Source organism: Lysobacter soli (genome assembly GCF_003382285.1).
Lineage (GTDB): Bacteria > Pseudomonadota > Gammaproteobacteria > Xanthomonadales > Xanthomonadaceae > Lysobacter_J > Lysobacter_J soli.
The window spans coordinates 283,923-396,521 of sequence record NZ_QTJR01000002.1; the positions used below are offsets into that span (position 1 = coordinate 283,923).

Here is a 112,599-nt window from a genome sequence, read left to right on the forward strand (position 1 = left end):
AAGCTGATGATCCACGAGCTGAAGGCCGCGATCGCGAACCTGCGCGAGGATCGCCTGGGCGAATGCCAGAAGATCTTCGCGCGCTGCAAGAACATCCTGCGCCAGCTGACCGAGATGTGGTCGGTGCTGGAGACGATGACGCCGTCGGACTACATGAAGTTCCGCGAGATCCTCGGCCCGTCGTCGGGCTTCCAGTCGCTGCAGTACCGCACGATCGAATTCCTGCTCGGCAACAAGAACGCGTCGATGCTGAAGGTGTTCGCGCACGACGCGAAGGCCGAAGGTGCGCTGCGCGAAGTGCTCGAATCGCCCAGCCTCTACGACGAGGCGCTGCGTTACCTCGCGCGCCATGGCCATGACGTTCCGGCGCGCCACGTCGAACGCGACTGGTCGCAATCGCACGTGGCGGATCCCGAATTGCTGCCGGTGTTCGAACGCATCTACGAGAACGTCGACGCGCACTGGGCCGCGTACCACCTGTGCGAGGACCTGGTCGACCTGGAAAGCCAGTTCCAGCTGTGGCGCTTCCGCCACATGCGCACGGTGATGCGCATCATCGGTTTCAAGCGTGGCACCGGTGGATCCAGCGGCGTCGGCTTCCTGCGGCAGGCGCTGGACCTCACCTTCTTCCCCGAGCTGTTCGACGTGCGCACGATGATCGGCGGCGGCCCGGCGTACCACTCGCCACCGGCGGAGTAAGGGTCGATGGCGCGCCGCGTGCACGACTGCGTCGGCGCGCTGCTGGTGCGCGACGGACACGTGCTGCTCGGCCGGCGACGCGATGATTGCGACTGGCTCGCCGGTGCGTGGGACGTCTTCGGCGGCCACGTCGAGGCGGGCGAAAGCGGCGAGCAGGCGATCGCGCGGGAACTGGCGGAGGAACTCGGGCTCGTCGTCGAGGCGCACGACTTGTTCTATCTGGGCGACCTCGAAGGTGCCGAGCCCGAGCCGTGGCGCCTGCGGCTGTACCGCGTCGCCAACTGGACCGGCGAGCCGGCGAACCTCGCGGAGCATTCCGAACTGCGCTGGTGCGCGCTCGAAGACGCGCAGGCGAAGCTGCGCGACGCGCATCCGGACTTCCCGCGTTTGCTCGCATTGGCGGTCGAAGCCTCGGCCGCCGCCGGCCGGCCCTGATCGTCCCTGTTCAGCCGGATGCTGCGCCGCAGCACGGCTTTTCCGCCTTCACGTGTGTTTGACGGAAGGGGCGCGGCCCGGTAATCCTCCCCGGTCCCGTGCCGCCCGGCGTGGGTTTTCCTTTGTCAGTACTTGATCCACCACGGGGGACACCGCATGAGCGGAACCGCTACACCGACGCCCGGCCAGGCCGCGCCTCTTCCCGCATTCCCACAGACCATGGGCCATCCGCGCCCGCTGTGGATGCTCTTCATGACGGAGTTCTGGGAGCGCTTCGCGTTCTACGGCATCCGCTGGGCGCTGGTGCTCTACATCGTCGCCCAGTTCTACGACGGCAGCGGCACGGGCGAGACGCCCGCCAACCAGCTCTACGGCGCCTACCTGGCACTGGTGTACGCCGCGGCGATCTTCGGCGGCTACGTGGCCGACCGCGTGATCGGCTACCAGCGATCAATCCTGCTCGGCGCGACGATCATGGCCGCGGGCCTGTTCATGATCGCGATGCCGAACCATGAGGTCTTCAAGCTCGGCCTGGCGACGATCATCGCCGGCAACGGCCTGTTCAAGCCGAACATCTCCACGATGGTCGGCAAGCTCTACGCCGTCGGCGACGAGCGCCGCGACTCGGGTTTCACCCTGTTCTACATGGGCATCAACCTGGGCGCGATGGTCTCGCCGCTGATCACCGGCTGGTTCGCCGAGAACGTGTTCGGTTCGCCCGACATGCCGGCCTACAAGGTGGTGTTCATCACCTCCGGCATCGGCATGCTGATCAGCCTGGTCTGGTTCTGGATCGGCCGCGGCCAGCTGCAGGGCATCGGCCTGCCGCCGGTCGGCAGCGAGAGCCGCAAGCGCCTGGCGATCACCGCGCTGTGCGCGATCATCGCGATACCCGGCATCTACTTCCTGCTGAGCATGGGCGCCGACTCGCTGCAGTGGGTGCTCACGGCGATGTTCGTCGCGCTGGCGATCCTGCTGCTGGTGGAAGGCGTCCGCGAAGGCCCGCGCCAGCGCGACATGGTCATCGCGATGCTGATCATCTTCGCGTTCAACGTGCTGTTCTGGTGCTTCTTCGAACAGGCCGGCAGCTCCTTCAGCTTCCTCGCCGAGAAGATCGTCAACCGCGACTTCGGCGGCTGGACGTTCCCGGTGGGCTGGTTCCAGTCGGTGAACTCGGTGGCGATCATCACGCTGGCGCCGATCATCGCGTGGATCTGGGTGAAGATGGGCCGCCACAACCCGTCGATCCCGCGCAAGTTCAGCCTGGGCCTGATCTTCAACGGCCTGGCGTTCCTGCTGCTGATGTTCGCGCTGTCGACGCTGGTCGATCCGCAGACGCTGAAGATCCCGTTCTGGACGCTGTTCGCGGTGTACTGGATCCAGTCCATCGGCGAGCTGTGCCTGTCGCCGATCGGCCTGTCGATGGTGACCAAGCTGGCGCCGGTGCGCCTGGTCGGCTTCGGCATGGGCGGCTGGTTCCTGTCGACCGGCATCGGCAACAACCTGTCGGGCATCTTCGCCAGCCACGTGTCGGGCGAGACCGGCATGAACGTGCAGTCGGCGCTGTCGGGCTACACCTTCGGCTTCTGGGCGCTGGTGATCCCGGGCGTGCTGCTGTTCCTCATCGCGCCGCTCGTGCAGCGACTGATGCATGGGGTGAAGTGACGATCCGGCCCGCTCGCGCTTTGCGCGAGCGGCTTTGCCGGATCGTCATCCCGGCGTAGGCCGGGATCCAGGCCCGCAGACCTTCAAATCGCGGTGCTGGAAAAAACAACGGCGACCTTCGGGTCGCCGTTGTGGTTTCCGCAGTTCGCATCGCAGGGTGGCCGCGCGAGCAAGGGCCTACGAAACCCCTTCCGCCTCGGCCCGCAGTTCCAGTTCGTCCAGCTTGTCGAGCAGGCGGAACAGCACGGCGCGCTCCTGGTCGTCGATGCCGTCGAGCAGGCGTCGCTCGAACGCCAACGCCAGCGGCGCCACTTCGTCATAGATGCGGTAGCCGCCCTCGGACAGTTTCAGCACCGAACGACGCCGGTCGTCGCCGTGGATCTCGCGATCCAGACGCCCCGCATCGAGCAGGCGCGCGACGGCGCGGCTCACGGCGACCTTGTCCATCGCGGTGCGCTGGGCGACCTCGTTGGCCGACAGCCCCGGATAGCGGCCTAGCACCGCCATCACCCGCCATTCGGTGATGCTGAGCTGGAATCGCTCGGTGTAGATGCGCGCGATCGTGCCGCTCACGCGGTTGCTCAGCACCGAGAGCCGGTACGGCAGGAAATGCTCAAGGTCGAGCTGGGCGTGGCCGGGCAGGGGCCCGAGCGGGCCCTGGTTGAGCTTGGGAATTCCGGGGTCGCGCGCATTCATGATGCGATGTGCCTTGATTATGGTTTCAGGTGAAACTATAACGGTCGTTTCCGAATGGCCCGGCCGGAAGTCCGTCCCCACAGCCGGGCCGCTATCTGAGAACAATGCCATGAATGCGCAGCCCAACCTCGGCATGCAGGTCACCACGTTCGAGAACCCGCTCGGCATCGACGGCTTCGAGTTCGTCGAATTCGCCGCCCCGGCCGGCCAGGGCGAGGCCCTGCACGATTATTTCCGCAAGCTGGGCTTCACGGCCGTGCTGCGCCACAAGACGCGCGCAATCACCGTGTATCGCCAGGGCGACGTGAACTTCCTCGTCAACGAGGACCCGGACAGCTTCGCGGCCGATTTCGCAGCCAAGCACGGCCCGAGCGCGTGCGGCTTCGCGATCCGCTTCAAGGAAACCTCGCAGAAGGTGTTCGACACCGTCGTCGGCAACGGCGGCGAGGCCATCACCGACAAGGCCGAGACGCGCGCCGTCGCCGCGCCGGTGGTGAAGGGCATCGGCGACTGCATGCTGTACCTGGTCGACCGCTACGGCGCCGCCGGTTCGATCTACGACGGCGACTACCTGCCGGTGCAGGGCGCCGAAGCCGCGCCGAAGGGTTTCGGGCTGACCTTCATCGACCACCTCACGCACAACCTCTACTTCGGCAACATGCAGAAGTGGTCGGACTATTACGAGCGACTGTTCAACTTCCGCGAGATCCGCTACTTCGACATCAAGGGCGCCAAGACCGGCCTGGTGTCCAAGGCGATGACCGCGCCGGACGGCATCGTGCGCATCCCGCTGAACGAGTCCAACGATCCCAAGTCGCAGATCAACGAATACCTCGACGCCTACAAGGGCGAGGGCATCCAGCACATCGCCTGCTTCACCGACGACATCTACGAGACCGTCGAGGCGATGCGCGCGCAGGGCGTGGAGTTCCTCGACACGCCGGACACGTATTTCGAGGTGATCGACCAGCGCGTGCCGGGCCACAACGAGGACGTCGAGCGCCTGCGGAAGAACAAGATCCTGATCGACGCCGACCGCGAAACGCACCAGCGCAAGCTGCTGCAGATCTTCACGCAGAACGCGATCGGCCCGATCTTCTTCGAGATCATCCAGCGCAAGGGCAACGAAGGCTTCGGCGAAGGCAACTTCCAGGCGCTGTTCGAAAGCATCGAGCGCGATCAGATGCGGCGCGGGGTGTTGTAAGCGTCAGCCGGGAGGGCCGTCGACACGAGGGCATCGCCCCACGATCTGCCGGTGTTTGAGTCCCTCTCCCTCCGGGAGAGGGGTTGGGGTGAGGGTAGGGAAGCCCATGTCGTCCAAGCCGCCATTGCCGACACGAACCCACGCGCATGCGAAGCGGTTGCGTGGCGGCATGACGGACTCGGAGCGCGTGCTGTGGCAACGGTTGCGTGCGAGCCAGCTCGGCGGCTTCAAGTTTCGTCGCCAACGTCCAGTGCCCCCGTACATCGTGGACTTCTACTGCGAGCGTGCGCGGTTGGCGGTCGAAGTGGATGGCTCGCAGCACACGGCCGTATCGGATGCGGCGCGGGACGCCTTCCTCCACTCGCGCGGAATTGCGATCCTCCGCTTCGCAAGCAATGAAGTTCTTCAGCAACTGGACGCGGTGATCGAGGCGATCTGGAACCATCTGGACACCCCGACCCTCACCCCAACCCCTCTCCCGGAGGGAGAGGGGCTACAAGCAAAGGCGGACCCGTCATGACCATCACCAGCAACGGCTACCAATCCGGTTTCGGCAACGAGTTCGCGACGGAGGCGGTAGCCGGCGCGCTGCCGGTCGGGCGCAACTCGCCGCAGCGCGTCGCGCACGGGCTGTACGCCGAGCAGATTTCCGGTACGGCGTTCACCGCGCCGCGCCATGCGAACCGTCGCAGCTGGCTGTACCGCATCCGCCCGGCGGCGATGCACGGCGGGTTCTCGCCGTATCCGCATCCGAAGGCGTCGTTCCACAACGACTTCGACGACGCGCCGATCTCGCCCGACCAGCTGCGCTGGAGCCCGTTGCCGATGCCGGAAAGCCGCGTCGATTTCGTCGATGCGCTGTTCACCATGGCCGGCAACGGCTCGCCCGCCGCGCAAAGCGGCGTCGCGATCCACGTTTACGCCGCCAATCGCGACATGCAGGGCCGCTGGTTCTACGACGCCGACGGCGAACTGCTGATCGTGCCGCAGCAGGGGCGGCTGCATATCGAGACCGAACTCGGCGTGCTCGACGTCGAGCCGCAGGAAATCGCCGTGATTCCGCGCGGCATCCGCTTCGCGGTGACGTTGCCCGATGGCGAGGCGCGCGGTTACGTTTGCGAGAACTTCGGCGCGATGCTGCGGCTGCCGGACCTCGGCCCGATCGGCAGCAACGGCCTGGCGAACCCGCGCGATTTCCTCGCGCCGAACGCCGCGTACGAAGACGTCGACGGCGACTTCGAACTCGTCGCGAAATTCCAGGGACACCTGTGGCGCGCCGACATCGGCCACTCGCCGATCGACGTCGTCGCATGGCACGGCAACTACGCGCCGTACAAGTACGACCTGCGCCTGTTCAACACGATCGGTTCGATCTCCTTCGACCATCCCGATCCGTCCATCTTCCTGGTGCTGCATTCGCCCAGCGACACGCCGGGCACCAGCAACATGGATTTCGTGATCTTTCCGCCGCGCTGGCTCGTCGCGCAGGACACGTTCCGTCCGCCGTGGTTCCACCGCAACATCGCCAGCGAGTTCATGGGCCTGGTGCACGGCGCCTACGACGCGAAGGCCGAGGGCTTCGTGCCCGGTGGCGCGTCGCTGCACAACTCGATGACGGGCCACGGCCCGGACGCGGCGACCTTCGAGAAGGCGAGCGCGGCCGATCTGTCGAAGCCCGACGTCATCCGCGACACGATGGCCTTCATGTTCGAAACGCGCGCCGTCATCCGCCCGACTAAGCAGGCGATCGACGCCGCGCATCGCCAACGCGATTACCAGGCGTGCTGGGCCGGGCTGCAGAAGCACTTCGACGCCCGGCGCTGACGTACGCGCCCGGCGCATTTGCGCGCCGTTGACGTCGCCCCGGAGTAGGCTGCCCGCCAGTCGTTCACGAGGGCGCGGTGCGATGAGGATGGCGATGGCGACGGTGCTGCTGCTGGCATTGTCGGCCTGCGGCGAACGCGGGCCGGCGCAGCCGACCCCATCGGCGCCAGCATCGGCAAAGACGGAAGCCGCGCCCGCCAGCCCGGCGTCGCCGACACCTTCGACGACACCGCCGTCGGCGCCTGTCGCACAACCCGCCGGCGTGATGCCCGCCCCCGGCGCGATCGGTTACGCCGGCTTCGGCCCCGCGCCGTTCGGCGCCACCGAGGAGCAGGTGCGCATGGCGTGGGGCAAGGACCTCACGGGCCCAAAGCCCGACACGCCCGCGGGTTGCTACTACCTCATGCCGCAGCCGCGTCCGCAGGTCGGCTATCGCATCGGTTTCATGTTCGAGGATTCGCGCTTCGTGCGCATCGACGTGGACACGCCCGACATCGAGGCACCGGGCGGCGGCCGCATTGGCATGACCACGCAGGACATCCAGCGGCTCTACGCGGGCCATGTGCAGATGCAGAACCACAAGTACGTCGAAGGCGGCCACTACCTGCGCATTCCGAACCCCGGCGGCGGTTCGGGCGTGGTGCTGTTCGAGACCGATGCGGACGGGCGCGTGACCGCGTGGCGCATCGGCGAGCCGCCGCAGGTCGATTACGTGGAAGGCTGTTCCTGAGACCCGTGTCGTGTACGCCGCATGTCGCCTCGGGCATAGAATCCAGGGATTGAGGACGTGGAGGGGGACACGATGCTCGAGGCCATAGGCTGGTTCGTACTGGGGCTGGTGCTGCTCGCACTGGGCGGCGATTCGATCGTGAAGGGCGCTTCCGGCCTCGCGCAGCGGCTGGGCGCGTCTCCCTTCGTTGCCGGCTTGGTGCTGGTGGCCTTCGGCACGTCGCTGCCGGAACTGGCGGTCAACTGGCAGGCGGTCGCCCGCCACCAGCCGCTGCTGGCGCTGGGCAACGCGGTCGGCAGCAATGTCGCCAACGTGGGCCTGACGCTCGGCGCGGCGGCGTTGATCGCCCCGATGACCGTGCGCTGGCGCGCGCTGTCGCCGCTGCTGCTGGCGCTGCTGCTCGGCACGTTGCTGACGATGCTGCTCGGCTCCGACGGCACGCTGACGCGCGTGGAGGGTTTCGTGCTGCTGGTCGTGTTCGTCGCGGTCGTGACGTACGCCGCGATCCGCACGCGCCGCGAAGCGCCCGAACTGCAGGATGCGATCGCCGCGTTCGCGCGCACCAGCACGGACCTCTGGCTCAACCTCATCCGCTTCGGCATCGCCGCGGTGCTGCTGTACTTCGGCTCGCGCATGGTCGTGCGTAGCGCGCCGACCATTGGCGAAGGCATCGGCATGGCGCCCCTGCTCACCGGCCTGATCCCGGTGGCCATCGGCACGGCGCTCCCGGAAATGGCCGCGGCCATCTCCGCCGCACGCAAGGGCCATGGCGACATCGTCGTGGGCCACGTCATCGGTTCCAGCCTGTTCAACGTGCTGGTGGTGATCGGCGGCATGGCGGCGATCGGCGGCTCCGTCGCGTTCCCCGAATCGTTCGTGATGTTCGAACTGCCGGCGGCGTGCGTGTTCGCGCTGATGCTCTATCCGATGCTGCGCGGCGACCTGCACATCAGCAAGGGCGAAGGCGCGGGTCTGGTGATCGCGTTCCTCGCGTGGGTCGCCTTCGAACTGCTCACGATGCATTGAACGCGCGCGTGCGACGCGCACGTCCGGTGCGCGCCGCAGGGGCCGATATACTTCCGGGATGACGCAATCCCCGATGCACGCCACGAACCGGCCCTCTCCGCGCGCACTGCGTGGGCTGGCCGAGTTCTTCCGCCTGGAGGCCGCCGGCGGGATCGTGCTGATCGCCGCCGCCGTGCTGGCGATGGTCGCGGCGAACTCGCCGCTGGTGTCGTACTACGAAGGCTTCCGCGCGCTGCCCGTGCAGGTGCGCGTGGGCGCGTTCGAGATCGCCAAGCCGCTGCTGTTGTGGATCAACGACGGCCTGATGGCGGTGTTCTTCCTGCTGGTCGCACTGGAGATCAAGCGCGAGGCGCTGAGCGGCCAGCTCGCGACGCGTGCGCAACTCGTGCTGCCGATGGTGTGCGCCGCCGCAGGTGTCGCGGTGCCGGCGCTGCTGTTCGTCGCGCTGAACCACCACGACGCGCAGGCGATGCGCGGATGGGCGGTGCCGACGGCGACCGACATCGCCTTCGCGCTCGGCGTGCTCGCGCTGCTGGGCTCGCGCGTGCCGGCGGGCATGAAGCTGCTGCTGTCGACGATCGCGGTGGTCGACGACCTCATCGCGGTGCTGATCATCGCGTTCTTCTATTCGCACGGCTTGTCGGTGACGGCGCTGGTGTGGGCCGCGGTCGCCGTCGCCGGCATGTGGCTGCTCAACCGCCGCGGCGTGATGCGCCTGGCGCCGTACCTGCTGCTGGGCGTGGTGCTGTGGGTGTGCGTGCTGAAGTCCGGCGTGCATGCGACGCTCGCCGGCGTCGTGACGGGGCTGATGATTCCGCACGGCCGTCGCAATGACGATGTCGCCGACACGCATGTGCATTCGCCGCTGGAATCGCTGGAACACGCGCTGCATCCGTGGGTCGCGTACGCGATCCTGCCGGTGTTCGCCTTCGCCAACGCCGGCCGCGTGCTCGGTGGCATGCGGCTCGACGATCTGCTCGCGCCGCTGCCGATGGGGGTCGTGCTCGGGCTGGTGGTCGGCAAGCCGATCGGCATCGTCGGCGCCGCGGTGCTGATGCGCGCGCTTGGCTGGGCGCGTTTCCCCGACGGGATGGACCTGCGCGCGATGATCGGACTCGGGCTGATGTGCGGCATCGGCTTCACGATGAGCCTGTTCATCGCATCGCTCGCGTACCACGACACCGACGCCTACGGCTCGGCGGTGCTCGGCGTACTGATGGCCTCGCTGCTGTCGGCGGTGGGCGGCTGGCTGTGGTTGCGCGCGACGTTGCCGCGCACGACGAGGATGGACTGAAGGCATGCGGCACGCACTGGTGTTCGGCGCGACCGGACAGATCGGTTTTCCCCTGCTCGGGCTGCTGCGGAACGACGGCTGGCGCATCACGGCACTGTCGCGTGCGGAACAGTCCGACGAACCCGGCCTGCAATGGCTGCGCGGCGAACTTCCCGGCGCGCAGGGCCTGCCCGCGCGCGTGGACGCGATCTTCAGCTGCGGTCCACTGGACGGGTTCGCGAACTGGTATGCGACCTCGCAGATCCAGGCCGCGCGCGTGATCGCCTTCGGTTCGACCAGCGTCGAGGTGAAGCGCGGTTCGGCCGATGCGGAAGAACGCGATGTCGCGCGGCGCCTGCGCGAAGGCGAGGAGCGGGTGTTCAAGACCGCCGGCGAACGCGGCGCCACCGCTACGCTGCTGCGTCCGACGTTGATCTACGGCGCCGGACGCGACGCGACGCTCACGCGCATCGCGCAGCTCGCCAGCCGCTGGGGGCGCTTCCCGCTGCCGCGCGGCGCGAACGGGCTGCGCCAGCCGGTACACACCGACGACCTCGCCGCCGCGGCGTTCGCCTGCGCGAACACGCCGGCGACGCAGGGCCAGACGTATGCCTTGCCCGGTGGCGAAACGCTCACCTATCGCGACATGGTCGCGCGCGTGCTCGCATCGTTGAATCCGCCGCCGACGCTCGTCGAACTGCCGTCGCCGATGTTCAACGCAGCGCTGTTCGTGGCGCAGCTTACCGGCCGCGCGACCGGTCTCGGCGAAGCTGCGGTGCGCCGCATGCGCAGCGACCTCACGTTCGACATGAGTCCGGCGCAGCGCGATTTCGGTTACGCGCCGCGTGCGTTCCGTCCGCGTGCGCAGATGTTCCAGCCGCGCAGCAGCGACGAAGGCTGAGTCAGATTTGCTCGGCGCGCGGGGCCGGACGCTGCCGGCTCAGCGCGCGCAGCGCGATCAGCAGCACGCCGCCCAGGACCATCGCGCCGCCGATGAGCAAACGCGGCCCGGGGCGGTCGCCCCAGAACGCGATGCCCAGGCCCATCGCCAGCACCGGCACCAGCAGCAGCCACGGCATCACGCGCGCGACCGGATGGCGCTGCACCAGCACGTAGTACAGCCCGTGTCCGAGCAGCGAGGACACGAACGCCGCATACAGCGCGCCGGCCCACGCCACCCAGCTCCACTGCGGCAGCGTGGCGAGCGCGCCCGGCTCCAGCACGGCGCTGATCGCCAGCAGCGGCAGCACGGCGAAGATCGCCGTCCAGCCCTGCTGGCTGTAGACGTCCATGCCGCGCAGGCCCTTCATCAGCACGGTGCCGATGGCGAGGAACGCCGCCGACACCAGCATCAGCACGAGCGACATCGGGTGGTCCATCACGGTCGGATCGAGTCCGAGCACGAGCACGCCGGCGAAGCTGATCCCGATCGCCAGCCCCGTGCGCCACGCGAAGCGCTCGCCGAGCCACCACCACGCCAGCAGCGTCGTCATCGGCACGTAGCTCTGCATGACGATGGCGGGCGACGACAGATCGCCGGCGAGCTTCAGCGCGGTGAAGCTCAAGCCGAAATGCAGCACGCCGATGCACAGGCACACCGCGAGCAGGCGCGGCCACTGGCCGGGCGCGGGCCGCTTCACCAGCCACGCCAGCGGCAGCGCGAGCAGCGCGAAACGCAAGGCGGTGAACAGGAACGGCGGGATTTCGCGCATTGCCAGCGCGGACGTCAGGAAGTTCACGGCCCAGGCCGCGACGACCACCAGGACCAGCATCAGATCGCGCGGGGACATGGCACTCCACGGACGCGGGGAGGGAGTCGTCCGTCGCTCTATTGTCCTCGTTTCGCCGCGGGCGCGGCCAGACGTGCGTGCACATCGTCGGCCTTCGCGCGGCTTGATCCGGCTCAAGCGCGCAGACCGCGCGTGTTTCTACAGTCGCCCGCTCGTGCAAAGGGGGAGGACCCATGGCGACGATCCTGTTCGAGCAGCCCGGCCACCGCTGCATCGCCTTCAGCGACCTGGTGCGCGGCGACGACGGCGTGCAGGCGAACCAGTTCCTGATCCAGCATGGCGACGCGAGCGCGCTGCTCGATCCCGGCGGGGCGCTGCTCTACAACCCGCTGATCCTCGCGATCGGCGAGTTCGTCGCGCCGACCGACGTGACCTGGCTGCTGTGCTCGCATCAGGATCCGGACATCATCGGCTCGGTCGACAAGTGGCTGCTGTACACCAACACCACGGTGGTGTGTTCGAAGCTGTGGGGCCGCTTCGTGCCGCACGTCGTGCCGGGCTATCTGCGCAATGCGGGAAGCGATCGCTACCACCTGCTGCCCGACGAAGGCGGGCACATTCCGATGGGCGACAGTTCCGTTCGCGCGCTGCCGGCGCACTTCATGCATTCGGTGGGGAATTTCAGCTTCTACGATCCCGTCAGCCGGATCCTGTTCTCCGGCGACGTCGGCGCGTCGATGGTGCCCAGCCGCACGCCGTATGCGTTCGTCGACGACTTCGACGTGCACGTGTCGCGCATGGAAGGTTTCCATCGACGCTACATGGCATCCAACCGCGCCACGCGATTGTGGGCGCGGATGGTGCGCCAGCTCGCGCCGTCGATGATCGTCCCGCAGCACGGGTTGCCGATGCGCGGCGAGACGATGGAGCGCTTCCTGGACTGGATCGAACGGCTCGAGTGCGGCGTGGACCTGATCGGGCCGGAGCACTACCGACTGTGAGAAGCCGGTTGTTAGGCCTCAGTAGCGCAGCCCGATCTTCCGGTACAGCTTCGACAGCACCCATGCCGGGCCGATCAGCAGATACGTCAGGTCGGTGAGAAAGCTCGGGCGCTTGTTCTCGTAGCGCGCGCTGTGGCCGATGAACTGGCCGATCCACGCGACGACGAACACGCCGACCGCCAGCCACAGCAGCGTCGAGGTGCCGTAGGTGTCGTGGATCCACTTGGTCAGCAGGCCCATCAGCACGTACATCGCCAGCATGCCCAGGCCGAGCAGGCGCGAGGCGCGGTAGTAGAACAGCACGGTGGCGAGCATCGCCACGCCCGCCCAGAAACCATCGTTCATCCACGACGCCGGCGTCGGGATGCACCACAGCAGCGCGATCACGCTCCACAGGATCGCCGGCACGCAGATCACGTGGATGCGCTGGTTCGTCTGGTTGCGATGGTCGGCGGAGTAGTGCGCGAACCAGCGGTCGATCGGGCGCTGCGTGGCGTGCTGCGAAGATTCGGCGGCGGTGTTCATGTCGACCCCTCCCAAGGCGCATGACGGTCCGCGCCCGCGCGCGGATGGGAGGAGGATAGCGGGATCGGGACGCAGGCGCCCGATCCCGCGGTACCGCCCGGCGGTCAGTCGACCGAGATGCCGGCCAGCTTCATCAGCGCCTCGGCGTACTTCGCGCGGGTGCGTTCGATGACCTCGGCCGGCAGGTTCGGGCCCGGGGCCGTCTTGTTCCAGTCGAGCGTTTCCAGGTAGTCGCGCACGAACTGCTTGTCGTAGCTCGGCGGGCTGGTGCCGACCTCGTATTCGTCCGCGGGCCAGTAGCGCGACGAATCGGGCGTCAGCATCTCGTCCATCACGTACAGGTGGCCGTCGGCGTCCAGGCCGAATTCGAACTTCGTGTCGGCCAGGATGATGCCGCGCTGCGCCGCGTAGTCGCGGGCGTACTTGTACAGCCGCAGCGTCGCGTCGCGCACCTGTTCGGCCAGGTCCGCGCCGACGGTGCGCACGGCGGTGTCGAAGTCGATGTTCTCGTCGTGGTCGCCAACGGCGGCTTTGGTCGACGGGGTGAAGATCGGTTCGGCCAGCTGCTCGGCCTGGCGCAGGCCGTCGGGCAGGGCGATGCCGCTGACGCGGCCGGTGCGCTGGTAATCCTTCCAGCCGCTGCCGATGAGGTAGCCGCGCGCGATGCATTCCACCGGCACGGGCTTGAGCTTCTTGGTCACCACCGCGCGCTTGCCGTACAACGCCGCGTCGACGCCCTCGGGCAGCACCGAGGCGACATCGATCCCGGTGAGGTGGTTGCGGATGATGTGGTCGGTCTTGCCGAACCAGAAATTGCTGATCTGGCAGAGCATCTCGCCCTTGCCCGGAATCGGATCGGGCAGCACCACGTCGAAGGCGGAAAGGCGATCGGTCGCGACCATCAGCAAACAGTCGCCGGCGCCGGCGGGCAGGCGATCGGCAGGGAGGTCGAAGACGTCGCGGACCTTGCCGCGATGGCGGAGATGGAGGCCGGGAAGGTCGGACTGGAGCAGGGTCGTGGACAACGCAGGAATCCCCGATGGGTGCGATGGAGCCCCCGCCCGACGCTCGCCTTGCCTCGCGCGCGTGCGCGACAGGGCCGGCCAGTGTACGCCGGCCGGCGGCGACGTGCAGGTACACTGTCGACGGACCTAAACGGGCGACCGCGGACCGCGGGGAGGACGATGAAACGCTGGTACGGCAAGCTCCTGGGCTTCTTCGCGGGGGCCGCGTTGTTCCGCACCAACCCGCTGTTCGGGGCCCTGATCGGGCTGCTGGTGGGCCACGCCTTCGACACCGACTGGTTCAAGCTGCGCCGGGACAACCCGTATGCCGCGCTGGGCCTGACGTCCGACGCGACCGATGCCGAGGTCGACCAGGCCTACCGTCGCCTGATGTCCCAGTACCACCCCGACCGCGTCGCCGGCGCCGCGTCCGAGCTGCGCGAGCAAGCCGAAATCCGCGCCCGCGAGATCAACCAGGCTTACGACCGCATCAAGACTTTGCGTCGGAACCGCTGACCCAACCACGAACGCCGCCGAGCATCCCCCATGCAATCCACCGTCATCGCCCCGTCCATCCTTTCGGCCAACTTCGCCAAACTGGGCGAGGAAGTCGACAACGTGCTCAACGCCGGCGCCGACTGGGTGCACTTCGACGTGATGGACAACCACTACGTCCCGAACCTCACCATCGGCCCGATGGTCTGCGAGGCGCTGCGCAAGCACGGCGTCACCGCGCCGATCGACGTGCACCTGATGGTCGAACCGGTGGACCGCATCGTCCCCGACTTCGCCAAGGCCGGCGCCACGCTGATCAGCTTCCATCCCGAAGCCAGCGCGCACGTGCACCGCACGATCCAGCTGATCAAGTCGCACGGCTGCCAGGCGGGCCTGGTGCTCAATCCCGCTACGCCGGTCGACGCGCTGGAGTGGGTGCTCGAAGAGCTCGACATGGTGCTGCTCATGTCGGTCAATCCCGGCTTCGGCGGACAGAGCTTCATTCCGTCGGCGCTGGAGAAACTGCGCCGCGTGCGCAAGATGATCGACGCCACCGGCAAGCCGATCCGCCTGGAAATCGACGGTGGCGTGAAAGCCGACAACATCGCCGAGATCGCCGCCGCCGGCGCGGACACCTTCGTTGCAGGCTCGGCGATCTTCAACGCCACCGATTACGCCGACGTGATCGGCCGCATGAAGGACGCCGTGTCGAAGGTGCGCGGATGAAAACCTGCGACCTGTGCGATCTGCACGACGCGCAGGTGCGCGTGGTCGAGCTGCCGTTGCAGGACTTCGGCGGCCGCATCGCGTTCAACGGAATCGTCAGTACCGTGCGCGCCGACGAGGACAACTCGCGCGTGCGCGAAGCGGTGGACGAACCGGGGCAGGGCCGCGTGCTGGTGGTGGACGGCGGCGGTTCGATGCGACGCGCGATGCTCGGCGACCTGCTCGCGGCCAAGGCCGCGGAGAACGGCTGGGCGGGCGTGATCGTGTTCGGCGCGATCCGCGACAGCGATGCGATCTCGACCATCGCGCTGGGCGTGAAGGCGCTGGGCACCTGCCCGCGCAAGACCGACAAGCTCGGCGCGGGCGAGCGCGATGTCGAAGTGGAATTCGGCGGCGTGCGCATCCGCCCCGGCGACTGGCTGTGCGCGGACGAAGACGGCGTGGTCGTGGCCGACACCGACCTGCGCTGAAGCAGGCGCGAGCATTCCAACGAACGAAAACGAAAGCGGCAGGCCATCGCTGGCCCGCCGCCGGGAATGCTTGGAGGCAATCCAGCCTCCGTCCGTCGTCCTTGAGAATGGACTCTGATTCTCCGCACGTTCGATGACGGACGTGTGACGCATCGGCCGTCGCCGACGCGCTGTTCGCCCGTTCACGAACGCTCGCGCCCGCGCCGTTTAGCCTGCACGCGGGTTCCCCACGCAGAACGACCATGGCGACGCACTGGCGCCTGATCCTCAACGGAAAATCCGCGGGAAACGACGCCGTGCGCGACGCCGTCGTGGCGATGCGAGCCGGCGGCGCGACGCTCGACGTGCGCGTGACGTGGGAACGCGGCGATGCGGCGCGTTATGTCGACGAGGCCGTCGACGATGGCGTGCATTGCGTGATCGCCGGCGGCGGCGACGGTTCGCTGGGCGAAGTCGCCGCGGCGCTGGCCGAACGCCATGAGGACGCCGCAACGCTGCCCGCGCTTGCCGCGATGCCGCTGGGCACGGCGAACGATTTCGCCACTGCCGCCACGATCCCGCTCGATCCGCACGACGCCCTGCGCCTGGTCGCCGACACGCCGGCGCACGCCATCGACATGCTGCGCGTGGAGGCCGACGGCGTGCGGCACTGGTGCATCAACCTGGCCAGTGGCGGATTCGGCACGGAAGTCACGGTGGAAACCGACGATGGCCTGAAGAAACTGCTCGGCGGTCTGGCCTATCTGGTCACAGGTATCGCGAAGATGGGCCGGATCGAGCCGGTCGCCGCACACGTGCACGGCGAGGGGGTCGACTGGCGCGGCGCGCTGATCGCGCTGGGCATCGGCAACGGCCGGCAGGCCGGCGGCGGGCAGCTGTTGTGCCCGGACGCACGCATCGACGACGGACTGCTCGACCTCACCATCATCCCCGAACTCGAAGGCGAACTGGCCACCACCGTCGCCACGCTGGTGCGCGAAGGTCGCGGCGCCGCGCTCGAACGCGTCGGCGAGCGTGGCCGCATGCGCGCGGTGACCATCGAAGCGCAGGACGGCGAGATTGCGCTCAACCTCGATGGCGAACCCGTGCAGGCACGGCGGTTCGCCATCGCCTGCGTGCCCGCGCGCCTGCGCATGCACCTGCCGGAACACTGTCCGCTCCTTGCGCCGGCTCGCCTCGCGCTGCGCTGACCCGGTAGAGTACGGGCGATGAGCCGCGTGCCCGACCTCTTTTCGACGATCCCGCATTTCCGCCTCGGTGCGGAGGGGCGATGGCGACCGTGCGTCGCCTGCCACCTCCCATCGACTTCCAAGGAAATGCCGCGTGACCTCCGATTCCCCGTCTTCGCAACACGCTGATACCCACACCCTCGTTCCCGTCGTCCGCGAAGTCCTGAGCGACCTCGACACGCCGCTGTCGGTCTACCTCAAGCTCGCCGACGGCCCGCACACCTACCTGTTCGAATCGGTCGAAGGCGGCGAGCGTTTCGGCCGCTATTCGATCATCGGCCTGCCCGCGCGCCGCGTGTACGCGTTCGCCGGGCACACGCTGTTCGTGACCGAGGATGGCGAGTTGGTCGAAAGCCGCGTCGTGGACGATCCGTTCGCCGAAGTCGAGCGCCTGCGCGCGATGCACAGCGTGCCGACGATTCCCGACCTGCCCGGCTTCACCGGCGGGCTGGTGGGCTGGTTCGGCTTCGAGTCGATCCAGTACATCGAACCGCGGTTCGCCGGCGGCGAAAAGGAAGACGAACTCGGCACGCCCGACATTCTGCTGATGCAGAGCGACGAGCTGGCGGTGTTCGACAACCTCAAGGGCCGGCTGTACCTGATCGTGCACGCCGACCCGTCCGAGCCACGCGCGATGGCGCGCGCGAACCGCCGGCTGGACGAACTCGTGCATCGCCTGCGCCAGGGCGGGCCGGGTTATCCGGAGACGCTGGAAGGCCGGTTGCTGGACGAAGGCGATTTCGTGTCCGGCTTCACGCGCGAAGGGTTCATCGCGGCGGTGGAGAAGTCGAAGGAATACATCCGCGCCGGTGACATCTTCCAGGTCGTGCTGAGCCAACGCCTGTCGGTGCCCTTCAAGGCGCGCCCGGTCGACGTGTACCGCGCGCTGCGTGCGCTCAATCCGTCGCCGTACATGTACTACCTCGATGTGGGCGGCACGCAGGTCGTCGGCTCTTCGCCGGAAATCCTCGTGCGCCTGCAGGACGGCAAGGTCACCGTGCGGCCGATCGCCGGCACGCGCCCGCGTGGCGACACGCCCGAGCGCGACGCGGAACTGGAGGCCGAACTGCTGGCCGATCCGAAGGAACGCGCCGAGCACCTGATGCTGATCGACCTCGGCCGCAACGACGTCGGCCGCGTCTCGGAGGCGGGCACGGTCGAGGTCGGCGAGCAGTTCGTGATCGAGCGCTACAGCCACGTCATGCATATCGTCAGCGAAGTCACCGGCACGCTGAAGCCGGGCCTGAGCTACGCCGACGTGCTGCGCGCGACATTCCCCGCCGGCACCGTCAGCGGCGCGCCCAAGATCCGCGCGCTGGAAGTGATCCGCGAACTCGAACCGATCAAGCGCAACGTCTACGCCGGTTCGATCGGTTACCTCGGCTGGGGCGAGCCCGGCCGCAGCGGCGACGCCGACACGGCGATCGCGATCCGCACCGCCGTCATCCAGGACGGTCGCCTGTACGTGCAGGCCGGCGCCGGCATCGTCTACGACTCCGATCCGGCGATGGAATGGGAGGAGACGATGAACAAGGGGCGCGCGTTGTTCCGCGCCGTCGCGCAGGCCGCGCGCGGTTTGTGATCGGCACGCATCGCGGCGTTCGCGCGCCGTGATGCGATACCCCGGCGGTTCTCACGCGGCGTTCACTGCGTGCGACCGGGCGGCCGGAAGTCCGCGCCCGCAACGTTAATTTCACAAACGGCGCGCTTCACTGCCGGGCACGGTGTCATCGACATCGACAACGCGGGAAGGAGACGGCCATGCAGCTCGTCCACGATGCTCTCGTCCAGTCGCGTTTCTCGAACACGTTCCCCCGCACCGTCGAAATCCTCTGCCCGCATTGCCTGAAGGAATCGGTCTTCGAGGCCCGTCCATGGCAGGAGCACGGCCGGCAACTGGCGGCCAGCGAACTGGAATGCACGCGTTGCGAGCGCACGGTGCTGTTCGTGCAGCTGCTCGACGCCGACGGCACGAACCAGGCGAACGGGCTGTTCTGCCATCCCGGTTCCGGCGGACGCGAGCCGATGGCGGGCGTCGAGCACCTGCATGCGATGTCGGCGCCGCTCGCGCGCAGCTACGAATCCGCGTTGAAGCTGTACAACCACGCCGAGTGGGGGGCGAGTTCGCTGATCGTGCGACATCTGCTCGGCGGATTGACGGCGCGCATGCTTGCCGACGACAAGGCCGAGCTGTCGCTGACGCGCAAGCTCGAAGCACTGCCGCACGACGTCGACCTGTCGCGACCGTTGCAGGACATCGCGCAGTTGCTCGCGCCCAGCGGCACGTTCGGACGTCAGTTCGAGGACGAGACGACGATCGACAAGGCCAACGCCGAACTGCTGCTCGAACTGGCCGAACAGCTGATCAATTACCTCGTCGTGCTGCCGGGAACGATGGCCGATCTGAAGGCGCGCATCGCGACCGCACCGGTGCCGTTGCGGCGGGGGAGCGGGGTGGCTTGAAGTCCGTCATCCCGGCGAAGGCCGGGATCCAGGCTGTCACGTCATCCGAAGGAAGCAGGCACCTCGACGGAACCGCGTCGGGCCTGGGTCCCGGCGTTCGCCGAAACATTACCGATAGTTAATCCCCCGGAAATCCTCCGGTGAGCCGCGCAGGCGCAGTCTGATCCTGCGGTCGGGGAGGCAGTTCCCGACCGAACGAAGATCCCTCGTCCGAGTCACCCGCGTCTTACCAAGGAGTCACCCCATGAACCTGCGCAAGTCCCTGTTCGCCGTCGCCCTGACCGCACTGGCCGGTTCCGCCCTGGCCGCCCCGCCGAGCACCGCGCCGGCCGCCCCGGCCGCGTCGACCGCCCCGGCCAAGGGCACGGTCTCCAAGCACAAGCACGCCAGCAAGAAGGCAGTCGCTCCCGCCACCAAGAGCGACGCCAAGAAGGGCTGATCCCCATCGTCCCCGGAGCCCGTGCAACGCGGGCGGATACCCCGACGGTGCGCACCGCCGGGGTATCCTTTTTTTGCATTCCGGAGTTCCCATGCGCGTCCTGCTGATCGAAGACGATCCCCACACCGCGGCCTTCATCGGCAAGGGCCTGCGCGAGGACGGCCACACGGTCGAACACGCCGGCGACGGCAAGCAGGGCCTGTTTCTGGCGACGACCGAGAGCTTCGACGCGATCGTGCTCGATCGCATGCTGCCCGCGCTCGACGGCCTGGTGCTGCTGCAGACGCTGCGCGGCGCCGGCAACCGCACGCCGCTGCTGCTGCTCACCGCGCTGGGCGAGGTCGATCACCGCGTCGAAGGCCTGCGCGCCGGCGCCGACGATTACCTGGTCAAACCTTTCGCCTATTCCGAACTGAGCGCGCGCCTGGACAGCATCGTGCGCCGCGAGCGCGAACAGGCGCAGCGCGAACCCACGCGGCTTTCGGTCGGCGAGCTCGAACTCGACCTGCTCGGCCGCGACGCACGCCGCGCCGGCAAACGCATCGAACTGCAGCCGCGCGAATTCCGCCTGCTCGAATACCTGATGCGCCAGGCCGGTCGCGTCGTCACGCGCACGATGCTGCTCGAAGCGGTGTGGGACTACCACTTCGATCCGCAGACCAACGTCATCGACGTGCACATCAGCCGGTTGCGGCAGAAGATCGACCACGGCTTCGAGCGCCCGCTGCTGCACACCGTGCGCGGCGCCGGCTACCGGCTGGGCGAATGACGGGCCCGCTGCGCTCCACCAGCACGCGCCTGGCGCTCGCCGTGATGGGCGCGTTCCTGCTCGCCTTCGTGCTGCTGGGCGCGGGCGTCTACGTCGCCGTGTCCACGCTGCTGCTGCAGGACGCGCGCGAACTGGTGCGCACCGATTCGGCGGGACTGATGCAACTGCAGCGCGACGGCGGGCGCGCCGCACTCGTGCAGGAACTGCGCGATCGCCTCGACGCGCCGGACGATCCCGACGCGGTGTACGCGTTGATCGGCGCGGATGGACGCGTCGAAGTAGGCGATGTTCCCGCGCTGCATGCCGGTCGCGGCGTGCGATGGACGACGTTCGAGCTCGCCGGCGATGCGGTGCCGGGCGACGGCACGCAATCGCGTCGCGTGCTCGCACAGCTGCAGCCGTTGCCGAACGGCGAAACCCTGCTGACCGGGCTGCGGTTGCAGTCGCAGGATCGCTTCCTCGCGCTGATGCTGCGCACGGCGCTGGTGGCGCTGGCGGTCGCGGCGACGCTGGGCGCGCTCGCCGGCTGGCTGACGTCGCGCTGGGTGTCGCACCGGCTCGGCCATCTGGATCGCACCGCCGCGCGCGTGGGTGGCGGCGAACTGGGGCTGCGTGTGCCGCTGGACGGCAGCGGCGACGCGTTCGACCGCCTCGGGCGGCGCTTCAACGCGATGCTCGACCGCATCGAGGAACTGCTCGGCGGCGTGCGCCACGCGACCGACCACATCGCGCACGACCTGCGCACGCCGCTGACGCGGCTGCGCAACCGCCTGGAGGATCTGCGCCATCGCAGCGGCGCGACGCCGGCCGAACGCGCGGCGCTCGACGGCGCCGTGCAGGAAACCGACCACCTGCTCACCACGTTCGGCGCGCTGCTGCGGCTGGCGCGCATCGAAGCGCAGCCGCCGGCAGGCGAGGGACCGGAGCTGGACCTCTCGGCGCTGGCCGCCGACGCCGCCGAGCTCTACACGCCCATCGGCGCCGAGCGATCGGTGCGCCTGGCGCTGTCGCTGGAGCCGGCGCTCGTGCGCGGCGATCGCGACCAGTTGTTCCAGATGCTGGTGAACCTGCTCGACAACGCGCTCAAGTACGCGCCCGAAGGCAGCGAGGTCGGGCTGTCGCTGCATGTGGGCGAGGCCGCCGTTCTGCGCGTGGACGATGGCGGCCCGGGCATTCCCGAAGCCGACCGCGAACGCGTGTTCGACCGGTTCCAGCGGCTGGAATCGCATCGCGGCACGCCGGGAAGCGGTCTGGGGCTGAGCCTGGTGCGGGCGATCGTGCATCGCCACGGCGGCCGGATCGAGCTGATCGACCGCGCGCCGGGCCTGCGTGTGCAGGTGACGCTGCCCTTGGCGGGCGCGCCGGGTCGCATCGCGCCGGCCGAGCCGCTAGAGTAGGGCCATGATCGTGCGTTCCTCCCCGCAGTTCCGAAAAGCCGACCTGGGTTGGCGATGGTGGCCGTTGGCTGCCGTCCGCCCCTCGTTGTCGTCCAAGGAACTGCCGAGTGTTTCCCGCCCCACGCACTGACTCCACGCCGGCCGCATCGGCCGCGTTCCACCCCGAACCCAAGCACCGACCCCGCCGGCCCGCCGCCGCGCGGGATAATCGCGTTGCGTCCAACCCCATGCCGAGCCCGCGCCGATGCTGTTGATGATCGACAACTACGACAGCTTTACCTACAACCTCGTGCAGTACCTGCAGGCGCTGGGCGCCGAGGTGAAGGTGATCCGCAACGACGAGCTGTCCGTCGCGCAGATCGAGGACCTTTCACCCGAGCGCATCGTCGTCTCGCCCGGCCCGTGCACGCCGAACGAGGCGGGCGTGTCGGTGGACGTGATCCGCGAGCTCGGCCCGCGCATCCCGGTGTTCGGCGTGTGCCTGGGGCACCAGAGCCTGGGGCAGGCCTACGGCGGCGACGTCGTGCGCGCCAAGCGGATCATGCACGGCAAGACCTCGCGCATCCGCCACGAAGGCCGCGGCGTGTTCGCCGGGCTGCCCGACGGCTACGAGGCCACGCGCTACCACTCGCTGGTCGTGTCGCGCGAAACGTTGCCCGATTGCCTGGAAATCACCGCCTGGACCGAGGTCGACGGCGAGGACGGCGCGCCCGCCTTCGACGAGATCATGGGCCTGCGCCACCGCGAGCATCCGGTGGAAGGCGTGCAGTTCCACCCCGAGTCGATCCTCACCGAACACGGCCACGCGCTGCTGAAGAACTTCCTGGAGCGATGACCGCCACGCGCACCAGGCGCCCGTTGCGAAACGCCACGGCGTCGGCGCGACAGCTGCTATCGTTTCGGTTTCCCCGGCCCTGAGGCCCGCTCCGTCCCGCCACGCCCCCGATCGCCACGCCCATGCCCATCACCCCGCAAGAAGCCCTGCAACGCACCATCGAGCATCGTGAGATCTTCCACGACGAGATGGTCGAGCTGATGCGCATGATCATGCGCGGCGAAGTCTCGCCGGCGATGACGGCGGCGATCCTGACCGGGCTGCGGGTGAAAAAGGAAACCGTCGGCGAGATCGCCGGCGCGGCGACGGTATTGCGCGAGTTCGCGCGGCCGGTGGAGGTCGCCGATCGCGAGAACCTCGTCGACATCGTCGGCACCGGCGGCGATGGCGCCAACACGTTCAACATTTCCACCGCGAGCATGTTCGTGGTCGCGGCGGCGGGCGCGAAGGTCGCCAAGCACGGCAACCGCAGCGTGTCGTCGAAATCCGGCAGCGCCGATGCGCTCGAAGCGCTGGGCGCATCGATCGAACTGCAGCCCGAACAGGTCGCGCGCTGCATCGAACGGTGCGGCATCGGCTTCATGTTCGCGCCGATCCACCATCCGGCGATGAAGGTCGTCGCGCCTGTGCGCCGCGAAATGGGCGTGCGCACGATGTTCAACATCCTCGGCCCGCTGACCAATCCCGCTGGCGCGCCGAGCATCCTCATGGGCGTGTTCCATCCCGACCTGGTCGGCATCCAGGTGCGCGTGTTGCAGGAACTGGGCGCGAAACGCGCGCTGGTGGTGTGGGGCCGCGACGGCATGGACGAGCTGTCGCTCGGTGCCGGCAGCCTCGTCGGCGAGCTGCGCGACGGCACGGTGCGCGAGTACGAAGTCCATCCGGAGGACTTCGGCATCGCGATGGCCGCCAGCCGCAACCTGCGCGTGAACGACGCGGCCGAATCGAAAATCCTGCTGATGCAGGCGCTGAACGACGAAGCCGGCCTGCCGCGCGAGATCGTCGCGCTCAATGCGGGCGCCGCGATCTACGCCGCCGGCGTCGCCGACAGTATCGCCGAGGGCATCGAGCGCGCGCGTGCGGCGCTGGCCTCCGGCGCGGCGAAGCACAAGCTGGAGGAGTTCGTCGCGACCACGCGCGAACTCGCCGGCGAACCGGTGGGCGCGTGATGGACCACGCCTTCGCCCGCCTGCCCGCGCCGCCGTATTACGCGGTGATCTTCTCCTCGCGCCGCAACGCGCACGATGATGCCGGTTACGGCGAAGCGGCCGAACGCATGGTCGAACTGGCGTCGTCGCAGCCGGGATTCCTCGGCGTGGAATCGACGCGCGGCGCGGACGGGTTCGGCATCACCGTCTCCTACTGGGACAGCGAAGCGTCCATCGCCGCGTGGCGGCAGCACGCCGAACACGCCGCCACGCGTGCGCACGGCCGCGTGCACTGGTACGAACACTACGAACTGCGCGTGGCCAAGGTCGAACGCGCTTACGGCAAGCCCGCAATGCACTCCAAGCCTTCCGAATGAGCGACATCCTCAACACGATCCTGGCCCGCAAGGTCGAGGAGATCCAGCAGCGCAGCCGCGTGCGGCCGCTCGAAGACATGCGCGCCCGTGCGCTGCAGCAGCCGCCCACGCGCGGTTTCGTCGACGCGATCCGCCGCAAGCACGCGGCAGGCGAGGCGGCGGTGATTGCCGAAGTGAAGAAGGCGAGCCCGTCGAAGGGGCTGATCCGCAAGGACTTCCATCCGGCGCAGATCGCGCGCAGCTACGAGGCCGGCGGTGCGGCGTGCCTGTCGGTGCTGACGGACGTCGACTTCTTCCAGGGCAGCAACCTGTACCTGGGCGAGGCGCGCGCCGCGTGCTCGCTGCCGGTGCTGCGCAAGGATTTCACCATCGACCCGTACCAGGTCTACGAAGCGCGCGTGATCGGCGCCGACGCGATCCTGCTGATCGTCGCCGCGCTGGAAGACGGCCAGATGGTCGAGATGGCGAACCTCGCCATGGAGCTCGGCATGGACGTGCTGGTGGAAGTGCACGACATCGACGAACTCGAGCGCGCGCTGCAGACCGACTGCGAGCTCATCGGCGTGAACAACCGCAACCTGCGCACGTTCGAGGTGTCGCTCGACACGACGCTCGAGCTGCAGAACGCCGTACCGCGCGACCGCACGCTGGTGACCGAAAGCGGCATCGCCACGCAGGCCGACGTCGCGAAGATGCGCGCGGCCGGCGTGCAGACCTTCCTGGTCGGCGAATCCTTCATGCGCGAAGCCGAACCCGGCGCCGCGCTGCAGCGCCTGTTCGCCGCATGAGCACGACCGGACCGGTGCCCGAAGGCGTCGACCACCTGCCGGGTGCGGCCGCCGTCGCGACGACGGGCGAGGCCGCCACCGGCAAGCGCCCGTACGCGCCGCTGGTGGTGTTCGACTTCGACCACACGCTGTACGACGGCGACTCCGGCAGCCATCTCGTGCTTTGGCTGATCAAGCGCGACTGGGCGCGCGTCGTGGCCGCGATCGCGCTGTCGCCGCTGCTGCTGCCGCTGATCGCGTGGCTGCCGACGCGCCGCCATGCGATCTCCGTCTACCTGTGGATCGCGACCTTCGGCACCCACCGCCGCCACGACATGGACCGGTTGATCGATCTCTACGTGCGCAAGCACGCGAAGGAGATCCGCGCGCGCCTGCTGCCGATCGCTCTGAAGGTGCTGCAGAAGCATCGCGATGCCGGCGATCGCGTGATCATCGCCACCGGCGCCTCGCCGGAGCTGGCGCGTGCGATCCTCGACTTCGTGGCGCACGAGGACCTGCCGGTGATCGGCAGCATCGGCGGGCCGTTCCTCGGCGGCATGATCACCGTCGAGCACTGCCACCACGAGAACAAGATGCGGATGATCTGGGACGCCGGCTATGACCAGATCGCGGTCGCGTACTCGGACAGCAGCGCGGACCTGCCGCTGCTCAAGGCGGCGCGCAAGCCGGTGGTGGTCAATCCCAAGCGCCGTCGCGTGACGATGTTCCGGCGCGTGTTGCCGCCCGGCACGCCGATCCTCAACTGGGGATGCAAGGAGCGTGGCGGCGACCCCGTACAGGGCTGATCGCCGCGCGCTTCACACGCGTTCGGGCGCGTCCAGGTCCAGGAAGAAATCGCGCAGCGTGTGCTCGGCGTAGTCGCGGAACTCGCCCGCGTCGTAGAAGCGCCCGAAGCAGTTGCTGCAGCTTTCGAACCAGATGTGCGGCTGCTGCGCATCGACCATGCGCACCAGCTGGCGGTCGAAGCAGACCGGGCACTTGATGCGGTCGATGTGGTTGTAGTGCTCGCCGACCTGCGCATCGCCGATGTCCACGCGTTCGGCTTCTGCCTTGAGCAGGCGGTTCTCGCCCATCGTCAGCCACAGGCCCTTGCACTGCGTGCAACGCTGCGACAGCGAGGAGAGGAGCTCGACGGGCTCCATCGGCGAATTGCACTTCGGGCACTGCATGTGGATCCCCCTGATGGTCTGGTCGGTCGTCTGTTCAGTCGCCAAGCGACTTCACGAAACGCATCGACCCGTCCAGATAGCCGCATTGCCGATAGAAGGCGTGCGCGTCGGTGCGGCTGGCATTGCTGGTGACTTCGATGCGTCGCACGCCGTAGCGGCGGCAGATCGATTCGACTTCGCGCAACAGGCGCTTGCCGACGCCTTTCCCCTGTTCTTCCGGCAGCACGACCAGGCCGGTGATGCGCGCCAGCTCGTAGCCGTGGACGACCGAATAGAGCGTGTAGAGCGAGATCAGGCCGCTGGTGTCCCCGTCGATCTCGGCCAGCAGCAGGTGCTGGCGCGGATCGTGGCGGACGACGGCGATGCGTTCGGCGGCTTCGTCCCGGGTGCAGGGATAGCCGAGTTCCCCCAGCAGGCGGGCGACGTCGCTCGCATCGCCCAGTTCGGCCTGGCGCACCCGGGCCGTCACGGCTTCATCGGGTGCGTTGGCCCGGCCCACGCGTCAGCGCGTTCCGTAGAGGACGACCGTCTTGCCGCGCGCGTGCAGCTTGCCGTCGGCCTGGAGCTTCTTGAGCACGCGGCCGGCCATTTCGCGAGAGCAGCCCACCAGGCGCGAGAGCTCCTGGCGCGAGACGCGGATCTGGGTGCCCTGCGGGTGGCTCATGGCCTCCGGCTCCTTGGCCAGGTCGTGCAGGGCGCGGACGATGCGATCGGTCACGTCGAGGAATGCCAGGCGGCCGGCTTTCCTGCTGGTGTCCAGTAAACGACGGGAAATCTGCGCGCCGATGGCGTACAGCAGCTTCGGCGCATCCAGCGACAGGCGGGTCAGCAGCAGGTCGTAGAGGCGCTCGTGGCCGATTTCGGCCAGCTCGCAGGTGCTGCGGGTGCGCAGGATCACTTCCCGCTGGTCGCTGGCGATGAACAGGCCCAGCTCGCCGACGAATTCGCCGGGGCCGAAGTAGCCCAGGACCAGCTCGCGGCCGTCTTCCTCTTCCGTGATGATGCTCACGGAACCGGACACGATGTAGTAAAGCGTGCTCGCCGGGTCGCCCGGGCGGAAGACATCGGTCCGCGACGGGTAGCGACGGCGATGGCAGTGGGCAAGGAAGCGTTCGATCGTTGCACCGTCCGGCAGCAGCGGGCTGTTGGTGCGACGCATGGCAGGTGTGTTTGCAGCCGGGTTTGCGGACATGGTCGTGAAGGTCTTGTGATCGGTCGAGCTTAGGGTGAAGTAACGCATTGGGCAAATATCCGCCCCAGTACGTCACTACCGTGGACTCTAACCTGTGACGGGAAGCAGATTCGGCGGCGTCTTCACGCCGGCCGGCTGAATCGGGCGCCCTGGAGCGCCTCCCGGCGCCACGCGTTCCCCCGTAACGGTTTGTGCCGCATAATCGCGACCCTCCGCCGCCCTCCCGGGATCTCACTGCCGTGGTCAAGCCGTTGCCTCGCCTGAGGTTGCAAGGTTTCAACAACCTCACCAAGGCCCTCTCGTTCAATATTTACGACGTCTGCTTCGCGGCGTCGGAGGACGAGCGTCGTCGTTACATCGAATACATCGACGAGGCGTACAACGCCGACCGTTTGACCCAGATACTGACGGATGTCGCCGAGATCATCGGCGCCAACATCCTCAACATCGCCCGCCAGGACTACGACCCGCAGGGCGCGTCGGTGACCATCCTCATTTCCGAGGAGCCGGTGATCGACAAGAAGGACGCCGGCAAGGAGATCATCTCCGACGCGGTCGTGGCGCACATGGACAAGTCGCACATCACGGTGCACACGTATCCGGAGACGCATCCGGACAACGGCATCGCGACCTTCCGCGCCGACATCGACGTGGCGACATGCGGCGTGATCTCGCCGCTGAAGGCGCTGAACTACCTGATCGAAAGCCTGGAATCCGACATCGTCATCATGGATTACCGGGTGCGCGGCTTCACCCGCGACATCAAGGGCAAGAAGCACTTCATCGACCACAAGATCAATTCGATCCAGGACTACCTGGCGAAGAACATCAAGTCGCGCTACGAGATGATCGACGTGAACGTCTACCAGGAAAACATCTTCCACACGAAGATGCACCTGAAGGAGTTCGACCTCGACACCTACCTGTTCGAGGAAAAGGCCAAGAACCTCTCGTTCAAGGAGCGCATGAAGATCGAGGCGCGCCTGAAGCGCGAGATCGAAGAGCTCTACCACGGGCGCAACCTGGCCGACTGAGGCCATTCTTTGCCGTGATGCAAAAAGGCCCGCAATGCGGGCCTTTTTCATTGCGATAGCGAGTGCGAGTCGGGCGTCAGATCCGGTACGCGACCGCCTTCATTACCTTCGATGCCGCGGCCATCAGCGTCGGCACCGGCTGCGGCAGCACGCGTGCCCCGGCGGCTTCGGCGTGGTCCGCGTGGCGGGCTTCGTCGGCCTTCATCACTTCCAGGATCGCGCGGCTGCGCGCGTCGGCGGGCGGCAGGGAATCCAGGTGCTCGTCGATGTGGGCTTCGACCTGGCGCTCGGTCTCCACGACGAAGCCGAGGTTCCATCCGTCGCCGCGCAGGCCGGCGAGCGCGCCGATCGCGAAGCTGCCCGCGTACCAGACCGGGTTGAGCAGGCTCGGGCGGCTGTCGAGTTCGCGCAGGCGGTCGGCGCACCACGCGAGGTGATCGGTCTCTTCCTGCGCGGCGGCGAGCAGGTGCGCACGCGTCGTCTCGTCGCGCGCCACCGCCGCCTGCCCGCAGTACAGCGCCTGCGCGCAGACTTCGCCGACGTGGTTGATGCGCATCAGGCCGCTCGCGTGGCGGCGTTCGTCGTCGTCAAGTTCGATCTGGGCGACGTCGCGCGACGGATTCGGTCGTTGCGCGCCGGGCGCACCGAAGACGGTGTCGAGCGCGCGCTGGGTGTCGTTGAGGAACCGGTCGAGGGGCGTGAGCTGGCGGGTCGTGTCCATGCCGGCAGTTTACGCGGAGGGGGAAACGGCCTGCGGTGAAGGCGCGGCCTCGATGCACCCGGCCACGAATTCGAGCGGATGCTGCACCGGCACCGACGTCCCGTTGGCCAGGTGCAGGCGGCAGCCGAGGTTCGCGCTGAGCAGCCGCGTGGCGCCGCTTTCCTGCAACTGGCGCAGCAGCGGCGCGCGGAAGGTCGCGGCGCGGGCGGGATCCTCCAGCATCTGCGTGCCGGAGGCGCCGCAGCAGCCGGAGGCGGTCAGTTCCACGATCTCGACGTCCGGCATCGACGACAGCAACGTGCGCAGCGTTGCGGCCGAGCGCACGACGTTACGTTGCGTGCAGGGCAGGTGCAGCGCGATGCGTTCCGGGCAAGCGCGCCACTGCCAGCGTTCGGCGTGCGTCTGCAGCCTGCGCGCAAGGAATTCGATCGCATCGACCGTTCGCGTCGTGCCGCCGTCCAGCGCCTGCGCAACGGCTTCATGGCAGCCGCTCGCGAACGTGAGCACGGTGCCTGTCGACTCGAACGCGGCTTGGTTTCGCTCGGCCAGCCGCTGTGCGCTTTCGATGTCGCCGGCATGCGCGTGCACGCTGCCGCAGCAGGTCTGTCCGGACGGGGTTTCGACGCGAACACCCAACATCGCAAGGCATCGCGCGACCGACTCACGAAGACCGGCTTCGTAGGCGCTCGCAGCGCAGCCGACGAACATCGCGACGCTCTCCTCCGCTGGCGCAAATCCGGTCGCGGCCGGCGGGGCGATGGCAGGCGGCGGCAGGAGGCGCCATTGCGCAGGCAGCCATGCATGGACGCGCCCGTAGGCTCGCAGCAGGGCGCCGAGCAGCGCCGGGCGGGCGACGAGGGCTTCGACCGATTTCTGGCGCCAGCCGGCGGACCGGCGCTCCCGCTGGCGCGACCGCGCCTGGACGAGCAGGGCGCCGTATTGCACGCCGGCGGGGCAGACGGCCTCGCAGCTGCGGCAGCCAAGGCACTGGTCCAGATGTGTCTCGCCCGCCGGGGTAGGCGGGATGGTCTCCAGCGCCCAGGCGCGGGCCAGGGCGATCCGGCCGCGGGGGGATTCGGCCTCGAGCCGGGATTCGGCGTAGGTCGGGCAGGCCGGCAGGCACAATCCGCACTGCACGCAGCGGTCGGCCAGCGCCACCAGAGGATCGTGCGTCGGGTGGGGCAAAGGGGCGGCGGGCGGCATGGCGCGATTCTAGACGGCCCGGAAGGGGCTGAACCCCGCGACTTGCAGCGCCCGGCACAGCCGGCTATCATTCCGCCTCTTCGTTTTAACCCCTCGACAACGCGTGGCGAAGTTCCGCCGGTCCGGCCCTGCCGGAAGCGAGTACGGAACCAGCCCGACCGGAACACCATCAAAGACCAGTCATGAAGACTTTTACCGCCAAGAACGAGACCGTCCAGCGTGACTGGTACGTCGTAGACGCCGAAGGCAAGACCCTCGGCCGCCTCGCTTCCGAGCTCGCCCGCCGTCTGCGCGGCAAGCACAAGCCGGTGTTCACCCCGCACGTGGATACGGGCGACTACCTCATCGTGATCAATGCCGAGAAGGTGGCCGTCACCGGCAAGAAGCTGCAGGACAAGCAGTACCACCGCTTCACCGGCTACATCGGCAACCTCAAGACCGAGACGCTCGCCCAGGCGCTGGAGCGCCATCCGGAGCGCGTCATCGAGATCGCCGTGAAGGGCATGCTGCCGAAGAATCCGCTTGGCCGCGCCATGTACCGCAAGCTCAAGGTCTACAAGGGCTCCGAGCACCCGCACGCCGCCCAGCAGCCGCAGCCGCTGGACTTCTGATCCGGACCCTTTTCTAGAGACATCCCATGGCACTCCAGCAGAATTACGGCACCGGCCGCCGCAAGTCCTCCACCGCCCGCGTTTTCCTGCGCAAGGGCGCTGGCAACATCACCGTCAACCAGCGTCCGCTGGATGAGTTCTTCGGTCGCGAAACCGCGCGCATGATCGTGCGCCAGCCGCTCGAACTCACCCAGTCGACCGACAAGTTCGACGTCGTCGTCACCGTCGCCGGCGGCGGCATCACCGGCCAGGCCGGTGCGATCCGCCTGGGCATCGCCCGCGCGCTGGTCGAGTACGACGAAACCCTGAAGACCGAGCTGCGCAAGGCCGGCTTCATGACCCGCGACGCGCGTGAAGTCGAGCGTAAGAAGGTCGGTCTGCACAAGGCCCGCCGCGCTACGCAGTTCTCGAAGCGCTAATCGTTTTTGGGTTACAATTTGTTTCATAGCCCCGTCGCCAAGCGGTAAGGCACCTGACTCTGACTCAGGCATTCGGTGGTTCGAATCCATCCGGGGCTGCCAGACAAAACAAGAAACCCGCCGAAAGGCGGGTTTTTTGTTGCCTGCAGTTTTTCCATGCCGTGGATCGGGTGCGCCATGCGTCGATCGCCGCGGCAACAGGCGTGCTGTCAGAATCCGGCATCGATTTGCGTTCTGTTCGATGTCTCGCCACGCCGCGCGCAGTCGTTACAATTGAAACCATCGCGCGGCAGCGCTGGAAATCCGGGAGTTTCGATGAAGCTTGGTTCTCTGAAGGAAGGCGGTCGCGACGGCACGTTGATCGTGGTCTCGCGCGATCTTTCGCGCGGCGTGCGTGCCAGCGGCATCGCCGACACGTTGCAGCGTGCGCTTGAAGACTGGTCGAACATCGCGCCGCGCCTCAACGCGCTGTACGACGCGCTCAATGAGGGCAACGCCGAGGGTGCATTCGATCTCGACATGGCGGCGCTCGCCGCACCGTTGCCGCGTGCGTACGAATTCGTCGACGGATCCGCGTATCTCCCGCACGTCGAACGCGTGCGTCGCGCGCGCGGCGCCGAAGTGCCGGAAAGCTTCTACACCGATCCGCTGATGTACCAGGCGGTGAGCGCCGGCTTCTACGGTCCGCGCGATCCGGTGCGCGTGCCGAGCGAGGATTACGGCATCGACCTGGAAGCCGAAGTCGTCGTCGTCACCGACGACGTGCCGATGGCCGCGACGTCCGAACAGGCCGCCTCGCACATTCAGCTCGTCGGCTTGGTGAACGATGTCTCGCTGCGCAACCTCATTCCGAACGAACTCGCCAAGGGCTTCGGTTTCCTGCAGTCCAAGCCGCGTTCGGCGCTGAGCCCGGTGTTCGTGACGCCGGACGAACTCGGCGATGCGTGGCAGGGCAGCAAGGTGCATCTGCCGCTGACCACGCATATCAACGGCGAGTGGTTCGGCGCGCCGGAAGCGGGCGTCGACATGCAGTTCGACTTCTCGCAGCTCGTCGCGCATGCAGCGAAGACGCGCCCGCTGTCGGCCGGCACCATCGTGGGCTCGGGCACGGTCGCCAACGAGGACACGTCGCTGGGCGCGTCGTGCTTTGCCGAGAAGCGCACCGTCGAGACGCTGGAAACCGGCAAGCCGATCACGCCGTTCATGAGTTTCGGCGATACGGTCCGCATCGAAATGCTGTCGCGTGACGGCGAGAGCGTCTTCGGCGCGATCGAGCAGCGCATCGAGAAGGGCGGCAACGCCTGACCACCACCCGTGCACGGCCGCCCGCCGTGCACGGAATCCACCACGTGTTCGCGGGGAACGGCATGGCGGCTGAGCATCTGCGGTTGTACTCGTACTGGCGTTCGAGCGCGGCGTATCGCGTGCGCATCGGGCTCAACCTGAAGTCGCTGCCCTACGAAACGGTGCCGGTGCACCTGATCCGCGACGGCGGCGAGCAGCATTCGGCCGCGTTCAAGCAGGTCAATCCGCAGGAACTCGTGCCCGTGCTGCAGCACGGCGACCGCGTGATGCGGCAGTCGGTCGCCATCCTCGAATACCTCGACGAAACCTGGCCGGAGCCGCCCCTGCTTCCGGCCGCCGCGCGCGACCGCCAGCGCGTCCGCGCGCTGGCGCAGACCATCGCCTGCGACATCCATCCACTCAACAACCTGCGGGTGCTGCAGCATTTCGACCGCAACTGGCACGTGCCGCAGCCCGAACGCGACGCGTGGGTGCAGCACTGGGTGCAGGAAGGCTTCACCGCGCTGGAAGCGATGCTCGCCGACCATCCGTCGACCGGCACCTTCTGCGAAGGCAATTCGCCGACGCTCGCCGACTGCTGCCTGGTTCCGCAGGTCTACAACGCGCGACGCTTCGCGGTGGATCTGTCGAAGTACCCGACGATCACGCGCATCGAGAAGGCGTGCCTGGCGCTGCCGGCCTTCGACGCGGCGCGACCGGAGAAGCAGCCGGACGCGCCGGTGGCGTAGTCCCGATCGAGCGTGCTCCGCTCAACGGCCTGCCGGACAGGCGACGCCGTCATCCAGCGAAAGCTGGAATGCATGTGGCTTTCAAAGAAGGCACCGGCCGATCGCCGGCGCTGCGCAACCCCTCTCCAGATGAGAGGGGTCGGGACATCGGCGCGTTACTGCGTCGCCGTGTCGTAGATTTCCGCGTACGGATCGTGTTCGCCGCTCGAGCCTTCCGAGAGGCGGAACTTGAGCGAGAGGCCTTCGCGGGAGTCGGCGGCCTTGAGTGCCTCTTCCATGTCGATGCGGCCCTCCTTGTAGAGGCGGAACAGGCACTGGTCGAAGGACTCCATGCCTTCCTCCAGCGACTCCTCCATCGCCTGCTTGATCTCGTGCACCTGGCCGCGGCGCATCAGGTCGCGGATGTGCGGCGTGTTGATCAGCACTTCCGCCGCCGGCACGCGGCGGCCGTCGGTGCCGACGACCAGGCGCTGGCTGACCACCGCGCGCAGGTTGAGCGCGAGGTTCATCAGCACGTTCTTGTGCGCCGCCTCCGGGAAGAAGTTGAGGATGCGCTCCAGCGTCTGGTCGGCGTTGTTGGAGTGCAGCGTCGCCAGGCACAGGTGGCCGGTTTCGGCGAAGGCGATCGCCGCCTCCATCGTCGTGGCATCGAGGATTTCGCCGATGAGGATGACGTCCGGCGCCTCGCGCATCGCGTTCTTCAGCGCGTTGTGGAAGGCGTGCGTGTCCAGGCCGACCTCGCGCTGGTTCACGATCGACTTCTTGTGCTTGTGCAGGTACTCGATCGGATCCTCGATGGTGAGGATGTGGCCCGAGATGTTGCTGTTGCGGTAGTCGATCATCGACGCAAGCGTGGTCGACTTGCCCGAACCGGTGGAGCCGACGATCAGCACCAGGCCGCGCGGGGCCATGATGATGTCCTTCAGCACCTGCGGCAGCTGCAGTTCCTCGATCGACGGAATCACGCTGCGGATGGCGCGGATCACCATGCCGACTTCGCCGCGCTGCTTGAATACGTTGATGCGGAAGCGGCCGGCTTCGGGCAGGGCGAGCGCCATGTTCAGCTCGAGGTCACGCTCGAAAAGCGGAACCTGGCCCTCGTCCATCAGCGAATAGGCGATCTTCTTGACCATGCCCGGAGGCAGGCCGGTATTGCCGAGGGGGTAGAGCTTGCCTTCGACCTTGATATAAACCGGTGCGCCCGTCGTCAGGAACATGTCCGACGCGTTCTTTTCCGTCATCAGCTTCAGGAAATAGCCGATGTCCATGCAAGCAACCCCTATTCTTGCGCCCTCACGCCCGGAACCCATCCCGTTGCAAGCGCGGCGGCGGCTTTACGACAATGGCCGGGCACCAATCACAGGCACGGCCTCCCCAATGCGTCCAAGCTTCGCACAAATCCGATTTCCGCTGCTGGCTGCAGTTCTCGCTTCCGCACTCTGCTCGTGCGCGTCGCTGCCCCCGCCGACCGGTGAGCTGGCTTCGGCCCGGCAGGCCGTGACCCGCGCCGAAGACGCCGACGCCGACCAGTACGCGCCGCAGGAACTGGGCACCGCCCGCACCGAGCTGTCGCAGGCCCAGGCCGCGATGAGCGGTGGCGACCAGGACGAGGCGCGCCGCCTCTCGCTGTCCGCCGCCGCCGATGCCGACCTTGCCTACGCCAGGAGCCGCGAGGCGCTGGCGACGGCCGAACTCAACCAGCGTCGCGCGGAAGTCGAAGAGCTGCGCCGCCGTCTCCAGGAGGCCCAGCCGTGAACCTTCGTCCGATGATCCTCACGGCCGCGCTGGCCGCGTGCTTCGCCGCCGCGCCCGCCGTTGCCGCCGACAACCCCGACGCCGCCCGGCTGTCGCAACGCCTGACCGCACTCGACGCCGATTCCACGCTCAACACCTTCGCCGCCTACGAGCGACTCCAGGCCCGTCAGGCCGTGAGCACGCTCGACCAGGCCGCCAAGCGCGACCGCCCCGGCGCGCTGTACGTGGCCGAGCGCCGCGTCGCGATCGCCGAATCGGCCGCGCGCACGCAGGCGATGCAGCGCCAGGTCGACCAGCTCGATCGCGAGCGGGCCGAACTGCTGGTCGAAGCGAGCCAGCGCGATGCCGCCCGCGCTCGTGCGGAGAACGAACGCCTGCGCCTGCAGGCCCAGATGCAGGCCGAGGAGGCGGAGCGCCTGCGCCAGCAGAGCGAGGCTGACGCGGTGGCGATGCAGGACGTCGAGAGCGCGCTGAAGGGCGTCGCCGGTGCCCAGACGGCGCGCCTCAACGCGGCGCGTGATCGTCAGGCCAAGCTGGCCCGCGAGGAGGCCGAACTGGTGACCGGCGGCAAGCTGCCGACCGCCAGGCGCGACAGCCGCGGCGAGGTCTTCGCCCTCGACAAGGGCAGCTTCGGCTCCGGCAAGGCGACCCTCGGCAGCGGTGCGCAGACCACCGTCAAGACGGTCGCCGCCTATGCGCAGGCTTCGTCCTCGCCCGGCGTGCGGGTCGATGTCACCGCGGCGGATGCCAAGCTTGCGCAGCGTCGGGCCGAGGCCGTCCGCGACGCACTCGTCGCCGGTGGCTGGCCTCAGGGCCAGGTGCAGGTGAACGGCAAGGCTGGCAAGGCCGACCGCACCGAGCTGGTCGTTCAGTCCAAGTAAATCAATTTGAATCAACGACTTGCATGATACCCGCGGAAGCGCGGCCCCGGCCGCCTTCCGCTCGTCGCGACCTTCACGACGCAGCTCACATCCCGTCCCCGGCGCCCTTGCCGACCCCGGTTCGGAAGAGTAGGGTCGGTACTCCAAGCGGCCTGTTTTCCGCTTGGCGATGAGCCTGGTCGATGACGTCAACGCCCCTTTCGAAGGACCCTGCAGCCCCACGTCAGTACGGGGCCGGTCCTTGTGAGGCCGCCGACCCCGACCTGCTCTCCATGACCCCGCACGACGCCCTGGTCCTTCGAGGACCGGGGCGTTTTCGTCTGCGGGGCCTTCCGCACGGGCCTCGGCCATGGGCCGGGGCTTCCTTACCCGCTGAAGGAGGCTCTACATGTTCGAAGAACGACCGCAGCCGGAAATCGAGGCGCTGATGAAGGCCAACCCGGAATTCAAGCAGCTCTATCAACGCCACAAGGATCTCGACAAGAGAGTGATGGACGCCGAACTGGGCGTGCTACCGATCGACGACATCACCCTGGCGCAGATGAAGCGCGAAAAACTGGCTGCGAAGGACCGCCTGGTCCGCATGTACGACCTGCAACGCCACTGACGACGACCTCTTTCCTCGCCGCGGGCGGCGACTTCCTCGTCGGTCTCTCCGCCCGCGTCTCCTGAGAACCGGGGCGGCTGCGCCCAGCAGCCGCCCCGGTGCGAAGGATCCCTCCCTCCCCGAAGGCGCCCGCATGGCCGGGCGCCCCTTCGTGCGCGCCGATCGCGTCGCCTGCGGCCAGTGGCGGCGCGCCGCACTTTCCGCGCTTCACGCCGGGCTCTTACACTGCCCGCATGAGCATCCATCAATCCGTACTCGAACTGATCGGCGACACGCCGATCATCAAGGCGCAGCGCCTGGACACCGGCGTCTGCGAGCTCTACCTCAAGCTCGAATCGCAGAACCCGGGCGGCTCCATCAAGGACCGGATCGGCCTGTCGATGATCGAAGCGGCCGAGAAGGCCGGGAAGATCCGTCCCGGCGACACGCTCGTCGAAGGCACCGCCGGCAACACCGGCATCGGCCTGGCGCTGGTCGCGCAGCAGAAGGGCTACAAGCTCATCCTCGTCGTGCCCGACAAGATGAGCCGCGAGAAGATCTTCAACCTCAAGGCGATGGGCGCGCAGGTCGTGCTCACGCGTTCGGATGTCGCCAAGGGCCATCCCGACTACTACCAGGACCTCGCCGAGCGCCTCGCGCGCGAAACGCCGGGCGCCTACTTCATCAACCAGTTCGGCAACCCCGACAACCCGGCCGCGCACGAGTTCGGCACGGGCCCGGAAATCCTGCGCCAGATGGCCGACGTCGGCGGCCTGGACGCGATCGTCTTCGGCTGCGGCAGCTCCGGCACGATGACCGGCCTGTCGCGCTGCTTCGCGAAGGAGTCGCCCGGGACCGAACTGATCCTCGCCGATCCAGTCGGCTCGATCCTCGAGGAATACATCAACCGCGGCACGCTGTCGGACAAGTCGGCCAGCTGGATGGTGGAAGGCATCGGCGAGGATTTCCTTCCGCCGATTTCCGACTTCACCCGGGTGAAGAAGGCCTACGCGATCAGCGACAAGGAAAGCTTCCTCACCGCGCGCGAGCTGCTGGAAAAAGAGGGCATCCTCGGCGGTTCGTCGACCGGCACGCTGCTCGCCGCGGCGCTGAAGTACTGCCGCGAGCAGACCACGCCGAAGAAGGTGCTGGTGTTCGTCTGCGACACGGGCAACAAGTACCTGTCGAAGATGTACAACGACTACTGGATGCTGGACAACGGCTTCCTCGCGCGCCAGTCGTCGGGCGACCTGCGCGACCTGATCCTGCGTCCGTTCTCGCAACGTGACACGGTCGTCGTCGGTCCGAACGACCTGCTGGTCACCGCCTATCAGCGCATGAAGCTGTACGACGTCTCGCAGCTGCCGGTGATGGATGGCGACAACATCGTCGGCATCGTCGACGAGAGCGACGTGCTGCTGCACGTGTACGGCGACGAGTCGCGCTTCCGCGATCCGGTGTCGACCGCGATGGTGAGCAAGCTCGACAAGATCGATGTGCGTTCGCCGATCGAATCGCTGCTGCCGGTGTTCGATCGCGGCCATGTCGCGATCGTCGTCGACGGCGAGAAGTTCATCGGCCTGATCACGCGCATCGACCTGCTCAATTACCTGCGCAGGCGCGTGCAGTGATGAACGCCGCGGCGTCCGCGCACTGGTTGCCGGGCGACCGCCTGCCGGACGTCTGCCTGCGCGCGGACGACGGCACCAGCCGCACGTTGCACGCCGAATTCGCGGGGCGGCCGCTGTGGATCGCGACGCCTGTCGACGCGGCGTCGGCAGCACGCCTTCCGCGTCCGCCCGACGGCGTGATCGCGCTTTGCGTCGGCCCCGCCGTGCCAGAAGGTGCCGCGTCGGGCTGGCAATCGGCCGCCGCAGATCCGCGCTGGTGCGCGGGTCTCGGCATCGGCCTGTTCTGGCAGGCCGATGCGAACCTGCGATTGCAGACGTCGCAGCCGCTGCCGATCAACGAAGCGCCAAAGGTGGCCGCTGACGTGGACGCGCTGCGCGGCGAACAGACGTTCGCGATCGCGCCAGTGCTGCAGATTCCAGACGTATTCGAGCCGGACCTGTGCGCGGCGTTGATCCGCCATCTCGAAGTGGACTGCGCCGGCGGCGACGTGTCCGCGGTGCTGGTGATGCAGGACGGCGAACAGCGGCTGCAGGTCGATCCCGACATCAAGCAGCGTCGTGAGGTGATTCCGCGCGACGCGCAGCTCGAAGCGCGCATGCACGAGCGCCTGATGCGGCGCGCGCTCCCCGAGATCGTGCGCGTGTTCAATTTCGAGGTGCGCCGGCGCGATCCGTTCAAGCTGCTCGCGTATCCGGAAAACGCGGGCTACTTCCGCGCACATCGCGACAACGAGACGCCCGATGTCGCGCATCGACGCTTCGCACTGTCGGTGAACCTCAACCAGGGCGATTACGCCGGCGGGGAGTTCCGTTACCCCGAATTCGGTCCGCATCTGTTTTCACCACCGACGGGCGCCGCGCTGGTGTTCTCGTGTTCGATGCTGCACGAGGTGCGGCCGGTCGAGCGCGGCACGCGTTACGCGATGACCACGTTCCTGGCCTGATCAGCCGCGCGGCTGCAGGCGAGGGGCGAAGTAAGCCTCATCGCCGATGCCTTCCAACGTCGCCTCCGCCCACCGCATGCCTTCGGCGATACCGTCGGCGTGCTTTTCCGCGGCAGCGCTGAGTTCGCGCCGGCGCGCGTTCGAATCGAAATGCGCGTCCCCGTCCTTGGCGTAGCGGCTGAGCAGTTGCGAGGCCTTGATGCGTTGCGCCCAGTCGCCGGGCACGTCCAGGCCGTAATGCGCTGCCAGGTGCGCAACGGCCGGGGCGGGGTCGCGCAATACGTCCGCGAAGTCGAGGTCGATCAGGCGCCCGGCTAACGCCGGATCGGTCGCCAGCGTGCGCCAGCGCAGTTGTTCGACCAGCCAGGCGCGGGCAAGGCGCGCGTCGTCGGTGTCGGCCGACGGAAGATCGGGCTGGCGCGCCAGCCGCAACGGTTCGGTGGAAAGCGGGCCGTCGATGAGGCGCGGGTCGCGGAGCATCGTCGCAAGCCAGGTGTGCAGGTCCACCCAGAGCAGGCAGGCGCGGCCGGTGGCGGGAAGCAGGCGGTCGGCGATCGTCGTGACCACGCTGGTCGGCTTGACGATCACGGCCCGGCTGTCGGCGAAGCCGCGCGCGAGCGATGCCAGGACCGGGGCTTCCCACGTCGCGGCGACCGGGTTGTCGCGTTCGTGCGCCAGCGTAAGCAGCGGCAGGGGCTCGCGCACCCCAAGTACGCCAGGCACCAGGTCCAGCAGGCGGCTCACCAGCGACGAACCGCAGTGGCCGATGTGGAAGAGCCAGTGCACGTCGCGCAGCGGCGGGCTCGGGTCGAGCGCGGCGGCGAGTTCCGCCTGGTCGACGACCCAGCCGGAGACGTCGGGGCGGTTCAGCGCGCGCTGGTCGAGGAAGCTGGCGCGCCGGTAGTCCTCTGCGTCGAAATGCAGCACCCAGGCACGGTCCTGCGCCGTGTCGAACGCGAACAGCGGATAGGCGGCACTGCGACTGAAATCCGGCGGCAAACGCCTGGGGCGGTTCATGGGCGGTGCTAGAATCGGCGACCGCCCATGCTAGCGGGAATGCCGGGAAGAACGGAACCGCGCGATGGCGGAGCACTCGCCGATGCGCCCGCCACTGTGCCGGCTTGCACCTCCACTTCCGGACATGCACGTCATGAGTGATCGGGTTCTCGTCACCGGCGGCGCCGGTTTCATCGGCTCGCACACCTGCGTGGCATTGGGCGAGGCCGGCATCCCGTTCGCGATCCTGGACAACTTCAGCAATGCCCATCGCGGGGTGATCGACCGGCTGGAGCGGATCATCGGTTTTCGCCCGTCCGTCTTCGACGGCGACATTCGGGACAGGGCGCTGCTCGACCGGGTGTTCGCAGACGGCGGCTTCGGTTCGGTCATCCACTTCGCCGGGCTCAAGGCCGTGGGCGAATCGGTCGAGAAGCCGGTCGAGTACTACGACACCAATTTCGTCGGGACGCTGAGGCTGGTCGAAGCGATGCGCGCATCGTCCTGCCGCACGCTGGTGTTCTCCTCCTCGGCCACCGTCTACCGCGCGAGCACGATCATGCCGCTGCACGAGGACAGCGCGCTCGCCGCGACCAGTCCGTACGGCCGGTCAAAGCTGATGGTCGAAGAATTCCTGCGCGACGTGGGCGTGGCCGATCCGCAGTGGCGCATTGCGCTGCTGCGCTATTTCAATCCGGTCGGCGCGCATTCGAGCGGGCTCATTGGCGAGGATCCCCGCGGAATCCCGAACAACCTGATGCCCTACATCGGGCAGGTCGCGACCGGGCGCCTGCCGCGGCTGAAGGTATTCGGCGGCGATTACCCCACCATCGACGGCACCGGCGTGCGGGACTACATCCATGTGGTCGATCTCGCCGAGGGGCATCTGGCGGCAATGGAGCGCCTGAAAGGGCGGCCGGGCTGCCTCACGCTCAACCTCGGGACCGGGAGGGGAACCTCCGTCCTGCAGATGATCCACGCGTTCGAAGCCGCCAGCGGACGCGCCATTCCCTACGAAATCGTCGATCGCCGGGCGGGCGACCTGGCCGAATACTGGGCCGATCCGTCGCTGGCGCAGCGTGAGCTGGGCTGGCAGGCACGGCTGACACTCGAGGACATGTGCGCCGACGCGTGGCGCTGGCAGTCGCGCCAGCCCGAGCGCTAACGGCCGGACGGGTCACGGCCGCCCCAAAACCGCTGGTCCGGCAAAGCCGGGGCGCCCCTGGTCTGCGAAGCTCGCCGACGTCACGGATTGGCCCGAGACGCGGGACAAAAATCCACGGAACGGTCCGGCGGGAACGAGGGCCGATGCTAGAATCGGCGGCCGCCCAGGCTAGCCGGCCCAGCGGCAAAATACGGAAGAACGCTATGACTGAACGACATGCCGACGGCGGGGCCGGGAAGCCCGGTCTTGGTACCCTCGCGATCCACGCGGGACAGACGCCGGACCCGAGCACCGGCGCGGTGATGACGCCGATCTACGCGACCTCGACCTACGCCCAGAGCAGCCCCGGCGTGCACCAGGGCTTCGAGTACTCGCGCAGCCACAACCCGACCCGTTTCGCGTACGAACGCTGTGTCGCCGCGCTTGAAGGCGGCACGCGCGGCTTCGCGTTCGCCTCCGGCCTAGCGGCTACGTCGACGATCCTCGAACTGCTCGACTCGGGCAGCCACGTCATTGCGATGGACGACGTCTACGGCGGCACTTACCGGCTGTTCGAGCGCGTGCGTCGCCGCTCCGCCGGCCTGGATTTCAGCTGGGTCGACCTGAGTGACGTGTCCGCGTTCGAGGCCGCGATCCGGCCCGAGACGAAGATGGTCTGGATCGAAACCCCGACCAACCCGCTGCTGAAGCTGGTGGACATCGCGGAGATCGCGGCCATCGCCCGCAAGCGCGGCCTGATCGTCGTGGTCGACAACACGTTCTGCTCGCCGATCCTGCAGCGCCCGCTCGAACTGGGCGCGCACATCGTCATGCATTCGGCGACGAAGTACCTCAACGGCCACTCCGACATCGTCGGCGGCATGGCGGTGGTCGGCGACGACGCCGAGATCGCCGACCGCATGGCCTTCCTGCAGAACGCCATCGGCGGCGTGCAGGGACCGTTCGACAGCTTCCTCGCGCTGCGTGGCCTGAAAACGCTGCATCTGCGCATGAAGGCGCACTGCGAGAACGCGCAGGCGCTCGCCGAGTGGCTGGAACATCACCCGCAGGTCGAAAAGGTCATCTATCCAGGCCTGAAGTCGCACCCGCAACGCGAACTCGCTGTCCGCCAGATGCACGGCTTCGGCGGCATGGTCAGCATCTACGTGAAGGGTGGCGAAAATGCCGCGCGTCGCATGATGGAGCGCTGCGAACTGTTCGCCGTCGCCGAATCGCTCGGCGGCGTGGAGAGCCTGATCAACCACCCGGCGATCATGACGCATGCGTCGGTGCCCGCCGAACGTCGCGCGCAGCTGGGCATCAGCGACAACCTGGTGCGCCTGTCGGTCGGTGTCGAGGATGTCGGCGACCTGCGCGCCGAGCTGTCTCTCGCGTTGGGATAGTCGTCGATGCTCTTCACCCACTTTGCCGAAAGCTTCAAGCGCCCGACGTTCTGGACCTACGCGGGCTGGCTCGACATCGTCACGAAGTACCGTCGCTCGCGGCTGGGCATCGTCTGGCTGCTCGTGCCGCCGCTCATCTACATCTGGGGACTGGGCGCGTACTTCTCGAACATGCAGAACATCAGCGTCGCCGAATTCGCCGCGCACGTCGGCGTGGGCTTCCTGCTTTTCCGCGTGTTGATGACCTCGATAAATGATTGCTCCAGCGTATTGTCGGCGCAGCAGGCGTTCATCCTGGACGGCCATACGCGCCTGACCGACTTCGTGCTGCTGGTCATCGCAAAGTCGCTGTTCTACTTTGTCCTCGCACTGCCGATCCTTGCGGTGGCCCTCTGGGCAGCGCCCGAAGTGCACATGCGCGGCATCGCGATGGCGCTGGTCACCATGCCGGTGCTGCTCGCCAACGCCCTCTGGATGGGAGTGGTCTTCTCGCTGCTCGGAGCGCGCTTCCCCGACGTCCAGGAGCTGATGGGGAGCCTGTTCATTTTCGGCTTCGTGCTCACGCCGATCATCTGGCACGCCGATGCGGTGCCGGCAGGGTCGTTGCAGTCCAAGCTCATGGGATTGAACCCGCTTTACCACCTCATCGAGATGGTGCGCGCGCCGATCCTCGGCGATCAGTTGTCGCCGGTTACGTTCTACTACGTCGCCGGTTTGACTTTGTTTGGCTGGTCGATGGCTGCCGTTGTGTACCGCAGGTACGCACGCTACGTTCCCCTCTGGCTCTGAGGGACCGCCGTGGCAGCTCATATCAAGGTCGAAGACCTCGCCCTTAAGGTTCCGCTCTACGTCCAGAACGACCGGGAGGCGCGCAGCTGGCGCTCGCTTTTGTTGAGCGCGCTGCTCGATCCACCTCATCGCGAATTCCGCACGCTTTTGGACGGAGTGTCGTTCGAGGTCAACGAGGGCGACCGCATCGCGATCCTCGGCCGCAATGGCGCGGGCAAGTCAACATTGCTGCGCTGCCTCAACGGTGTCTACCAGCCCTCCCGCGGCCGCATCGAGGTCAAGGGCACCTGCCAGGCGCTGTTGAATACGTCGTTGGGTTTCAACGGCGAGGCGACGGTGAAGGAAAACATCTTCCTGCGCGCCAACGCCATGCGCCTGGAGGCGATTTCGCTGGGCGACATGGTGGCCCCCGTCCTCGAGTTCGCGGGCCTGAAGGAGAAGGCGAACCATCGCCTGAAGACGCTGTCGGCCGGCCAGAAGATGCGCCTGGGCTTCGCGATCTCCACCGAAATGCAGCACGACATCATGCTGCTGGACGAATGGATCGGCGCCGGCGATTCGGAATTCCTCAAGCGCGCCAAGCAGCGCATGCTTGAGCGCATGGGCGGCAGCAAGATCGTCATGCTCGCCAGCCACAACTTCTCGCTGCTCAAGGACGTGTGCAACAAGGGAATGGTGATGGAAGCGGGGCGAGTGGTGTACTTCGGCCCGCTCGTCGAAGCGTTCAAGGCTTACCAGGTGCTGGCAGACAGGCCGCCGCCGCATGCGACGGCGGCGGACGATGCGGCGATCGGTTCGGTCGACGAGATATCCGTGCGCGACGGAAAGCTGCGCATCCGCGGCTGGGCCGTGCAACCGCATGGGGACATGCCGCGCTGGCTCGCCGTCGTCAGTGCCGGCGAGCGCTGGCTGGTGACCGATTTCGAGCCGCATGCGCGCCACGACGTGCAGGAAGCGAGGGGGCTGCCGAAGGAATTCGTGGGATTCGATGTGGAAGTGCAGGACGCTCGACTGGAAGACTTGAGGCAACTCGGGGGGGTGCTGCAGGTTTACGGGGGAGGGACGCCGGAGAGCTTCGGAGGTCCTTTCAATCTTCAAGCAGGGGTACTCAACGCACTGCAGTAGAGCGGTGCGGAGTCAGGCAAGGCAAAGACGGACCTTTGGGAAGGCGGGGAAAGAACAATGCAGTTGATTGTGCTGGGCATGCATCGCTCGGGCACGTCTGTTCTGGCAAGGCTCCTCAACTTGATGGGGGCCTACTTTGGGCCGGAAGGCGCGAGCACCGGGGCAAATAGTGAAAACCCGAAGGGGTTCTGGGAACGTCGTGACGTTCGCAATCTGAACGACGCTGTTCTGCATTCCGTCGATTGCGATTGGAACCGCATTGCCAGATTCGACGTGGCCGCGCTTCCGCCCGAAGTCGTAGCCCGCTTCGGAAAACACGCGTCGCAGCTGATTCTCGAACTGGACGCGCACAGGCCATGGCTGTTGAAGGAGCCGCGCTTGTGTCTGTTATTACCGTTGTGGCGAAAATTCCTGGAAGCGCCAGTCTGCGTCCACATCTACCGAAACCCCGTAGAAGTAGCATCGAGCTTGCAGCGACGCAACGGCATTCCGATCGAGGTCGGTCTATTGTTATGGGAACGCTACGTTCGCAGCGCGTTGCAGGCGTCCGCAGACTTGCCCCGCGTCGTGGTCTCCCATAGGCACCTCATGGAAGATCCAGATCAGGCCGCGGCGAAGCTACTGGATGACCTGAAGTCTGCGGGCGTGCAGGGGTTGCGGCTGCCAGCCACGCGCGAGCTCTCCGCGTTCGTTGAGGAGAAGCTTTACCGAGAGCGCGAGTCCCGCGGCGATCTTAAAAAGTACAAGAACGCGCCGCAGTTAGAGCTATTCGAAGCGGTGTTGGCGAACGGGAATATTCCTCGCGAAGGACGCGAGGGGGGAGAAGGGGAGCATATGTTGGCCGCATACGAGGCAGGGCTGCCTCCGGTTACAACGCCTGCAGCGGCGGTGAGCGAAAAGTCCGACGACTTGCACAGGCGATTGGCGCTGAAAGAACAAGAACTGCAGTTCGTGAAGGATCAGTGCATCCGGCATCAGATGGATGTCGAGCATCGGGATCGTCTTTTGGCGAGTCACGAACTTGACCGGCAGGCACTGCGTGAAGCGGTGTCTCAGGGGCTAGCGAGTATTGCCACCCGAGAAGCGCGATTGGCAAGAGCCGAATATGATCTCGCGTCGTTGCAGGATGTTCTCTCGCGCATGCAGGATGAGGCCGGCTGCCGGGATCGGAATATGTCAAGCCTGGAGGCAAGGAACCTTGAACTTCAGGGTGTCAATGAGGAGCTGCATGCGCGTGTTGTCAGGCATGCGGAAACCGACGAGCGCGTCGCCCAGTTGGAGTCCGAGCTGATCGACCTGGAGCGGGCGCGCGACTCTTCACAGGAGCAAGTGAAGGCGCTTCAGCGGGAGTTGATGAATTTTGGGTCGTCGATCCGCACACTGGAGGGCGATCTTCGAAACGCTGCGAACGATATATCGCGTCATCGGCAGGAGCTCAAGTTGGCCGTCGAAGCAAAGGCCGCCATGGAGCAGGCGCTCGAGCACCGCTACATCGAGGTAGGTAAATTGACGCAGCTCGTCATCGAGCTGGAAGCGCACGTGTCGCGCCTGCTATCCGAGCAGACAGCGGCATCCAGGGACTTTGAGCTGGAACGTTTCGAAGCTGCCAGTTTGCAGAAGCAGACAGAGGCCGAGCTGATCGGTCTGCGCATGAGTCGTTCGTGGCGACTCACTGCGCCGCTGCGCAAGCTGGGTGGGCTGCTGCGCCCGCGTGCACGGTCGCGAGCTAGCGCCAGCGAAGATCTGGCACCCCAACTTGAGCTGTTGAGCAAGTCTGAATTGTTCGATGAAGGCTGGTACTTGTGGACGTACCCGGATGTTGCGAAAAGCGGCCAAAACGCTGCCGAGCATTTCATTCGGTTTGGCTCAAATGAGGGCCGCAATCCGAGCGAGTGCTTCACGACGGTCAATTATCTGAAGAAGAACCCCGATGTGGCGGCGGCCGGTTTGAACCCGCTGCTGCACTACATCGTCTATGGACGGAACGAAGGGCGAGAGCTGGGCTGATGGGCATGTCGGACAAAATCAAACTGATCAAGGAATCGGGCTACTTCGACGAGCAGTGGTATCTCAGCGAGTACCCGGACGTTGCGGCAATCGGTCTCGATGCCGTTTATCACTACGCTCATTTCGGCGCGCGATTGGGACGACACCCGGGGCCCGGTTTCGACGCGCAATGGTACTTGAGCAGCCATGCCGATGTTGCAGAAGCCGGGCTTAACCCCTTGGTTCACTATCTAACGCACGGTCGTTTCGAAGGGCGGGAGATCCGCGGACTCCTTCGCGATGCGGGCGCTCATAGGGACGCTGCGGGGCAAGCTGACGACAGCAACTGCTTTACCCTGCTGCCGACCGGGAAGGGGCGATTGCCAGACCTGTTCCGCCTGAAAGCGTCCGAGACAAAGGCCAGCGTCCTAGTCATCTCTAATTGCGAGTCTGTGAGCGAGGTCGGTGCGGCCGAGGGTCTGCTGCGCTCGCTAGGTGATGAGTTCGACCTCATCGTGACGTGTCCCATCAGCCTTCCGATCAAGAACGACAATCACGTTTCGTCAGCACACTGCAAACGCAAGGTCACTGTCGTATATCCGGATCGTTACGATGCTTCAGCGCGCTTCTTGCACCTGGTCGAGTCTGGTTCACTTGCCAAGTACGAGTTCGTGTGCTGGTTTGCTTCTCCGGACAAGGTCACGGCGAACGATCAAGAGGTACGGTCGGTTAGCGCAAGGCTGCTCAAAGACCAAGGCGTAGGACTGGCCAGTGACTTGATCGACAACACTTGTGATTCCGTCGCGCCGGAGGTTCGGAGCTCGCTTGCGAAGTTTCTGAGTCGTCTGGGGCGGAAGATCCCCAGCGGCGCGTTCGATGTCCGTGCAGGTGGCATGCTGTGGATCGATCCGCTCCTCCTCTCGCAAATGCGCGCGCTTCGCGTGAGCATCGAGGAATGGGTCGCCGCGGTCAGGGACAGGCACTGTGGAAAGTCGGCCTTGGCATCGCTGCTCAAGGTGCTTGCCGACGAGTCGGGGATGGAAGCTGTAGTTCTGCGCGGGCTGCGCCGTAACAACGCAGCCCTGAAGACCGCCGCGGGTCAAAAGCATCGCGAAGTCAAGGCTATCGCGTTCTACCTGCCGCAGTATCACCCGATTCCCGAGAACGATCAGTGGTGGGGTCCGGGATTCACGGAGTGGCGAAACGTGACGCGTGCGCGTCCGCTTTTCCGCAACCACTACCAGCCGAGGGTTCCCTCCGACTTGGGGTACTACGACTTGCGCCTTCCGCAGGTTCAGGAAGCGCAGGCGCGCTTGGCCCGCGAGCATGGAATTCACGGCTTCTGCTACTACTACTACTGGTTCAACGGCCGGAAGCTGCTCAACTCGCCGATCGAGCAAATGCTCATCAACGGTCGCCCCGACTTGCCCTTCTGCGTGTGTTGGGCCAACGAGAACTGGACGCGCAACTGGGACGGGCAGAACCGCCACGTCCTCCTGGAGCAGGATTACTCGCTGGAAAGCAACAGGGCTTTCATTCGGGAGATGATCCCGATGATGAAGGATCCGCGCTACATCCGGCATCATGGAAAACCAGTGCTCTTGGTGTATCGCATCAGAGTCATCCCTAACTGGCGGGAAACCGCGGAGATGTGGCGCGAGGAGTGCCGCCGCGCCGGCATCGGCGAGATTCATCTCTGCGCCGTGCGGTTCGGTCTTGAGCCACTTGAAGGTCCTCCCCGGGAGTTTGGTGTCGACTCGTACGTCCTCTTTCCGCCGCATGAAGCCGCGAGGGAAGACGTGCGTGCGGCTCAGATCGACTTGAATGGGTCTTTCAATGGCGAACTATTTAGTTATGACGCAGTTGTCGAGGCGGATCTGGCGCGCTTCGCCAACGGCTATTCGTGGCCTGTGCATCGAGGGGCCATGATGGGCTGGGACAACACTGCCCGCCGACTCACCGACTCCCGCATTTTCGCAGGCGCCACGCCAGGTCGATTCCGTCACTGGCTGAAGAACATCGTCCACCAGGAGTCACAGTTCAACCCGGACGATGAGTCGCTTCTGTTCATCAATGCATGGAACGAGTGGGCGGAAGGCACGTACCTCGAGCCCGACGAGCGCTTCGGAGACGGCTATCTAAAAGCGGTGAAATCTGTGCTTCGGCCGCCGGCGCAGGAGGTAGTTGCGACAGGCACTAGCGGCAAGCTCAGCCCGCGCTGGATTCGCGGAGAACGGACACCACAGGAAGAGGTGCCTGCACTGTTGCTCTGCGCGCACATCTCGGGCCATCAGCTATTCGGGGGGGAGAGGAGCTTCCTGGACGTACTTGATGCGTTGGTCAAAATGAGCGTGAACGTGTACGTCACGTTGCCGAGCGGGAACAATGCCGCGTATGTCGAGGAAGTGCGCCGTCGTTGTGTTGGGCTCTACGTCTTTCCCTATATGCAGTGGGTGAAGAATCGGCAAGCTGACGAGCGGGTAACCCTCGCCTTCTGCGACATCATCGCGAAGCATGGGATCACCGTCGTACATGCCAACACTATCGTTCTGGTTGAGCCTCTACTTGCGGCGCGGCGCATGAACAGGATCGCGCTCACGCATGTGCGGGAGTTGATCACGCTTGACGAATCGCTACGTGCACGCATTGACCTGCCAGTGCAAGCCATCATTAAGACGGTGTTCGAGCGTTCGGATTACATCATCGCCAACTCACAAGCGACGGCGAATGCATTCCGTAGGATAGGTACTACCTTTACGGTTCCCAACGCGGTTGATCCGGCCGACTTGGACATCAAGAACGAGGTTAACGGGCCGGTACGTTTCGCAATCATCAGCAGCAACATTCCAAAGAAGGGTGTGGCCGACTTCATACAGGTTGCGCGACTGTGCGAATCTGTCGAGAACGCCGAGTTCCTGCTAATAGGGCCGGACAACGATCAGATTACGGCATGGCGCATGGAGCAACGCGCCGGTGGGCTATGTAACGTACGGTTCCTGGGCTACAAGGAGAAGCCCATCGAAGCAGTGCGCGAGGCTAACGTCGTCCTGAACCTCTCTCACTTCTCGGAGTCCTTCGGGCGGACGGTGGCAGAGGCCTTGGCAGCCCGTCGGCCGGTCATCGCCTACGATTGGGGGGCGCTAGGCGAGTTGGTGCAACATGGGGAGACCGGATTTCTGGCTCCGTATTGCGATACCTCTGCGGTGGCAGCGTTCGTTGCCGAGTTGTGCCGACAGCCGGAGCGGATTCCGGAAATGGGGGAAGCAGGTCGTGCGTTCATTGAGCGCACGTGTACCCCGAAGCAACTCCATTCAAACCTGCAGAACTCGTATCAGGCGATTTTCGCTGCGGCGCACGGCCGGGAGTTCGCGCCTCCGGCGCGGCCGGTGACGATTGTCATCCCCGTCTACAACGCGTGTGAGGAGACTCGGAACTGCCTGAACTCTGTGCTTCGCCACACCGATTTACGAAATGTTTCTCTGCTTGTCATCGACGACGCGAGCACCGACCCAGCCGTGACCGAGCTCTTGCGTGATTACGACTCGCTTGAAGAGGTGACTATCGTCCGAAACGAAGAAAACCTCGGTTACACCCGAACGGTTAACAAGGGTATACGCCTTTCAGCGGAACATGACGTTGTGTTGCTCAACAGCGACACGGTTGTGACGCCGCAGTGGCTGGAGGGGATGAGGTCGACTACTTACTCTGCAGTAAGGATTGGTACGACCACCGCAATGAGCGATAACGCAGGAGCGTTCTCGTTCCCGATCCCGGGCAAGTCCAATCCGCGCCCATCGTGGATTGCCGGCGACACTTATGCCGCGCAAATTGTCAGCGCGAGTTCCGGTTGTGCGCCGGTCGAGGTGCCGACTGGTTCGGGCTTCTGCATGTATATCCGCAGGGACTTACTGGATGATATCGGGGATTTCGACGAAGTGGCTTTTCCGAGGGGGTACGGGGAAGAAAATGACTTCTGCATGCGGGCGCTGGCAAAGGGGTGGCTGAACGTGATAAGCCCCTGCGCATTTGTCTTTCACGTCCGCAGCGCGAGCTTCGGCAACCAGAAGGCCGAGCTCGTCCGTCAAGGCGTCGATGTCGTCACGCGTCGTTACCCGCAGTATGCGCAGCTTACGCGGCAAGCCTTCTCGTCAAAGTCGTTTGACGCCCTGCGTGAGGCGGTAGACACGGCTGTCAGCAAGATGACCATTTAGATATCGAAAGGACTCCCATGTCTGCTTCGCCCTCTTGCAACATTTGTGGTTCTACTGAATTTGTCGACGTGAATCATCGACAGCGTGTGCTGTGTGGGGCGTGTGGCTCATATGAAAGAACTCGCCTTATGAAGCTGCACATCGACGCGCTCGATCTGCCGTCCAGCGCGCGCGTCATGCATTTTGCGCCGGAGCGCGGTCTTTCCGTCTGGCTGCGAGAGAAGTTTTCCAACTATGTGGCGGGCGATTACGACCTAGAACGGTACTCACATATCCCCGGAATGCTGAAGGTCGATCTCTGTCAGCGCGACTACCAGCTGCCGGGGCCGTTCGATCTGATCCTGCATTCGCACGTCATCGAACACTTGCCCTGCAACTACACAGCAGTGCTCCTAAAGCTGCACAAGCTCCTGACGCCAGGGGGGCGGCACCTGTTCTCAATCCCCGTCTACGGCCGTTCATACGAGGAGTCGCTCGCGAGTCTGAGTCACGAAGAAGCCACGTCCCGCTTCGGGCAGTTTGACCATGTCCGCCGTTTCTCGGCAGCCGACATCGACCGTACAATCGGCGCGATTTTCGATCTCCCCCGGGAATACCGGCTTACTGATAGCTTTTCAGCTCAGGTGCTGAGGGCTGCCCAAATCCCCGAGGATGCGTGGCAAGGCTATACTGGTCACTCGGTGTTCAGCTTTAGGCGCGAAGACCTCATCATTTGAGAATACTTCGGGACGTGCAAAGTTCCTCCGCAAAATCAACCAATTAACTATAGGGTTCCAATGCGTTCCATGTACATGAAGGCCGCTATCGCTTCGGCCTGCGCTCTGCTCCTTGCCGCTTGCTCCGAGAAGAGCGAACAGTCGACCGCCAACGTGCAGGGTGCGCAGGCTCCCGCCCCGGCCGCTGCGCCCACGCCAGTCGCTAAGCCTTCGACGATGCGAGCCATCGACTACCGGCTGAAGGTAGGGGTACAGCAGCACGGCAGCTGCAACATCGAGTCCCTTAACGGGGTGCTGTTCTGGCCAACCGCGCCGACGGCGCAGCGCGTTTCGACCATCGAGTTCGGCGGTTGGGTAGTGGATGGCGAGGCAAAGAAGGTGCCTGCCGACGTGAAGCTCCGCATCCAGTCCGCCAACGGCGTAAACGCATGGGAGCAGGATGTGGTGACGCGCGTTGACCGTCCGGACGTGGCGAAGAACCTAAAGCATGAGGACTTCCTCAAGGCCGGGTTCAAGGTTGCGGTCGACCTGCCGGAACTGGCTCCTGGCGAGTACGTCGTTTACCTTGCGTACCCCACTCAGAGCGGCGGTGATGCAATCTGCGGAATCGGCAGGCGCTTCACTTTGACGTAAGGCTTCTGCGTCAAAATTAGGGGATTTACCGAGGTGTCCATGCGCGGGTAGCCTGCGCATGGGCATCTTCGTTTATTGACATTTGTCTCCGTGGCTATCCCGAAGAACTCGGTGCGCGCGGGAGGAGTCCCTGTGAATCCCTTCATTGCGTTCGATGCTCAGCACCGCTCCCTGACGTGGGAGCTCAGCCGGCGCGACGTCCTGGGCCGCTACCGCGGCGCCAGTGCCGGTATGGCCTGGTCGCTGATCAGCCCACTGCTCATGCTGGGCGTGTACACCCTTGCCTTCGGGTACGTGCTCAAGAGCCGCTGGCCGGGGGCGACGGGCAGCACGGTCGACTTCGCACTCATCCTCTTCCTCGGCCTGCTCACGCATGGGTTGGTGGCGGAAGTCATGACGCGCTCGCCCATGCTCATCGTCGGCAACTCGAACCTCGTCAAGCGGATCGTGTTCCCGCTCGAAGTCCTGCCCTGGACCGTGGTCCTGGCGACGCTGTTCCACCTGTGCGCGAACATCCTGGTTTTCGTGCTGCTCAGCGCGCTGGTGCGCGGGACCGTGCCCTGGACCATCGTTTTGCTCCCGCTGGTCCTGCTGCCCCTGGTCTTCCTGTCCGTGGGGCTTGGCTGGCTGCTTTCGTCGCTGGGCGTCTACCTTCGCGACATCGGACAGTTCATGGGCGTCGCGTCGACGGCGTTGTTGTTCCTGTCCTCGGCGATCGTTCCGGTCTCGACCTTGCCCGCCAATTACCAGCTGCTTTTCCACCTCAATCCACTGACCTTCATCATTGACCAGGTGCGGAACGTCGCTTACTGGGGCGTGCTCCCCGACTGGCGCGGACTGGCGCTCTACGCTGCAGGAAGCGTGCTTTTCAGCGCGCTCGCCCTGACCGTCTTCCGGAAGCTGCGCCGTGGGTTCGCCGATGTCCTCTGAGAACAAGGAAGGCCTCGCGTCGGAGTACGTGATCGACGCGCGCGGTCTGGGCAAGGCGTACCACATCTATGAAAAGCCCATCCAGCGGCTCCTGCAGGGGCTGATGGGCCGCCGGCGCAAGCTGTACCGCGACTTCTGGGCGCTGCGCGGGCTGGACCTGCGCGTGAAGCAGGGCGAAACCCTGGGCATCGTCGGTCGCAACGGCTCGGGCAAGTCGACCTTGCTGCAGATGATCGCGGGCACCCTCACTCCCACTGAAGGCACCGTCGCCGTGCGCGGCCGCGTCGCCGCGCTGCTCGAGCTGGGCAGCGGGTTCAATCCGGAGTTCACCGGACGCGAGAACGTCTATCTCAACGCGGCGATCCTCGGCCTCACGCGAGCGGAGGTCGATGCTCGAATGGAGGCCATCCTCGCTTTCGCCGATATCGGCGAATTCGTCGACCAGCCGGTCCGCAATTACTCCAGCGGCATGGTCATGCGGCTCGCATTCTCGGTGATGGTGCACGTCGATGCCGACATCCTCATCATCGACGAGGCGCTGTCGGTGGGGGACGCCTTCTTCACGCAGAAATGCATGCGCTTCCTGCGCGAGTTCAAGGAGCGCGGAACGCTGCTGTTCGTCAGTCACGACGGCGGCGCGGTGACCGGATTGTGCGACCGCGCGATCTGGATCGACTCGGGAACCATGCGCAAGGAAGGCAACGCGCGGGAGGTCATGGAGGCTTACCTGGAAGCGTTCATCGCCGAACGCGAAGGACGTGCGGCCTACGACGGCGCGGCGCGTCCGGTTCCCGCCAAGCCCCCGGTGCGGACGTCCCGGCGCGATCCCCGACAGCCGCTCATCGATCGCTCCCTGTTACGCAACGACCTGCACGTGGTCGACTTCGATCCGTCCAAGCCGGCATTCGGCGAAGGCGGGCTCAAGGTCGCGGATGTGGCGCTGCTCGACGAGGACGGCCGCCAGCTCACCACCTTGACCGGTGGCGAGACGGTGGTGCTGGAGGTCGAGGCGAGCGCGACCCGCCGCGTGGAGTCCCCGATTGTCGGCTTCTATCTGAAGGACCGGCTCGGCCAGCTGCTGTTCGGCGACAACACCTACCTGACGACCCTGGACGAGCGGATGGTGATGGAGGCCGGCGACCGCGCCGTCGCCCGTTTCCGCTTCGACATGCCACGCCTGCAGGAAGGCGACTATTTCCTCGCCGTCGGCGTGGCCGCCGGCACGCAGCATGAGCACGTCATCCATCACTGGATGCACGAGGCACTGGCGGTCAAAGCCCTGGGCCAGGGCGCGCCCGCCGGCCTGATCGGCCTGCCGATGCTTGAAATCACACTGGAGCAAGTGAAGTGACCCCCACCTTCCGAATGGACCGCCATCCGGTCGTCTTCCTGAGGCCGCACCTGTCGCACCCGTACGCCTGGGTGGGACATATCCCGTTCGCCTATCTGCTGATCGACCTGCTGCGGCCGCGCCAGCTGGTCGAGCTGGGCACCGATTCCGGCAACTCGTACCTCGCCTTCTGCCAGGCGGTGGAACATCTCGGCGCCCCGACCCGCTGCACCGCGATCGACTGCTGGCAGGGCGACGAGCACGCGCGTTTCTACGGCGAGCACGTATACAGCACGCTGCGCGCTTACCACGATCCGCGCTACAGCCGCTTCTCGACGCTGCTGCGTTCCTACTTCGCCGACGCGGTGGGCACGTTCGAGGACGGGTCGATCGACCTGCTCCACATCGACGGCCTGCATACGTACGAGGCCGTCCGCGAGGATTTCGAAACCTGGCTGCCCAAGCTCAGCGACCGCGCCGTGGTCATTTTCCACGACTGCAACGTGCAGGGCCGCGACTTCGGCGTATGGAAGCTCATCGAAGAGTTGTCTGCGCGCTACCGCACGTTCGAGTTCCGGCACAGCAACGGCCTGGCGGTGGTCGAAGTTGGAAGCCAGGTGCCCGAAGCGTTCCGCGCCTTCATGGACACCGCACTGGCCGATCCCGACGCGATGCGCCGGTATTTCGAAGGCATCGCCGCGACCATCCTCGACCCGGCGACGAACCTGCCCGTCGCCAGTGGCGCGCAGCCGCGACAGGTCGACTGCCGCGTCTACTACCGCACCGGCGAGGAAGGCTATGACGAGCGACGCTCGCTGCTGCTGCACCTGCCCGAGGGTTCGGTGCGGACGATGGATTTCCGCTTCGTCCTCCCCGACGGCGTGCGCCCGGATTTCATCCGCATCGACCCCACCGACCTCCCGGGTGTCTTCGGCCTGTTCCGGTTGGCGCTGGAATTCGAGGATCCGCAGGCACCGGACGGGGTTGGCTTCGTCGATATCCGCAAGTCCGGCCATCTGAATGCGGAAAACCTGCACCCGGTGGGTGAACGCTGGCTCCGCTTCGCGTCCTTCCACGACGACCCGTGGGTGGAGTTCTCGCTCGCCGAAGCGTGGCAGGTGGTGGGCGACCGCCCGGCGACCGCCTTGCGCGTCGGAGTGGACTACGAGACGGTCCTCCTCGATCCGACGCTGCAGCACATCGCCTACGAACACGGCTTGGCGCTGGCCCAGCGGGCCATGGCGCCGCAATTGCCACCGCCCGTGGACGAGGAGCGTCTGTTCGATAATCTGTCTCAGCTGGGCGAGCGTACGCAGGTCGTCGAACAGGGCGTGCAGGACCTGGGCAGCACCGCCAGCCACCACGCCGCCGAGCTGGAGGCGATGCGGGCCCTGGTGAGCGGGCAGCTGGATCTCATCCGCAGCCAGGGCGATGCAGTGCTTGAGAACAAGTCGATGCTCGCGCACCAGCAGGGCATGCTGGAGCAGCAGCGGCTTATGCTGGAGCAGCAACGCATCCTGCTGGACCAGCAACACAACATGCTGACCGTGCTGACCCGCGCAGGCTTCATCCGGCGGCTGAAGCGGCTGGTGGGTATCGAATCGCGAACCAAGGAAGATCAGGGACGATCCAGGTGATCACGATAAGCGTCAGCCCATGCAGTGAAGTCCGGCGCGAGGCGGGCAGCGACGCCGCCCGCCTGAACTGGTGTGCGACCGGCACCGACCCGCAATTCATGTTGTCGATGGACGGCCACGGCTATCTCCAGGGCGGCTGGTACCAGGTTTCGCTCGACATCCGGTCGGAGCGCCAGGGCGTCGTCGCACCGGTCCTGTATCCGGACTATGGGCATGGCATGCAGGAGCATGAGCGCATCGAACTGCAAACAACGGGTGCGCCCGGGCAGTACGGCGCACTGGTGCGCTTCCCACACACCGTCCATGCGATGCGCATGGACCCGATGGCCGCAGCTGGAACCTTCTCCACTGGCTCGATGACGCTGCGGCGTCTGTCGCGCTACAGCGCCGCGATGATGATGCTGGCGGGCATCCTGCGTCGCCGCCGCGGCAAGCGCGCGAAGCTGGCCATGCTCAAGTGGGTCCTGGCACGGCTGGTCAAGGGCGGTCCGGCCGGGTTGGGCGCGGCGCTGCACGATGAATACGCGGGCGTTTCCACGTTCGATGCAGGCAACGACTATGAGCGCTGGGTCCGCCTGTACGGGTGCGGCGCCAACGTGCCGCATGCGGATGCGGGCGAACCGCTCATCTCGGTCCTGATGCCGGTCTACAACACGCCGGAGAAGTGGTTGCGCCGGAGCATCGGCAGCGTGATCGGGCAGGACTACCGCAACTGGGAACTGTGCATTGCCGATGATGCCTCGACGCAGCCGCACGTGCGACGCGTCCTGCAGGAATTCGCCGGCATGGACGCCCGTATCAAGATCGCGTTCCGCGAGCGCAACGGCCATATCTCGGCGACGTCGAACAGCGCGCTCGAACTTGCGAGCGGCGAATACGTCGCGCTGCTCGACCACGATGACGAGTTGCCGCCGACGGCGTTGTCGGATGTGGCCGCGGCCCTGGCGGCCAATCCGCACTGGCGCATGCTGTACACGGACGAGGACAAGGTCGACGAACTTGGTCGGCGCTACGATCCGTACTTCAAGCCGGACTGGAACTACGAGCTGTTTCTGTCGCAGAACTGCTTCAGCCACCTGGGCGTGTTCGAAACGCGGCTGGTGCGCGAAGTAGGCGGCTTCCGCGAAGGGCTCGAAGGCAGCCAAGACTGGGACCTTGCGCTTCGTTGCTGCGAACGCGTCGACGCCAGTGAAATCGGCCATCTGGCGAAAGTGCTTTATCACTGGCGCGCCATTCCCGGTTCGACCGCGCTCGCCGTGGGCGAAAAAAGTTACGCGGTGACCGCCGGCGAGCGTGCGGTCAGGGAGCACCTGCACCGCGTCGGCGCGGCAGGCCGCGTGCTGTCCACCGAGTGGGGACACCACCGACTGCAATACGACGTGCCGGTGCCCGCCCCCAGGGTGAGCCTGATCGTGCCCACGCGCGATCGCGTCGCCCTGCTGAAGATGTGCGTCGAGTCGATCCTGACGCGGACCACGTATACGGACTACGAGATCCTCATCGTCGACAACCAGTCGGTCGAGCCAGAGACCGCCGAATACTTCGCGGAGGTGGTGTGCGATCCCCGCGTTCGCGTGCTTCCCTACGATGCGCCGTTCAACTATTCGGCGATCAACAACCACGCGGTGCGGCACGCAAGCGGCAGCATCATCGGCCTGATCAACAACGACATCGAGGTCATCACGCCCGAGTGGCTGGACGAGATGGTCGGACACGCCGTGCGCCCCGACGTGGGCGCGGTCGGCGCGATGCTCTATTACCCCAATGACACCATCCAGCACGCCGGCGTCATCGTCGGCCTGCATGGCGTAGCGGGGCATGCCTACAGTGCGAAGCCGCGCGGGTATCCCGGCCAGATGAATCGCGCCCGCCTGACGCAGTCGCTGTCGGCCGTGACCGCCGCGTGCCTGCTGGTGCGTCGGGAAGTGTTCGATGCGGTCGGCGGCCTGGACGAAGCCATCTGCGTGGCGTTCAACGACGTCGATTTCTGCCTGCGCGTTCGTGAGGCAGGCTACCGCAACGTGTGGACGCCATTCGCCGAGCTCTACCACCATGAATCGGCGTCGCGCGGCCTGGAAGACACGCCCGAGAAGATCGAGCGCTTCCAGCGGGAAGTGTTGTTCATGAACCAGCGATGGGGCGACACCTTGTCCGTCGACCCGGCGTATAACCCGAACCTGACGCTCCACGGGGAGCCGTTCGGCCTTGCGTTTCCCCCGCGAAGCCCATGAAGAGATTCCCGATCCTTGCGGCCGTCGCCGCTTTCATCGTGGTGTTTGTGGGGTTTGCCGCGACGGGACGCGATACCCGCTACGAGGTGTCGTTGAGGATGCGAACCACCGCCGGTTCGCTGGGCCAGCTGTTCTATGCGGGCGAAGGCAAAGGATACTCGCCCGACCGGAGCGTCGCCTTCGCAGCGACCTCGGACGGCACCTGGCACGAATACCGCATCCGGCTCGGTGTGCACGAGCCGGTCGCGAGGCTGCGTGTCGACCCGGGCATCGAGGCGGGCGAGGTTGCGATCGGCCCGGTCGCCATACGCACGCCGGGCGCGGATCCTGCTCCGTTGGCAGGCCGTACGCTTTCGGCAGCGGTCAAGGGTACCAACGACGTCACCTCGCCACGCGTCGAGGGTGAAGCAATCGTCTTCGCTGCCTCGGCTGGCGACCCGTTCATCGATCTGGCGCTGCCGAAGGGCGGCAGTCCCTGGCCTGCCCGGCTGGGCCTTGCTGCCGCCGCCGCGGCGGTCACATTCGTCCTTTGCCTGCTGTTCGCAAGCCTCCAGCGGTTGCCCGCGTATGTGACCGGGATGCGGATCGCGCGGCATGCCGCCGGCCGCCTGGCCGAACGCCTCAGCGAGCCATCCGTGGTCACCGTGAAGGCCGAAGCCGCCGCGGTGCTCGTCGCGCTTGCGGTCGCATCCGTGGTCTACATCGCGCTGGCGTTGCACCAGTCCTCGGTGGGGGTGTGGGAAACCATGTACCCCGCCAAGCCGGTGCATCAGCTGGTAGATCTGGGTGAGCCGCGGCGGGTCAGGTCGGATGAGTGGAACACGCAGACTCCCTGGATCCTCAACCAGGTGCAGCGTGGCGCCAGGCTCACCAATTCCAACATCGGCGGGGAGCGTGCCCCGTTGCTCGCATCGGTTCCGGTGTTGGGCTCCGTCGCGACATTCCAGCCGAAATTCTTGGGCTTCGTACTGTTCGACTTGGAGCATGGCTATTCCTGGTGGTGGGCCTACAAGACGTTCGGCCTTGTCGCGGCATTCTTCTGGTTGTTGCTCATCCTCACGCGCGGCAACACGGCGATGTCGTTTCTCGGCGCGGTGTGGGTATACGCGTCTTCGTTCTCGCAATGGTGGCTGTCGAGCAACCTGGCTGAAATCCTCATCGCCTTCGCCCTCGGCGTGATTGGTGCCAATTACCTGCTGTACGCGCGCAGGCGCCGATGGCTGTTCACGGGCGCGCTGCTGGCCGTCTACTCGATCATCAGCCTCCTGCTCCACCTGTACCCGCCCTTCATCCTCCCAATGGCTTACCTTGGGGTATTCCTGTTGGCCGCATCGCTGGTCGAACCCGGCGCCACGGACAAGATCCGCGACGCCTGGGGCATTCGCGTGATGACCGGCATGGTCGTCGTCGCAACGAGCGCCTTGCTCCTCGCCTCGTACGTGGTGCAGGCGGAAGACACCATCGCCACCATGATGGCCACAATCTACCCCGGCCACCGAGTGGCGGTGCCGGGCAGCGTGACGCTTGAGCGCGCGCTGTACGCGTGGTTTGAAGCGTTCCGTTTCGGCGAGCTGCGTTTCCCCGCTGCGGCCATCAACGCATCGGAGGCCAGCAGTTTCGTCCTGGCGTTCCCGATCGGGATCGCCGCGTTGCGTTTCCGGGGACTGCTTCGCCGCGAGGGGGCTTATCCCGCGGCTTTGGCGCTCTATGCACTGCTGGTGCTTTTCTGGATGTGCTGCTCGATGCCCGAGCCGCTTGCGAAGCTGTACCAGTCTGCCGGTTGGTCCTGGTCGCCACCCGAACGCTCGCTGGTCGGCCTTGGAATCGGGTCGATCCTGCTGGCCATCATCGTGGCCGCCCACGCCGAAGCAGCGTCGCCACAGGCAGGAATTCTTCGACCCCTTGAGGACCGTCGCTGGATTCCGCTCCTGGCCGTCATCGTCGTGGGCATGTTTGGCTGGGGTCTGCGCAAGAGCGACGAAGCCTTCATTACTCCCGGCACCGTCGCCGCTGGCATGCTGCTGGCCTTCCTGCTATCCCGCGGCATTTCACAAGGCAAGCGTGCTTCGCTCGCCCTGGGTGTCGCGTTACTCGCCATCCCTGGAGCAACGGTCAATCCGTTGACGTCCGGCTTGTCCGCCATTCTCGACAAGCCGATCCTTTCCGCGGCCAGGGCGGCCAGCGATGGTCCCGCCGACCGCTGGGCCGTCGTAGGGGACTTCGTCTTCGCCCAAGGTCTAAAGGCTCGTGGGCTGGACGTGGTAAACGGATCGCAAATGGTGCCCGACGCGCGGCTACACACGATACTGGATCCCGCCAGGCGACATGCCGACGTTTGGAACCGTTATGCGCACGTGCTGTTCGAATCCGCGCCCGGTTCCGCGTCGCCGGAGTATTCGCTGGGCCAAGCGGACCTCTATGTAGTGAAGCTCGACATCTGTGGTCCCCAGATGCGCGCCATGCGCGTCAACCGGATCGCGTACACCCGCGCTGTCCCGGATCAGGACCTGCGGTGCCTTGAACCCATCGCCGGGGACGACAGCAGCGGCGTCCGGCTGTTCAAGCTTGTCCCACCCAAGGCGTGACATGAACACGATTCCCGAAGACACCGCCGAAGACGCGACGCACAGCTTCGTCGTACCGGCGTACAAACAGTCCCCGTACCTGGAGAGTTGCCTTGCGTCGCTCGCCGAACAGACCCGGCGGTCACCCATCGTCATTTCCACCTCGACGCCGTTCGCGGGCCTGGACGACCTGGCCCGGAAATACGGTGCCCGGGTCCATGTGCATGGCCCCAACAGGGGCATCGCCCACGACTGGTCGGTTGCCGTGGCCAGCGCCGGTTCGCCATGGGTGACGATCGCCCATCAGGACGATGTGTACCTGCCGCATTTCGCGGAGAGAACGGTTCGCGCCCTGGAGCGGTCGCCCGCCGCGGCGCTCGCATTCACTGGCTATGCGGAGGTCGCGGGAAGCGCAGTGCGCAAGCGCTCGACCATGCTCTGGATCAAGGTGTTGCTGCTCGAACTGGCATTCTGGGGGCGGTGCGAAGTGAAGTCCCGCTGGTCCAAGACGAATGCGCTGCGATTCGGTTGCCCGATTCCGTGCCCGGCGGTCACGCTCAGGCGCGACATCGCCGATGGCATTTTCGATCCGAGCTACACGGTCAACCTGGACTGGTCGGCCTGGCTCAAGCTTGCACGCGAGCGGACGGCGGGCGGCTTCGTCTACATCCGCGAAACGCTGATGCTGCACCGGATCCACGCCGACAGCGCAACGACCGAAGGGATCTCGGGCGGGGCGAGGGCGAGTGAGGACGAGCGTATCTTCCGTCAGTTGTGGCCCGCGGGCATGGCCCGACTGATCGCGAACTTCTATCGAATGGCCTACAAGGGCAACAGTCTATGAGTTGGCAGGTGGTTCTTCTGGTCCTGATCGTGAACCTGTGCACGATCGGCAGTCAGCTGATCCTGAAAAAGTCGGTTGGCTCCATCGCTTCGGTGCTGCGCAACGAAGGCGCGTTGCAGTTCATCTGGAGCGCGGCAACGACGCCGGGCGTGATACTTGCGCTGTCCATTCAGGGCTTGGGCTACGTGGTGTGGCTCTTCGTGCTGACTCAGGAGCGACTGTCGGTGGCCTTTGCGCTCTCGGGATCGTGCTTCTACCTGATCATGGCGGCCGCCAGCTGGTTCTTCTTCAACGAGCGCCTCAGTCCGCTGCAGTGGACAGGGCTGTTCCTGATCTCCGCGGGCGTGATGATGGTGACGCAGTCCCGGCCCGGAACGCCCTGAAGCGAGCGATGACGTTACGATCCACAGCGCCGCTACCTGACGCCCGGTAACTCCCATGACCATAGAAACATCCAAAGCGGAAGGCGAACGTTGCGACGCGCGGCGCGTGGCCGTCGTGATCCCCTGCTACAAAGCGTCGCGACACATCCTGGGCGTCGTCGAGTCATTGCCGCCGTTCGTTGACTGGATCATCGTCGTCGACGACGCGTGTCCGGACCGTTCGGGAGCGATCCTGCAAGCTCAATGCACCGACCCTCGCCTTGAGGTTCACTTCAACGAGACGAATCTCGGCGTAGGCGGTGCCGTCATGCGCGGATACCAGGCGGCCGTGGCCGCAGGCGCCGAGTACATCGTCAAGGTCGATGCGGACGGGCAGATGGACCCGGCGATGATGCGGGCCCTGCTTTCGCCGCTGCTGTCGGGGGAAGCGGATTATGCCAAGGGCAACCGTTTCTACGACTTGTCGCAGCTCATGCGAATGCCGCTGGTGCGAATCGTCGGGAACGCGGCGTTGTCGTTCCTCGCCAAGCTTTCGACGGGCTACTGGGACATCTTCGACCCGACCAACGGCTACACGGCAATCCATGCCGATACCGCAGCACGCCTGCCTTTCCAGAAGATAAGCAAGCGCTATTTCTTCGAAACGGACATGTTGTTTCGCTTGAATACCTTGCGCGCCGTGGTCGCCGACGTACCGATGGACGCGCGGTACGGCGACGAGGTCAGCAACCTGAAGATCGGACGCATCCTCGGCGAGTTCCTGTTCAAGCACGTTCGCAATATCTTCAAGCGGGTTTTCTACAACTACTTCCTTCGCGATTTCACCATCGCCTCCATCGAGCTGATCGCGGGCGCAATGTTGATGGCAGTAGGCACCGCGCTAGGCCTCAGCGCGTGGGTGAGCTCCATCCAGTCGGGCGTTCCGAACAATCCTGGCACGGTGATGCTCGCAGCGCTGCCGGTACTGCTGGGCCTGCAGTTGGTGCTCGCGTTCCTCAGCTACGACATCAACGCCGTGCCGCGGCGCCCCCTGCAGAAGTTCGATCGGGACGCCCGCGCGGGAGTCGCGAGGAAGCCTGTTGATCTTGACGCTGCAAGACCGATCGAAGGCAAGACACGCCATGGCTGATTTCGATGAAGGCTATACCGCGTACCAGACCGAGCGCAGCGCGATTCGTCGGTTCGTGCGCCGTTGGTACCTGCGCAGCGCTGCCGCACAGCTGCGCGGGCCTACGCTCGATTTCGGCTGTGGCGTCGGCGAGCTGCTATCGCGGCTGCCAGCCGGTTCCAAGGGGGTCGAGTACAACCGCGCGTCGGTCGAACACTGCCGTGCGCGCGGCCTCGACGTCGCCTGGTACGACGGAAGCGCCGATGGTTGGTCACTGGGGACGCTACCCGCCGAGTGGCGCTTCGATTCGATGGTGATCAGCCATGTGCTGGAACACCTCGACGAACCCATGGACGTCTTGCATCGCCTGCTCGCGGCGGCTGCGGAGCGAGGCGTGAATCGCGTACTGGTGATCGTCCCGGGACAGGCGGGATTCCGCATCGATGCCACGCATCGGACGTTCGTGCAGTGGGAGATGTTGCGCGATGCACTTGCCGGCGTAGGCGGGTGGTCGATTGCGCGCAGGCGCTACTTTCCGGGCGACGTGCGCGTGGTAGGCGAGGTATTCCCGCACCACGAACTGCAGGTGCTGATCGAAAGGCGCTAGCCGCTCAGCCCTGTTTCGGGGCGCGCCGGAACGTAAGCCGTTTGCCATGACCAGGTCGAAGACGCCGAGGTGTTCGGCGATCGACACGGCGTACTTGCCATTGGTGGCCGTGCAGAGCACGCGCGGACTCATGGGGGTCGCATTGAGAAGCGCGACTATGCGCTCGTCGTAGGGGAGCGTCGCCGCTTCCAGGTCGACACGACTGGCAATCTCGTGTTTCAGCGCGGCTTTGCCGCGCATCAGCCACGGTGGAAGCAGAAACAGGTAGAACGGGTTCCTCGCCAGAGGCGCGAGCACCGACTCGTAAATGATGCCGGACTAGGGCAATGTGCCGTCAAGGTCGACGCACAACGCGACGTCTTCATCGTGGCGGTTGTGTCTCTGATCCATCAGAGTGTCCATTGTCGTTTTGCGGCGCCGCCTCGTGGCGGCGCCGGGCACGTTATGCGCCGTCAGCCGATTGCCTTCTCGAGTTCCGGCAGCAACTGGAACAGATCCCCCACCAGCCCGATGTCCGCGATCTCGAAGATCGGCGCGTCGCCGTCCTTGTTGATCGCCACGATCGTGCCGGCGTCCTTGATGCCGGTCAGATGCTGGATCGCGCCGGAGATGCCGACGGCGACGTAGAGCTCGGGGGCGATGATCTTGCCGGTCTGGCCGACCTGCAGTTCGTTGGGCACGTAACCCGCGTCGACCGCGGCGCGCGAGGCGCCCACGGCCGCGCCGAGCTTGTCGGCCAGCGCGTAGATCACCTTGAAGTTCTCCGCCGAACCGACGCCGCGGCCGCCGGAGACGACGCGCTTGGCACTCTGCAGGTCCGGGCGATCCGACTTGCCGGCCGCGAGGCCCACGAAGCGCGTGTGCGAGGGCACGGCGGCGTCGACGGAGACGGCTTCGACCGCCGCGCTGCCACCCTTGGCGGCCTCGGGCCACGACGCCGTACGCACGGTGGCGACGACGGTCTGGCCGGCCGGCGCCTCGACGGTGATGATTGCGTTGCCGGCGTAGATCGGGCGCTTGAAGGTGTGGCTGCCTTCCACCGCCATCACGTCCGACACCTGCGACACGCCCAGCAGCGCGGCGACGCACGGCATCAGGTCCTTGCCGAAGGTGGTGCTCGGGCCGAAGACGTGGCTGTAACCGGTGGCGAGCTTCGCCACCTGCGGCGTCAGGACCTGCGCGATCGCGTTGGCGTTCGCGGCGTTCGCAACGGTCAGGACCTTGCCGACGCCGGCGATCTGCGCCGCCTCGGCTGCGATGGCGGCCGGATCGGCAGCCAGCACGACGATGTCGATGGAGTCGGGCTGCAGCGCCTGCGCGGCGGAAACGCACTTGGCGGTGGAGGCGTTGAGCTTGCCGTCCAGGTGTTCTGCGATGATGAGTACCTTGCTCATTACAGCAGCCCCTTCTGCTTGAGTGCGGCGACCAGTTCGGCCGCGTCCTTCACCATCACGCCCTTGCTGCGCTTGCCCGGCGCGGCGTAGCGCGTGGTCTTCAGGCCTTCGCCGGCGTCCACGCCGAGATCGGCGAACTGCACGGTTTCCAGCGGCTTGCTCTTGGCCTTCATGATGTCCGGCAGCTTGATGAAGCGCGGCTCGTTCAGGCGCAGGTCGGTGGTGACCACCGCCGGCAGGTCGACCTCGAGCGTCTCCAGGCCTGCGTCCACCTCGCGCGTCACCGTGGCCTTGCCATCGGCGACCTCGAGCTTCGAGGCGAACGTGGCCTGCGGGCGACCCCACAGCGTGGCGAGCATCTGGCCCGTCTGGTTGGCGTCGTCGTCGATGGCCTGCTTGCCCAGGATCACCAGGTCCGGCTGCTCCTTCTCGATCAACTTGAGCAGCGTGCGGGCGGCGGTCAGCGGCTGGATCGGCTGGTCGGACACGACGTGGATCGCGCGGTTGGCGCCCATGGCCAGGCCGTTGCGCAGGTGGGCCTGGGCGTCGGCCGGAGCGATCGTGGCGACCACGACCTCGGTCGCGATGCCCTTGTCGCGCAGGCGCAGGGCCTCTTCCAGGGCGATTTCGTCGAACGGGTTGGCCGACAGCTTGACGCCGTCGGTGACCACGCCGGAGCCGTCCGGCTTGACCTGGATGCGGACGTTGTAGTCCACCACGCGCTTGTAGCCGACGAGGATCTTCATCGTGCGGGGATTCCTATGGTTGCGCGGCCGGAAGCAGGCCGAGAACCGCCGATTCTAGCCGAGGAGGCGCTCCCTACGCAGGCGGATGGTCTCGAACCGCGGGCCCTCGCGGACGCTGCGGGGGCCGCAATCCGTTCATCTGGAGAACCGGCCGGTCGCGCGATTCGGCTGGGACACCCCGATCCGTTACCCTTCAGCGCGCTCGTTCCCCCAAAGGCGGAGTCCAAATGCTTCATCCGGTCATTCTCAGCGGCGGCAGCGGCACGCGCCTGTGGCCCCTGTCGCGGCAGAACCAGCCCAAGCAGTTCCTGGCGCTGGTGGGCGACCACTCGCTGTACCAGGAGACCGTGCTGCGGGCGAGCAAGCTGCCAGGGGCGCAGCCGCCGATCACCGTCTGTGCCGACGACCACCGCTTCATGGTCGGCGAGCAACTGCAGGCCGTGGGCATCGCCAGCGGCGGCATCCTGCTCGAGCCGGCGGCGCGCAGCACCGCCCCGGCCATCGCGATCGCCGCGCTGCATGCGCTCGCACGCGACGCCGACGCCACGCTGCTGGTCATGCCGGCCGACCACCTGATCGAGGACGAGGCCGCCTTCCGCGCCGCGGTCGAGGCCGCAACGGGGCTGGCCCACGATGGCTGGCTGGTCACCTTCGGCATCCGGCCCGATTACGCCGAAACCGGCTACGGCTACATCCTGCGCGGCGATGCGCTGGGCGAGGGCGGCTTCCGTGTCGAGCGCTTCGTCGAGAAGCCCGACAAGGCCACCGCCGAGCGCTACGTCGCCGAAGGCACCTACGCGTGGAACTCGGGCATGTTCCTGTTCGGCGCGCAGCGTTATCTCGACGAGCTGGCGCGTCACGCGCCGGCCATCCTCGATGCCGCGCGTGCGGCGATGGCGGCGGCGAAGGCCGACCTCGATTTCACCCGCGTCGATCGCGACGCCTTCGCCGCGAGCCCCAGCGATTCGATCGACTACGCCGTGATGGAAAAGACCGACCGCGCGGCCGTGGTGCCGGTGAGTTGCGGCTGGAGCGACATCGGTTCGTGGTCGTCGCTGTGGTCGGTCGCGCAGCGGGACGGCGAGGGCAATCGCTACGAAGGCGACGTGATCGCGGTCGACACGCGCGACAGCCTCGTGCGCGCATCGGAACGCCGCATGATCGCGACGATCGGCGTGGAGGATCTGGTCATCGTCGACACGCCCGACGCCACGCTGGTCGCGCGCAAGGACCGCGTGCAGGACGTGAAGGCGGTCGTGGACAAGCTGAAGTCGGCGGGTCGTCAGGAGCACCTGTTCCACCGCAAGGTCTACCGCCCATGGGGCAGTTACGACTCCATCGGCGTGGGCGAACGTTTCCAGGTCAAGCGCATCGTCGTGAAGCCCGGCGCGGCGCTGAGCCTGCAGAAGCACCACAAGCGTGCGGAGCACTGGATCGTCGTCTCGGGCGTCGCGGAGGTCACCTGCGACGACCGCGTGTTCGACCTGCACGAGAACGAAAGCACCTACATCCCGCTGGGCAGCGTGCACCGCTTGCGCAATCGTGGCACCGAGCCGGTGGAACTGATCGAAGTGCAGTCGGGCAGTTACCTGGGCGAAGACGACATCGTCCGGCTCGAGGACGTGTACGGGCGTTCCTGAGCGCCCGTTAGCTCAATCGCTCGTTGATGATTTCGTCAAGGATCCGCTTGCACAGGGCGAGGCGGTCGACGGTGCGATCGTCCTTCCCGGGGCTGTAGCTGAAATAGAACTCGCTGGCATGGGTTCCGAAGTGGCCGACTTCACGCATCTGGATCAGACCGAGTGCGTTCAGATCGGACATCGCCAGACGGAAGCTGCTGGGCGTGAATACCCAGCCGTGCATGTCGACGTATTCCTCGTGCGTCAGGTAGCCGGAGAGCATCGATCCGGCCTGCTCCAGCGAGTGCGAGAAAGCGACGGGCCCGCCGTCATCGGGATTCCATGCGATCCGCCCCTGCAGGTTGGAAACGGTGGCCACGTAGTCGACCAGCTGCCCCGGCGAATGCCGCCGACGGTGCTCCAAGTGTGCCTGCACCATCGCACCGGTGGTGCTGGGAAAGCGAAGGTAGTCGAAGCAGTAGCGGCGGTCCGGTACCACCAGCGACAGGACGCCATTGGGCTTGAGCAACTGCAGGCATTGCTGGAGGAAGCCGACGACATCCGGCGCGTGCTCGATCACATGCGAGGCGATGATCCAGTCGTAGCGTCCCGTCTGGCCGATGAGTTCGGGCAGCGATTGCCCGGTCCACACGTAGTCCACCGGTTCGATCCTCGACAGGTCGATGCCGTGCTCGCGGTATTTGTCGATGAGACCCTGCTGGTCGAGATGGTCGACCGTCTCCACATCGTAGCCGTCGCGCTTGGCCATGATCGGGTTGTGGCTGGGGCCGATTTCGAGGCCCTTCCCGGATTTATCCAGCGCGGCCGTGATGCGCTCGAAGCGCGTCGTGGACTCGGCCGGCGATGCCGGAGTGGCGTCCCCCGCTTCGGGGCTGACGTCGACCCGCGGCGGACTGGCTTCCGCCGGTGCGGGATCGGCGGCAGCTGGATTGGCATTCGTATTCCGGCGAAAGAGGCGCAGAAGCGTCATCGGAATTCCTCCATGAGGGTTGCCGCGAACCGGTCGGCGCTGCCCGGCGCGTGTGCGAAGAACAGCGACGGCTCGCACAGCTCCAGTTCGAGCAGGCACGGCCCGCCAGCGTCGTCGCGGATGAGATCCACGCGTGCGTACAGTGGCGGCTCGTCGAGCTGCAACGCCTCGCGCGCGGCCGCCATCACGCGATCGGCGAGCGCGAGTTCGTCCTGCGACGGCAGACGCGGTGCGATGGATTCGGCGGCGAAGAGCTGGTTCGTCGGCCCTTCGTCCGGTCGCAGCAGCGGGCCCTTGCGGATCGCGTGGCTGAACTCCCCGGCGAAGAACATCAACGCGGTTTCGCCGTGTTCGTCCACCGACGAAAGATACGGCTGCAGCATCGCACTGCGATCGGCATCGAGCAGGCGCGCGAGGTGGTTCGCGGCCGCGAATTCCTGTGAACGCGCGTAACGCTGCGCGTCCTTCGATCCCGCGCCCACGCTCGGCTTCACCACGAACTCCGCCGCGTGCGGATGCGCGGCGAGAAACGCCTGCAGCGTCGGCAGCGGCTCCATGTCGGGTTCGACGAACGCCGTCGGCACGATTGGCACGCCGCGCGCTGCGAGCTCGGCGAGGTAGTGCTTGTCGGTGTTCCATCGCACGACGGGCAACGGGTTGATCAGGCGCGTCTGCGCCGACACGCGCGCGCTCCAGTCCAGGAACTCGCGCAGGCGCGGCACGTAGTCCCATGGCGAACGCAGGATCGCCGCGTCGAAACGGCTCCAGCCCACCGTCGGGTCGTCCCATGCACGCACCTGCACGGCCATTCCGGCGCGCGCGCAGGCGTCCAGCAGGGGCGTCAGGTCGTCGTCGACACCAGCGGCGGCGATGGCGGTCACAAGGGCTATCCGGGTCATGGCCGGAGTCTAGACGCTGCCGCCCTGGCGCCGCGATGTCCCAGCCGGACGGACGTCGCCGTTTCGCGCCTCCGACCTGTCCGAACGTACGGTGGGGGACGTGCCCGCGGCCACGGTAAACTCCGGGGCATTGCGCAGAACCGAACGGAGTCCGACGTGGCCGCGACGCAAAACGGCAAGAACAAGGTTTTCCCGAGCGCGAAGGCGGCGCTCGACGGCATCGTCGCCGATGGGCAGACGCTCGCCGTTGGCGGCTTCGGCCTGTGCGGCATTCCCGAAGCGCTGATCGGCGCGCTGCGCGACAGCGGGGTGAAGGGCCTGACGGCGATTTCCAACAACGCCGGCGTCGACGGCTTCGGCCTGGGCCTGCTGCTGGAAACGCGGCAGATCCGGAAGATGATTTCGTCGTACGTCGGCGAGAACAAGGAATTCGAGCGCCAGTTCCTCTCGGGCGAACTCGAACTGGAATTCAATCCGCAGGGCACGCTCGCCGAGCGCCTGCGCGCGGGCGGTGCGGGCATTCCGGCGTTCTTCACGCGTACCGGCTACGGCACGGTCGTGGCCGAAGGCAAGGAAACGCGCGAGTTCGGCGGCCACCACTACGTGATGGAAACCGCGCTGAAGGCCGATGTGTCGCTCGTAAGGGCGTGGAAGGCCGACAAGGCCGGCAACCTCGTTTTCCGCAAGACCGCGCGCAACTTCAACCCGGCGTGCGCGATGGCGGGTGCCGTGTGCATCGTCGAAGTGGAGGAGCTGGTCGAGATCGGCCAGATCGATCCCGACCACGTGCACCTTCCGGGCATCTACGTCGACCGCATCGTCGTCAATGCGACGCCCGAAAAGCGCATCGAGCAGCGCACCGTGCGCGCCGGCTGATCATACGACTACAGGACACATACTCATGGCTTGGACCCGCGACCAGATGGCGCAGCGCGCCGCGCAGGAACTCACCGACGGCGCCTACGTCAACCTCGGCATCGGCTTGCCCACGCTGGTGGCCAATTTCATTCCCGATGGCGTGGACGTGTGGCTGCAGAGCGAGAACGGCCTGCTCGGCATCGGCCCGTTCCCGACGGAGGCCGAAGTGGACGCCGACCTCATCAACGCCGGCAAGCAAACCGTCACCGCGCGCCCCGGGGCGAGCTATTTCGGCAGCCACGATTCGTTCGCGATGATCCGCGGCGGCCACATCGACCTCGCGATCCTGGGCGCGATGCAGGTCACCGAGAAGGGCGACCTCGCCAACTGGATGGTGCCCGGCAAGATGGTCAAGGGCATGGGCGGCGCGATGGACCTCGTCGCCGGCGTGAAGCGCGTGGTCGTGCTGATGGAGCACACCGCGAAGAACGGCGAGCACAAGATCCTGCCCGAATGCACGCTGCCGCTGACGGGCGTGGGCGTGGTGAACCGCATCATCACCGACCTCGCGGTGCTCGATGTCGCCGCCGACGGCCTGAAGCTGGTCGAACTCGCGCCGGACGTCACCGAGGATGAGCTGCGCGAGAAGACCGGCGTGGCGTTCTCGCGCTGACGGACGTGACCGGTTAGTTGCGCCTGGCGTAGGGATAGGTCTCGCCGGGCGCGGTTTCGCCGGCAACGCCACATGCCTGCGCGGCGGTGGCGACCCGGAAGCCGGCGTCTTCCACGCAGGCGGCGAACATGCGCTCCACGGCATGCGCGAAGGTTCCGTCGATCTGTCCCGCCTCGCCTTCGAACTCCCATGTGTCCAGGTGCGCGTCGAGCAATGGACGCAGCGCTTCGAGCCGCGCCCAGAACATCGACCCGGACGGAAAAGTGGTCTCGCCGTCCAAGGGGCGGCGAAGGCCGAGGCGCGTGTGCAGGTAGTCCACATGCGGGCGATTCGCGCCGAGGTACGACTGCACTGCGAGCAGATGGCCTTCCGGTGCGACCAGGCCCAGCTTCACGTCAGTGCCGAACGCGTTGCGGATCGCCTCGTGCCGCGATGCGGACGCGAGCCGTTGCAGGAGTTCCTCGCGCCAGAGATGACCATCGTCCAGGTGTACCGAGCGCTTGGTGTGCAGCTTCAGGACGATCTCTTCGCCTTCGTCGAGCAGGCGACCGGCGACGTGGAGGAAGGGCAGGATGTCGCGTCCGCGGTTCTCGAACGCTTCCACCTCGGCATGCCTGTCGCGCGCCGCGAGCGCAGCGCGAACGGCACGCTCCCTGTCGGGCGACGTGGTGACGATCAGGCGTATCGCCGGATCTGCAAGCACCGGCGTGGACAGCAGTTCATCGAGCGCCTCGACGTACCACGCATGGATCACCACGCACGCGGCGCGGGGCCCACGGAGCAGGGCGGGTCGCGACGACGGACGCAACGCATCGCGCGTGGCCTGCAGCCAGGCATGACCGAGGCGCGCATCGGGTTCGAGTACGGCGCCTTCGGCCCACTCGTTCCACGCGTTGACGAACACCAGCCGGTCCGATGCCGCGCGGCCCGCCAAGCGGCGCTCGATGGTGTCACGCAGCCAGTCGCGGTATCTCCGCGGCGCGGCGTGCAGGTAGGTGCGTCCGGCACCCGAGCGACGCGCCTCGTTGTCCCAGCCGCAGTTGACGCCGGGGAAGAGCCGGTAATTCGGGAGCGGACGCCGCCGGTAGTCGTCGGCCAGTTCACGCCAGTCGAGGACCTGGCCGCGGTAACCGGGATTCACCAGCGACTGGTCGGCGGTGACGTTGGTCGGCGTCGCCAGATTCGGCGGGAATTCGACGGCGGCGTCGAAGCCGTAGTCCATCGGATCGGCGCGATCGAAACTCTGCGTGTAGGCGATGTGGATCTCGCCGATGCCGTTCTCGCGGCACCACGTCCGCCAGCGCGTGGCGGTGGCGCGCGGCTCGGGGAGCAGGCCTGGGCGATACACCAGCAGCAGCGGCCGACCATCGACGCGCAGGTAGCGGCGGTCGCGCAGGTACGGTGCGATGTGCGCGATGAACGCGAGGTCGTCCTCGGCGCTGTGCTGCTGGCCGATGAGGATGTCGTCCGCGCGGCCGTCCCAGCGGCGCGACCAGTTCTCGTTGGCCCAGCACAGGCAGAACGGAAGGTCGATCGACTCATCGCGCAGCCACTGCTGGAGCGGCGCTTCCAGCAGGGTCTTGCCGCCGAACCAGTAGTAGTAGAAGCAGAACGCGCCGATGCCGTACTCGCGGGCGAGCGTTGCCTGGTCGCGCATCACCTGCGGGTTGCGCAGGTCGTAGAAGCCGAGGTCGGCGGGCAATCGTGGCTGCGCGTGACCTTCGAACTGCGGGAGCGCGCGCGACACGTTGCGCCACTCGGTGAAGCCCGCGCCCCACCACGCATCGTTCTCGGGGATCGTGTGGAACTGAGGCAGGTAGAACGCCACGAGCGTGGCCGGCAATGGCGAGGGCAGGTCGGGCGGTCGGCGAGGTAGCCAGCCGATCGCCGGAGCATCGGCGCGCACCCGCGCGCGCCGCTCGCCTGTCGCGTCGCCGTGCTTCCCGCGAGGGCCCTGCGGCAGGGTGTCCGCGAAACGCTCCAGATACGACTGCCGCAGACGGTCGCGCACGCGTTCGGGCATGGGCGTGATGCGGAACGCGGCACGCAGGCTGTTGAACAGCAAGGTGCGCAGGCCCTCGTTCAGGCGCGACGTCATGCGGCGGTCACAGGTTCTGGTAATTCGGCCCCGAGCCGCCTTCCGGCGTCACCCAGTCGATGATCTCGTAGGGATCCTTGATGTCGCAGGTCTTGCAGTGCACGCAGTTGGCGGCGTTGATCTGCAGTCGCTTGCCGGCTTCATCCTGCACGATCTCGTACACCGCCGCCGGGCAGAAGCGCGTGCACGGATTGTCGTATTCCTCGGCGCAGCGCGTGACGCAGATGGACGTGTCGCGCACCTTCAGGTGCACGGGCTGGTCCTCGTCGTGTTCGGTCGCGGCGTAATAGACGCCCTGCAGGCGGTCGCGCGGTGCGAGCTTGCGTTCGATGTAGTCGCGCTTCGGACTTTCGTGCTCGCCGACCTTGTCCAGCGAACACCAGTCGGCCTTGTTCTTCAGCGTCCACGGCGAGAGGCCGCCGGTGACGGTTTCCCATGCCGAATTGAGGATGCCGAACCACAGGCCGCGCTTGAAGCCAGGCTTGAAGTTACGCACCTTCTTCAGCTCGGCCATGATGTTCGAACCGCGCAGCTTCGCGTCGAAACCCTGCGGCGACAGCTGCGAAGCGACGAGATGTTCGGCCGCGAGCATGCCCGAACGGATCGCCTGGTGCGTGCCCTTGATCTTGGGCACGTTGAGCAGGCCGGCGGTGTCGCCGATCAGCAGCGCGCCCGGCATTTCCAGCTTCGGCAGCGACTGGTAACCACCGGTGACGATCGCGCGCGCGCCGGCCGACAGGATGGTGCCGCCTTCCAGCAGCGGCTCGAACAGCGGGTGGTTCTTCCATTGCTGGAAGGCTTCCCACGGCTTGTATTCCGGATCCTTGTAATCGAGGCCGCTGACATAACCCAGTGCGATGCGGCCCTTGTCCAGGTGGTACAGGAAACCGCCGCCGTAGACCTCGTTGTCCGCCGGCCAGCCGAAGCTGTGCACGATCTTGCCGGGCGTCACGCGGTCTTCCGGCACCTGCCACAGTTCCTTGATGCCGATCGAATAACCCTGCGGATCGCTGTCGGCATCGAGCTCGAACTGCTTGATCAGGCGCTTGGTCAGGTGGCCGCGCGCGCCCTCGGCGAGCACGGTGACCTTCGCGCGGATGTCGATGCCCGGCGTGTAGCCCGGCTTGTGCGAACCATCCTTCGCGATGCCCATGTCGCCGATGCGCACGCCGACCACGGCTCCGCTTTCGTCATGCAGCGTTTCGGCCGCGGCGAAGCCCGGATAGATCTCCACGCCCAGCGCTTCGGCCTGCGGGGCTAGCCACGCGCACATCGCGCCGAGGCTGACGATGAAATTGCCTTCGTTGTGCATGCCGGGCGGAATCGGCAGGCGGCGGTGGCCCTTGTGCGTCAGCAGCCAGAATTCGTCGTGTTTGGCCGGCACGCAGATCGGCGGCGGGTTGTCGCGCCAGTTCGGCAGCAGGGCGTCCAGCGGTTCGGGTTCGATCACCGCACCGGACAGGATGTGCGCACCGATGGTCGAAGCCTTTTCGATCACGCACACCGACAGCTCCGGGTTGAGCTGCTTGAGGCGGATGGCGAACGACAGCCCGGCCGGACCGGCACCGACGGTGACGACGTCGTACTCCATCACGTCGCGTTCGACGGCGTTCGGATCGGGTTGGTTCATGGGGCACTCCAAGACGGGCTGGCGTACAGCGGCTGGCGGATTGCGGGGACAGCAGAGGGTGGATTGTCGCGGGTTTGCGCGGTTGGCGCCAAGTTTCCCCGGGAAAATCCGGCGGCGGGCGCGATACGCCGTGCTAGCGTTGGGTATGGTTCTCGACGTGATCCCGCTGCCCGACGCGCAGCTGCAGTTCGATCCGCACTGGCTCGGCCCGCTGGAGGCCGATGCGTTGCTGGACGGGCTACACCGCGATGTCCCCTGGGAAACACACCGCATCCGCATTTTCGGCCGCGAGGTCGATTCGCCGCGGCTGAGCTGCTGGATCGGCGATCCCGACGCGCGTTACCGCTATTCCGGCACGCTGTTCGAGCCCCATCCCTGGCCCGACGCTCTGGTTCCGGTGCGCGAACGCCTGGAGCGCACGCTCGACGTTGCGTTCAACAGCGTGCTGGCGAACCTCTACCGCGACGGCACCGACGCGATGGGCTGGCACAGCGATGCCGAGCCCGAACTCGGCCCGGCACCGGTGATCGCGTCCATCAGCCTGGGCGCCACGCGCCGCTTCGCGCTGAAGCATCGCGACGATCCTGCGCGCAAGCTCACGCTGGAACTTCCGCACGGCAGCCTGCTGGTGATGTCCGGCGCGACGCAGCGCCACTATCGCCACGCATTGCCGCGCACGACGCGGCCGATTGGTCCGCGCATCAACCTCACGTTCCGCCGGATCGTCACGCCGTCGCGTTGACGACGCGCGCAGCAGTTACCGCGTCGCAGGCAGCGTACGGCGATAGGCCTCGCCGCTGGTGAGCGTCCAGCCGGCGATATCGCCACCGATCTTCGACAGCGACTGCTCGAACGCGCGCGCGACATCGGGCACCGCCGCGCTCGCGGCCGGCGTCGCCTGCAGGAACACGCGCGACGCGGCGACCTTCTGCTGCGGCACGTGAAGCAGCTTGGCACTGACTTCGATCGTCGCCGACGGGACGGCACCGCCTGCGTAGTCCGACTCGAAGCGGCGCACTTCGAAGAAGAGCTTGTATTCGCCCGCCACGCCGGTGCCCTGGCGCGCGACGCCGCCGATGCGGCCTGAGTCTTCAAGTGCGCGCAGCACCGTGTCGACGAGCATGTCCGACGGCGGGCGCGCCCATTGCGCGCCGCGGTAGACCTGCAGTTCGCCGGGCGTCGGCCGCACCGCGATGCGCAGGCTGTCGACGATGCGCGCCGCCGCCGGCGGAGCGATCACCAGCTGCCAGTCGACCTTCGGCCACGAGGCGTCCGCCTTCACTGCGGGTTCCGGCGCGAAAATCGTGGTGGGGTCCTTGGGCTTGTCGCTCAGGATCGAGCAGCCGGCCAGTGCCAGCAGCAGGCCGGATGCGAGCGCGATGCGCGCGTGGCGGGCGAGGGTCGAAGCGATCGTCGTCATGTCGGCGCGCGTGGTCATTCGGGTTTGAATTCCGCGGGGTCGAACTGCTTGGGACCGTCGCGACCCAGGAGGTAGCGCGTCGGGTTGCCGTCGAGGCGGTCGCTGATGCGGCGCAGGTCGCGCACCAGCCCGCGCAACTCGGCCAGCGTCGGGCCGAGCTGCGCAAGGCCGTCGTTGGCGAAGCTGTTGATCGCGGCGCGGTTGTCGGTGAGCAGGCCGTTGGCGTTGTTGGCCGCCGAATCCAGCCGCGTGAGCGTGCTGTCGAGCTTGGCGATCAGGCCCGGCAGCTTCGCCACCAGTTCGCGATCCACGCTCTGCACCGCGCGGTTGGTGTTGTCGAGCGTGGACGACAGCTGCTCGCTGGACTTGCGCGCGTTGATGATCAGCGCACGCAGGTCCTCGCGCTGGTCGGCGATGGAAGCGGTCATCGATTCGATGTTCGACAACGTGTTCGACACGCGCCGGACGTTCTCGTCGCTCAGCACCTGGTCCATGCGCGCGACCAGGCGGTTGGCCGTGTCGGCGATGTTCTGCAGCGCCGAGGCTTCGGTCTGGATCACCGGCACTTCGCGGTGGTCGGTGTCGGCCAGAAGCGGGCTGCGCGGATCGCCGCCGGTGAGCTGGATGAAGGGACTGCCGGTGATGCCCTGGATCGACAGCTTCGCGCGCGTGTCGGTCTTGATCGGCGCGTTCGCCTGCAGGCGCAGGATCGCGATCACGCGACGCGGGTCGTCCGGCGCCAGGCTCAGGTTCTGCACGGTGCCAACCGAAATGCCGTTGTATTGCACCGAGCTGCCTTCGGTCAGGCCCGTCACCGGCTCGGTGAACAGCACCGCGTAGGTGCGCCATTCCTTCTCGGACGAATACTTCGCCGCCCACAGTGCGAACAGCAGCAACAGCAACGTCACCAGGATGGTGAAGGCGCCGATGAGGACGTAATTGGCCCGGGTTTCCATGACTTCAGCTCACGCTTCGCGGGTGTTCTGTGCGGCGCGCGCACGCGGTCCGTGGAAGTACTCCTGCACCCACGGATGGTCGAATCGTTCCACTTCGTGTATCGGCGCGCAGACCACGACCTTGCGATCGGCGAGCACGGCGACGCGATCGCAGATAGCGTAAAGCGTGTCGAGATCGTGTGTGATCAGGAACACCGTCAGGCCCAGCGCCTGCTGCAGCGTGCGGATCAGGCGGTCGAACGCCGCCGCGCCGATCGGATCCAGGCCCGCGGTGGGCTCGTCGAGGAACAGCAGCGGCGGATCCAGAGCCAGCGCACGCGCCAGGCCCGCGCGCTTGCGCATGCCGCCGGACAATTGCGACGGCAGCTTGTTGAGCGCATCGGCCGGCAGGCCGGCGAGCTTCACCTTCAGCAGCGCCAGTTCGTAGCGCAGTGAATCGGGCAGGTCGCCGTGGTACTCCTTCAGCGGCACCTGCACGTTCTCGCCCACGGTGAGCGAGGAGAACAGCGCACCGTCCTGGAACAGCACGCCGGTGTTGCGCTCGATCGCACGTCGCTGCGTCGCGTCGTCGGTCCGCGCGTTGAGGCCGAGCACTTCGATCTCGCCTTCCTGAGGCTCGCGCAGGCCGAGGATCGCGCGCATAAGTACCGACTTGCCCGTACCCGAACCGCCGACGATGCCGATGATCTCGCCCGGCCAGACGTCGAGGTCGAGGCCCTCGTGCACGACCTGTTCGCCGAAGCGGTTCACCAGCCCGCGCACGCGCACGATTGGCTGGCCGCTTCCGCGCCTGGGGCACAGCGGGTGCAGCGCATCCGGCGCCGCGTTCGGCGAGCCCGGGACCCTGCGCGCCATGCGCCCGGTCATCTTCGACATGCGGTTCATACGCCCATCTCCATGAACCAGATGGCGAAGAACGCGTCGAGGATGATCACCATCGAGATCGACTGCACCACGCTGGACGTCGTGCGTTCGCCTACCGACTGCGCGGTGCCTTCGACCTGCAAACCTTCCAGGCAGCCGATCAGGCTGATGAGCAGCGCGAACACCGGCGCCTTGGCAAGGCCGACGAGGAAGTGCCGCAGCTCGATGGTCTCGTGCATGCGCGTGAGGTACTGCTGCGGCGGGATGTCCAGGCTGTATGCGCCGACGGTGAGGCCGCCGAGCAGGCCGAAGATCATCGCGATGAAGGTGAGCATCGGCAGCATCACCAGCAGCGCGAGCATGCGCGGGATCACCAGCAGGTCGATCGGGTCCATGCCCAGCGTGCGGATCGCGTCGACTTCCTCGCGGCTGACCATCGCGCCGATCTGCGCGGTGAACGCACTCGCCGTGCGGCCGGCCAGCACGATCGCCGTGAGTAGCACCGCGAACTCGCGCAGGAACGAGATGTTCACCAGTTCGACGACGAAGATCTCCGCGCCGAAGTCGCGCAGGATGTTCGCGCCAAGGAAGGCCACCACCGCGCCGACGAGGAAGCACAGCAGTGCGACCAGCGGCACGGCGTCCAGGCCGACCTGTTCCATGTGGTGCACGGTCGCGGTCGGGCGGAACCGGCTCGGTTCCTTGAACATCCGCAGCAGCTTGATCTGCGTCTCGCCGAGGAAGCCGACCAGCGCCAACGCCTCGTGCCAGTTGTTGTGCACCGCGCGGCCCAGGCGTTCGAGCGCGGCGCTCACGCCGTACTCGCGCTTCTTGCGCGGACGGTCGTCGGCGACGTCCTCGATCGCCGACACCAGCGCCTGGTGCGATTCGTGGAAGGTGAGGACGTCGAAGTCCAGGTTGTTCCGGCGGGCGAAGCGCAGCAGCTGCAGCACGCCGACCGAGTCCAGGCGCTCCACGCCGCTGGCGTCGATGGTCGCCACGCCCGCGGGCGCATCGCCCAGCGCGGTGCCGATCTGCCCGGCGTAGTCGAGCGTCCAGGAACCGGACAGCCGCAGGCGCGACGGGGTCGAGCCGTCGGCGTCGATCTGCGGCGGGTGCGCGGTCGTGTCCGTCATCGGGTGGGCCGGGGCAATGTCGCGGAGGATAGCAGCCTGCGTATCGCGGCCGCCGCGAACGTGGCGCGAAGGCGCCGCGGTCGCGCGGTCCGTGCGCGCGTTCGCTGCCAGCCGGTGCAGCCGCGTGCGATGCTTCGCGCATGTCGAATCCGCCCCCCCTGAGCGCCGCCAGTTACGCCGCACGCATCGACTTCGTGATCGAGCTGGCCGAACGCCTGCATGCCTACGGCACCACGGCGCAGCGCCTGGAGGGCGCGATCAGCGCGGTCGCGCATCGCCTGCGGCTGGAGTGCGAGCCCTGGTCGAACCCGACCGGGTTGATCCTCACCTTCTCCGACCCGCAGCGCGGACCCGGCGAAAGCGACACCACGCGCGTGATCCGGTTGCCGCCCGGCGACACCGATTTGCATCGTCTGGCCGAAACCGACCGCATCGCCGAGGAAGTGCTCGCCGGCCGGCTCGGGCTGGTCGACGCGCACGCGCAGATGAGCGCACTCGACACGCCGCCGACGCGACGCTCCCGCGCGATGCAGGTGCTGGCCTACGGACTGGCTGCCATCGGCATCGGCGGCGTACTGCGCCTGCCGTGGCTCGACATCGGCGTGGCGGGCGTCAACGGGCTGATGATCGGCCTGCTCGTGCAGTGGTCGGAACTGCATCCGCGCTTCAAGGAAGCGCTGGAAGCAGTGACGGCGATGTTCGCCGCGATCGTGACGCTGCTGGTGGCCACCTACGTCGCGCCACTCAACCAGAACACGGTGATCATCGCCTCGCTCATCGTGCTGCTGCCCGGCATGGCGCTGACCAACGCGGTGAACGAGCTGACCAGCCAGCATCTGGTCTCGGGCACGGCGCGTTTCGCCGGCGCGGTGACGACGGTGCTGAAGCTGGCGATCGGCACGATCATCGCGTTGTACCTGGCCGACGTGGTCGGCCTGCACGCGCAGGTCCGCGCATCGCGCCCGCAGCCGGTATGGGTGGAGTGGGGCGCACTGGCGGCGGCGGCATTCGCCTTCGCCGTGCTGTTCCGCGCGCAGTGGCGCGACTACCCGAAGGTGATGGCGGCCGCGGCCGGCGGCTATCTCATCTCGCGCTTCGGCGGACAGGCGTTCGGTAGTCCGGCGGGCATTTTCCTCGCCGCGCTCGTGCTCACCGCGGCGGGCAATGCGTACGCGCGCTGGTGGAATCGCCCCGGCGCGATCCTGCGCGTGCCCGGCATCATCATGCTGGTGCCTGGCAGCGTGAGCCTGCGCGGGCTGCTCACGCTCATCCAGCAGCAGGACATCGACGCGGGCCAGACGGCGGTGCTGGCGGTGCTCAACATCCTGCTGGCGCTGATCGCGGGACTGCTGTTCGGCAACCTGCTGCTGCCTGCGCGGCGGAATCTTTGATTCCGCTCGCAGAAACAGAAACGCCGGCACAAGGCCGGCGCTCCGAAACAAAAACGATCCGAACGCATCAGCGGATCAGAAAATCCTCGAGCTTCTTCCCCGCACTCGTCTGCGCCGCCAGCCAGCGCGGCTGCTTGCCCCGGCCGGCCCAGGTTTCGGACGGATTGGCCGGGTTGCGGTACTTCGGCGCGACGGACTTGCCGGCGTTCTTCGATACCTTGCGTGCCGGCGCCTTCGCCGCGCGCGCCGGAGCCGCCGGTGCCGCACCCCCGAACAGTTCGCCGATGCTGTAACCCTCGGCCTTCGCCAGCTGCGTGAGTTTCTTGCGCACCACGGCGATCGGCTTGCGCTTGCTGAGCGTGGTCTTGCGCTTCTTCGCCTGGCTGATCAGCGCGTCGAGTTCCTTCGCGGAGAGGGAATCGAGATTGATCGACATAAAACCTCCGGAGCGTGCGGGATATCGGGGGAATGATCGGCCGTCGATGCGGCGGACTCCCGATGATAGTCGCCGGCATCCGGCGGCGTAAACGCGAAGGCCTTTCCCCGGATTCCACCCTGACCCAACCCTCTCCCGGAAGCGGGAGAGGGCCGTGCAGCGTGGTCGTATGCCGCGCTTACTTTCCGAATTTCGCGAACACGCCCGTGCGATCGAGGTTTTCCGATTCGCTCGCCTGGCGATGGCGGTACTCGAACGTGCCGGCGGCCAGGCCCCGTTCGGACACCACGATGCGGTGCGGGATGCCGATCAACTCGATGTCGGCGAACATCGCGCCCGGACGCAGGCCGCGATCGTCGAGCGCGGCTTCGACACCGGCGGCGTTGAGGTCGCGATACAGCGCCTGCGCCGCTTCGGCCACAGCCGCGTCGTTCTTCGGATTGATCACGCACACCACCGCCTGCCACGGCGCCATGGGCTCGGGCCAGACGATTCCGTTCTCGTCGAAGTTCTGTTCGATCGCCGCCGCGACGATGCGCGAAACGCCGATGCCGTAGCAGCCCATCACCGGCGTGGCGGCCTTGCCGTTGGCGTCGAGCACGGTGAGCTTGAGCGCCTTGGCGTACTTGTCGCCCAGCTGGAAGACGTGTCCGACTTCGATGCCGCGCGCGATCTGCAGCGTGCCCTTTCCGTCGGGCGAAGGATCGCCTTCGACGACGTTGCGGATGTCGGCGACTTCATCGGGCTCGGGCAGGTCACGGCCCCAGTTCACGCCGGCGAGGTGGAAGCCCTTTTCATTGGCGCCGACGACGAAATCGGACATGGCCGCGACACTGCGGTCGGCGACGATGCGGATCGCCTTCGCAGGCTTCACCGGGCCGAGGAAGCCCGGTTCGCTGCCCAGGTGCCCGGCGATTTCCGCTTCCGTAGCCAGGCGATAACCCGCAAGGCCAGCGAGCTTGCCGAGCTTCACTTCGTTGACGGCATGGTCGCCGCGCACCAGCGCAAGGACGAACTGCGGATTGCCTTCGGCATCGGTGCCCATGACGGCGACCGACTTCACAGTGCGATCGAGCGTGATGCCCATCAGCGCGGCGACGTCCTCGCAGGTCTTCTGGTGCGGCGTGTCGACCTTGCGCATCGCTTCGGTCGCGGCGCCGCGCGGACCGGGCGAGATCGCTTCGGCCAGTTCGACGTTCGCGGCGTAATCGGAGCCGTCGGAGAAGAAGATCGCGTCCTCGCCCGACTCGGCCAGCACCTGGAATTCGTGCGACACCGCGCCGCCGATCGCGCCGCTGTCGGCCGACACCGCGCGGAACTTCAGCCCAAGGCGCGTGAAGATGCGGCCGTAGGTGTCGTACATGCTGCGGTATTCGCGATTCAGGTCCTCGTCGCTGACGTGGAAGGAGTAGCTGTCCTTCATCAGGAACTCGCGCGCGCGCATCACGCCGAAACGCGGGCGGATCTCGTCGCGGAACTTGGTCTGGATCTGGTAGAAGTTCACCGGCAGCTGCTTGTAGCTGGACAGCTCGTTGCGCGCGAAGTCGGTGATGACTTCCTCGTGCGTGGGGCCGTAGCAGTACCAGGCGTCCTTGCGGTCCTTCATCTTCAGAAGCTGTCCGCCGAACTTCTCCCAGCGGCCGGTCTCCTCCCACAGCTCCTTCGGCTGGACGGCCGGCATCAGCACTTCGATGGCGCCAGCGGCGTTCATTTCCTCGCGCACGGCGCGCTCGACCTTGCGCAGCACGCGCAGCCCCAGCGGCGACCAGGTGTACAGGCCGGCGGCGAGCTTGCGGATCATGCCGGCCTTGAGCATCAGCTTGTGGCTGACGATCTCCGCCTCGGCGGGGGTTTCCTTGCTGGTGTGGAGGTGGAACTGCGACAGACGCATCGGCGTGGGGCTTTCGAACGTAGGGAAGCGGCCATTCTGCCATGCGTTCCCGGAGCTGCCGGCTGGGCGAGCCCCACGAAAAGACGAAGCCGGCCCTTGGCCGGCTTCGATGCATTGCGTTGGCAGCGGGCTGTCGCCCGATCAGGTACCGCTGGCGACCGCCGGACCGTCGCAGTATGTCTTGATCTGTGCTTCCGCCAGTGCGGTGCGGTTGGCGCGTTCGGTCTGGTTGAGATTGCGGTCGGGCTTGCCGTCCTTGTCCTCGTCGATGGTGACGTCACCGGCACCCTGCAGCACGGTCAGGTTGCTGCGCGCATTGGTGCAGTTGGCATTGGCGACTGGCTTGGCGGCGGGCTGCGCGGCCTGCGCGGGTGCGGCGCCCTTGTCGGCCAGGTTGCGACCCTTGATGTTCTGGTCCGGCGGCGGGGCATCCGAGTAATGCGTGACGCCCTTGGCGTCCTTCCACTGGTAGACCTTGGCGGCGAAGGCCGGGGTGGCCAGGAGCAGGCTCAGGCCGGCGACGAGGCCGGGCAGCAGGCGGACGAGCTTGGACATGCGGGGCTCCGGGCACGGAAGGGCGGGGGATTGCCGCGATTGCAGCACCGCGCCCGGCCGCAGGCAAGCGCCGCGTGACGGCAGCGTCGACATATGTGGAGCCGGTCTCGTTGTCGGGGCGACCGGCCCGGCGGTCCGGGAATGCCGGGCGGCGCGCCGATGGACTTACACTTTCCTGTCGCGGTCCGCCGCTTCCCCGATACGACATGCCGACTGCCCCCCACATGGACGAAACGCACCCGACCCCGCGCCCACGCAACCGCGGGATCTACCTGCTGCCCAACCTGTTCACCACCGGCGGCCTGTTCGCCGGGTTCTACGCGATCATCGCCGCCACCCAGGGCCGCTTCGACGACGCCTGCATCGCGGTGTTCGTCGCGGGGATCCTGGACGGACTGGACGGTCGCGTCGCCCGCCTGACCAACACGCAGAGCGAATTCGGCGTGCAGTACGACTCGCTGGCCGACCTGGTCAGCTTCGGCCTCGCCCCGGCGCTGGTGATGTATCACTGGGCGCTGCAGGAAATGCGGCTGGACGGCCCGATCCCCGGCAAGATCGGCTGGGTCGCGGCGTTCGTCTACGCCGCCTGCGCCGCGTTGCGGCTGGCGCGCTTCAACTCGCAGGTGGGCACGGTCGACAAGCGCTGGTTCATCGGACTGGCGAGCCCGGCCGCCGCGGGGCTGGTCGCCAGCTTCGTATGGACCTGCCACGACCTTGGCTACACCGGCGAGCAGTTGCGGTATTTGGCCCTTGGCGTGACGGTCACGGCAGGCCTGCTGATGGTCAGCCGACTGCGCTATTTCAGCTTCAAGGGCGGCGGCCCGCGCCACGATCGCGTGCCGTTCCTGGCCATCGTCGTCGTGCTTGCGGTGCTGGTCGGCATCGCCATCGATCCGCCACGCGTGCTGCTGGCGATCGGTGCGCTCTACGCGCTGTCGGGGCCGGCCTACGCTGCGTTCCGCCGCGTGCGTCGTGCCCCGGTGTCCGAGGCTGCGCCATGAGCGAGCCGTGGACCGCCGAGCAGCGCGAGTGGCTGCAGGCCATGGGCCACACGGTGTGGTCCATCGCGCCGGCGGAGGCGCTCGCTGCCGAGCGGCCGCCGGAGTCGAACGAAGATCGCAGCCGCGACGATGCAGCGCCGTCGTCCGGCCCGCGCGGCGCCATGCGCGAAGCGGCGGCACTGCTGGCACGCGACGAGCGCCCCACGCGCGTGGCACCTGCGCGGCCTCAGGGGGACCGCCTCCTGCATGCACTGATGCGCGCGGCCGGAGGCGCGGACGAAGCGAGCGTGATGCAACTCGCCGGCGACATCGCCGCGCTGCGCGGCAACGCATCTGCGAAGCGCGCGCTGTGGCCACGTCTTCGCGCACTGCGCCGGACGTCGCGCGGATGAACGCGCTGGCCTTCGACGCCGGCCAGCATCCGCTGCACGGCGCGCTGCGCCCGATGCGGGAGGACGATCTCGATGCCGTTCACGCGGTGGAGATCCGCGCGTATGAATTCCCGTGGACGGTCGGCATTTTCCGCGACTGCCTGCGCGCCGATTACCCGGCGTGGGTGATGCAGCACGAAGGCCGCATCATCGGCTACTTCCTGATGAGCATCGCCGCCGACGAAGCGCACGTGCTCAACATCTGCATCGATCCGAACTTCCAGGGCCAGGGGCTGGGCCGGCAGTTGCTGCGTGCGCTGGTGCGCGTCGCGCGCGGCCGCAAGGCCGAACGCGTGTTCCTGGAAGTGCGCCCGTCCAATGCGGGTGCGATCGCGCTTTACCATTCGGAAGGTTTCAACGAGATCGGCCGGCGCCCGCGCTACTACCCGGCGCGCGACGGTCGCGAGGATGCGCTGGTGATGGCGATCGAGCTGTTGCCGCCGGAAGATTGAGCGCGATTCGACGGACGTTCCACCGGACTGCAGGAGGCGGCGATGGGGAAGGGCGGGGCGTTGGGATGGGGATTGTGGTTCGCGCTGGCACCGCTGCACGCGGCCGGGCCGGCGCTGCCGGTGCCGGTCATCTGGGATTCGCCGGCCTGCGCGCATGAGCGCATCGCGGCGGTGGAGATCGACCTGGGCGAACGTCCGAGCGAGATCACGCGCGACGACAAGGTCCCGACGGTCGATTACGGCCGCGCGATGCGGCGACTGGCCGAAGCCGCCGCGGCGCAGGGCGGCAACGCCGTCGTGCTGCGGCAGCACCAGGGCGTGTACTTCACCCTCAACGGCAAGCGCAGCCGTGCGCCGGTATATGTGAAGCTGCGAGGCGCGGCGATCCGGCTGCCGGACGAGGCGTCGCAATGCACGCTGCGTCCGGTCGACGTGGCCGACCTGGAAGCGCTCTCGCGCAACGGCAAGCCGCAGAATGTGAGTTCGCGCGAGGCCTACGGCGAAAACTGATCGCCCTGAGGACGAAAGGCGCCGGTAACGGCGCCTTTCGTGACCTTTACGCGAGCTTGGCGCGCTGTTCGGCCAGCGCTTCGCGCTGCAGGTTCCAGTCGGCCAGGCGCTTGCGCTCCTGCTCGACGACCGCCGGCGGTGCGTTGGCGACGAAGGTTTCGCTCGCCAGCTTGTTGTGGCACTTGGCGATCTCGCCTTCGACGCGCTTGAGTTCCTTCTCCAGCCGCGCGCGTTCGGCGCCGAGGTCGACCAGGCCTTCCAGCGGCACGAACAGCTTCAATTCTCCGACCAGCGCGGTGGCCGAAGCTGGTGCGGCGCTTGCGTCGTCGAGCACCGTGATGCCGTCCAGGCGCGTCAGGAAGCGCAGCTGCGAATCGAAACGCGCGACGCGTTCGCGATCGCTCGCGCTGCAATCGGCTACCAGCAGCGGCACGGTCTTCGAGGGCGCGACGTTGAGCTCGCTGCGGATCTTGCGCAGCGACGTGACCATCGCCTTGAGCCATTCGACATCGCCTTCGGCCGCGGCGTAGTCCTGCCCGGCGAAGTCCGATGCCTGCGGGTACGGGCGCAGCATGATCGTCTTTTCGCTGACGCCGAGCTTCGGCGCGACCTGCTGCCACAGTTCCTCGGTCACGAACGGGATCAGCGGATGCAGCAGCGACAGCAGGCGTTCGAGCACGAACAGCAGCGTGTGGCGCGTGCTGTTCGCGGCGATGGCGTCCTCGCCCTGCAGCGCGGGTTTTGCCAGTTCGACGAACCAGTCGCAGAACTCGTTCCACGCGAACTCGTACAGCGCCTGCGACAGCAGGTCGAAGCGGTAGCCGGCGAAATGCTGCTCGGCTTCGGCGGCGACCTTCGCCAGGCGCGAGAGGATCCAGCGCTCGGCGTCGGTCTTCGGGTCGGGGACGCCGATGAAGTTCGCGCCTTCGGTGTTCATCAACACGAAGCGCGTGGCGTTCCACAGCTTGTTGCAGAAATTCTTGTAGCCCTCGGCGCGGCCGAGGTCGAACTTGATGTCGCGACCGTGCGTGGCCAGCGCGGCGATGGTGAAGCGCAGCGCGTCGGCGCCGAAGGCGGGGATGCCGTCCGGGAATTCCTTGCGCGTGGCCTTCTCGATCTTCTCGGCCATCTTCGGCTGCATGAGGCCGCCGGTGCGCTTGGCGACCAGGTCGTCCAGCGAGATGCCGTCGATCAGGTCCAGCGGATCGAGCACGTTGCCCTTGGACTTGGACATCTTCTGGCCGTGCGAATCACGGATCAGGCCGGTGACATAGACGTCGCGGAACGGCACGCGGCCGGTGAACTGGTCGGTCGCCATGATCATGCGCGCGACCCAGAAGAAGATGATGTCGAAGCCGGTGACCAGCACGCTCGACGGCACATAGCGATCGAAGCCGCGCTCGGCCATGGCCTGCTCGTCCGGCCAGCCCATCGTCGAGAACGGCCACAGCTGCGAGGAGAACCACGTCTCCAGCACGTCGCTGTCCTGCGAAAGCGTCACGTTCGAGCCAAGGCCCTGCTTTGCGCGCACTTCCTCCTCGGTGCGGCCGACGTAGATCTTGCCGTCGTCGTCGTACCAGGCCGGGATGCGGTGGCCCCACCACAGCTGGCGGCTGATGCACCAGTCCTGGATGTTTTCCATCCAGTGGCGGTAGGTGTTGATCCAGTTCGCCGGGACGAACTTCACGTCGCCCTTCTCGACCAGCTCGAGCCCGCGCGCGGCAAGCCCGTCCATCTTCACGAACCACTGGTCGGTGAGGTACGGCTCGATCACTTGGCCGGTGCGATCGCCGCGCGGAACCTGCAGCTTGTGCGGCTTGGTCTCGACCAGGCGTCCTTCGGCCTCCAGATCGACGAGCACGACCTTGCGCGCTTCGTAGCGGTCCAGGCCGCGGTACTTCTCCGGCGCGTTCTCGTTCACCGCCGCGGTCGGGGTGAAGATGTTGATCAGCTCGAGGTTGTGGCGCTGGCCGACGGCGTAGTCGTTGAAATCGTGCGCGGGCGTGACCTTCACCACGCCGGTGCCGAATTCGCGATCGACGTAATCGTCGGCGATGACCGGGATTTCGCGGCCGGTGAGCGGCAGCGTGACGGTCCTGCCGATGAGGTGCGTGTAGCGTTCGTCCTGCGGATGCACCATCACGGCGACGTCGCCGAGCATCGTTTCCGGGCGCGTCGTGGCGACGGTGAGTTCGCCGCTGCCGTCGGTCAGCGGATAGCTGATCGACCACAGGAAGCCGTCTTCCTCCTCGTTGACGACTTCGAGGTCGGAGATCGCGGTCTTCAGCACCGGATCCCAGTTGACCAGGCGCTGGCCGCGGTAGATCAGGCCGTCCTCGTACAGGCGCACGAAGGCTTCGATGACCGCGTTGGCAGCCATCGGATCCATGGTGAAGACGCTGCGCGACCAGTCGCCCGACGCGCCGATGCGGCGCATCTGCTTCTCGATGGTGTCGCCGGACTGCTGCTTCCACTCCCAGACCTTGGCGATGAAGCCGTCGCGACCGAGCGAGTCGCGCGTCTCGCCCGCGCCTTCGGCGGCGAGGTTGCGCGAGACCACCATTTCCGTCGCGATGCCCGCGTGGTCGGTGCCCATCTGCCACAGCGTGTCGTAGCCGCGCATGCGGTGGTAGCGGATCAGCGCGTCCATCAGCGTGTGCTGGAACGCGTGGCCCATGTGCAGCGTGCCGGTGACGTTCGGCGGCGGCAGCAGGATCGAATACGGCTCGCCTTCGCCGCGCGGCTGGAATACGCCGCTGGATTCCCACTCCTGGTAGAGGCGGGTTTCGAACTGCTTGGGATCGTAGGAGGAGGCGAGGGTGTGGGTCATGACGTCTTGATCGAGTGGTTACCCCTCTCCCGCTTGCGGAAGAGGGTCGGGGTGAGGGCGGCAGCGACGGCTGCCCTCATCCGCCCTTGGGGCACCTTCTCCCGCAAGCGGGAGAAGGGAATCACATGTCGTACTTCTTCAGTTCCAGCCCGCGCGACTGGTACTGCTTCCAGCGCTCGCGCAGCGGGCCGCGCGCGCTGTCGTCGGCCGGTACGACTTCCAGCACGCGGTCGAAGGTGCCGTTGACCGGCTCGTCGCGCAGGTTGATCACCAGCGCGCGCATCGGCGTGTCGGCCTCCGGCGTGGCGATGAGGACCGGCGTGAGCTCGTCCTCCTCGTCTCCGGCGAGCTGGTGCGGGATGTACGCGTCGGCGTCGAACTCCCACAGCAGTTCGTCCAGGCGCTGCGCCTGTTCGTCGTCGCGCGCCAGCACCAGGGTCCACAGGTTGGCGTCGTGCGCCTTGCGCGCCAGTTCGCACACCAGCAGGAGCGGTTCCTCGCGGAACCGGTCCTTCTGGATCAGGTAGAAATCGGCGCGTGCCACGCGGTCAGGCCGCGCGGTCCAGCAGCCACTGGCTCAGCAGGCCGACCGGGCGGCCGGTCGCCATGCCGCGCTTGCCTTCGTCCGACGCCGAGCCGGCGATGTCCAGATGCGCCCAGCGCTGTCCCTCGGCGAAGCGCGCCAGGAAACAGCCGGCGGTGATCGCGCCGGCCCAGCGGCCGCCGATGTTGTAGACGTCGGCAAAGCTGGATTCCAGCAGGGTCTGGTATTCGTCCCACAGCGGCAGGCGCCATGCGCGGTCGAACACGTTCTCGCCGGCGTCCAGCAGTTCGTTCGCCAGATCGTCGTGCTTGCTCATCAGGCCCGAGGCGAACTTGCCCAGCGCGACCATGCACGCGCCGGTCAGCGTGGCCACGTCGACCAGCGCCTGCGGTTCGAAACGCTGCGCGTAGGTCAGCGCATCGCACAGGATCAGGCGGCCTTCGGCGTCGGTGTTGCCCACTTCGATCGTCTTGCCGGACATGCTGGTGAGCACGTCGGACGGGCGGTACGCATCGGCGTCGGGCATGTTTTCCACGGCCGGCACGACCACGACGAGGTTGATCGGCAGCTGCATGCCCACCGCGGCGACGAAGGTGCCCATGACGGTGGCGCCACCGCACATGTCGTACTTCATCTCCTCGATGCCGCCCTGCGTCTTCAGGTTGATGCCGCCGGTATCGAAGGTGATGCCCTTGCCGACGAGCACGTAGGGCTTGGCATCGCCGGCGCCCGTGTACTTGAGCACGATGAGCTTGGGCGGGTTGGCCGAGCCGCGGCCGACGGCCAGCAGCGAGCCCATGCCCAGTTCCTGCATCTGCGCGACGTCGAGCACCTCGCAGGAGGCGGTCGGGAAGCGGCCGGCGAATTCCTGCGCCTGCTGCGCGAGGTAAGCCGGGTTGCAGATGTTCGGCGGCAGGTTGCCCAGCTCGCGCGAGAACTGCACGCCGGCGGCGATCGCCTGGCCCTGCGCGAGCGCGACGGCGTCGTCGCCGAGCACCGACAGCGCGCGCAGGCCCGGTTCGTCCTTCTTGCGCGAGGTGCCCAGCGTGGCGGTGTAGCGGTAGCAGGCGTGGTCGGCGGCGATGATCGCCTGGCGGATGTTCCAGGCCTTGTCGCGGCCGGCGACGTCGAGTTCGGACAGCGTGAACAGCGCCGTCGAGACCGGACCGCTCTTCAGCGTGCGTGCGGCATCGCCGACGGCCTTGAGGTACTGCGGCACGCCGAACTTGCCGGCCTCGCCCAGGCCGATCACCAGCACGCGCGGCGCGGCCACGCCCGGCAGGTCGTGCAGCAGCGCGGTCTTGCCGGTCTTGCCGCTGGCATCGCCGCGCTCGAGCAGCGCGCGGATGCGGCCGTTGCTGGCTTCATCCAGGGCCTTGGCGGCCGGCGTCAGGCTGTTGTCGGCGAAGGCACCAACGACGATGCAATCGGTGTGGGCGGCGTCGGGCGCGTCGCGGTTCAGGTCGAATTCGAGGGCCATCCAACAGATTCCGGGCAGATAAGAAGAGGCAACTTCGTACGGGAGTTCCGTACGGAGTACGACAGTTCCGTACAATTGGGCGGTGAGGGGGATCCGATCCCGGGCCGCGCATCGCGCTGCCGCCTCACGCCCTCGGACGAACCTCCGATTCTAGCAGGCCGGCCACACCCGGCCCGCGGAACGGGAGCCGGTGGCGACGGTCGAGGCGGCGATGACGGACGCGGCGGGTGCCAGGGCCCACGCGTGACGTCCTCGCGCCGCATGCGTCCGCCGCTGTTTCACGCGGGTCCGTCCAGACTGGCCCGTCCTTCCCCCGAAACGCCCAGGTTCCAACGACACGATGCCCAAGCTGGACCGCTACCTCATCAGCGAATTCGCGCTGGCCATCCTCGCCACGCTGATCGTCCTGCTGATCGTCACCGTCGGCGGCGCCTTCACCGACGTCCTGCAGGACATCGCCCGCGGCCGCGTTCCGGCGGGGCTGATGCTGGCCCAGCTGGGGCTGGTGCTGCTGAAGTGGCTTCCGCTGATCCTGCCGCTGGCGCTGATGCTGGGCCTGATGATGGCCGTGGGCCGGCTGTACCGCGATTCGGAAATGCCGGTGATCGCCTCGATCGGCGTCGGCCCGCGCCGGATGCTCAGGCCGCTGCTGCTGGTCGTGGGCCCGCTGGTGGCGGTCGTCGCCGCCTGTTCGCTCTGGCTGGGACCGTGGGCCGACCGCGTCTCCAAGCAGATGATCAACGATGCCAATCGCAGTCTGGTCATGGCCGGGCTGGAACCGGGCTCGTTCACAGGCATCCCAGGCAGCACCGGGGTGATCTACGTCTCGAACATGTCAAAGGACGGCAGCGGCCTGGAAAAAGTCTTCATCTATCGCGACGACGGCAACGGGTTGATGGACGTCGTCACGGCCAACGACGGCAAGCTCACCGTCGATGAAGCCGGCCATCGTTACCTCACGCTCAACAAGGGTTTCCAGATCGAAGGCCGCACGAACGGTGCCAAGGATTTCCGCCTGATGCGCTATGCGCGCAACGAAATCCTGCTGCCGGCGAACGACGAGCGTTTCGATCCGGACGCGCCGGAAATGCAGTCCACCCGGGCGCTGCTCGGCGACTACAGCCGAGAGGCGCGCGCGCAACTGCATTACCGTATCGCGCCGCCGCTGCTGGCGCTGGCATTCGGGCTCATGGCCGTGCCGTTGGCGCGGAGCATGCCGCGACAGGCGCGTTACGGCCGCATCCTGATCGGTTTCCTCGCCTACCTGATCGGGCAGAACCTGATGACCGCCGGCCGCGGCTGGCTCGAGGACGGCAAGATCGCCACCGGGCTCGGCCTGTGGTGGCTGATCGTGCCCATCATGGCGATCGCGCTCTGGCTGTACTTCACCGACGGCCGGCTCGGCAGGCGCAAGGCGAAGGCCGCTGACGGAGCGCGCGCATGAAGCCGTTCCCGAAGATCCATGACATCTATGTCGGCCGCATCGTGCTCGGCACAGTAGCGTTGACTTGGGCGGTGCTCGCCGGTCTGGACGTGATGCTCGGGCTGGTCAGCGAATTCGGCGATATCGGCAAGGGCAAGTACGGCATTTCCGAAGCGTTCGTCTACATGGCGCTCAGCATCCCGCGACGCCTGTACTACCTGTTTCCCTATGCAGCGGTGATCGGTTCGCTGATGGCGCTGGGCCAGCTCGCGGCCACGTCCGAACTGACCGCGCTGCGCGCGCTGGGCCTTTCGCGCCGACGCCTCGGCCTGGCGGTCGCCGGCGCGCTGACACTGATGACGGCGTTGATGGTCGTCAACGGCGAGAGCGTCGCGCCGTGGACGCAACAGCGCGCCGATGCGCTGAAGTCGGGCGCCAAGTCGGGCAATACGGTGGTGGCGCAATACACCGGCCTGTGGGCGCGCGAGGGCGAGACGATCCTGAGCGCGAGCGGCGGGCAGGAGCGCGAGCGCGATGGCGAGCGCTTCCTCGAACTCAATGGCGTCAACCTGTTCGAGTTCGCGCCCGACGGTCGCCTGAAATCGCTCGCGCATGCGCGCGTCGCCGAGCACCGCCCAGGCGGCTGGTTGCTGCGGGACGTGACGCGGAACCACTTCGAGGAACGCTCGGTCCGGCAGGAGAAGGTGGCCGAAGAGCGCTGGAAATCGCAGCTCGACGCAGCGGCGCTGGCGTCCGGCACCGAACGCCCGCGTTATCTGTCGGCAGCGGATCTTCGCAGCGCGATCGAGTATCGCAAGCGCAACGACCTCGACGCGGCGGAGTTCGAGGAGCACTACTGGGGCCGCTGGTTCTACCCGATCAACGTGCTCGCACTGTGCCTGGCGGCGGTGCCCTTCGCCTTCGGCACGCTGCGCAGCGGCGGCATGGGCAAGCGGCTGTTCATCGGCATCGTCTTCGCGCTGGGCTTCTGGTTGCTGCAGACGCAGTTCGTGAAGCTCGCGACGGTGTACAAGTTCGACTACCGCATCGCCTACCTGCTCCCGACGATGATCATGCTGGGCGTGTCCAGCTTCCTCTTCAGGAGGAGGAGTGGGTGAGCGGCCGTGCTTGCGCGCCACTGGCGCGCGCGGCCGCGAACGCCCGGCCATGGATGGTCGGGCAGGGCGATCCGAAGTCCAGCACGTAACGCCATGGATGGCCGCGGCAACCTGATGGAAGCCGGGCTTCTGCTGTTGCTTAGGCTGTTGTTGCCGCCGAGGTCGTGGTCGCCGTCCCGTCCTGACGACCGCCCTACCGCCGAGCCAACCGCACCATCCGGGTCCCACTCGCCCGGTCGTGCCACGTAAGCCGTTCGCGATCCACCCACGCCCACCAGAATCCCAATCCGCCGAACAGCAGCGACACGCTGCCCACCGCGAACCGGATCACCAGCGCACGAAGCACCGGCGCGGAAACGCCATCGTCGGCAACGACCTTCAACCGCCACGGCCGCATGCCCAGCGTCTGGCCGCCGCGCCGCCAGCTCAGCAGCGCATAGGCGCCTGTGATGAGCCAGCACACCAGCCACAACACCCACTGCAACGCGCTGAAGGGCGCGATGTTCTCGCGACTCGCGTGCCCGCTCATCGTGAAGCCGACGGTGAACACGAGCGAGGCCACCATCCACATCGCGATCACCGGCCACATGTCGTAGACGAGGGCGAGCACGCGCCAGCCGATGAGCGCGGAAGGTCGGGACGATGCGGGTGTCGATGCCATCGCATCAGGATAGCCGCTAAGCTGCGGCGATGACCGCACGCACGCCCGCGCAACGCCGTTCCATCGCCATGGCGTTGCCGCCGCTGCCCGACGCGGATGCCGCGCTGATCGGCCGCTTCCTCGACGCGATCTGGGCCGAAAACGGCCTCGCGCAACCCACGCTCGACAGCTACCGTCGCGACCTCGAACTGCTCGCCCGGTATCGCAGCGATCGCAAGGCCGGCCTGGCGGATGCCGATCGCGCCGCGTTGTTCGATTACCTGGCTTGGCGCTCGCAACAGGGGTATTCGCCGCGAAGCAACGCGCGCCTGCTGTCGGCATTGCGCGCGTTCTACGCGTGGCTGGTGCGACGTGGCGAGCGCACGGACGATCCGACCGCGTTGCTGGATCCGCCGAAGCTGCCGCGTTCGTTGCCCAAGGCGCTCGCCGAAAGCCAGATCGAGGCATTGCTCGCCGCGCCGGACATCGCCACGTCGCTCGGCCTTCGCGATCGCGCGATGCTCGAACTGATGTACGCCGCCGGCCTCCGCGTGAGCGAACTGGTCAACCTGCCCGCCACCGCCGTGAACCTGCGACAGGGCGCGCTGCGCGTGATGGGCAAGGGCAGCAAGGAGCGTCTGGTGCCGCTGGGCGAGGAAGCGCAGCACTGGCTGGAACGGTATATCGCGCAGTCGCGCCCGCAGCTCGCCGGAAAGCGCGCGCTCGCGCCGCTCTTCCTGTCGGCCAATGGCGAAGCGCCGACGCGCCAGCAGTTCTGGCAACTGGTGAAGAAATACGCCGCAGTCGCCGGCATCGATCCCGACCGCATCAGCCCGCACGGCCTACGCCACAGTTTCGCGACGCACCTGCTCAACCACGGCGCCGACCTGCGCGCCCTGCAGATGCTGCTGGGCCACAGCTCGCTGTCGACCACGCAGATCTACACGCTGGTGGCGCGCGAACAGCTGAAGCAACTCCACGCGAAACACCATCCACGAGGGTGAGCGGCCGCGCTTGCGCGCCACTGGCGCGCGCGGCCGCGAACGCCCGGCCATGGATGGCCGGGCAGGGCGACCCGAAGCCCGCCACGTGCCGCCAGGGAGGGCATCCGTCGAACGACCGAATACGTGCTTGCGCGCACCCGCGACGGCCGGCCCAGACCGCTTGCGCCCGCCCGGGCCCGGCCACGAACCGCGACGTGAACGCCCTCCCAAACCTGAAACCCCACCGGGACCAACGACACTCGCCGCTCCGGAGCCGCGTGCCACAATCGGCCATTCCCCCTCGCGGCCCCGGCCGCCCGACAGGATTCCGAATGAAGCGACTCGCCCTTGCCGTGCTCGGCGCCATCAGTCTTTCCGCCTGTGCGCAGGCGCCAGGTGGCAACACGGACCCGGTCCCGTCGGCGACGACCGCCACCGCCGCCAAGTCGGCCGCTGCCCCCAAGCCCGCCGCGGGTACCCCCGAGGCCCGCGCGATCGAGGCCGTCCGCGCGCTGAACCCGCAGGTCGAGGTCGAGCGCGTCGCACCGGCGGCGATGCCCGGCTTCCGCGAGGCCATCGTCGCCGGCCAGGTCGTGTACGTCAGCGACGACGGCCGCTACCTGTTCCTGCCTGGTTCGGGCGGCGCGCTGTTCGACGTGGCCGCAAAGAAGAACCTCAGCGAGGACGCGATGGCCGGCCTGCGCAAGCAGCTGATCGCCACCATCCCGGCCAGCGAGCGCATCGTGTTCTCGCCGGCCAAGCCGAAGTACACCGTCACCGTCTTCACCGACGTGGAATGCGGCTACTGCCGCAAGCTGCACAGCCAGATCGCCGAATACAACCGCGAAGGCATCGCCATCGAGTACCTCGCCTTCCCGCGCATGGGCCTGGGCAGCGACGACTACCGCAAGATGGTCGCCGTCTGGTGCGCGCCGGACCGCCGCAAGGCGCTGACCGCCGCCAAGAGCGACCACGGCCCGACCAAGGCCGACTGCAAGACCAGCGTCAACCAGCAGTACGACGTCGGGCAGCGCGTCGGCCTGACCGGCACGCCGATGATCGTGACGGCCGAGGGCGTGCAGGTCGGCGGTTACCTCCCGCCGGCCGCGCTGCGCGAGACGCTCGACAAGCTGGCCGCCGAACACGCCCGCACCGCCTCGACGGTACCGGCCAAGCCGGGCACCTGAGTCGCCTGACCGTCGCTCCGACGCCGCCTGATGGGCGGCGTCGGCATTTTGGGGCCTCGAGTAGGCCGGTTCCCGGCGGGCGGGCCGGGGAGCGCTTGGGTACAATGTCGGGCCCGACGTTGCACGGTTCCCCGGACATGATCGTCCTCGAGGGCGCTTCCGCCCTGTCGCCGTTCCGACTGGAACGGCTCCAAGCCCGACTGCAAGCCCTCCATCCGTCCGTCCGCCTCCTTGGCGCGTGGCCCGTCTACTGGGTCGAACCGGACGCCGGCGCAACCCCCGATGCCGATGCGCTGCGCCGCATCCTCCAGGCCGAACCCGATGCTGCGCCCCGCGCCAGCGATGCGGTATCGCGCTTCGTCACGCCGCGCCTGGGCACGCTGTCGCCCTGGGCCAGCAAGGCGACCGAACTGCTCCACGGCGCGGGCCTGCCGGTCAAGCGCGTCGAGCGCGGCACGCGGTTCGACCTGGCCGGCTGGCCGTCGGACGCCCCGACGCAGGGCGCGCTGGCGAAGGTGCTGCACGACCCGATGACGCAGTCGCTGCTGGAAGCCCGCGAGGACGCCGTCGCGCTGTTCTCCGTGCCGGTCCGCGGCGACCTCGAACGCATCCCGCTGGCGGACCTGGAGCAGGCGAACACGCGCCTGGGCCTCGCGCTTGCCGACGACGAAATCGCCTACCTGCGCGAGCGTTACGCCGCGCTGGGCCGCCAGCCGTCGGATGTCGAACTGATGATGTTCGCGCAGGCCAACTCCGAGCACTGCCGCCACAAGATCTTCAATGCATCGTGGACCATCGACGGCGTCGAGCAGACGACGTCGCTGTTCAAGATGATCAAGCACACGCACGCGACCACGCCCGAGCACACGCTCTCGGCGTACAGCGACAACGCGGCGGTGGTGGAAGGCTATGCGAGCCGTCGCTTCCGCCCCGACCCGCAGACGCATGCGTACCGCGAGGAAGCGCAGGTCGATTCGGCCTTCGCGATCAAGGTCGAAACGCACAACCACCCCACCGCCATCGCGCCCTTCCCGGGCGCGTCCACCGGCGCCGGCGGCGAAATCCGCGACGAAGGCGCGACGGGTCGCGGCGGACGTCCGAAGGCCGGCCTGTGCGGTTTCAGTGTGTCGCACCTGCGCATCCCCACGCTGCCGCAGCCGTGGGAGCGCGAGCGCGCGCTCAACCCGCGCATGGCGTCGGCGCTGGAAATCATGATCGAAGGCCCCATCGGCGCCGCCGCGTTCAACAACGAATTCGGCCGGCCGAACCTCAGCGGCTATTTCCGCAGCTTCGAGCTGGACGAAGGCACGTCTGTTGGCGGGCCTGTTGCCCGTGCGTACGACAAGCCGATCATGCTCGCCGGCGGCCTGGGCGCGATCGATCGTGTGCAGGTGAAGAAGCTCGGCCTGCAGCCGGGCGATGCGGTGATCGTGCTTGGCGGCCCGGCCATGCTGATCGGCCTCGGCGGCGGTGCCGCGAGTTCGGTGGCCTCGGGTGAAAGCCACGAGGAACTCGATTTCGCCAGCGTGCAGCGCGACAACCCCGAGATGGAACGCCGCTGCCAGGAGGTCATCGACCGCTGCGTCGCGCGCGGCGAGGACAACCCCATCGCGACCGCGCACGACGTCGGTGCGGGCGGTTTGTCGAACGCGATTCCCGAACTGCTCCACGACTCGGGCCTGGGCGGCATCATCGACCTGGCGAAGGTGCCCAGCGACGATCCGTCGCTCTCGCCGATGCAGTTGTGGTGCAACGAATCGCAGGAGCGTTACGTGCTCGGCATTCCGGCCGACCGCGTGGCGGAATTCGCGGCGATCTGCGAACGCGAGCGTTGCCCGTTCGCCGCCGTCGGTTTTGCCACCGCGGAAGAACGCCTGGTTGTCGGTTACGGCGCCACCCGCGAGACCGCGCGCGAAGCCGGTCGCGACTGGCCGATCGACATCCCGATGGACGTGCTGTTCGGCAAGGCGCCGAAGATGCATCGCGACACGCGTCGTCCGCAGGCCGCGCCGTGGCCCGCGCTGCGCTGGGACGGCCTGGAACTGCGCGACGCCGCGCTGCGCGTCATGGCGCATCCGTCGGTCGCCTCGAAGAACTTCCTGGTCACCATCGGCGACCGCACCGTCGGCGGCCTCACCGCGCGCGACCAGATGATCGGCCCGTGGCAGCTACCGCTGGCGGACTGCGCGATCACGTTCTCCGGCTTCGACGGTTTCGTCGGCGAGGCGATGGCGATCGGCGAGCGCACGCCGCTGGCGCTGATCGATGCCGCCGCCGCCGCACGCATGGCCGTCGGCGAGGCGATCACCAATCTCTGCGCCGCGCCGGTGGAATCGCTCAACCGCGTCAAGCTGTCCGCCAACTGGATGGCCGCGGCCGGCCACGACGGCGAAGACGCGCGACTGTTCGATGCGGTGAAGGCGGTCGGACTCGAGCTGTGCCCGGAGCTCGACCTGAGCATCCCGGTCGGCAAGGACTCGCTGTCGATGCAGGCGCAGTGGCATGCCGACGGACAGGCGCACAAGTCGGTTTCGCCGGTGTCGCTGATCGTCAGCGCGTTTGCGCCGGTCGTCGACGTGCGCGCGCAGCTGACGCCGCTGCTCGCGCGCGACGAGGAATCGGAGCTGTGGCTGATCGGCCTGGGTGCCGGCAAGCAGCGCCTCGGCGGTTCGGTGCTGGCGCAGTGCCATCCCGACGCCGCGGACGGCCAGGGTTCGTTGCCCGCGTTCGCCGGCCCGCTCGGTGTGCCGGACCTCGACAATCCGCAGCGCCTGCGCGACTTCTTCGAACTCATCCGCGACGCACGCGAGGCCGGCCTGATCCGCGCGTACCACGACCGTTCCGACGGCGGCGCGTTCGCGGCGCTGTGCGAAATGGCGTTCTGCTCGCGCGTGGGCCTCGATATCACCCTGGACGGCTGGGGCGACGATCCGTTCCGCACGCTCTTCAACGAAGAGCTCGGCGCGATCGTGCAGGTGTCGCTCGAGGACCGCGCCGAATTCGCCGATCTCGTCGCGCGCCACGGCCTCATCGATTGCGCCCAGCGCATCGCCCGCCCGACCACGGCGCCGGCGATCCGCGTGCGCGACGACGGCAAGACGCTGGTGGAGTGGCGCTGGGACGAACTCTTCGATGCATGGTGGTCCACCAGCCATGCGATCCAGAAGCTGCGCGACAACCCGGAAGGCGCCGACGAGGAACGCACCGTCGCGCGCGACTTCAATGCGCCGGGCCTGAAGCCGAAGCTCACGTTCGACCCGGCCGACGACGTCGCCGCGCCCTTCGTCAACACCGGCGTGCGCCCGAAGGTCGCGGTCCTGCGCGAGCAGGGCGTCAACGGCCAGATCGAAATGGCGCTGGGCTTCACGCGCGCCGGCTTCGAGGCCGTCGACGTGCACATGAGCGACCTCATCGCCGGGCGCGTCGATCTGGCGCAGTTCAAGGGCATCGCCGCCTGCGGCGGTTTCAGTTACGGCGACGTGCTCGGTGCCGGCCGCGGCTGGGCGACGTCAGTGCTGGAACGCAGCGCGCTGCGCGAGGCGTTCGCCGCGTTCTTCGCGCGCGAGGACAGCTTCTCGCTGGGCGTGTGCAACGGCTGCCAGATGCTCTCGCAGCTCAAGCCGATCATCCCCGGCGCCGAACACTGGCCGACGTTCCTGCGCAACCGCAGCGAGCAGTTCGAAGCGCGCCTGGGTTTGCTGGAAGTCGTCGAATCGCCGTCGCTCTTCTTCCGCGGCATGGCGGGTTCGCGCATCCCGGTGGCGGTCGCGCACGGTGAAGGTCGTGCCGAGTTCGAAAGCTCGCTGGACCAGTCGGCCGCGCACGTCTCGCTGCGTTACATCGACGGCAACGGCAACACGGCAACGCGTTATCCGCTCAACCCGAACGGTTCGCCCGACGGCATCACCGGCCTCACCAGCCGCGATGGCCGCGCGACGATCCTGATGCCGCATCCGGAACGCACGTTGCGCACGGCGAACCTGAGCTGGGCACCGGCCGAGTGGGGCGATGATTCGCCGTGGATGCGCATGTTCCGCAACGCGCGGGTCTGGGTCGGCTGATTGACCCGCCACGCACGAGTGTTCGGCGGGCGCCTCACTCCACCGGAGTGAGGCTGCCTGACGCACCACCCGTGCGATTCGGATAGATGGTGTCGAGTACCGTCGACAGGGGAACGTCCCACCGCAGGCGCTCGCTGTCGTAATCCTTCACCTTTTCGGCAATCAGCGCGACGCCCAGTGACATCTCGTAATGGGATATGCCTCGTGTCGGCGGATCGGCAGAGAGGGAATGCAGTTTCGACGGAATACCTTCGGCGCAGGCGAGCACCCGGAACCCCAGCGGCTCGCTGAAAAGCAGCTTCAGCCCGGCAATCGGAAACCGCCAGAAGTCCCAGGGCAATTCGTGCGGCGGCCACGTCGGATGCGTGGAGACGTAGCAGAGGCCGCCCACGCGCAACACGCGGTTTATCTCCATGGCCACCTTCCAGGGAAAGGCCAGGTGTTCGAAAACGGAGCACGAGTAAATTGCGTCGAAGCGGGACGGCGGGAAGTGGCGCGAAAGCTCATGCGCATCGCCCACGACGTCAACGCCCGGACCGGCATGGATGTCGAACCCCACATACTCCGAAGCGCCTGGGATGAGGCCACGGCGGCCGATGCCGCTGACTTCCCGCGCTCCGATCTCCAGTGTCCGTGTCGGACCCAGCGCGGTGCAGCGATCGATGAACTCCTGGATGACGTGATGATATGGATCGGTGGCCGAGTCGCGTGCATGTGCCGAGTAGATTCGGTCGACTTCGGAAACTGCGCCTGCCAATGCATCGTTCATGACATTCCCTCTGCCGTTGAACTGTCGCAAGACTCTTCTTGTGGCAGGCAATTGTCCAGCGGTGTCTCTGGCTAACCCTGCACCGGGGTAGCGAGGTGGGATCGGTGCGTCCTGGAAGGCGGCGCACCGATCCCCGTGGCCGGCGCGACGAACCGGCGCGCCTGGCCTTGCCCGCGCCGGGCCGTTGCAGGCCCGGCGCGACCCGGCACGCCGGTGATGCGCTTACTCCTGCGGCCGCACGTTGAGGTACGCGCCCGCCATGTGCAGCGTCGCCCACAGGTCGTTCGACTCGATCGCGACCGAACGGTCGAACATCTGCTCGCCGGTCTGGCGATCGCCGCCGAGCAGGTACAGCGCGCCAACCTCGGCGTAGCCGGTTCCGTCGTCGTCGGTGGACTGGAAGTAGCGGTCGAACATCGGCCTGGCCTTGTCCCATTCGCCGGCCTCGCTGTAGACGCGCGCGATGCGGAACACGTCGCTGTCCTCGTGCTTGCCGGCGAGGATGGCGTCGAAGATCGCCTGCCCTTCGGCCTTGAAGCCGCCGAGGTAGTACACGCGGCCCACCGCGATCTGCTCCCAGCTGCCCTTGCCGGCCTGGAGCTTCGCCACCGCGAGCAGCTCCTTCGCTGCCTCCGGGCTGGCCTTCGCGTGGTACATCGCCGTCGTGGTTTTCTGCTGCTTCTGCGCCGTGTAGCCGACGCCCGCGCCCGCGACGAACACCGCCGCCGCGATGGCGACGGAAAGACTGGTCTTCATGAATGGTTCCCCCTGTGGAAGCGGCAGCTTAAATAGCCGTGCGGGCGCGAGGCAACGTCGTGACGGTCCGGGGCGAACGCCTTTGCCGAATTGGGAACCCCGCGGATCGCGGCCTGCACGGGCCTACTGCTAAAGTCGGCGGAGGCTCCGAAGGTGAAAGCATGGATCAGGTCGCCACCCGCACCGGGACGGACGAAGAGCGCATCATCGATGCGCTGCTCGCCAGGGGCAGGCTCAAGGAAGCGGACCTCGCCCGCGCGCGGCGTCTGCAGGAGGAGACCGGCGGCAGCCTGCTCGCGCTCCTGGCGCGGCTTGGGCTGGTGTCCGAGCGCGACCATGCCGAGACCTGCGCCGAAGTCCTCAACCTCCCGCTGGTCGCCATCAAGGACGCGCCCGAACTGCCGCCCGAAGGCGTGTCGCTGTCGACGCGATTCATGAAGCAATTCGCGGTGTGTCCGGTCGCGGAGAACGACGCCGCCGTCGACGTGCTGATGGCCGACCCGCAGGATGCCTACACGCTCGATGCGCTGCGGCTGGCGACCGGTCGCGACATCCGCCCGGCCGTGGCGCTTCGATCGGAAATCGGCGACCTCGTCGAACGCTGGTACGGCCAGGGCCGCAGTGCGATGGGCGCCATCGTCGAGACGGCCGAAGGCGAAGGCGCCGGCGGCGACCTCGACGACGTCGAGCACCTTCGCGATCTCGCGTCCGAAGCGCCGGTCATCCGGCTGGTGAACCTGGTCATCCAGCGCGCCGTCGAACTGCGCGCATCCGACATCCACATCGAACCGTTCGAGAACCGCCTGAAGGTGCGTTACCGCATCGACGGCGTGCTGAGCGAGGGCGAAAGCCCGCCGGCCAACCTCACTGCCGCCGTGATCAGCCGCATCAAGATCATGGCCAAGCTCAACATCGCCGAGCGCCGCCTGCCCCAGGACGGCCGCATCATGCTGCGCGTGCAGGGCAAGGAGCTCGACCTGCGCGTGAGCACCGTGCCGACCGCGCACGGCGAAAGCGTGGTCATGCGACTGCTCGATCGCGAAACCGTCGTGTTCGATTTCAAGCGGCTGGGGTTTACCGATGCCTTCCTGCCGCAGTTCCAGAAAGTGCTCGACCAGCCGCACGGCATCCTGCTGGTCACCGGTCCTACCGGCTCGGGCAAGACGACCACGCTGTACACGGCGTTGAGCAAGCTCAACACGCCGGACGTCAAGATCATCACGGTCGAGGATCCGGTCGAATACCAGATCGAAGGCATCAACCAGATCCAGGCCAAGCCGCAGATCGGGCTGGATTTCGCCCATGCGCTGCGCAGCATCGTGCGACAGGACCCCGACATCATCATGATCGGCGAAATGCGCGACCTGGAGACGTGCCGCATCGCGATCCAGTCCGCACTCACCGGCCACCTCGTGCTGTCGACGCTGCACACCAACAACGCGGCCGGCGGCATCACGCGCCTGCTCGACATGGGCGTTGAGGATTACCTGCTCACGTCCACGATCAACGGCATCCTCGCGCAGCGCCTGGTGCGCCGGCTGGAAATAACGCATGCGCGCCGGTATCCCGCATCGCCGGAGGAAATCGAACGCTTCGACCTGCGCCGCTACCAGCCCGAAGGCGAGATCTTCCTGTACCACCCGATGCCGTCGCCGATCGCGCCGACCGGTTACCTGGGCCGCACGACGATCATGGAATTCCTCGTCATGAACGACGAACTGCGCCGCGCGGTGATGCGCCACGCGGGCATGGGCGAAGTGGAGCAGATCGCGCGCCAGCACGGCATGCGCACGATGTACGAGGACGGCATCGCCAAGGCGCTGCGCGGCGAGACGACGATCGAGGAAGTGCTGCGCGTTACGGAGGATGCGTAGGGCGGCCTGCGGTCTGCGCAACCACGCGACGGCTTCTTGCTCGTCATTCCCGCGAAGGCGGGAATCCAGTGGCTTCGCTTCAGGGACGAATGTGAAAAGGCAGCCTTGTGTTTACCTGCTAGCCAGCGGGCGTAACGGAACGTTGTATGCGGGCGTGACAAGCGATCTGGTGAAGCGCGTGTGGGAGCATCGCACGCACGCCACAGAGGGATTCAGCGACAAGTACGACGCGACGATGCTGGTCTGGTTCGAGCTGCACGAAACAATGGAGTCAGCCCTCACGCGCGAGAAGCGGATCAAGAAATGGCGCAGGGAATGGAAGGTCGAGCTCATCGAAGGGAGCAATCCCTACTGGCGGGATCTGTGGTCGGAGATTCACGGATGTTCATGAGTCATTCGGCCCCGATAGCTTTCCAACCGTGAATCCCGAATCCCGAATCCCGAATCCCGAATCCCGAATCCCGAATCCCGAATGCCCCTCTACCACTACAAAGCCCTCAACCCGCGCGGCGAGCTGCTCGACGGCCAGATGGAAGCCGGCAGCAGTGCGGAAGTCGTCGCGCGACTGCAGGAGCAGGGCCATCTTCCGGTCGAGGCGAAGCTGGCGAGTGAGGCGTCGGGGGCGTCGGTGTGGAAAGGGCTGTTCAAGCCGAAGCCGTTCGCCGGCGCGCGGCTGGTGCAGTTCACGCAGCAACTGGCGACGCTGCTCGGCGCCGGGCAGCCGCTGGATCGCGCGCTGACCATCCTGCTCGAACTGCCGGAAGACGATGCGGCGCGTCGCACCATCGGCGACGTGCGCGATGCAGTGCGTGGCGGCAGTTCGCTGTCGACGGCACTGGAACGCCAGCACGGCACGTTCTCGCGCCTGTACGTGAACATGGTCCGCGCGGGCGAAGCCGGCGGCAGCCTGCAGGAAACCCTCGCACGGCTGGCCGATTACCTGGAACGCACGCGCGCGCTGCAGGGGCGCGTGGTCAATGCGCTGATTTATCCCGCGATCCTGCTGGTGATGGTCGGCGGCAGCCTGCTGTTCCTGTTCGGCTACGTCGTGCCGCAATTCGGCGCGATGTACGAAAGCCTCGACGCCGAACTCCCGTTATTCACGAAGATCGTGCTGGGCATCGGCCTGTTCGTGCGCGACTGGTGGATCGTGCTCCTCGCGGTGCCGGCGCTGGGCCTGTGGTGGTTCGATCGCAAGCGTCGCGATCCCGTGTTCCGCGAGGCCTTCGATGCGTGGCTGCTGCAGCGGCGTTTCGTCGGTGGCCTCGTCGCCAAGGCAGAAACCGCGCGACTGGCCCGCACGCTTGGCACGCTGGTGCGCAACGGCGTGCCGCTGATCACCGCGCTGGGCATCGGTCGCAACGTGCTCGGCAACCGCGTGCTGGCGGCGGATGTCGACGCGGCCGCGCAGGAGGTGAAGAACGGCGTCGCGCTCTCCACGGCGTTGGGTCGCGGCAAGCGGTATCCCCGCCTGGCGTTGCAGATGATCCAGGTCGGCGAGGAGTCCGGCGCGCTGGACGCCATGCTGGTGAAGACCGCCGAAACCTTCGAGCAGGAAACCTCCATCGCGCTGGACCGCATGCTCGCCGCGCTGGTGCCGGTGGTGACGATCGTCCTGGCGGCGGTGGTCGGCGTGGTCGTCCTGGCGGTGCTGATGCCGCTGTACGGGCTGACCAACGCGATCGGATAGCCCCAATTCACACCCGCGTCGCAGGAACTGAACATCGACCTCCGCAGTCAGACCACTGGCAACGATTTTCGGGTAAACATCCCCTTCTTCCTGACGCACCTTCCCAAGGAACCCCCATGCGCAACCGCCGTTCACTGACCCGTTCGCCGTCGGCCGCCCGCCAGCGCGGCATGAGCCTGATCGAGATCATCATCGTGATCGTGCTGATCGGCGCGGTGCTGGCCTTCGTCGGCAGCCGCGTGCTGGGCGGCAAGGATCGCGGCGACTACAACATCGCCAAGGCGCAGGTGCAGACGATGGCCGGCAAGATCGAATCCTTCCAGATGGACACCGGCCGCCTGCCGACCTCGCTGGAGGAACTGGTCACCCAGCCCAGCGACGTGAACGGTTGGCTTGGTCCGTACGCGAAGGCGACGGAACTGAAGGATCCGTGGGGCCATCCGCTCGAATACCGCGCGCCGGGCGAAGGCGGCCCGTTCGACCTGGTGAGCCTGGGCAAGGACGGCAAGCCCGGCGGCACCAGCGTCGATGGCGACATCAAGTACGAGTAAGCGACCCGTCGGAGCCGACATGCATCGCGCACGCGGCGTTTCCCTGCTGGAGATGCTGCTGGTGATCGCGTTGATCGCCGCCATCAGCGTGCTCGCGCTGGCGGCGATGAGCGGCGGGCGCGAAGGCATGCAACTGCGATCCAGCACGAAGCAGGTCGCCTCCGCGCTGCGTTTCACCCGCACGCATGCGATTGCCACAGGGCAACCGCAGCGCTTCACGCTCGATCCGGTCAAGCGCACCTGGACCGCGCCGATGGGTCGCAACGGCGACATTCCGCCGAACCTGAGCATCACCTTCACCGGCGCACGCGAAGTGCAACCCAGGCGCGGCGAGGGCGCGATCGTGTTCTTCCCCGATGGCGCCAGCACCGGCGGTCGCGTGCAGCTCGGCGCGCGCAAGGCCGCCTGGAACATCGACGTGGCCTGGCTCACGGGCGAGGTGAAGATGAAGCGCGCGCAGGGGGTGCGATGACGCACCGCCAACACGGCTACACGCTGCTGGAAGTCATCGTCGCCTTCGCGTTGCTGGCGATGGCGCTGACGTTGCTGCTCGGCATCCTGTCCGGTTCGGCGCGACAGGTGCGCCAGTCGGCCGACGCCGGACGCGCGGCGTTGTACGCGCAGTCGGTGATGGATCAGGTCGGCGTCGGCCAACGCCTGGCGGCCAGCGAGCGCGACGGCGATTTCGAACAGGGCCGCTACCGCTGGCGCCTGCGCGTCGCACCGTGGCGCGATCCGGCGGTCGCCGCGAGCGGCCAGCCGATGACGCTGGGCGGGCCGGAGCTGTTCGAGGTCACGCTGGCGATGCAGTGGGGCGACGGTCCGGGCCAGCGCCTGCAACTGCGCACGCTGCGCATCGCCGCGGCCGGCAGCGGAGGCTCGCTGCCATGAGGCGAGCACGTCCGTCGAATTCCCGTGCGTCGCGCGGCTTCACGCTGATCGAAGTGCTGATCGCGATGGTGCTGCTCGTCGCCGGCCTCGCGCTTGCGTTCGCGACGCTGGGCGCCGCCACACGCACCGCCGCGCGCGGCGAAGCGATGGCCGATCGCAGCGAACGCATGCGCGCGGTCGAAGGTTTCATGCGCACGCGCCTCACCGGTGCGCGGCCGATCGCGTTCGACATCGACCAGACACGCGCGATCGCCGTGCGCTTCATCGGCGAGCGCGAGCGCATGCGATTCGTCGCCGACATTCCCGATTACCTCGGCCGCGGCGGCCCATACCTGCACGATTTCAGGATCGAGGACGCCGGTGACGGCGCGCGCGTGACGCTGGCACTCAGCATGGTGCAGGCCGGCAAGACAGTGGAGGAACGCGATCCCCGGCCGCCGGAGATGCTGGTCGACGGGCTGCGCGAGGTGCGTTTCCGTTATCGCGCACTCGATGAGGACGGCCGCCTGGGCGACTGGCTGGACGAATGGAAGGCGACCGAGCAACTGCCGTTGCTGGTCGAAGTGACGATGATCGATCGCGATGGCGCCGCGTGGCCACCGCTGGTCGTATCGCTGCCGCTGGCGCCGGCGTTCAGTGCCTTCGCATTGCCGGTGCAGACGCAATGACGCGCCTGCATCGCCACGCGTCGACATCGCGCTCGCGCGGCGCGGCACTGATCCTGGTGCTGTGGCTGATCGTGCTGCTGACGGCATTGATCGGCGGCTTCGCGCTGGCGGCACGCGTGGAATCTCTGCAAGGCCGCGTGCTGGTTCGGGGACTCGTCGCATCGAACGCCGCGCGCGCGGGGCTCGAGTATTCGCTGACCCGCGTCTCGTTGCCGGATGCACGCCTGCAATGGAAGCCCGACGGCACCGCGCATCGCTGGCGCTTTGGCGACGCGCAGGTCGAGGTGAAGATCGTCGACGAGAACGGCAAGCTCGACATCAACCAGGCGCCGCATCCGCTGCTGGCGGCGCTGATCCAGCGCAAGGGCGTGGAGCCGTCGGAAGCCGGGCGCATCGCCGGGGCGATCGTCGACTGGCGCGACGCCGACCTGCTGACCCAGCCCGGTGGCGGCGCCGAGGACGGCGACTACGAAGCGGCCGGCCGCCCCTACGGCGCCAAGGACGCGGAGTTCGAAAGCGTGGCCGAGCTGCTGCAGGTGCTGGGCATGACGCCGGCGCTGTACGCGAAGCTCGAACCGGACCTGACCGTCTACAGCGGCCGCGCCCAGCCGGATCCGGCGTATGCCTCGGCGGAACTGCTCGATGCGATGGGGTTGAACGGTGCCGACCTGGTCGCCCAGCGCGGCCGGCCCGCCGGCGCGCTGCCGGTGGACGGCGCCCTGCCGGGCGCAAGCATGGTCGGCGCCGGCAGCGGCACCTATAGTATCGACAGCCGCGCGCGGCTCCCCGACGGTCGACAGTCGCTGCTGCGAGCGGTGGTTCGCACGGGCGGAGGGGGCTTGCCTGGCATGGCGTACGTGCCGTTGCGCTGGGAGGAGGGAGCATCACCGCGATGAACGCAAGGAGCGAAAGCCGGCCACCAACCCGGCCTGCCGCCGACTGGGCGCAGGACCGGCTGCGTCGCCTGGGTGCGCGTCTGGCGCCCGGCGCGGGCGGCTTCGCCCATTGGTGGGCGCACAACCTCGCGGCATGGCTGCCGGCGCGCGTCCGCCGCGTGCTCGGTTTCGACCGCGGCCGCCTGCTGATGCAGGTGCAGGGCGACGCGGTACAGGTCCGGCTGCAGCAGGGCGGCGATCTTCGCGACCTCGGCGCCGTGCCGCAGCTCGCGCTGCCGGGCGAGGACGCCATCGTCGCGCCGATCGATCCGCTGGCGACACTGCTTCCGCCGCGCCTGGCCGATCTGCCGCGCTGGCTCCTGCTGCCCGCCGCTGCCGGCCTACGCCGGCCCCTGACCCTGCCGGGCGCCGCGGGCGACCGGCTTCGCGACGTCGTCGGTTTCGAGATCGACCGGCAGACGCCGTTCACCCCCGACAACGTCGCCTTCGATGCGCGCGTGCTGGGCCGTCGCGATGCCGACGGCCTGATCGAGGCCGAACTCGTCGTCGTGCCGCGCCAGCGCCTCGACGCGCCGCTGTCGTCGCTGGGCCCGATGGCCGACTCGCTCGCCGGCATCGACCTGTGCGCAGAGAACGGCCAGCCGCTCGGCGTGAACCTGCTCGATCCAGCGCTGCGCCGTCGCCATGGCGACGCGTTCCGCTACTGGAATCTTGCGCTCGCCGCGGTGGCGGTGATCGCCGTCGCCGCGACGATGTGGCAGCTGCTCGCCAACCGCCGCGCCGCCGCCGATGAACTGGAAGCGCGCATCGCGAGCCAGGCGACCGCCGCGCGCAGCGCCGCCGCCGAACGGCAGGCGTTGATCGACCTGATCGAAGGCCAGGCCTTCCTCGACCGCGAACGCGCGCAGCGTCCGACCACGGTGGAAGTGCTCGACGAACTCACCCAGCGCCTGCCCGACAGCACGTACCTGGAAAAGCTGGCGATCGAGGACAACAACCTGCTGATGATCGGCCTCAGCCGCGAAGCCCCGTCGCTGGTGCAGCGCCTGCAAGGTTCGAAGCTGTGGCGCGCGCCGTCGCTCACCGGCGCGCTGATGCCCGATCCCGTCAGCGGGCGCGATCGCTTCACGCTGACAGCCGAACTCGGCACGCCCGCATCGACCGCGCAGCGCGCACCGGCGCCCTCGCAGCCGCAGCCGGAGGACGCCGATGGCGGCTGACCCGACGCACGCCCGTCCGCAGGTGCAGGCCGCCACGGCGACGCCGCGCATCGGTCGCGACCAGTGGCTCGCGCTCGGCCTGCTGCTGGCCGCGTTGCTGCTGGGGTATCTGATCCTCGTGCATCCGTGGTTCACCGCGCCGATGCTGGAAGCCAACGAGCGCGTCGAAAGCCTGCAACAGCGCGAACTTCGCCAGCGCATGCAGCTGCAGCAGGCGCCGCAGGTGCAGCAGCGCCTCGCGCAGGTGCGCGCGCAGCAGGCGCGTTCGCCGGGATTCCTGCCGGAAAGCAGCGCGGAGCTCGCGACGGCCGGCCTCGTGCAACGACTGGAACGCGTCGTCGCCGAAGCCAGTCCCGGCAATCGCAGTTGCGCGATCAGCAACCGATCGCCGCTGAGCGAACCGCGTCGCGACCGCTATCCGCGCGTCATCGTGCAGGTGCGCCTGCGTTGCGGGACGCCGGAACTGATGAGCGTGCTCTACGCGCTGGAAGCCGGCTCGCCGCGGCTGTTCGTCGGCAACCTCAACCTGCTGTCCTCGCGCGGCTATTTCCTCCCGGGCGCGAATCAGCCCAGCGGCGATGGCGGCCTGGACGTGAGCTTCGATCTCTACGGCTACCTGCGTCCGTCGCCGAATGTCGCGGAGGTGTCGCGTGCGCCTCGATGACGCCGGCCCGCGCACCTGGTTGCTGGCGACCGTCGCCGGCTGGGCGGTGCTCGCGTGGCTGCTCGCGGTGTTCGGCATGGGCCGCCACGCGCAGGCGCTGGACGCCGACCCCGGCCTGCTTCGCCCGCTGCCGAATGCGCGTCCGCCGGCGCCTCAGCGGCTCGGTCCGCTGTCGCAGTACGCGGCCATCGCGCAGCGTCCGCTGTTCTCGCAGGATCGCCTCCCCAAGCCCTTCTTCCTGCAGGGCGAAGGCGAGGGCGAGGGCCAGCAGACCGCGTTCGATTACGTGCTGACCAGCGTGCTGATCACGCCGACGCTGAAGATGGCGATCCTGCAGCCGGCCGACGGCAGCGAATCGGTGCGCGTGAAGCTCGGCGAGGTGCCCGAATCGCATCCGGCCTGGCGGCTGACCTCGCTCGACGCACGCAGCGCCGTTTTCGAAGGTCCCGAAGGTCGGCGCGAAATGACCTTGCGCGTGTTCGATGGAAACGGCGGCCAGCCGCCGACCGCGGTCGCCACCGCACCGGGCACGAACCGGCAGCAGCCGGTGGGCGTTCCGGTGCCGCCAGCCGCAGCGAACGCGGCTGCTGCGAACGCCGCGCGTCCCGGCAACGCCAGCGCGAACGCGCGTCCCGCGGGCAACGGCACCGCGTCGAACCGCAACGCGAACAACACCCAGACGCCGGCGCCGCCGCCGGCGCCCGAGCCCAGCGAAAACACGCCAATGACGCCGGAGGCGCAGATGGAAGCCATCCGCAAGCGGATCGAAGCACGTCGTGCACAGATGCGCCAGCAGCAATCCGCGCAACCCCCGGCCCAGACGCCTTGAGAGACCGCATGAATTCCCGTCCGATGAAGCTCCGCCCCGGCATCGCCGCACAGGCGATCGCCACCGCGACCATCGCCAGCCTGCTGGCCTCGTGCGCGACCGCCCCGGTGCCGAACATCCGGCGAGCTGACACGACCGCCGCGCAGCCCGGCGCCGCCGATGGCGCGCGCGGTGCGACGACGCAGGAACCCTTGCCCGAGTCGACCGATGCCGGCGACGCGCGTCCGCAGATCCGTCGCGGCACCGGGCAGGTCATCAACCGCAGCGCCGCGAGCGCGCCGCCGCCGGGCCTGGGCGGCACGACCGGCTCGGCCACGTTCAATTTCGAAGGCGAATCGCTGCACGCGGTGGTCAAGGCGATCCTCGGCGACATGCTCGGCCAGAACTACGTGATCGCACCGGGCGTGCAGGGCACGGTGACGCTCGCCACGCCCAAGCCGGTGAGCCCGGCCGAAGCGCTCAACCTGCTGGAAATGGTGCTCGGCTGGAACAATGCGCGCCTGGTCTACAGCGGCGGCCGCTACAACATCGTCCCGGGCGACCAGGCGTTGCCGGGCAACGTCGCCGCACGCACCGGCGAGGCGAGCACCGCACGCGGCTTCGAAGTGCGCACGGTCCCGCTGAAGTACGTCTCCGCGACGGAGATGGAGAAGATCCTCAAGCCGTACGCGCGCCCGAACGCGATCGTCAACGTCGACAACTCGCGCAACGTCATCACCGTCGGCGGCAGCCGTTCCGAACTCGAGAACTACCTGCGCACGATCGAGGTGTTCGACGTCGACTGGCTGTCGGGCATGTCGGTGGGCGTGTTCCCGCTGCAGTCGGGCAAGGCGACGCGCGTCGTGGCCGACCTGGAGAAGGTGTTCGGCGAGCAGAGCAAGTCGCCGGTCGCCGGCATGTTCCGCTTCATGCCGCTGGAAGGCGCGAACGCGGTGCTGGTCATCACCTCGCAGCCGAACTACCTCGACGACATCCAGCAGTGGCTGGAGCGCATCGACAGCGCCGGCGGCACCGTGCAGCTGTATTCGTACGAACTGAAGTACATCAAGGCCAAGGATCTCGCGGACCGACTTGCCGACGTGTTCGGTTCTGGCCGCGGCGGGCAGTCGGGCGAAAGTGGCGGTCCGCCGTCGCTGATGCCGGGCCTGGAATCGGTCGAACTGAAGGACAACAGCGACGCCAGCGGCAGCACGGCGACGCTCGGCAGCGACACGGGCAGCAGCAGCGGCACCGGAACGGGCGGCAACGGCACGCTCTCGCTGAGCCAGCAGCAGAGCGGCAACGCGAGCCTCACGCTCGACGTCAACGGCGATCGCGTCGGCGTGTCGGCGGTGGAGGAAACCAATTCGATCATCGTGCGCAGCAGTCCATCGGCGTGGAAGTCGATCCGCGACGTGATCGAACGCCTCGACGTCATGCCGATGCAGGTGCACATCGAGGCGCAGGTCGTCGAAGTGCAGCTCAAGGGCGACCTGAAATACGGCGTGAACTGGTACTTCGAACGCGCCGTCACCGACGCCGGCCTGCCCGATGCCGTCGGCCGCACGACGTGGAGCACGCTGGCCGGCAGCATCCAGCCGGCCACCGGCAACCCGGCGGGCCTGGCGTGGACCTTCCTCGGCCGCAATGCCGCCGCGGTGATCAGTGCGCTGGACCAGGTCACCGACCTGCAACTGCTGCAGACGCCGTCGGTCGTCGTGCGCAACAACGCCGAGGCGACGCTCAACGTCGGCAGCAAGATCCCGATCTCGTCGGTGACGTTCAACCCGACCACCGGCAGCGACAACACCTACAGCCAGGTGCAGTACCT

At 67.1% G+C, this 112,599-nt stretch carries 107 protein-coding genes, 1 tRNA gene and 2 pseudogenes (2 of these 110 running past the window's edge); 79 read left to right on the forward strand and 31 right to left on the reverse strand.

The window, feature by feature from the left end:
* The 3 genes from DX912_RS04580 to DX912_RS04590 form a co-directional block, all read left to right on the forward strand.
* A protein-coding gene (locus DX912_RS04580; protein ID WP_115841291.1) for a tryptophan 2,3-dioxygenase crosses the window boundary here: on the forward strand, positions 1-699 show its 3' portion. The gene continues 186 nt to the left of window position 1, outside the view; the window shows 699 of its 885 coding nt (coding positions 187-885); the start codon falls outside the window, past its left edge; the stop codon is at positions 697-699.
* Between the two features lie 6 nt (positions 700-705).
* A complete protein-coding gene (locus DX912_RS04585) occupies positions 706-1,134 on the forward strand; it encodes an NUDIX domain-containing protein (protein WP_115841292.1) in 429 nt (142 codons plus the stop codon).
* A 156-nt stretch (positions 1,135-1,290) separates the two neighbouring features.
* Positions 1,291-2,799 (forward strand): peptide MFS transporter, encoded by a 1,509-nt coding sequence (locus DX912_RS04590; RefSeq protein ID WP_115841293.1) that lies wholly within the window; start codon positions 1,291-1,293, stop codon positions 2,797-2,799.
* A gap of 177 nt (positions 2,800-2,976) precedes the next feature.
* Here DX912_RS04590 and DX912_RS04595 read toward each other — a convergent pair whose 3' ends face one another.
* Complete coding sequence (locus DX912_RS04595; RefSeq protein ID WP_115841294.1) at positions 2,977-3,495, reverse strand: MarR family winged helix-turn-helix transcriptional regulator; 519 nt, start codon at positions 3,493-3,495, stop codon at positions 2,977-2,979.
* A gap of 133 nt (positions 3,496-3,628) precedes the next feature.
* On the opposite strand from DX912_RS04595, the gene hppD reads away from it, so the two are divergent.
* The 7 genes from hppD to DX912_RS04630 all read left to right on the forward strand — a co-directional run bounded on the left by hppD (position 3,629) and on the right by DX912_RS04630 (position 10,453).
* The gene (hppD, locus tag DX912_RS04600) at positions 3,629-4,699 is read left to right on the forward strand and encodes a 4-hydroxyphenylpyruvate dioxygenase (protein WP_115841494.1); all 1,071 of its coding nucleotides are present in this window, start codon (positions 3,629-3,631) and stop codon (positions 4,697-4,699) included.
* Positions 4,700-4,805: 106 nt separating this feature from the next.
* Entirely contained in the window at positions 4,806-5,219 is a 414-nt protein-coding gene (locus DX912_RS04605; protein WP_115841495.1) for an endonuclease domain-containing protein, read from the forward strand.
* Positions 5,216-6,523: a homogentisate 1,2-dioxygenase gene (gene hmgA, locus DX912_RS04610; protein ID WP_115841295.1), complete on the forward strand. Its 1,308-nt coding sequence runs from the start codon at positions 5,216-5,218 to the stop codon at positions 6,521-6,523. Before DX912_RS04605 ends, hmgA begins: the two co-directional genes overlap by 4 nt.
* 82 nt (positions 6,524-6,605) lie before the next feature.
* Positions 6,606-7,253: a hypothetical protein gene (locus DX912_RS04615; protein ID WP_147298563.1), complete on the forward strand. Its 648-nt coding sequence runs from the start codon at positions 6,606-6,608 to the stop codon at positions 7,251-7,253.
* A 72-nt stretch (positions 7,254-7,325) separates the two neighbouring features.
* Entirely contained in the window at positions 7,326-8,279 is a 954-nt protein-coding gene (locus DX912_RS04620) for a sodium:calcium antiporter (protein ID WP_115841297.1), read from the forward strand.
* Positions 8,280-8,352: 73 nt separating this feature from the next.
* Positions 8,353-9,573 carry a Na+/H+ antiporter NhaA gene (gene nhaA / locus DX912_RS04625; protein ID WP_115841298.1) on the forward strand — a complete coding sequence of 407 codons (1,221 nt, stop codon included), beginning with the start codon at positions 8,353-8,355 and terminating at the stop codon, positions 9,571-9,573.
* Positions 9,574-9,577: 4 nt separating this feature from the next.
* Positions 9,578-10,453 (forward strand): SDR family oxidoreductase, encoded by an 876-nt coding sequence (locus DX912_RS04630; protein WP_115841299.1) that lies wholly within the window; start codon positions 9,578-9,580, stop codon positions 10,451-10,453.
* A gap of 1 nt (position 10,454) precedes the next feature.
* Here DX912_RS04630 and DX912_RS04635 read toward each other — a convergent pair whose 3' ends face one another.
* Positions 10,455-11,342 carry a DMT family transporter gene (locus DX912_RS04635; protein WP_115841300.1) on the reverse strand — a complete coding sequence of 296 codons (888 nt, stop codon included), beginning with the start codon at positions 11,340-11,342 and terminating at the stop codon, positions 10,455-10,457.
* Positions 11,343-11,515: 173 nt separating this feature from the next.
* Between DX912_RS04635 and DX912_RS04640 the strand changes: the two genes are divergently transcribed.
* Positions 11,516-12,283 carry an oxygen-binding di-iron domain-containing protein gene (locus DX912_RS04640; RefSeq protein ID WP_115841301.1) on the forward strand — a complete coding sequence of 256 codons (768 nt, stop codon included), beginning with the start codon at positions 11,516-11,518 and terminating at the stop codon, positions 12,281-12,283.
* Between the two features lie 18 nt (positions 12,284-12,301).
* On the opposite strand, the gene DX912_RS04645 is transcribed toward DX912_RS04640, so the two are convergent.
* Together DX912_RS04645 and DX912_RS04650 are read right to left on the reverse strand one after the other, a co-directional pair.
* The gene (locus DX912_RS04645; protein ID WP_115841302.1) at positions 12,302-12,808 is read right to left on the reverse strand and encodes an Mpo1 family 2-hydroxy fatty acid dioxygenase; all 507 of its coding nucleotides are present in this window, start codon (positions 12,806-12,808) and stop codon (positions 12,302-12,304) included.
* 104 nt (positions 12,809-12,912) lie between these two features.
* Complete coding sequence (locus DX912_RS04650; RefSeq protein ID WP_115841303.1) at positions 12,913-13,833, reverse strand: phosphoribosylaminoimidazolesuccinocarboxamide synthase; 921 nt, start codon at positions 13,831-13,833, stop codon at positions 12,913-12,915.
* A 159-nt stretch (positions 13,834-13,992) separates the two neighbouring features.
* Here DX912_RS04650 and DX912_RS04655 point away from each other — a divergent pair, with 159 nt between their 5' ends.
* The 14 genes from DX912_RS04655 (at position 13,993) to DX912_RS04720 (ending at position 25,733) form a co-directional block, all read left to right on the forward strand.
* Positions 13,993-14,328 (forward strand): J domain-containing protein, encoded by a 336-nt coding sequence (locus DX912_RS04655; RefSeq protein ID WP_115841304.1) that lies wholly within the window; start codon positions 13,993-13,995, stop codon positions 14,326-14,328.
* 30 nt (positions 14,329-14,358) lie between these two features.
* Positions 14,359-15,033: a ribulose-phosphate 3-epimerase gene (rpe, locus tag DX912_RS04660; protein ID WP_115841305.1), complete on the forward strand. Its 675-nt coding sequence runs from the start codon at positions 14,359-14,361 to the stop codon at positions 15,031-15,033.
* On the forward strand, positions 15,030-15,503 hold the full coding sequence (rraA, locus tag DX912_RS04665) for a ribonuclease E activity regulator RraA (RefSeq protein ID WP_115841306.1): 474 nt from the start codon (positions 15,030-15,032) through the stop codon (positions 15,501-15,503). The genes rpe and rraA overlap by 4 nt, the downstream gene beginning before the upstream one ends.
* 242 nt (positions 15,504-15,745) lie before the next feature.
* Positions 15,746-16,693 carry a lipid kinase YegS gene (yegS, locus tag DX912_RS04670; RefSeq protein ID WP_115841307.1) on the forward strand — a complete coding sequence of 316 codons (948 nt, stop codon included), beginning with the start codon at positions 15,746-15,748 and terminating at the stop codon, positions 16,691-16,693.
* A gap of 133 nt (positions 16,694-16,826) precedes the next feature.
* Positions 16,827-18,314, forward strand: coding sequence for an anthranilate synthase component I (trpE, locus tag DX912_RS04675; protein WP_115841308.1), 1,488 nt, complete (start codon positions 16,827-16,829; stop codon positions 18,312-18,314).
* Between the two features lie 179 nt (positions 18,315-18,493).
* On the forward strand, positions 18,494-19,195 hold the full coding sequence (locus DX912_RS04680) for a hypothetical protein (protein ID WP_115841309.1): 702 nt from the start codon (positions 18,494-18,496) through the stop codon (positions 19,193-19,195).
* Positions 19,196-19,439: 244 nt separating this feature from the next.
* On the forward strand, positions 19,440-19,634 hold the full coding sequence (locus tag DX912_RS04685; protein WP_115841310.1) for a hypothetical protein: 195 nt from the start codon (positions 19,440-19,442) through the stop codon (positions 19,632-19,634).
* A gap of 91 nt (positions 19,635-19,725) precedes the next feature.
* The gene (locus tag DX912_RS04690) at positions 19,726-20,403 is read left to right on the forward strand and encodes a winged helix-turn-helix domain-containing protein (RefSeq protein ID WP_115841311.1); all 678 of its coding nucleotides are present in this window, start codon (positions 19,726-19,728) and stop codon (positions 20,401-20,403) included.
* Complete coding sequence (locus DX912_RS04695; RefSeq protein WP_115841312.1) at positions 20,400-21,800, forward strand: sensor histidine kinase; 1,401 nt, start codon at positions 20,400-20,402, stop codon at positions 21,798-21,800. Before DX912_RS04690 ends, DX912_RS04695 begins: the two co-directional genes overlap by 4 nt.
* 244 nt (positions 21,801-22,044) lie before the next feature.
* Complete coding sequence (locus tag DX912_RS04700) at positions 22,045-22,635, forward strand: anthranilate synthase component II (RefSeq protein WP_115841313.1); 591 nt, start codon at positions 22,045-22,047, stop codon at positions 22,633-22,635.
* A 122-nt stretch (positions 22,636-22,757) separates the two neighbouring features.
* Positions 22,758-23,804 carry an anthranilate phosphoribosyltransferase gene (trpD, locus tag DX912_RS04705; protein ID WP_115841314.1) on the forward strand — a complete coding sequence of 349 codons (1,047 nt, stop codon included), beginning with the start codon at positions 22,758-22,760 and terminating at the stop codon, positions 23,802-23,804.
* Positions 23,804-24,160 (forward strand): antibiotic biosynthesis monooxygenase family protein, encoded by a 357-nt coding sequence (locus DX912_RS04710; RefSeq protein ID WP_115841315.1) that lies wholly within the window; start codon positions 23,804-23,806, stop codon positions 24,158-24,160. Before trpD ends, DX912_RS04710 begins: the two co-directional genes overlap by 1 nt.
* Positions 24,157-24,948: an indole-3-glycerol phosphate synthase TrpC gene (trpC, locus tag DX912_RS04715; RefSeq protein ID WP_115841316.1), complete on the forward strand. Its 792-nt coding sequence runs from the start codon at positions 24,157-24,159 to the stop codon at positions 24,946-24,948. The genes DX912_RS04710 and trpC overlap by 4 nt, the downstream gene beginning before the upstream one ends.
* Positions 24,945-25,733, forward strand: a complete 789-nt coding sequence (locus DX912_RS04720) for a haloacid dehalogenase-like hydrolase (protein ID WP_115841317.1) — start codon at positions 24,945-24,947, stop codon at positions 25,731-25,733. Before trpC ends, DX912_RS04720 begins: the two co-directional genes overlap by 4 nt.
* 12 nt (positions 25,734-25,745) lie before the next feature.
* On the opposite strand, the gene DX912_RS04725 is transcribed toward DX912_RS04720, so the two are convergent.
* Genes DX912_RS04725 through crp form a run of 3 tightly spaced genes read right to left on the reverse strand, consistent with a single transcriptional unit; the run spans position 25,746 to position 27,276 of the window.
* Positions 25,746-26,117 (reverse strand): zf-TFIIB domain-containing protein, encoded by a 372-nt coding sequence (locus tag DX912_RS04725; protein ID WP_115841318.1) that lies wholly within the window; start codon positions 26,115-26,117, stop codon positions 25,746-25,748.
* Positions 26,118-26,151: 34 nt separating this feature from the next.
* Complete coding sequence (locus DX912_RS04730) at positions 26,152-26,586, reverse strand: GNAT family N-acetyltransferase (protein WP_325050559.1); 435 nt, start codon at positions 26,584-26,586, stop codon at positions 26,152-26,154.
* Positions 26,587-26,619: 33 nt separating this feature from the next.
* Entirely contained in the window at positions 26,620-27,276 is a 657-nt protein-coding gene (crp, locus tag DX912_RS04735) for a cAMP-activated global transcriptional regulator CRP (protein ID WP_232338648.1), read from the reverse strand.
* Positions 27,277-27,548: 272 nt separating this feature from the next.
* Between crp and speD the strand changes: the two genes are divergently transcribed.
* Entirely contained in the window at positions 27,549-28,343 is a 795-nt protein-coding gene (speD, locus tag DX912_RS04740; RefSeq protein ID WP_115841320.1) for an adenosylmethionine decarboxylase, read from the forward strand.
* Between the two features lie 76 nt (positions 28,344-28,419).
* On the opposite strand, the gene coq7 is transcribed toward speD, so the two are convergent.
* Entirely contained in the window at positions 28,420-29,064 is a 645-nt protein-coding gene (gene coq7 / locus DX912_RS04745) for a 2-polyprenyl-3-methyl-6-methoxy-1,4-benzoquinone monooxygenase (RefSeq protein ID WP_115841321.1), read from the reverse strand.
* Positions 29,065-29,073: 9 nt separating this feature from the next.
* Complete coding sequence (locus DX912_RS04750) at positions 29,074-30,267, reverse strand: (Fe-S)-binding protein (RefSeq protein WP_115841322.1); 1,194 nt, start codon at positions 30,265-30,267, stop codon at positions 29,074-29,076.
* 182 nt (positions 30,268-30,449) lie between these two features.
* Between DX912_RS04750 and rplM the strand changes: the two genes are divergently transcribed.
* The 5 genes from rplM (at position 30,450) to maiA (ending at position 33,330) form a co-directional block, all read left to right on the forward strand.
* Positions 30,450-30,878, forward strand: a complete 429-nt coding sequence (rplM, locus tag DX912_RS04755) for a 50S ribosomal protein L13 (RefSeq protein WP_115841323.1) — start codon at positions 30,450-30,452, stop codon at positions 30,876-30,878.
* A 26-nt stretch (positions 30,879-30,904) separates the two neighbouring features.
* Positions 30,905-31,297 (forward strand): 30S ribosomal protein S9, encoded by a 393-nt coding sequence (gene rpsI / locus DX912_RS04760; RefSeq protein ID WP_115841324.1) that lies wholly within the window; start codon positions 30,905-30,907, stop codon positions 31,295-31,297.
* A gap of 27 nt (positions 31,298-31,324) precedes the next feature.
* A tRNA-Gln gene (locus tag DX912_RS04765) sits at positions 31,325-31,399 on the forward strand.
* 213 nt (positions 31,400-31,612) lie between these two features.
* The gene (locus DX912_RS04770; protein WP_115841325.1) at positions 31,613-32,602 is read left to right on the forward strand and encodes a fumarylacetoacetate hydrolase family protein; all 990 of its coding nucleotides are present in this window, start codon (positions 31,613-31,615) and stop codon (positions 32,600-32,602) included.
* 62 nt (positions 32,603-32,664) lie between these two features.
* Entirely contained in the window at positions 32,665-33,330 is a 666-nt protein-coding gene (maiA, locus tag DX912_RS04775; protein WP_115841326.1) for a maleylacetoacetate isomerase, read from the forward strand.
* Positions 33,331-33,485: 155 nt separating this feature from the next.
* Here maiA and DX912_RS04780 read toward each other — a convergent pair whose 3' ends face one another.
* Positions 33,486-34,598: a PilT/PilU family type 4a pilus ATPase gene (locus tag DX912_RS04780; RefSeq protein WP_115841327.1), complete on the reverse strand. Its 1,113-nt coding sequence runs from the start codon at positions 34,596-34,598 to the stop codon at positions 33,486-33,488.
* 109 nt (positions 34,599-34,707) lie between these two features.
* Here DX912_RS04780 and DX912_RS04785 point away from each other — a divergent pair, with 109 nt between their 5' ends.
* The 5 genes from DX912_RS04785 (at position 34,708) to DX912_RS04805 (ending at position 39,127) form a co-directional block, all read left to right on the forward strand.
* On the forward strand, positions 34,708-35,085 hold the full coding sequence (locus DX912_RS04785) for a DUF4398 domain-containing protein (RefSeq protein WP_115841328.1): 378 nt from the start codon (positions 34,708-34,710) through the stop codon (positions 35,083-35,085).
* Positions 35,082-35,966, forward strand: coding sequence for an OmpA family protein (locus tag DX912_RS04790; protein ID WP_181902706.1), 885 nt, complete (start codon positions 35,082-35,084; stop codon positions 35,964-35,966). The genes DX912_RS04785 and DX912_RS04790 overlap by 4 nt, the downstream gene beginning before the upstream one ends.
* A gap of 388 nt (positions 35,967-36,354) precedes the next feature.
* Positions 36,355-36,573 (forward strand): HP1242/YdcH family protein, encoded by a 219-nt coding sequence (locus DX912_RS04795; protein ID WP_115841330.1) that lies wholly within the window; start codon positions 36,355-36,357, stop codon positions 36,571-36,573.
* A 233-nt stretch (positions 36,574-36,806) separates the two neighbouring features.
* Positions 36,807-38,183 carry a pyridoxal-phosphate dependent enzyme gene (locus tag DX912_RS04800; RefSeq protein ID WP_115841331.1) on the forward strand — a complete coding sequence of 459 codons (1,377 nt, stop codon included), beginning with the start codon at positions 36,807-36,809 and terminating at the stop codon, positions 38,181-38,183.
* Positions 38,183-39,127 carry a 2OG-Fe(II) oxygenase family protein gene (locus tag DX912_RS04805; protein ID WP_115841332.1) on the forward strand — a complete coding sequence of 315 codons (945 nt, stop codon included), beginning with the start codon at positions 38,183-38,185 and terminating at the stop codon, positions 39,125-39,127. Before DX912_RS04800 ends, DX912_RS04805 begins: the two co-directional genes overlap by 1 nt.
* On the opposite strand, the gene DX912_RS04810 is transcribed toward DX912_RS04805, so the two are convergent.
* Positions 39,128-40,144, reverse strand: a complete 1,017-nt coding sequence (locus DX912_RS04810) for a hypothetical protein (RefSeq protein WP_147298564.1) — start codon at positions 40,142-40,144, stop codon at positions 39,128-39,130.
* Between the two features lie 82 nt (positions 40,145-40,226).
* On the opposite strand from DX912_RS04810, the gene galE reads away from it, so the two are divergent.
* The 17 genes from galE (at position 40,227) to DX912_RS04895 (ending at position 63,764) form a co-directional block, all read left to right on the forward strand.
* Entirely contained in the window at positions 40,227-41,288 is a 1,062-nt protein-coding gene (gene galE / locus DX912_RS04815; protein ID WP_233433471.1) for a UDP-glucose 4-epimerase GalE, read from the forward strand.
* Positions 41,289-41,491: 203 nt separating this feature from the next.
* On the forward strand, positions 41,492-42,670 hold the full coding sequence (locus DX912_RS04820; RefSeq protein WP_115841334.1) for a cystathionine gamma-synthase: 1,179 nt from the start codon (positions 41,492-41,494) through the stop codon (positions 42,668-42,670).
* A 6-nt stretch (positions 42,671-42,676) separates the two neighbouring features.
* Positions 42,677-43,459, forward strand: coding sequence for an ABC transporter permease (locus tag DX912_RS04825; RefSeq protein WP_115841335.1), 783 nt, complete (start codon positions 42,677-42,679; stop codon positions 43,457-43,459).
* Positions 43,460-43,468: 9 nt separating this feature from the next.
* Positions 43,469-44,584, forward strand: coding sequence for an ABC transporter ATP-binding protein (locus DX912_RS04830; protein ID WP_115841336.1), 1,116 nt, complete (start codon positions 43,469-43,471; stop codon positions 44,582-44,584).
* 57 nt (positions 44,585-44,641) lie between these two features.
* A complete protein-coding gene (locus tag DX912_RS04835) occupies positions 44,642-46,591 on the forward strand; it encodes a sulfotransferase (RefSeq protein WP_115841337.1) in 1,950 nt (649 codons plus the stop codon).
* A 5-nt stretch (positions 46,592-46,596) separates the two neighbouring features.
* Positions 46,597-50,781: a glycoside hydrolase family 99-like domain-containing protein gene (locus DX912_RS04840; RefSeq protein ID WP_181902707.1), complete on the forward strand. Its 4,185-nt coding sequence runs from the start codon at positions 46,597-46,599 to the stop codon at positions 50,779-50,781.
* A gap of 128 nt (positions 50,782-50,909) precedes the next feature.
* Positions 50,910-51,497 (forward strand): methyltransferase domain-containing protein, encoded by a 588-nt coding sequence (locus tag DX912_RS04845; protein ID WP_181902708.1) that lies wholly within the window; start codon positions 50,910-50,912, stop codon positions 51,495-51,497.
* Between the two features lie 69 nt (positions 51,498-51,566).
* A complete protein-coding gene (locus tag DX912_RS04850) occupies positions 51,567-52,130 on the forward strand; it encodes a hypothetical protein (protein ID WP_147298565.1) in 564 nt (187 codons plus the stop codon).
* Positions 52,131-52,262: 132 nt separating this feature from the next.
* Positions 52,263-53,060 (forward strand): ABC transporter permease, encoded by a 798-nt coding sequence (locus DX912_RS04855; RefSeq protein WP_233433472.1) that lies wholly within the window; start codon positions 52,263-52,265, stop codon positions 53,058-53,060.
* Positions 53,038-54,411, forward strand: coding sequence for an ABC transporter ATP-binding protein (locus tag DX912_RS04860; protein WP_233433473.1), 1,374 nt, complete (start codon positions 53,038-53,040; stop codon positions 54,409-54,411). Before DX912_RS04855 ends, DX912_RS04860 begins: the two co-directional genes overlap by 23 nt.
* Complete coding sequence (locus DX912_RS18690) at positions 54,408-56,027, forward strand: class I SAM-dependent methyltransferase (protein WP_220340763.1); 1,620 nt, start codon at positions 54,408-54,410, stop codon at positions 56,025-56,027. Before DX912_RS04860 ends, DX912_RS18690 begins: the two co-directional genes overlap by 4 nt.
* A 98-nt stretch (positions 56,028-56,125) precedes the next feature.
* Positions 56,126-58,258, forward strand: a complete 2,133-nt coding sequence (locus DX912_RS04870) for a glycosyltransferase family 2 protein (protein ID WP_115841499.1) — start codon at positions 56,126-56,128, stop codon at positions 58,256-58,258.
* Positions 58,255-60,843, forward strand: coding sequence for a DUF7657 domain-containing protein (locus DX912_RS04875; protein WP_115841343.1), 2,589 nt, complete (start codon positions 58,255-58,257; stop codon positions 60,841-60,843). Before DX912_RS04870 ends, DX912_RS04875 begins: the two co-directional genes overlap by 4 nt.
* 1 nt (position 60,844) lies before the next feature.
* A complete protein-coding gene (locus tag DX912_RS04880) occupies positions 60,845-61,666 on the forward strand; it encodes a glycosyltransferase family 2 protein (RefSeq protein WP_115841344.1) in 822 nt (273 codons plus the stop codon).
* On the forward strand, positions 61,663-62,049 hold the full coding sequence (locus DX912_RS04885; protein ID WP_115841345.1) for a DMT family transporter: 387 nt from the start codon (positions 61,663-61,665) through the stop codon (positions 62,047-62,049). The genes DX912_RS04880 and DX912_RS04885 overlap by 4 nt, the downstream gene beginning before the upstream one ends.
* 55 nt (positions 62,050-62,104) lie before the next feature.
* Positions 62,105-63,178, forward strand: a complete 1,074-nt coding sequence (locus tag DX912_RS04890; RefSeq protein ID WP_115841346.1) for a glycosyltransferase family 2 protein — start codon at positions 62,105-62,107, stop codon at positions 63,176-63,178.
* Entirely contained in the window at positions 63,171-63,764 is a 594-nt protein-coding gene (locus DX912_RS04895; RefSeq protein ID WP_115841347.1) for a class I SAM-dependent methyltransferase, read from the forward strand. The genes DX912_RS04890 and DX912_RS04895 overlap by 8 nt, the downstream gene beginning before the upstream one ends.
* Here the strand turns inward: DX912_RS04895 and DX912_RS18565 are convergent.
* The 3 genes and pseudogenes from DX912_RS18565 to DX912_RS04905 all read right to left on the reverse strand — a co-directional run.
* Positions 63,762-64,076: pseudogene (locus tag DX912_RS18565) on the reverse strand (UbiA family prenyltransferase); the annotation flags it as partial. The gene DX912_RS04895 and the pseudogene DX912_RS18565 overlap by 3 nt on opposite strands.
* A gap of 140 nt (positions 64,077-64,216) precedes the next feature.
* Entirely contained in the window at positions 64,217-65,158 is a 942-nt protein-coding gene (locus DX912_RS04900; protein WP_115841348.1) for an electron transfer flavoprotein subunit alpha/FixB family protein, read from the reverse strand.
* Positions 65,158-65,904: an electron transfer flavoprotein subunit beta/FixA family protein gene (locus tag DX912_RS04905; RefSeq protein ID WP_115841349.1), complete on the reverse strand. Its 747-nt coding sequence runs from the start codon at positions 65,902-65,904 to the stop codon at positions 65,158-65,160. Before DX912_RS04905 ends, DX912_RS04900 begins: the two co-directional genes overlap by 1 nt.
* A 227-nt stretch (positions 65,905-66,131) precedes the next feature.
* Here DX912_RS04905 and DX912_RS04910 point away from each other — a divergent pair, with 227 nt between their 5' ends.
* Complete coding sequence (locus DX912_RS04910) at positions 66,132-67,544, forward strand: mannose-1-phosphate guanylyltransferase/mannose-6-phosphate isomerase (RefSeq protein WP_115841350.1); 1,413 nt, start codon at positions 66,132-66,134, stop codon at positions 67,542-67,544.
* Positions 67,545-67,551: 7 nt separating this feature from the next.
* Here the strand turns inward: DX912_RS04910 and DX912_RS04915 are convergent, their stop codons facing one another.
* Both DX912_RS04915 and DX912_RS04920 read right to left on the reverse strand, forming a co-directional pair.
* Positions 67,552-68,514: a class I SAM-dependent methyltransferase gene (locus DX912_RS04915; protein WP_115841351.1), complete on the reverse strand. Its 963-nt coding sequence runs from the start codon at positions 68,512-68,514 to the stop codon at positions 67,552-67,554.
* Positions 68,511-69,413 (reverse strand): ATP-grasp domain-containing protein, encoded by a 903-nt coding sequence (locus DX912_RS04920; RefSeq protein WP_115841352.1) that lies wholly within the window; start codon positions 69,411-69,413, stop codon positions 68,511-68,513. The genes DX912_RS04915 and DX912_RS04920 overlap by 4 nt, the downstream gene beginning before the upstream one ends.
* Before the next feature lie 156 nt (positions 69,414-69,569).
* Here DX912_RS04920 and DX912_RS04925 point away from each other — a divergent pair, with 156 nt between their 5' ends.
* Together DX912_RS04925 and DX912_RS04930 are read left to right on the forward strand one after the other, a co-directional pair.
* On the forward strand, positions 69,570-70,289 hold the full coding sequence (locus tag DX912_RS04925) for a CoA transferase subunit A (RefSeq protein ID WP_115841353.1): 720 nt from the start codon (positions 69,570-69,572) through the stop codon (positions 70,287-70,289).
* Positions 70,290-70,314: 25 nt separating this feature from the next.
* Positions 70,315-70,944, forward strand: coding sequence for a CoA transferase subunit B (locus DX912_RS04930; RefSeq protein WP_115841354.1), 630 nt, complete (start codon positions 70,315-70,317; stop codon positions 70,942-70,944).
* 13 nt (positions 70,945-70,957) lie between these two features.
* On the opposite strand, the gene DX912_RS04935 is transcribed toward DX912_RS04930, so the two are convergent.
* The gene (locus DX912_RS04935; protein ID WP_115841355.1) at positions 70,958-73,042 is read right to left on the reverse strand and encodes a glycoside hydrolase family 99-like domain-containing protein; all 2,085 of its coding nucleotides are present in this window, start codon (positions 73,040-73,042) and stop codon (positions 70,958-70,960) included.
* 7 nt (positions 73,043-73,049) lie between these two features.
* Positions 73,050-74,672 carry an electron transfer flavoprotein-ubiquinone oxidoreductase gene (locus tag DX912_RS04940; RefSeq protein ID WP_115841356.1) on the reverse strand — a complete coding sequence of 541 codons (1,623 nt, stop codon included), beginning with the start codon at positions 74,670-74,672 and terminating at the stop codon, positions 73,050-73,052.
* Between the two features lie 145 nt (positions 74,673-74,817).
* On the opposite strand from DX912_RS04940, the gene DX912_RS04945 reads away from it, so the two are divergent.
* Entirely contained in the window at positions 74,818-75,414 is a 597-nt protein-coding gene (locus tag DX912_RS04945) for an alpha-ketoglutarate-dependent dioxygenase AlkB family protein (protein WP_115841357.1), read from the forward strand.
* Between the two features lie 15 nt (positions 75,415-75,429).
* Here DX912_RS04945 and DX912_RS04950 read toward each other — a convergent pair whose 3' ends face one another.
* From DX912_RS04950 to DX912_RS04965, 4 genes are read right to left on the reverse strand one after another with little or no spacing between them, the layout of a single operon-like run.
* The gene (locus tag DX912_RS04950) at positions 75,430-76,092 is read right to left on the reverse strand and encodes an ABC-type transport auxiliary lipoprotein family protein (protein ID WP_115841500.1); all 663 of its coding nucleotides are present in this window, start codon (positions 76,090-76,092) and stop codon (positions 75,430-75,432) included.
* 14 nt (positions 76,093-76,106) lie between these two features.
* A complete protein-coding gene (locus tag DX912_RS04955) occupies positions 76,107-77,048 on the reverse strand; it encodes an MlaD family protein (RefSeq protein WP_115841358.1) in 942 nt (313 codons plus the stop codon).
* Between the two features lie 9 nt (positions 77,049-77,057).
* A complete protein-coding gene (locus tag DX912_RS04960; RefSeq protein WP_233433475.1) occupies positions 77,058-77,933 on the reverse strand; it encodes an ABC transporter ATP-binding protein in 876 nt (291 codons plus the stop codon).
* Complete coding sequence (locus tag DX912_RS04965) at positions 77,930-79,048, reverse strand: ABC transporter permease (protein WP_115841359.1); 1,119 nt, start codon at positions 79,046-79,048, stop codon at positions 77,930-77,932. The genes DX912_RS04960 and DX912_RS04965 overlap by 4 nt, the downstream gene beginning before the upstream one ends.
* A gap of 140 nt (positions 79,049-79,188) precedes the next feature.
* On the opposite strand from DX912_RS04965, the gene DX912_RS04970 reads away from it, so the two are divergent.
* Positions 79,189-80,439, forward strand: coding sequence for a threonine/serine exporter family protein (locus tag DX912_RS04970; RefSeq protein WP_115841360.1), 1,251 nt, complete (start codon positions 79,189-79,191; stop codon positions 80,437-80,439).
* 73 nt (positions 80,440-80,512) lie between these two features.
* Here DX912_RS04970 and DX912_RS04975 read toward each other — a convergent pair.
* The 3 genes and pseudogenes from DX912_RS04975 to DX912_RS04985 all read right to left on the reverse strand — a co-directional run.
* Positions 80,513-80,875, reverse strand: a pseudogene (locus tag DX912_RS04975) (H-NS histone family protein); the annotation flags it as partial.
* A 178-nt stretch (positions 80,876-81,053) separates the two neighbouring features.
* Complete coding sequence (locus DX912_RS04980) at positions 81,054-82,766, reverse strand: proline--tRNA ligase (protein WP_115841362.1); 1,713 nt, start codon at positions 82,764-82,766, stop codon at positions 81,054-81,056.
* A 141-nt stretch (positions 82,767-82,907) separates the two neighbouring features.
* Positions 82,908-83,321 carry a DUF4124 domain-containing protein gene (locus tag DX912_RS04985; RefSeq protein ID WP_181902709.1) on the reverse strand — a complete coding sequence of 138 codons (414 nt, stop codon included), beginning with the start codon at positions 83,319-83,321 and terminating at the stop codon, positions 82,908-82,910.
* 224 nt (positions 83,322-83,545) lie between these two features.
* Here DX912_RS04985 and pssA point away from each other — a divergent pair, with 224 nt between their 5' ends.
* From pssA to DX912_RS05005, 4 genes are read left to right on the forward strand one after another with little or no spacing between them, the layout of a single operon-like run.
* Positions 83,546-84,322, forward strand: coding sequence for a CDP-diacylglycerol--serine O-phosphatidyltransferase (gene pssA, locus DX912_RS04990; RefSeq protein WP_115841364.1), 777 nt, complete (start codon positions 83,546-83,548; stop codon positions 84,320-84,322).
* Positions 84,319-84,714 (forward strand): alanine acetyltransferase, encoded by a 396-nt coding sequence (locus tag DX912_RS04995; RefSeq protein ID WP_115841365.1) that lies wholly within the window; start codon positions 84,319-84,321, stop codon positions 84,712-84,714. Before pssA ends, DX912_RS04995 begins: the two co-directional genes overlap by 4 nt.
* A complete protein-coding gene (rimI, locus tag DX912_RS05000; RefSeq protein WP_115841366.1) occupies positions 84,711-85,205 on the forward strand; it encodes a ribosomal protein S18-alanine N-acetyltransferase in 495 nt (164 codons plus the stop codon). The genes DX912_RS04995 and rimI overlap by 4 nt, the downstream gene beginning before the upstream one ends.
* Before the next feature lie 42 nt (positions 85,206-85,247).
* Entirely contained in the window at positions 85,248-85,715 is a 468-nt protein-coding gene (locus tag DX912_RS05005; protein ID WP_115841367.1) for a hypothetical protein, read from the forward strand.
* A gap of 46 nt (positions 85,716-85,761) precedes the next feature.
* Here DX912_RS05005 and DX912_RS05010 read toward each other — a convergent pair whose 3' ends face one another.
* The 3 genes from DX912_RS05010 to DX912_RS05020 form a co-directional block, all read right to left on the reverse strand.
* The gene (locus DX912_RS05010; RefSeq protein WP_115841368.1) at positions 85,762-88,545 is read right to left on the reverse strand and encodes a valine--tRNA ligase; all 2,784 of its coding nucleotides are present in this window, start codon (positions 88,543-88,545) and stop codon (positions 85,762-85,764) included.
* Positions 88,546-88,666: 121 nt separating this feature from the next.
* Positions 88,667-89,089 carry a DNA polymerase III subunit chi gene (locus tag DX912_RS05015; protein ID WP_115841369.1) on the reverse strand — a complete coding sequence of 141 codons (423 nt, stop codon included), beginning with the start codon at positions 89,087-89,089 and terminating at the stop codon, positions 88,667-88,669.
* Between the two features lie 4 nt (positions 89,090-89,093).
* Entirely contained in the window at positions 89,094-90,569 is a 1,476-nt protein-coding gene (locus tag DX912_RS05020) for a leucyl aminopeptidase (RefSeq protein ID WP_115841370.1), read from the reverse strand.
* A gap of 340 nt (positions 90,570-90,909) precedes the next feature.
* On the opposite strand from DX912_RS05020, the gene lptF reads away from it, so the two are divergent.
* Together lptF and lptG are read left to right on the forward strand one after the other, a co-directional pair.
* Complete coding sequence (gene lptF / locus DX912_RS05025; protein WP_115841371.1) at positions 90,910-92,013, forward strand: LPS export ABC transporter permease LptF; 1,104 nt, start codon at positions 90,910-90,912, stop codon at positions 92,011-92,013.
* Positions 92,010-93,110, forward strand: a complete 1,101-nt coding sequence (lptG, locus tag DX912_RS05030) for an LPS export ABC transporter permease LptG (RefSeq protein ID WP_115841372.1) — start codon at positions 92,010-92,012, stop codon at positions 93,108-93,110. Before lptF ends, lptG begins: the two co-directional genes overlap by 4 nt.
* Positions 93,111-93,303: 193 nt before the next feature.
* Here the strand turns inward: lptG and DX912_RS05035 are convergent, their stop codons facing one another.
* Positions 93,304-93,771, reverse strand: a complete 468-nt coding sequence (locus DX912_RS05035; RefSeq protein WP_115841373.1) for an RDD family protein — start codon at positions 93,769-93,771, stop codon at positions 93,304-93,306.
* Between the two features lie 29 nt (positions 93,772-93,800).
* Here DX912_RS05035 and xerD point away from each other — a divergent pair, with 29 nt between their 5' ends.
* The 3 genes from xerD (at position 93,801) to purL (ending at position 99,981) form a co-directional block, all read left to right on the forward strand.
* Complete coding sequence (xerD, locus tag DX912_RS05040; protein WP_115841374.1) at positions 93,801-94,754, forward strand: site-specific tyrosine recombinase XerD; 954 nt, start codon at positions 93,801-93,803, stop codon at positions 94,752-94,754.
* A 311-nt stretch (positions 94,755-95,065) separates the two neighbouring features.
* The gene (locus DX912_RS05045) at positions 95,066-95,920 is read left to right on the forward strand and encodes a DsbC family protein (protein WP_115841375.1); all 855 of its coding nucleotides are present in this window, start codon (positions 95,066-95,068) and stop codon (positions 95,918-95,920) included.
* A 137-nt stretch (positions 95,921-96,057) separates the two neighbouring features.
* Positions 96,058-99,981, forward strand: coding sequence for a phosphoribosylformylglycinamidine synthase (gene purL / locus DX912_RS05050; RefSeq protein WP_115841376.1), 3,924 nt, complete (start codon positions 96,058-96,060; stop codon positions 99,979-99,981).
* 34 nt (positions 99,982-100,015) lie between these two features.
* Here purL and DX912_RS05055 read toward each other — a convergent pair whose 3' ends face one another.
* Both DX912_RS05055 and DX912_RS05060 read right to left on the reverse strand, forming a co-directional pair.
* Positions 100,016-100,750, reverse strand: a complete 735-nt coding sequence (locus DX912_RS05055) for a class I SAM-dependent methyltransferase (protein WP_115841377.1) — start codon at positions 100,748-100,750, stop codon at positions 100,016-100,018.
* A gap of 222 nt (positions 100,751-100,972) precedes the next feature.
* Complete coding sequence (locus DX912_RS05060) at positions 100,973-101,506, reverse strand: tetratricopeptide repeat protein (protein ID WP_115841378.1); 534 nt, start codon at positions 101,504-101,506, stop codon at positions 100,973-100,975.
* A 161-nt stretch (positions 101,507-101,667) separates the two neighbouring features.
* Here DX912_RS05060 and gspE point away from each other — a divergent pair, with 161 nt between their 5' ends.
* The 12 genes from gspE to gspD all read left to right on the forward strand — a co-directional run.
* A complete protein-coding gene (gene gspE, locus DX912_RS05065) occupies positions 101,668-103,380 on the forward strand; it encodes a type II secretion system ATPase GspE (protein WP_115841379.1) in 1,713 nt (570 codons plus the stop codon).
* Positions 103,373-103,771, forward strand: a complete 399-nt coding sequence (locus tag DX912_RS05070; RefSeq protein ID WP_115841380.1) for a GIY-YIG nuclease family protein — start codon at positions 103,373-103,375, stop codon at positions 103,769-103,771. Before gspE ends, DX912_RS05070 begins: the two co-directional genes overlap by 8 nt.
* Before the next feature lie 81 nt (positions 103,772-103,852).
* On the forward strand, positions 103,853-105,070 hold the full coding sequence (gene xpsF / locus DX912_RS05075; protein ID WP_115841381.1) for a type II secretion system protein XpsF: 1,218 nt from the start codon (positions 103,853-103,855) through the stop codon (positions 105,068-105,070).
* A 116-nt stretch (positions 105,071-105,186) separates the two neighbouring features.
* Positions 105,187-105,621, forward strand: a complete 435-nt coding sequence (gene gspG, locus DX912_RS05080; protein WP_115841382.1) for a type II secretion system major pseudopilin GspG — start codon at positions 105,187-105,189, stop codon at positions 105,619-105,621.
* On the forward strand, positions 105,599-106,093 hold the full coding sequence (gene xpsH, locus DX912_RS05085) for a type II secretion system protein XpsH (protein ID WP_115841383.1): 495 nt from the start codon (positions 105,599-105,601) through the stop codon (positions 106,091-106,093). The genes gspG and xpsH overlap by 23 nt, the downstream gene beginning before the upstream one ends.
* Positions 106,090-106,512, forward strand: coding sequence for a type II secretion system protein XpsI (gene xpsI, locus DX912_RS05090; RefSeq protein WP_115841384.1), 423 nt, complete (start codon positions 106,090-106,092; stop codon positions 106,510-106,512). The genes xpsH and xpsI overlap by 4 nt, the downstream gene beginning before the upstream one ends.
* Positions 106,509-107,180 carry a prepilin-type N-terminal cleavage/methylation domain-containing protein gene (locus DX912_RS05095; protein ID WP_115841385.1) on the forward strand — a complete coding sequence of 224 codons (672 nt, stop codon included), beginning with the start codon at positions 106,509-106,511 and terminating at the stop codon, positions 107,178-107,180. Before xpsI ends, DX912_RS05095 begins: the two co-directional genes overlap by 4 nt.
* Complete coding sequence (locus DX912_RS05100; protein WP_115841386.1) at positions 107,177-108,076, forward strand: type II secretion system minor pseudopilin; 900 nt, start codon at positions 107,177-107,179, stop codon at positions 108,074-108,076. The genes DX912_RS05095 and DX912_RS05100 overlap by 4 nt, the downstream gene beginning before the upstream one ends.
* A complete protein-coding gene (locus tag DX912_RS05105) occupies positions 108,073-109,296 on the forward strand; it encodes a PilN domain-containing protein (RefSeq protein WP_115841387.1) in 1,224 nt (407 codons plus the stop codon). The genes DX912_RS05100 and DX912_RS05105 overlap by 4 nt, the downstream gene beginning before the upstream one ends.
* Positions 109,286-109,960: a type II secretion system protein GspM gene (gspM, locus tag DX912_RS05110; RefSeq protein ID WP_115841388.1), complete on the forward strand. Its 675-nt coding sequence runs from the start codon at positions 109,286-109,288 to the stop codon at positions 109,958-109,960. Before DX912_RS05105 ends, gspM begins: the two co-directional genes overlap by 11 nt.
* Complete coding sequence (locus DX912_RS05115; protein WP_115841389.1) at positions 109,947-110,789, forward strand: general secretion pathway protein GspN; 843 nt, start codon at positions 109,947-109,949, stop codon at positions 110,787-110,789. The genes gspM and DX912_RS05115 overlap by 14 nt, the downstream gene beginning before the upstream one ends.
* 23 nt (positions 110,790-110,812) lie before the next feature.
* On the forward strand, positions 110,813-112,599 hold the 5' portion of the coding sequence (gspD, locus tag DX912_RS05120) for a type II secretion system secretin GspD (RefSeq protein ID WP_115841390.1). The gene runs 439 nt beyond the window's last position; 1,787 of the gene's 2,226 nt are visible here — the first part of the coding sequence; the start codon lies at positions 110,813-110,815; the stop codon falls past the right edge of the window.

What these genes read in the sequence shown, in the direction of transcription:
- DX912_RS04585 (WP_115841292.1), top strand. Translation starts at nt 706, where the DNA reads ATGGCGCGCCGCGTGCACGACTGCGTCGGCGCGCTGCTGGTGCGCGAC.
- DX912_RS04590 (WP_115841293.1), top strand. Translation starts at nt 1,291, where the DNA reads ATGAGCGGAACCGCTACACCGACGCCCGGCCAGGCCGCGCCTCTTCCC.
- DX912_RS04595 (WP_115841294.1), bottom strand. Translation starts at nt 3,495, where the DNA reads ATGAATGCGCGCGACCCCGGAATTCCCAAGCTCAACCAGGGCCCGCTC.
- hppD (WP_115841494.1), top strand. Translation starts at nt 3,629, where the DNA reads ATGCAGGTCACCACGTTCGAGAACCCGCTCGGCATCGACGGCTTCGAG.
- DX912_RS04605 (WP_115841495.1), top strand. Translation starts at nt 4,806, where the DNA reads ATGTCGTCCAAGCCGCCATTGCCGACACGAACCCACGCGCATGCGAAG.
- hmgA (WP_115841295.1), top strand. Translation starts at nt 5,216, where the DNA reads ATGACCATCACCAGCAACGGCTACCAATCCGGTTTCGGCAACGAGTTC.
- DX912_RS04615 (WP_147298563.1), top strand. Translation starts at nt 6,606, where the DNA reads ATGAGGATGGCGATGGCGACGGTGCTGCTGCTGGCATTGTCGGCCTGC.
- DX912_RS04620 (WP_115841297.1), top strand. Translation starts at nt 7,326, where the DNA reads ATGCTCGAGGCCATAGGCTGGTTCGTACTGGGGCTGGTGCTGCTCGCA.
- nhaA (WP_115841298.1), top strand. Translation starts at nt 8,353, where the DNA reads ATGCACGCCACGAACCGGCCCTCTCCGCGCGCACTGCGTGGGCTGGCC.
- DX912_RS04630 (WP_115841299.1), top strand. Translation starts at nt 9,578, where the DNA reads ATGCGGCACGCACTGGTGTTCGGCGCGACCGGACAGATCGGTTTTCCC.
- DX912_RS04635 (WP_115841300.1), bottom strand. Translation starts at nt 11,342, where the DNA reads ATGTCCCCGCGCGATCTGATGCTGGTCCTGGTGGTCGTCGCGGCCTGG.
- DX912_RS04640 (WP_115841301.1), top strand. Translation starts at nt 11,516, where the DNA reads ATGGCGACGATCCTGTTCGAGCAGCCCGGCCACCGCTGCATCGCCTTC.
- DX912_RS04645 (WP_115841302.1), bottom strand. Translation starts at nt 12,808, where the DNA reads ATGAACACCGCCGCCGAATCTTCGCAGCACGCCACGCAGCGCCCGATC.
- DX912_RS04655 (WP_115841304.1), top strand. Translation starts at nt 13,993, where the DNA reads ATGAAACGCTGGTACGGCAAGCTCCTGGGCTTCTTCGCGGGGGCCGCG.
- rpe (WP_115841305.1), top strand. Translation starts at nt 14,359, where the DNA reads ATGCAATCCACCGTCATCGCCCCGTCCATCCTTTCGGCCAACTTCGCC.
- rraA (WP_115841306.1), top strand. Translation starts at nt 15,030, where the DNA reads ATGAAAACCTGCGACCTGTGCGATCTGCACGACGCGCAGGTGCGCGTG.
- yegS (WP_115841307.1), top strand. Translation starts at nt 15,746, where the DNA reads ATGGCGACGCACTGGCGCCTGATCCTCAACGGAAAATCCGCGGGAAAC.
- DX912_RS04680 (WP_115841309.1), top strand. Translation starts at nt 18,494, where the DNA reads ATGCAGCTCGTCCACGATGCTCTCGTCCAGTCGCGTTTCTCGAACACG.
- DX912_RS04685 (WP_115841310.1), top strand. Translation starts at nt 19,440, where the DNA reads ATGAACCTGCGCAAGTCCCTGTTCGCCGTCGCCCTGACCGCACTGGCC.
- DX912_RS04690 (WP_115841311.1), top strand. Translation starts at nt 19,726, where the DNA reads ATGCGCGTCCTGCTGATCGAAGACGATCCCCACACCGCGGCCTTCATC.
- DX912_RS04695 (WP_115841312.1), top strand. Translation starts at nt 20,400, where the DNA reads ATGACGGGCCCGCTGCGCTCCACCAGCACGCGCCTGGCGCTCGCCGTG.
- DX912_RS04700 (WP_115841313.1), top strand. Translation starts at nt 22,045, where the DNA reads ATGCTGTTGATGATCGACAACTACGACAGCTTTACCTACAACCTCGTG.
- trpD (WP_115841314.1), top strand. Translation starts at nt 22,758, where the DNA reads ATGCCCATCACCCCGCAAGAAGCCCTGCAACGCACCATCGAGCATCGT.
- DX912_RS04710 (WP_115841315.1), top strand. Translation starts at nt 23,804, where the DNA reads ATGGACCACGCCTTCGCCCGCCTGCCCGCGCCGCCGTATTACGCGGTG.
- trpC (WP_115841316.1), top strand. Translation starts at nt 24,157, where the DNA reads ATGAGCGACATCCTCAACACGATCCTGGCCCGCAAGGTCGAGGAGATC.
- DX912_RS04720 (WP_115841317.1), top strand. Translation starts at nt 24,945, where the DNA reads ATGAGCACGACCGGACCGGTGCCCGAAGGCGTCGACCACCTGCCGGGT.
- DX912_RS04725 (WP_115841318.1), bottom strand. Translation starts at nt 26,117, where the DNA reads ATGCAGTGCCCGAAGTGCAATTCGCCGATGGAGCCCGTCGAGCTCCTC.
- crp (WP_232338648.1), bottom strand. Translation starts at nt 27,276, where the DNA reads ATGCGTCGCACCAACAGCCCGCTGCTGCCGGACGGTGCAACGATCGAA.
- coq7 (WP_115841321.1), bottom strand. Translation starts at nt 29,064, where the DNA reads ATGGACACGACCCGCCAGCTCACGCCCCTCGACCGGTTCCTCAACGAC.
- DX912_RS04750 (WP_115841322.1), bottom strand. Translation starts at nt 30,267, where the DNA reads ATGCCGCCCGCCGCCCCTTTGCCCCACCCGACGCACGATCCTCTGGTG.
- rplM (WP_115841323.1), top strand. Translation starts at nt 30,450, where the DNA reads ATGAAGACTTTTACCGCCAAGAACGAGACCGTCCAGCGTGACTGGTAC.
- rpsI (WP_115841324.1), top strand. Translation starts at nt 30,905, where the DNA reads ATGGCACTCCAGCAGAATTACGGCACCGGCCGCCGCAAGTCCTCCACC.
- DX912_RS04770 (WP_115841325.1), top strand. Translation starts at nt 31,613, where the DNA reads ATGAAGCTTGGTTCTCTGAAGGAAGGCGGTCGCGACGGCACGTTGATC.
- maiA (WP_115841326.1), top strand. Translation starts at nt 32,665, where the DNA reads ATGGCGGCTGAGCATCTGCGGTTGTACTCGTACTGGCGTTCGAGCGCG.
- DX912_RS04780 (WP_115841327.1), bottom strand. Translation starts at nt 34,598, where the DNA reads ATGGACATCGGCTATTTCCTGAAGCTGATGACGGAAAAGAACGCGTCG.
- DX912_RS04785 (WP_115841328.1), top strand. Translation starts at nt 34,708, where the DNA reads ATGCGTCCAAGCTTCGCACAAATCCGATTTCCGCTGCTGGCTGCAGTT.
- DX912_RS04795 (WP_115841330.1), top strand. Translation starts at nt 36,355, where the DNA reads ATGTTCGAAGAACGACCGCAGCCGGAAATCGAGGCGCTGATGAAGGCC.
- DX912_RS04800 (WP_115841331.1), top strand. Translation starts at nt 36,807, where the DNA reads ATGAGCATCCATCAATCCGTACTCGAACTGATCGGCGACACGCCGATC.
- DX912_RS04805 (WP_115841332.1), top strand. Translation starts at nt 38,183, where the DNA reads ATGAACGCCGCGGCGTCCGCGCACTGGTTGCCGGGCGACCGCCTGCCG.
- DX912_RS04810 (WP_147298564.1), bottom strand. Translation starts at nt 40,144, where the DNA reads ATGAACCGCCCCAGGCGTTTGCCGCCGGATTTCAGTCGCAGTGCCGCC.
- galE (WP_233433471.1), top strand. Translation starts at nt 40,227, where the DNA reads ATGCGCCCGCCACTGTGCCGGCTTGCACCTCCACTTCCGGACATGCAC.
- DX912_RS04820 (WP_115841334.1), top strand. Translation starts at nt 41,492, where the DNA reads ATGACTGAACGACATGCCGACGGCGGGGCCGGGAAGCCCGGTCTTGGT.
- DX912_RS04825 (WP_115841335.1), top strand. Translation starts at nt 42,677, where the DNA reads ATGCTCTTCACCCACTTTGCCGAAAGCTTCAAGCGCCCGACGTTCTGG.
- DX912_RS04835 (WP_115841337.1), top strand. Translation starts at nt 44,642, where the DNA reads ATGCAGTTGATTGTGCTGGGCATGCATCGCTCGGGCACGTCTGTTCTG.
- DX912_RS04840 (WP_181902707.1), top strand. Translation starts at nt 46,597, where the DNA reads ATGTCGGACAAAATCAAACTGATCAAGGAATCGGGCTACTTCGACGAG.
- DX912_RS04845 (WP_181902708.1), top strand. Translation starts at nt 50,910, where the DNA reads ATGAAGCTGCACATCGACGCGCTCGATCTGCCGTCCAGCGCGCGCGTC.
- DX912_RS04850 (WP_147298565.1), top strand. Translation starts at nt 51,567, where the DNA reads ATGTACATGAAGGCCGCTATCGCTTCGGCCTGCGCTCTGCTCCTTGCC.
- DX912_RS04870 (WP_115841499.1), top strand. Translation starts at nt 56,126, where the DNA reads ATGTTGTCGATGGACGGCCACGGCTATCTCCAGGGCGGCTGGTACCAG.
- DX912_RS04875 (WP_115841343.1), top strand. Translation starts at nt 58,255, where the DNA reads ATGAAGAGATTCCCGATCCTTGCGGCCGTCGCCGCTTTCATCGTGGTG.
- DX912_RS04880 (WP_115841344.1), top strand. Translation starts at nt 60,845, where the DNA reads ATGAACACGATTCCCGAAGACACCGCCGAAGACGCGACGCACAGCTTC.
- DX912_RS04885 (WP_115841345.1), top strand. Translation starts at nt 61,663, where the DNA reads ATGAGTTGGCAGGTGGTTCTTCTGGTCCTGATCGTGAACCTGTGCACG.
- DX912_RS04890 (WP_115841346.1), top strand. Translation starts at nt 62,105, where the DNA reads ATGACCATAGAAACATCCAAAGCGGAAGGCGAACGTTGCGACGCGCGG.
- DX912_RS04895 (WP_115841347.1), top strand. Translation starts at nt 63,171, where the DNA reads ATGGCTGATTTCGATGAAGGCTATACCGCGTACCAGACCGAGCGCAGC.
- DX912_RS04900 (WP_115841348.1), bottom strand. Translation starts at nt 65,158, where the DNA reads ATGAGCAAGGTACTCATCATCGCAGAACACCTGGACGGCAAGCTCAAC.
- DX912_RS04905 (WP_115841349.1), bottom strand. Translation starts at nt 65,904, where the DNA reads ATGAAGATCCTCGTCGGCTACAAGCGCGTGGTGGACTACAACGTCCGC.
- DX912_RS04910 (WP_115841350.1), top strand. Translation starts at nt 66,132, where the DNA reads ATGCTTCATCCGGTCATTCTCAGCGGCGGCAGCGGCACGCGCCTGTGG.
- DX912_RS04915 (WP_115841351.1), bottom strand. Translation starts at nt 68,514, where the DNA reads ATGACGCTTCTGCGCCTCTTTCGCCGGAATACGAATGCCAATCCAGCT.
- DX912_RS04920 (WP_115841352.1), bottom strand. Translation starts at nt 69,413, where the DNA reads ATGACCCGGATAGCCCTTGTGACCGCCATCGCCGCCGCTGGTGTCGAC.
- DX912_RS04930 (WP_115841354.1), top strand. Translation starts at nt 70,315, where the DNA reads ATGGCTTGGACCCGCGACCAGATGGCGCAGCGCGCCGCGCAGGAACTC.
- DX912_RS04935 (WP_115841355.1), bottom strand. Translation starts at nt 73,042, where the DNA reads ATGACGTCGCGCCTGAACGAGGGCCTGCGCACCTTGCTGTTCAACAGC.
- DX912_RS04940 (WP_115841356.1), bottom strand. Translation starts at nt 74,672, where the DNA reads ATGAACCAACCCGATCCGAACGCCGTCGAACGCGACGTGATGGAGTAC.
- DX912_RS04945 (WP_115841357.1), top strand. Translation starts at nt 74,818, where the DNA reads ATGGTTCTCGACGTGATCCCGCTGCCCGACGCGCAGCTGCAGTTCGAT.
- DX912_RS04950 (WP_115841500.1), bottom strand. Translation starts at nt 76,092, where the DNA reads ATGACGACGATCGCTTCGACCCTCGCCCGCCACGCGCGCATCGCGCTC.
- DX912_RS04955 (WP_115841358.1), bottom strand. Translation starts at nt 77,048, where the DNA reads ATGGAAACCCGGGCCAATTACGTCCTCATCGGCGCCTTCACCATCCTG.
- DX912_RS04960 (WP_233433475.1), bottom strand. Translation starts at nt 77,933, where the DNA reads ATGAACCGCATGTCGAAGATGACCGGGCGCATGGCGCGCAGGGTCCCG.
- DX912_RS04965 (WP_115841359.1), bottom strand. Translation starts at nt 79,048, where the DNA reads ATGACGGACACGACCGCGCACCCGCCGCAGATCGACGCCGACGGCTCG.
- DX912_RS04970 (WP_115841360.1), top strand. Translation starts at nt 79,189, where the DNA reads ATGTCGAATCCGCCCCCCCTGAGCGCCGCCAGTTACGCCGCACGCATC.
- DX912_RS04980 (WP_115841362.1), bottom strand. Translation starts at nt 82,766, where the DNA reads ATGCGTCTGTCGCAGTTCCACCTCCACACCAGCAAGGAAACCCCCGCC.
- DX912_RS04985 (WP_181902709.1), bottom strand. Translation starts at nt 83,321, where the DNA reads ATGTCCAAGCTCGTCCGCCTGCTGCCCGGCCTCGTCGCCGGCCTGAGC.
- pssA (WP_115841364.1), top strand. Translation starts at nt 83,546, where the DNA reads ATGGACGAAACGCACCCGACCCCGCGCCCACGCAACCGCGGGATCTAC.
- DX912_RS04995 (WP_115841365.1), top strand. Translation starts at nt 84,319, where the DNA reads ATGAGCGAGCCGTGGACCGCCGAGCAGCGCGAGTGGCTGCAGGCCATG.
- rimI (WP_115841366.1), top strand. Translation starts at nt 84,711, where the DNA reads ATGAACGCGCTGGCCTTCGACGCCGGCCAGCATCCGCTGCACGGCGCG.
- DX912_RS05005 (WP_115841367.1), top strand. Translation starts at nt 85,248, where the DNA reads ATGGGGAAGGGCGGGGCGTTGGGATGGGGATTGTGGTTCGCGCTGGCA.
- DX912_RS05010 (WP_115841368.1), bottom strand. Translation starts at nt 88,545, where the DNA reads ATGACCCACACCCTCGCCTCCTCCTACGATCCCAAGCAGTTCGAAACC.
- DX912_RS05020 (WP_115841370.1), bottom strand. Translation starts at nt 90,569, where the DNA reads ATGGCCCTCGAATTCGACCTGAACCGCGACGCGCCCGACGCCGCCCAC.
- lptF (WP_115841371.1), top strand. Translation starts at nt 90,910, where the DNA reads ATGCCCAAGCTGGACCGCTACCTCATCAGCGAATTCGCGCTGGCCATC.
- lptG (WP_115841372.1), top strand. Translation starts at nt 92,010, where the DNA reads ATGAAGCCGTTCCCGAAGATCCATGACATCTATGTCGGCCGCATCGTG.
- DX912_RS05035 (WP_115841373.1), bottom strand. Translation starts at nt 93,771, where the DNA reads ATGGCATCGACACCCGCATCGTCCCGACCTTCCGCGCTCATCGGCTGG.
- xerD (WP_115841374.1), top strand. Translation starts at nt 93,801, where the DNA reads ATGACCGCACGCACGCCCGCGCAACGCCGTTCCATCGCCATGGCGTTG.
- DX912_RS05045 (WP_115841375.1), top strand. Translation starts at nt 95,066, where the DNA reads ATGAAGCGACTCGCCCTTGCCGTGCTCGGCGCCATCAGTCTTTCCGCC.
- purL (WP_115841376.1), top strand. Translation starts at nt 96,058, where the DNA reads ATGATCGTCCTCGAGGGCGCTTCCGCCCTGTCGCCGTTCCGACTGGAA.
- DX912_RS05055 (WP_115841377.1), bottom strand. Translation starts at nt 100,750, where the DNA reads ATGAACGATGCATTGGCAGGCGCAGTTTCCGAAGTCGACCGAATCTAC.
- DX912_RS05060 (WP_115841378.1), bottom strand. Translation starts at nt 101,506, where the DNA reads ATGAAGACCAGTCTTTCCGTCGCCATCGCGGCGGCGGTGTTCGTCGCG.
- gspE (WP_115841379.1), top strand. Translation starts at nt 101,668, where the DNA reads ATGGATCAGGTCGCCACCCGCACCGGGACGGACGAAGAGCGCATCATC.
- DX912_RS05070 (WP_115841380.1), top strand. Translation starts at nt 103,373, where the DNA reads ATGCGTAGGGCGGCCTGCGGTCTGCGCAACCACGCGACGGCTTCTTGC.
- xpsF (WP_115841381.1), top strand. Translation starts at nt 103,853, where the DNA reads ATGCCCCTCTACCACTACAAAGCCCTCAACCCGCGCGGCGAGCTGCTC.
- gspG (WP_115841382.1), top strand. Translation starts at nt 105,187, where the DNA reads ATGCGCAACCGCCGTTCACTGACCCGTTCGCCGTCGGCCGCCCGCCAG.
- xpsH (WP_115841383.1), top strand. Translation starts at nt 105,599, where the DNA reads ATGGCGACATCAAGTACGAGTAAGCGACCCGTCGGAGCCGACATGCAT.
- xpsI (WP_115841384.1), top strand. Translation starts at nt 106,090, where the DNA reads ATGACGCACCGCCAACACGGCTACACGCTGCTGGAAGTCATCGTCGCC.
- DX912_RS05095 (WP_115841385.1), top strand. Translation starts at nt 106,509, where the DNA reads ATGAGGCGAGCACGTCCGTCGAATTCCCGTGCGTCGCGCGGCTTCACG.
- DX912_RS05100 (WP_115841386.1), top strand. Translation starts at nt 107,177, where the DNA reads ATGACGCGCCTGCATCGCCACGCGTCGACATCGCGCTCGCGCGGCGCG.
- DX912_RS05105 (WP_115841387.1), top strand. Translation starts at nt 108,073, where the DNA reads ATGAACGCAAGGAGCGAAAGCCGGCCACCAACCCGGCCTGCCGCCGAC.
- gspM (WP_115841388.1), top strand. Translation starts at nt 109,286, where the DNA reads ATGGCGGCTGACCCGACGCACGCCCGTCCGCAGGTGCAGGCCGCCACG.